This window comes from Streptomyces sp. NPDC002809, assembly GCF_040295435.1.
Lineage (GTDB): Bacteria > Actinomycetota > Actinomycetes > Streptomycetales > Streptomycetaceae > Streptomyces.
In genome coordinates this window covers 1-87767 of the sequence record NZ_JBEOVJ010000030.1, presented here as the reverse complement: position 1 = coordinate 87767, position 87767 = coordinate 1, and the positions used below count along the sequence as shown (strand labels likewise).

Here is an 87767-nt window from a genome sequence, read left to right as displayed (position 1 = left end):
CGAGCGTGTTCTTCAAGCTCGCCATCGGGGGAAGCGACCTCGGGGCCTTCCACACCTGTTCGGGGCTGGGTGCGGGACCGCCCGTTCCGGGTCGGCGGCCCGCTACTTCAGGCCGAAGGCCGCGATGATCTCCTGGTCGACGCCGAGGCCGCCCGGGGCCTCGGCGTGCGCCTTGAGCGAGACGGAACCGGAGGCGTTCTTCGGGGTCTTGAAGCGGGCGGTCCAGGAACCGGCCGCGTCCTTCTTCAGCTGCACCGCGCTCCAGGACCCGCCCTCGTCGTAACTGACCGACAGCGAGGCCTTGGACGCCTTCACGGCACCCTCCAGCCACTCCTGCGTGGTGGACGACAGACCGATCTCGGTCCACGAACCGGCCTTCACGTCACCGGCCAGGTCCGTGTCGACGTCGTAGTCCAGCTGAAGCATCGGGATGTCGGCCTGGTAGGGGCCGTTCTCGTCCATGGCACCCGAGACGAAGTCCCACTCGGTGTGCGTGCGGGTCGAGGACTTCCAGGTGGAGCCGTCACGCGTGGCGTCGAGCACGAAGCGGTACGGCAGCGGTTCGGGCGAGACGTCCCAGGCGTACCCGGCCCGGCCCGCGACCTTCTTGATCAGGGTGTCGCCCTGGTAGAAGGCCGTGCTGGTGGTGTCGTACTCGTCCTCCGGCATGGAGCCGGAGTGACCGGCGCCGGAGTCGGTCCACGCGGTGAAGTTGAACTGGATGTCGTTGTAGACGGAGCGGAACGGACCCCAGTAGCCGGTGCCCAGACGCGGGTGGCTGACCGGCGCGAACCACTCGGCGGAGTAGCTGCGGCCCGCCGCGTAGTCCAGCTCACTGCTGCGCATCTCGTGCGCGGTGCCGTGGTCGGCGTTGAGGACGGAGTGGTTCTCGTACCAGAACGAGTCGCCCGGGAGCGGGTTGACCCACTCGGTGCGGACCGTGGGGAACTGCTCGTACTCCTCGAAGCCGAGGCCGGGGCCGTAGTCGGGGATGTCGTAGCGGAAGCCGCCGCCGAGCCGGGTCCTGTCGCCGTAGAAGGTGTTCTCGACCTTCGCGAGCTGACGGGTGGACGGGGCGAAGGCGAGCGAGCGGTCCGGGATCGTGCCGTCGTGCCGGTCGACCAGGTCGTACAGGTAGCTCGCGAACTTCCGCTCGTCGACGGTCACCTTCCTGCCGCGCTGGGCGGCCTTCACGAGACCCTCGCCGGCCAGACGCTGCACGGAGGCGACCGGGATGGGGAGCGTGGTGCCGTAGGCCGCGTAGGACTCCAACAGCACGCCGTCGCCGGCGTTGACGACGAACAGCGCCTTCGCGCCCGCGGCGATCGCGGCAGCGGCCCGGTCGGCCGGAGCCACCGAGTCACTGCTGCGGATCACGACCGCCTTGCCCTTGACGTCGAGACCGGCGTAGTCGGCCGGCGCGCCGTTGCCCGCGAAGACGCTGCCGAGCTTGCGGCTGCTGTCCTCGGCGACGACCGAACCGCCCTGCACGGTGACGGGCACGTCGCGGCCGTCGGCCGTCAGGTCGATCAGCTTCTCACCCTGCCGCCAGCGCGTGAGGAACGAGAAGCTGCCCTGCGTGACCTTCTTCGTGGGGCTCGCCCACAACTGGTCGTACATCAGCGGGATCTGGAAGGCGTCGCGCTGGACGGTGCCGTCCGGAGCGGTCCGCGCCATGTCGTAGCGCAGCTGGCGCTTCTCGGTCTCCTTCGGCGTCTTCACGCTGACCTTGCGGGCCTTCGACGCGTCGAGCGACACCGTGGTCGCCTTGTCGAGGATGATCTCGGGAGCCGCGAGGAAGGCGACGGCCCTGGAGTCGGCGGTGTCGCCCTTGATGTCGGCGGCGGACCAGGCGGTGTAGTTGCCCGGGGGCAGCCGCAGTGTCAGGTCTCCCGGTACGGCGACCACTCCGAGGTTCGGGTCGCCGAGCTGGGCGATGACGACCTGGCCGTCCATCGGCTTGCCGTCACGGCCGCGGAGCTGGAGCGTCAGGTCGTAGAGCTCCTGCTCCTTGTTCAGCGCGAACCCGGTGTGGGCGACCGTGGCGCCCGAGGCGTCCTTCGCGATCACCTGCCCGGAGAACGTGGTGTCGTTCGCTACCTTCGACGGGTCCAGCGACAGCACCGCCTCGGCGGTCGAACCGGCCGGCACGGTCAGCTGCTTCACCGACAGCGTGTACGCGTCCGCGTCACTGTCCGTCGCCAGGTCCAGCGTCACGTCCCCGGTACCCGTGTTGCGGTACGTGATGGTCCGCTCGGCAACCGCGTCCGTGGGGCTGTGCGGCCAGTCGTACGAGGCGACCGCGACCGAACCCGTGGCCTCGATGGTGGTGTCGATGGCGGCCTTCACGTCCAGGCGGCCGGTCCCCTGCTCGTACGGGGTGTAGTCCGGCAGCTCCTTCGACGAGGTCATCAGCGCGTCCTTGATGCGCTGACCGGACCACTCGGGGTGACGCTCCTTCACGATGGCCGCGGCTCCGGCGACATGGGGCGTCGCCATCGAGGTGCCGTTCATCGACCGGTACATGCCGTCCACACCGGGCACGGCCTGCGAGGCGGCCGCGTTGATGCCGACGCCCGGCGCGGAGAGGTCCGGCTTGAGGCCGTACGAGCGGGTCAGCGGGCCCATGGACGAGAAGGCCGCACGCCGGTCCTGCTTGTCGACTGCGGCGACCGTGAGCGCCTTGTCCGCCGAGCCCGGCGAACCGATGGTCCCGGCGCCGTACGCGTTGCCCGCGGCGATCACGAACAGCGGACCGCCGTCGGCCGAGAGGGCGTCGACGGCCAGCGACATCGGGTCCGAGCCGTCGTCCGGGATGCTGGAGCCGAGGCTCATGGAGACGACGTCGGCGCCCTCCGCCTTCGCCCACTCCATCGCCTCGATGATGCCCGAGTCCGCGCCGGATCCCTCGTTGCTCAGCACCTTGCCGATGATCAGGTCCGCGCCGGGGGCGACGCCCTTGTTGAGGCCGTCCGATGCGGCGCCGGAGCCGGCGATCGTGGAGGCCACGTGGGTCCCGTGACCGTGCTTGTCCAGGACTTCCTCACCCGGGACGAAGCTCTTGGACTCCAGGATGCGGTCCTTGACGTCCGGGTGGGTCGGGTCGATACCGGTGTCGAGCACCGCGACCTTGGAGCCCTTCCCGTCGTAGCCCTCGGCCCAGGCCTGCGGGGCGTTGACCTGCGGGACGGAATCCTTCAGCGCGGCCTCGACACGGCCGTCGAGCCACAGCTTCGCGATGCCGTTGTCCAGCGAACGGGCCGTGGACGTCTTCGCGATGTCGTCCCAGAAGGCGCGCGCGGTGCCCTTGCCCGCCTTCAGCGCCGCACCGTGGATCGAGTCGAGGTCCCGGGTCTTCTCCGCACCGCGCGGAGCGACCGGCAGGGCGCGGCCCTTGGCGGTGGCGTACGTGGCGATCAGCGGAATGCCGCCGGTCCTCTTGTCGTCGTACCCCATCTTCGCGAGCGCGGTGACGTTGAACAGCCGGCGGTCCAGCTTGCCGGCCGCCAGCAGGGCGCTCGTCTCCTCGGGCAGGACGTAGATGTCGTCGCCGGCCTGTTGGATGTGGACCCCGCCGACCGCACCGTCGGGCCGGTCCACCGTGACGGTGTCCTGCTTGCCCACGCCGTCGGCGTAGTGGACGACGTCACCGGTGACCAGGGTGATGTCGTACTGGTGGACGGCGCCGGGGGCCTTCTCCCCGGCGCCGGTCGCGGCTTGGGCGGCTGCCGACGCGGTGCCGGCGGCGGGCAGGAGCGCGCCGCTGAACAGGGCGACCGACGTGGCGACGATCAGGGCTCTGCGTCCCGCGCGGGCGGGTCTCGCCCGGCCGGATGCGGATGAGGAGGAAAGTGTCATGCCCCTGATCTACCGGCAAAACTCTGGCTACGGGCGGGTTCATGCCTGGCGTGAAGCCGCCTTGGCGGCAAACCGCCTTGCCTGCAAGGGGTGTTGGGGAGCCGGTTTCAGGCCACGGACCCGATGCGCCCGGCCGGCGCAAGAGCGCCGCGGTGATGGATCGGGGTGTGGGTGCCGGTCAACGGGACACCGGTGCCGCCGCGCCGGTCGGCGACTATCTCGGCGGCGATCGACAGGGCCGTCTCCTCGGGCGTACGGGCTCCGAGGTCGAGCCCGATCGGCGAGTGCAGCCTGGCGAGTTCGAGTTCGGTGACGCCGGCATCGCGCAGCCGGTCGTTGCGCTCCAGATGGGTGCGCCGCGAGCCCATCGCGCCGACGTAGGCGACCGGCAGTTTCAGGGCGGCCTCCAGGAGAGGGACGTCGAACTTGGCGTCGTGCGTCAGGACGCACAGGACCGTACGGGCGTCCACCTCGGTGGTGGCCAGGTAGCGGTGCGGCCAGTCGACGACCAGCTCGTCGGCGTCGGGGAACCGCGCCTTCGTCGCGAAGACGGGCCGGGCGTCGCACACCGTGACGTGGTAGCCGAGGAACTTCCCGGCCCGCACCAGCGCGGAGGCGAAGTCGATGGCCCCGAACACGATCATCCGGGGCGGCGGGACGCTGGACTCGACGAGCAACGTGAGCGGCTGCCCGCACCGCGCCCCCTCCGCACCGATGGTGACGGTGCCGGTGCGGCCCGCGTCCAGCATCGCCCGGGCTTCGGCGGCCGCGGTGCGGTCAAGTTCGGGATGTCCGCCGAGGCCGCCCTCGTGGCTGCCGTCGGGGTGGACCAGCAGGGGCCGGCCGATCAGTTCGTGGGGCCCGTCGGTGATCCTGGCCACGGCCGCCGCCTCCCCCCGCGCGGCGGCGGCGAGCGCTGCGGCGAACACCGGCCGGGCGGGGTCGTCCGCCCTGACCGGTGTCACCAGGATGTCGATGACGCCACCGCAGGTCAGGCCGACAGCGAAGGCGTCCTCGTCGCTGTAGCCGAACCGCTCCCGCACGGTGATTCCGTCGTCGAGGGCCTGTCGGCACAGTTCGTACACCGCGCCCTCCACACATCCTCCGGAGACCGAGCCGATTGCCGTCCCGTCGCGGTCGACGGCGAGCGCCGCACCCGGCTGACGGGGCGCGCTGCCGCCGACGGCGACGACGGTGGCCACGGCGAAGTCGCGTCCCTGCCCGGCCCACCGGTCGAGCTCCTCGGCGATGTCCAGCATCTCGGTCTCCTCGGAGGGTGTGTGGGGAGCGGCCGGCGTCAGCTGACGCCGAGCCAGCTCTCGATCGGGTGCAGGGCGAAGTAGACGACGAAGATCACCGTCAGCCCCCACATGAAGGCACCGACCTCACGGGCCCGGCCCTGGGCCGCCTTGATCGCGACGTAGGAGATGACGCCCGCGGCCACACCGGTGGTGATGGTGTACGTGAACGGCATCAGGACCACGGTCAGGAAGACCGGGATGGCGACGGAGCGGTCGCTCCAGTCGACGTGCCGGGCGTTCTGCATCATCATGGCGCCGATGACGACCAGGGCGGCGGACGCCACCTCGGCCGGAACGATCGCCGTGAGCGGGGTGAAGAAGAGGCAGGCGGCGAAGAAGAGCCCGGTGACGACGGAGGCGAGCCCGGTCCGGGCCCCCTCCCCCACCCCGGTCGCCGACTCGACGAAGACCGTCTGTCCGGAGCCGCCGGCGACGCCGCCGATCGCACCGCCCGCGCCGTCGATGAACAGCGCCTTGGACAGGCCCGGCATGCGGCCCTTGTCGTCGGCCAGCCCGGCCTCCGTACCGACACCGATGATGGTGGCCATCGCGTCGAAGAAGCCGGCCAGCACCAGAGTGAAGACGATGAAGCCGACGGTCATCGCTCCGACATCACCCCAGCCGCCGAACTCCACGTCCCCGAAGAGGGAGAAGTCGGGCGCCGAGACCGCCGAGCCCCGGAGCTCGGGCGGGCCGCTGCTCCAGCTCTTCGGGTCGACGTCGGCGACCTTGTTGATCACGACGGCGACGACGGTGCCGACCACGATGCCGATGAGGATCGCACCGGGGATGTTGCGCGCCTGCAGCATGAAGATCAGCAGCAGGGTCACCGCGAAGACGAGGACGGGCCAGCCGGCGAGTTCGCCGGTCGGGCCGAGGGAGACCGGGGTGGCGGTGCCCTTCTGGACGAAGCCGGCCTTGTAGAGGCCGATGAGGGCGATGAAGAGCCCGATGCCCATGGTGATGCCGTGCTTCAGCGGGAGCGGGATCGCATTCATGATCAGCTCACGCAGCCCGGTGACCACCAGGAGGCAGATCACCAGTCCGTACATCACGCACATGCCCATGGCCTGTGGCCAGGTCATCTCCGGGGCGACCTGTGAGGACAGGACGCCGGAGACGCTGAGCCCCGCGGCGAGCGCGAGGGGGACCTTGCCGACGAATCCCATCAGCAGCGTGGTCGCCGCGGCCGCGAGCGCGGTGGCGGTGATCAGCCCGGGCTGGCTGAGGAGGTTGCCGTCGACGTCCTTGCCGCCGAGGACCAGCGGGTTGAGCAACAGGATGTACGCCATGGCCATGAAGGTCGTGACGCCGCCGCGCAGTTCGGTCGCGACGCTCGATCCACGCTCGGATATGTGGAAGTACCGGTCGAGCCACGATCTGCCGGCGGGGACGCGCGAGCCCGGGCCCGCGTCCTCCGCACCGGTCTTCGGTTCCACTGACTGCTGGGTCATGATGCCTGACTCCCAAGGTTCACAGGGGCACCCGCGATGAAGAATGGAGATGCGGGATTTGGGATGAGTACTCCGGCTGCACGACCCGGGGGACGGCCCGAGGCGAACTGTTCGTACGGGATGGGTGGAACGGGAACTGCCACTGCTGTGCCGCAGGGCATCAAGAGCCGCGAGCGGTGCGGAACTTGGGATCACCGGGCGGTGCGGGCGCAGAAAGTGTGACGTTCCCTGGGGCGCGCACCGCCCGGAGAGCTGAGGAGGAACCCGGGTCAGGTGCCGGTGAGGTGCTCGGGCCTGACCGGCGTCCTGTTGAGCTCCAGCCCCGTCGCGTTCCGGATCGCCGCGAGGACGGCCGGGGTCGACGACAGGGTGGGGGCCTCCCCGACGCCACGGAGCCCGTACGGGGCGTGGTCGTCGGCGAGTTCGAGCACGTCGACCGGGATGGTCGGGGTGTCGAGGATGGTGGGCAGCAGGTAGTCCGTGAAGGACGGGTTGCGCACCTTCGCGGTCCTCGGGTCGACGATGATCTCCTCCATGACGGCGATGCCCATGCCCTGGAGCGTGCCGCCCTGGATCTGGCCGACGACGGAGAGCGGGTTGAGCGCCTTGCCGACGTCCTGGGCGCAGGCCAGTTCGATGACCTTGACCAGGCCGAGCTCGGTGTCGACCTCGACGACCGCGCGGTGCGCGGCGAAGGAGTACTGGACATGGCCGTTGCCCTGTCCGGTGCGCAGGTCGAAGGCCTCGGTGGGGCGGTGGCGCCACTCCAGCTCGATGTCGACCGCCTCGTCCTCCAGCACGTCGGCCAGGTCGGCCAGCACCTCGCCGCCGTCGGTGACGACCTTGCGGCCCTCCAGGAGGAGTTCGGCGGTGGCCCAGGCGGGGTGGTACGTACCGAACTTGCGGCGGCCCATCTCCAGGACCTGCTCGCGCACGGCCTCGCAGGAGTTCTTCACCGCGCCGCCGGTGACGTAGGTCTGGCGGGACGCGGACGTGGAGCCGGCCGAGCCGACCCGGGTGTCGGCCGGGTGGATGGTGACCTGGGAGACGCCCAGTTCGGTACGGGCGATCTGGGCGTGCACGGTGACGCCGCCCTGTCCGACCTCCGCCATCGCGGTGTGCACGGTCGCGACGGGTTCGCCGCCGATGACCTCCATGCGCACCCGGGCGGTGGAGTAGTCGTCGAAGCCCTCGGAGAAGCCGACGTTCTTCAGACCGACCGCGTAGCCGACGCCGCGCACGACACCTTCGCCGTGCGTGGTGTTGGAGAGTCCGCCGGGCAGCGCCCGTACGTCGGCGTGCTCACCGGCGCTCTCCCACTGGCGCTCGGGCGGCAGCGGCCTGGCCTTGACCCGGCGCAGCAGTTCGGCGACCGGGGCGGGCGAGTCGACCCGCTGGCCCGTCGGCAGCAGCGTGCCCTGCTCCATGGCGTTGAGCTGCCTGAACTCGACCGGGTCCATGCCCAGTTCGGCCGCGACCTTGTCCATCTGCGCCTCGTACGCGAAGCAGGCCTGGACCGCGCCGAAGCCGCGCATCGCGCCGCACGGCGGGTTGTTGGTGTAGAGGGCGATCGCCTCGATGTCGACGTCCTCGACGACGTACGGGCCGACGGCGAGCGAGGAGGCGTTGCCGACGACGGCCGGGGAGGCGGAGGCGTAGGCGCCGCCGTCCAGCACGATGCGGCACTTCATGTGCGTCAGCTTGCCGTCACGGGTGGCGCCGTGCTCGTACCAGAGCTTGGCGGGGTGCCGGTGGACGTGCCCGAAGAAGGACTCGAAGCGGTTGTAGACCATCTTGACCGGCTTGCCGGTGCGCAGCGCCAGCAGGCAGGCGTGGATCTGCATCGAGATGTCCTCACGGCCGCCGAACGCGCCGCCGACGCCGGAGAGCGTCATGCGGACCTTGTCCTCGGGCAGGCCGAGGACGGGGGCGATCTGGCGGAGGTCGGAGTGCAGCCACTGGGTGGCGACGTACAGATCGACGCCGCCGTCCTCGGCCGGTACGGCCAGGCCGGACTCGGGGCCGAGGAAGGCCTGGTCCTGCATGCCGAAGACGTACTCGCCGCTGACCACGACGTCGGCCCGGGCCTTCGCCGCCTCCGCGTCGCCGCGGACGATGGGCTGGCGGTGGACGATGTTGGGGTGCGGTACGTGCCCGATGTGGTGGTCGTCGCGGCCCTCGTGGATGAGGGGCGCGCCGGGGGCGGTCGCGGAGGCCTCGTCGGTGACGACCGGCAGCTCGCGGTAGTCGATCCTGATCTTCGCGGCGGCACGGCGGGCCGTCTCCGGGTGGTCGGCGGCGACGAGCGCCACCGGTTCGCCGTGGTGGCGGACCCGGCCGTGGGCGAGAACGGGGGTGTCCTGGATCTCCAGGCCGTAGTTCTTCACCGCGGTCGGCAGGTCGTCGTAGGTGAGCACGGCGTAGACGCCGGAGGTGGCGAGCGCCTCGGAGGTGTCGATCGAGACGATCTCGGCGTGCGCGACGGTGGAGCGCAGGGTGTGGCCCCAGAGCATGTCCTCGTGCCACATGTCCGAGGAGTAGGCGAACTCGCCGGTGACCTTCAGGATGCCGTCGGGGCGCAGCGTGGACTCGCCGATGCCGCCCTTGGTCCGGGTGCCCTGGTTGATGTTGGTGGGGGAACCGCTGACGCCCATCGTCTAGACCGTTTCTTCCGCGCGGGCGGCCGCGAGGCGGACCGCGTCGAGGATCTTCTCGTAGCCGGTGCACCGGCAGAGGTTGCCGGAGAGCGCCTCGCGGATGTCCGCGTCGGACGGCTCCGGGGTGCGCTCCAGGAGCTCGTCGGCCGCGACGAGCAGTCCGGGGGTGCAGAAGCCGCACTGGACGGCTCCGGCGTCGATGAACGCCTGCTGGATCGGGGAGAGTTCGCCGGTGTCGCGGGTTTCCTCGGCGGACGGCTTGGCTTTCCATCGCTGCGCCGTGTCGACCGTGACGCCGCAGGCTCCTGAGGCGCAGCCGGTGCCGGGGTGGGCCTCGGAGCGGTGGGCGGCGAAGTCGGCGAGACCTTCGACGGTGACGACGTCGCGGCCCTCGACCTGGCCGGCGGCGACCAGGCAGGAGCAGACGGGCACACCGTCCAGGCGGACCGTGCAGGAGCCGCACTCGCCCTGCTCGCAGGCGTTCTTGGAACCGGGAAGGCCCATCCGCTCACGCAGGACGTACAGGAGGGACTCGCCCTCCCACACGTCGTCGGCCTCGTGCCGGCGGCCGTTGACCGTGAAGTTGACGCGCATGATCAGGCAGCTCCTTCGGTGCTGCGGCCGTTGCCGCGGTACGACTCCCAGGTCCAGCCGAGGGTCCGGCGGGCCATGATCCCGACCGCGTGCCGGCGGTAGCTCGCGGTGCCGCGCACGTCGTCGATCGGGTTGCAGGCCGCCGCGGCGAGCGTGGCGAACTGCTTGGCGATCGAGGGCGTGATGATCGTGCGGCTGTCCCAGAACCCGCCCTCCTCCAGCGCGGCGTTCAGGAAGTCCTCGGCCTCCTTCGCCCGTACGGGTGTCGGGGCGGCGGATCCGATGCCGGTGCGGACCGTGCGGGTCTCGGGGTGCAGGGCCAGGCCGAAGGCGCAGACGGCGATGACCATCGCGTTGCGGGTGCCGACCTTGGAGTACTGCTGCGGCCCGTCGGCCTTCTTGATGTGCACGGCCCGGATCAGCTCGTCCGGCTCCAGGGCGTTGCGCTTGACGCCGGTGTAGAAGTCGTCGATGGGGATCAGTCTGGTTCCGCGGACGGATTCGGCCTCCACCTCGGCACCCGCGGCGAGCAGCGCCGGGTGGGCGTCCCCGGCGGGCGACGCGGTGCCCAGGTTGCCGCCGACGCCGCCGCGGTTGCGGATCTGCGGCGATGCGACGGTGTGCGAGGCGAGCGCCAGACCCGGCAGCTCGGCCCGCAAGTGGTCCATGATCCGGCTGTACGGGACCGAGGCACCGAGCCGTACGCTCTCCCGGCCCACGTCCCACTCGGACAGCTCACCGATGCGGTTCAGGTCCAGAAGGTACTCGGGCCGACGGTGGTCGAAGTTGATCTCGACCATCACATCGGTGCCGCCCGCGATGGGCACAGCCGTCGGGTGCTCGGCCTTGGCGGCGAGCGCCTCCTCCCAGCTGGCGGGGCGAAGGAAGTCCATGGGTGGCTCTCTTCTTCTCAATCGGGTCGTTCGCCGGGAATGTCGTTCGTCGGGCTGGGGACGGCCGGCCCTCTCCTGGTCGTTCCTGTGTTGTTCACGCGGTGTGTGGCCCAGTACACAAGCCCTGCTCCACCTGGTGCAGTCACCGAAACCATGAAGGAGTTGGCTGGTCTCCACGCTCGTCTTGTAGATTCGAACGAATGGCGGGGATCGGTGACCTCACCGCAATACCCAGTTTTCACCCGCACCAACGAATGAGATCGGCGGCGACGAGATGCGGCTGCGCGCACTGCTGGAGACCGACGCGCTGGGCCTGCGGCTGCTCGGCGGCGACGAGGAGCTGGACCGGTCGGTCCGCGGCGTGATGACCACCGACCTGCGGGACCCCAGCCGCTACCTCTCGGGCGGCGAGCTGGTGCTGACCGGGCTGGCGTGGCACCGGGACGCGAAGGACTCGGAGCCGTTCGTACGGATTCTGTCGGGGGCCGGGGTCGCCGGGCTCGCGGCGGGTGAGGCGGAGCTCGGTGCCATCCCGGACGATCTGATCGAGGCGTGCCGCCACCACCGGCTGCCGCTCTTCGCCGTGAACGAGACCGTCGCGTTCGCAACGATCACCGAGCATGTGGTCCGCCAGGTGTCCGGCGAGCGGGCGGGCGACCTGGCCGCGGTGGTGGACCGGCACCGCAGGCTGATGACCTCGGGCCCGGCGGGCGGCGGCCCCGAGGTGGTCCTCGATCTGCTCGGCTCCGACCTCGACCTGCACGCCTGGGTGCTCTCGCCCACCGGCCGGCAGATCGCGGGCGCCGGTGCGCCGCTGTCCGGACCGGCCGGCGCGGAGCTGGCCGGGCTGCATCTGGCCGCGGTGCGCTCCGGCCGCCGCGCCCCGCACCGGGCCACCGTCGACGGGGTGACGTATTCACTCTTTCCCATTCGCAACCATGGCAGGGGCGCTGTGCCGGCCTCCCGCGATGTGCGGGAGTCGGTGCTCTCCGACTGGCTGCTGGCAGTCGAGGCCGACGCGGGTGACTGGTCGGCCGCCCGGCTCGACCTGCTCCAGGGCGTCACCCAGCTGATCGCGGTGGAACGGGACCGGCGCGACGCGGCCCGCACGGTGCGCCGCAGGCTCGCCCAGGAGGTCCTGGAGCTGGTCCAGGCCGGTGCACCGCCGACCGAGATCGCCGCCAGGCTCCGGGTGGCGGCCCCGGTCCTGCTGCCCGGCCTCGGAAGCGCGCCGCACTGGCAGGTGGTGGTGGCCCGGGTGGAGTGGACCGAGGCGGACGCGCCCGGCGGCACCGGCTCCGGGATCGCGGGCGGCCCGGTCGCCCAGGCGCTGCTGGAGGAGATCCTGGTCGACCCGGCCGTGACCGGGCCGGATTCCGCGGACCGGATCGCGGTCGCCCACACGGGTGACGAGGCCATCGCACTCGTACCGCTGCCCGCCCTCTCCGGCGCCCGGCCGGAAGCGGACGAGGCCGGCGAGGAGGCCCCGGCGGACGGCCCCGCGCTGCACGCCGACGCCCTGCTGGCCGCCGTGCGCGCCCCGCTCTCCGCGGGCCTCGCCGACGACGGCCGGCTGACACTGGGTGTCAGCGCCTCCGTGCATTCACCCGAGGGGCTGCGCGGCGCCCTGGAGGAGGCCCGGCACGCCCGCCGGGTGGCGGCGGCCCGTCCGGGACGGGTCTGCGCGGCCGGCCACCACGAGCTGGCCTCGCACGTGCTACTGCTGCCGTTCGTCCCCGACGATGTGCGTCGCGCGTTCACCGCACGGCTGCTCGACCCGCTTCGCGACTACGACCTGCGCCACCGCGCGGAGCTGATCCCGACCCTGGAGGCGTTCCTGGACTGCGACGGTTCATGGACCCGCTGCGCGGCCCGGCTGCACCTCCACGTCAACACGTTGCGCTACCGGATCGGGCGAATCGAGCAGTTGACGGGACGTGACCTTTCGCGGCTCGAGGACAAGCTCGACTTCTTCCTCGCCCTGCGTATGAGCTGACGCCCCGGGGTCCACGGCGGCTATCACAGGCTCCCGTTGATTGTGAAAAGTTTCACCTGACATTGCCTCGACCTCTTGGCCCGGCGTGCCTTTCCGTGCTGTGATGCGGCCAGACTCAACAGCTCGATGGCGCGCTCGGGGAGGGCAATGTGGCGCATACCGCCATGTCTGGTTCCGGAACGACAGCAGATGACGATCCGCCGCTCCAGACAGCGGTATGGCGGCTGCGGTCACGCGCCTGCTGGACGGACGCCGCGGCACTGCTCGAACACGACGCCACCACCGACCCGGCCGCGGCCCTCCAGCGCACGGCGCTGCTGACCGAGCGGTGTCTCTACACCGGGCAGGGCTGGACCGACGCGGAGGACGCGCTGCGCACCGCCGAGGCCATGGCCCACGACGACGCCGAGCGCGGGGCCGCCGCCTGCGAGCGCGGCTATCTGGCGTACGCCTCCACCCTGCTCGGCGTACGGGACCGGGCCGACGAGGCACGGGTGGCGCTGAGCCGCGCCGCGGCGCTGCTCGCCCCGGCCGCCCCGGGCCGCCCACTGCTCGACTTCCGGCGGGGACTGATCGCCCAGAACATCGCCGACTCACCGCAGGCCGCCCGCGCCGCGTACCGCAGGGCCCACGCGGGAGCCACGGCCCAGGGAGACGCGCTGCTGCTCTCCTCCACCTGGCGGCATCTGGCCCTGATCGCCCTGCGCGAGGGCGAGTTGGCGGAGGCCAGGCACGGCTTCGCCGAGTCCCTGCGGATAAGGGAGGAGCTGGGCTACCTGGTCGGGACGGCGCCGGCGCTCATCGCCATGGCGGACGCCGAACCGGAGCCCGAGGCGGCCACCCGGCTGCGTGCCGAGGCGGGCAGGCTCTTCCGGCTGCTCGGCGGCGTACCGACCTGGCTGGCGCCTCACCTCGACCCGCCGGGGCCGGAGACGGCCGGGGCGAACTGAGCGCGGCCGGTCGAGGACCGTCAGGCACGGTCCTCGGCCGGGTCGCCGGGCTTCCAGCCCGCGTCGCTCCACTCGGGGGTAGGCGTCGGACGCGGCGGAGCGGGCGGCGGGTTCGGCCCGCGGTTCGGGTTCTGCGGCACCGCGGCGGTGGGATTCCCGTCCGCCCCGCCGCCGTCGCGCCGGGGCGGCACGACCGGGGATTTCAGCGGTGCCGGCTTCCTCGTCGGGGGCGCTGAGACAGCTGCCGCAGCGGAGGCGGAGGGGGGCGCCGACGCGGACGGGGTCGCGGCAGCCGACGCGGTCGCCGGCGGCGAAGGCGTGGTGGAATCCGCAGGTGTACCCGCGGGGCTCGCGGTCGGGGAGGGCGTCGCGGGAGCCGGCGTCCCAGGAGGCCTTCCGTCGGAACCGCCCGCATCGGAACAGCCTGCCGCCGCCAGCGCCAGTCCCAGCACCACCAGCAGCACGGACGCCCCTCGCGGCCCTCGCTTCCGCATCATCCCCGCCCCCTCGAAAACGATCATGCGATGAGAAGCACAGAGTACCCACAGCGATCCGTGGCGGCGGCGGCCCTGACGGGGGAGATCAGCAGTCAGCGCCGGCTGCGGCCCGGAGGAGAAGCGCCGCTGGTCAGCACGGCCGGCGGCCCGGAGGAGAAGCACCGGCCGTGAGCGCGGGCGGCGGCCCGGACGGGAGAGATCGGCGGTCCCCGGCGGCGGCCCGGACAGGGGGAGGTGAGCAGTGAGCGCCGGCGATCCGGACAGGGGTCAGCGGTCCGCGCCGGTGAAGTGTTCGCGCACCAGTGACTGCACGACGGACAGGTCCTCGGCGATCAGCGCGTCGAGCAGCGCGGCGTGCTCCACCGCGTCGGCGAGGAGGTCGGCCCGGCGGGTGGCCGGGTTGTGCCCCAAGGGCCACTGGGATCGGCGGTGCAGCTCGTCGGCGACCATCACGAGTTGCCGGTTGCCGGAGAGCGCGAGAACCGCCCCGTGGAAGGCCCGGTCCGCCTCCGCGTAGCTCGCCCGGTCGCCGACGGCCGCAGCCGCGACCGTGGCGTCGGCCAGCGGGCGCAGGGCGCACCAGCCGGCCGGCGGGACGGTGCGGGCGAGCCGCAGCATGACGGGGACCTCGATCAGCGCCCGCACCTCGGCCAGCTCGGCCAGCTCGCCCGGCCCGCGCTGGGCGACCCGGAAGCCGCGGTTCGGCACGACCTCGACGGCCCCCTCCACGGCCAGCTGCTGCATCGCCTCGCGCACAGGAGTGGCGGAGACCCCGAAACGGGCACCGAGCGCAGGGGCGGAGTAGACCTGCCCGGGGATCAGCTCGCCGTCGACGAGGGCGGCGCGCAGGGCGTCCAGGATCTGGCCGCGCACTGAGTGCCGCTGCACCACGGCCCGGGGGGCGGGCGGCTCGCTGTGGGTGTGCTCGCCACGGGCCTGCTCGGGCACCCGGAGGGACGAGGAGGCGGTCATGGGCGCGGCGGACGCATGCGGTGTCCACGCGTCCTCACGGGCTCTGCCCTGCTCCACGGAGACCTCCTCGGCCGGTCGCGGGCGCGGCTCGCGTGCACGGCGCCTCGTGTGCACGATAGGCGGAGGAAGCTGCAGTTCAAACATCGATCGCGTCGGGTAAGGTAAGGCTAACCTGCAAACGATCGCGATTCGGTGGTCCCTGCATGACCCTGCCCACTCTGCTCCCCGGCACGACGACCTCGGCTGTCACGGACGCGTACGCGCGCCTGGCCGAGGTCTTTCCCGGGCTGCGCGCCGAGGTGCTCACGGACGGCGAGCCCGCCCCCGGCGGCACCGGCTGGGTGGGCGCCCACGAGCTCGCGGCGGGGGGCGGCGGACTCGACGCCTTCCTCGCCTGGGACGACGCGCAGGTGCTGCGGGACTACGGACAGCAGGCCCGGCCCGACGTGGTCGCCGGCTTCGGACTGCACCGCTACGCCTGGCCGGCCTGCCTGCTGGTGACGGTGCCGTGGTTCCTGCACCGGCGGGTGCCGCGGATCCCGGTCGAGAACGTCGCCTTCCAGCGGGCGCTGGGCCATCTGGCGGTACGGGTGGAGGAATTCGCCTGCCTGCCCGGCGATCCGGCGGCGGAGCTGCCGGGCGCGCGCGTGGTGGCGGACGAGGCCGCGCTGCGCGCAGAGGTGCTCGCGTCCGTGGCCGAACACCTCGGCCCCGTGCTCGACGGCTTCGGCCCGCGGATGCGGCGCGGCAAACGCGCCCTGTGGGGCATGGCGACGGACGAGGTCGTCGAGGGTCTCTGGTACGTCGCCCATCTCCTCGGCGAGGAGCGGCGTGCGATGGCCGAGCTGGAGGCGCTCCTGCCGGGCACCACGAAGCCGTACGTCGGCACGGCGGGCTTCCGGGAGCTGACCGGGCCGGACGGACAGTCGCTGCCCACCCGGGACCGGGCGAGCTGCTGCATGTTCTACACGGTGCGCCCCGAGGACACCTGTGTCACCTGCCCCCGCACCTGCGACGCGGACCGGGTCCGGAAGCTGACGCCCGCCCCCTGATCCGCACCGCCCGGAGGGGTGGCACGGATCAGAAGCCCGCGCCGCCCGCAGTGTGGCGCGATATGAAGATCCACACCGCCCGCACGAGTGACGCGAAATCGAACGCAACTCCTCTCCGACCTACGGGTATTCGACCAGATCGCGGATATCCGTCGACTCCGCCACCCCTTTGGCGTTCTCTTGCCCCGAAACCGCCTGGACCCGAGGCAATCCCCGGCACGATAGTGGCCGAAATGCCCTATCGCGATGCAAGGGATCGTGCATGAGACTGACCGACATATCGCTTGACTGGCTGCTTCCGGCCGCCGTGCTGCTGGCGGGGGTCATGGCGGCGGTTGCGGTGGTCGCGCGCGGCAAGCGCGCCTCTGACACATCCGCGGCCGACGACACCTGGGAACGCAGCGAGGACCGGCGCAGACGCAAGGAGGCGCTGTACGCGACCGCTTCGTACGTTCTGCTGTTCTGCTGCGCCGCGGTCGCGGCAGCGCTCTCCTTCCACGGGCTCGTCGGCTTCGGTACGCAGAATCTCGGCCTCTCCGGAGGCTGGGAGTATCTGGTGCCGTTCGGCCTCGACGGGGCGGCGATGTTCTGCTCCGTGCTCGCTGTCCGCGAGGCCAGCCACGGCGACGCGGCGCTCGGCTCACGGCTGCTGGTGTGGACCTTCGCCGGTGCGGCCGCCTGGTTCAACTGGGTGCACGCGCCGCGCGGCCTGAACCACGCGGGCGCTCCGCACTTCTTCGCGGGGATGTCGCTCTCGGCGGCCGTGCTCTTCGACCGGGCGCTGAAACAGACCCGGGTGGCGGCGCTGCGCGAACAGGGCCTGGTGCCCCGTCCGTTGCCGCAGATCCGGATCGTGCGGTGGCTGCGCGCACCCCGGGAGACCTTCGGCGCCTGGTCGCTGATGCTGCTCGAAGGCGTACGCACGCTGGACGAAGCGGTCGACGAGGTGCGCGAGGACCGCCGGGAGAAGGAACAGAACCGTCTCCGCCGAAGGGACCAGGAGAAGCTGGACCGGGCGCAGATCAAGGCCCTGAACCGGCAGAACCGGGCCTGGGGGCGGGTCGGCCGGGGCGGCGCCCAGGTGGACGTCCAGGCCATCGCCCCCGCGACGGGCTCCGCGCAGTCCGTCGCGGAGCCCGCCATATCCGAGCCGGGTCAGCTGCCCCTGCGACCCCGGCCATCCCTGCAAGCCGTGAACGGCCCGAACTCCGGGGGCGTCCCTGAGCTGGGTGCGACCGATCCAAGAGCGGTCGACCTCACCGCCGAGGACGACACCCAGGCACTGCCCAGGCTCGACTCGCTGGAGCAGAAGCTCAAGGCACTGGAGCAGCAGTTCGGCTGATGTACCGGCCGGCGACTTGCGGAACACGGCCCTGACGATCCGAACGGACCGTCAGGGCCGTTCGCCGTCCAGCTCGAACCAGACCACCTTGCCCAGCGCGTGCGGGCTGATTCCCCAGGAGTCCGCGAGGCTCTCCACCAGGACCAGTCCCCTGCCGTGCGTACCGTCGTCGGCGTTCGGTACGTGCGACACGGGCATGCCCGGGACGAAGTCCCTGACCTCCACGCGAAGCTTCTGCGGCGCGACACTCACGGCGACGACCGCTCCTTCGTCCGTATGGACCAGCGCGTTGGTCACGAGCTCGCTGAGCAGCAGCTCGGCCACCTGCGCAGGCTCCTCCTTCCATCGATATCGCAGTAATTCCCTTACCGCTCCCCGTACTTCCGCGACGGCCGCCAGATCGGCACGGCCGACTCTGCGATGCAGTCGGGCCAAATCCTGACGCCCCATCGTCTCCCCCGCCCACACAGTGAATCGCCCCCTGTCATCGAAGGTGCTCACGCAATGCATGCCCCGCCTACGCGCTGTCACGCTTGCGGATGCGTCACGAGGAGGGTGATTCCGGCGACTCCCCGGCGGCGGTCGTGCCGGCCTCAGGCCCGTTTGTAGTAGTAGCCGTCGGCGTGGGCGGCGCCGACGTTGTGCTGGACGCCACTGCCGTTGAGCGTGAAGTACGACGCGTCGAGCGTCGCGTAGCAGTAGCCGGGGTTGGCGCCGACGAGCTTGGCCGTGCCGACGTTGATCCGGCTGTTGCCGTTCGCCGTGGAGGTCACCTTGGCCTCGTACGGGCAGTTGTTGACCGGGAAGTCGGTCAGGCGCACCACGCCCGACCCGGAAATGGTGATGGTGCCCGGCTGACCCACGTTGTAGGCGTCGCCGTACTTCCAGGTGCCCGCGAACGAGGACGGGACCGTACTCCCGCCCCCCGATCCGCCCGTGGAGCCCGAAGTGCCGCCCGAGCCGGTCGTGGTGGACCCGGAGGTGCCGCCCGAACCGCTCGTGGCGCCCGAGGTGCTGTCCGAACCAACACCGGTCGAACTGGCGCTGTTTGAGCCTCCACTACCCGAACTCCCGCCGCCCGTGGCATCGGTGCCGCCGCCGGAGGAGCCTGCTCCGGAGCCGCCCGCGGCGGACGTACCGCCGCCGTCCGGAACTCCCGCACCGCCGACCGCGCCTCCGGCGGCCCCGCCGCCATCCCCGTCGTCGCCGTCCTTCCCGTCGCCGTCCTTCCTGCCGTCGGCCTGGGGGCTCTTGTCGCTCCGGGGAGGCGTGCTGTGCGGTGCCGACGGCGACCCCGGCACCGAAGGGGCTGTCGCACCACTGGACGGGGACGCGTGGCTGCCGGCATCACTGTCGCCGCCGAACGGCTGCAGAACCGCCAGCGTGCCGCCGCCCCCGCCCAGCACCACGACCAGGGGAACGGACACGATCCACGGGCGGCGTCGCCCGTCCCGCTTGCGCTTCGGCTCGGCCGTCCCGCCGACGGATCCGGCCGCGGAGACGTCCACCGGCGCCCGCAGGTCGACCGTCCCGCGGTCGGCGCCCTCCTGTCGCACCGGCGCCGCCTCCGCGTCCAGGAGCCGCGCGGACTGACGCGCGAGGTGGCCCACCACTCCGGCCGGCAGCCACGACGCCCCCGCGGCAGGGCCCTCACCGCCGCGCTCCGCCAACAGCGTGTCCACCGAAGGACGTTCGGCGACCGACTTGGCGAGCAGGCGGGTGATCAGGGCGCGCAGACCCTCGTCCCGGACCTGATCGATCTCGGGCTCTGCCTCGACGATGTGGTACATCACCGCGTGCTGGTTGCTCACCCCGTTGCCGAACGGAAGGGTGCCGGTCGCCGCGTACGTCAGCACACAGCCGAGGGTGAACACGTCGCTCTTCGGGCCCGCGCTCTCGCCGCGGATCTGCTCCGGAGCCATGAAGCCGGGTGATCCGATCACCATGCCCGTGCTGGTGAGGAGGGAATCGACGGACGTCTCGGCGGCGCGGGCGATGCCGAAGTCGATGACCTTGGGGCCCTCGACCGTGAGCATCACGTTCGAGGGCTTGAGGTCGCGGTGGACGATGCCGGCCGAGTGGATGTCCCTGAGTGCGCGCAGGAGTCCGTCGGCAAGGGCGAGTACGGACGCGGAGGGAAGCGCGCCATGGCCCCGGACCACCTGCTCCAGGGAGAGGCCGGGGACATAGCCCGTCGCCACCCAGGGGTACTCCGCGTCGGGAGCCGCGTCCAGAACGGGCGCGGTGTAGCGCTCGCCCACGCGCCTCGCCGCGTCGACCTCACGGCGAAAGCGGGCCCTGAACTGGGGGTCCGCGACATGCTCCGGGTGCACCACCTTGACCGCGACCGTGCGGCCGCCCTCGGAACGGGCGAGGTAGACCCGGCCCATGCCGCCGGCGCCGAGTCTGCCGAGCAGCAGGTAGGGGCCGATGCGGACCGGGTCGGTCGCGGCCAGGGGCTTGATGCCGCCGTCGAGGTTGTCCTCGGTGTCCTCGTGGTCACCGTCGTGCACGCTGGTCATGTTCGAGTACTCCCCCGTGAGTCCCGCCGCGCAGCCCCGTGGGACCGCGACCGACGCCTGAAATCTCCATGCGCAAGCGTCACTTGGCGCAAAGGTGTTCAGTCTGAGGCACAACACGCAAGGATTGGAACTGCTTCCGGAAATAGTTCTGGAACATTCTTCTACTCTGTTCTCCGCGGGCGCGTCCACGAGGAAACGCCGGATCCGGGAGCTGGGGCGGCATCGATGAGTCCGAAGCAACAACGCGGCGAGGCCACCGCAGCGCACGTACTCGACTGCGCACTGGACATCTACGCGTCGGACGGCGAAGCCGGACTCACTCTGAGCGCGATCACCTCGGCCAGCGGCGTCAGCGCTGGAAGCATCTACCACCACTTCGGCAGCCTCCAGGGCGTGGTGGTCGCTCTCGCGCAGTCCTGGCTGGGCCGCCTCCTGGGCGAACTGGGCGGGGAGCTGATGCGGGCGGAGGACGCCCGCACCGGTGTCCACGCGGTGGTACGTGCCTACCTGCGCTTCATCCAGGTCCACCCGGACGCGGCCCGGCTCATGCACTCGGTCACCGTGGACCGCGAGATCACCGCACGCGCCCGCCAGATCCGCGGCGCGCAGCAGGCCCGGCTGGCCCCTCTCGCGGCCTGGCTGCGCGCCCACCAGGAGGCGGGCCAACTCGTGGACCTCCCCCTGCCCGTGGTGGAATCGCTGATCCTTGGCCCCGTGACGGGCCTCGCGCGCCGCTGGCTCTCGGTCGGCGACATCGACATCGAGGAGGCCTCCCGGACGGTCCCGGAACGTATTTGGCGCTCCGTCAGCCCCTGACACGCGGTGCGCGCTCCGGGCGTGCGCCCACTCGTCCGGAACGCGACGTTTACCTCCCGCTCGGTTAACTTCACAAAAATTCACCCTTGTTGGCGTTGACGGGACCGTATCTACGCGCGTCATCATGGTGGCTATGCGAATCCCCCCACGGATCACCACGCTCGGCGGCATCGCCGCCCTCCTGTCCGTCCTCTTCGTCGGCGGCCCCGTCACAGCGACCGCGACAGCCGCCACCACCTCCGTCGGCAGCATCTGTTACTCCGCGCTGCCGTCCCAGGCCCACGACACCCTCGACCTCATCGACGCCGGCGGGCCCTTCCCGTACGACCAGGACGGCACCGTCTTCCAGAACCGCGAAGGCGTGCTGCCCGGGCAGGGCACCGGCTACTACCACGAGTACACCGTGATCACCCCTGGCTCCCCGACCCGCGGTGCCCGACGCATCGTCACCGGCGAGGAGGTCCAGGAGGACTACTACACCGCCGACCACTACGAGACCTTCGACCTCGTCGACCACGACTGCTGAGCCGCACCCCCGGTCCGGTCCGCGCCGTAGCCCCCCACCTGCGGCGCGGATCACCGGAGCGAGGCACTTGTACGCTTCCCCCATGACCGTGACCTATGTGATCGACGGCTCCGAGGTCACCGGCCCGGAGCGCTTCTGGGACGTGATCGGCGAGGCGGTGAACGGGCCCGGCGGCTATTTCGGCCGTAACCTCGACGCCTTCGCGGACTGCCTGAGCGGCGGGATGGGCACACCGGACGACGGTGACTTCGTCATCGAGTGGCGTGACCACGCGCTGTCGGCGCGCGCGCTGGGCCACGAGGAGACCGCACGGTATCTCCTCGCAGTCGCCGGACGGGCCCATGCGAGCAACCAGGAGCGTCTGCACGCGGAGTCGGCCCGGGCGGCCGAGGGACTCGGCCCCACTCTCTTCGACCGGCTGGTGGAGATCATCCGGGAGCGGACGGGACCGGACACCCTGCGACTGCTCTGAGACCGCTCCGGGCGCCACGGGCGCGGTGATCCGCACGCGTGACGCCCGGTCCGGAATCAGTACCGCGTGGACACGTTCACCGCGCCGAAGTCCTGCACGGCGTACAGGCTGATGTAGTGGGCGCCTTCAGCCGGGTTCTCGACGGTCAGCGTGTGGCTGTTGCCGCTGCCGGTCGCCCGGGATGTGTAAGCACCTGTCGTGGCCCAGCCGTTCGCGTTGTAGTAGAGGTCGGCGTCGCCCGTGCCACCGCTCGTGGTGATCTTCAGCTGGGCGGTGCCGGCAGGCACGTAGACGTACAGATAGGAGTAGTTGCCCCGCGTCGCCTGCTGTCCGCTCCGGGTGCAGTCCTGGCCCAGCTCGCGCACGTCGCCTGCCGTGCACTCGGCCGGCGGTTCGGTCGGCGGGTTGGTGGTGCCGCAGCTGCCGGCCGCGCACGCCGTCAGCCAGGCGTTCCAGTCGGAGTCGTAGCGGCTGCCGATGGTGGAGGTGAGCAGGGTGCGGGCACCGCTCCAGTCACCGCTGCGGTAGAGGCCCAGCAGCCGGTCCACATCCGCTCGGTGCGACTGGAGCATGTAACGGACCGCCAGATAGCCCCAGTTGTAGATGCGCGTCTGGTCGGCGTTCTCGTAGGTGGTGTCGAACAGGGAACTCAGGGGGTAGGTGTGTGAGCCGGCCTGGGTGACGGCGTCGTCGTAGACGACGTCACGGTAGGAGTAGGAGACGTACTCCGCGAAGCCCTCGACCCACCAGATGGTCGGGGTCCTCACACCCGCTTCGAAGTCTCCGGCCATGTCGAACCGGCCGTCGAGGTAGTGCGTGTACTCGTGGTTGAGGTTCCAGATCTGGAAGTCCGGGCGCACCCATTCGGCCTCGTAGGCGATGAACCGCGGCTGGTTGCCGGCCGCCGCCGGGTCACCCTCCAGGTACATGCCGCCGTTGTTGGTGTCGATGCCGTAGATGGCTCCGGCGTAGGTCCGGTAGTCGGTGCTCGAATCGAAGACGACCACCTCGATGGTGGTGTTGTTGTCACCCGCGACGGGTCCGCTGTCCCGGGCCACCTCGTGGAAGTAGGCGTCCTGGCCCCGCAGGCTGGTACAGGCTGACGCGAGGTCGGCCGAGGACATCTGCTGGGCCAGGATGCGGATGCTGTCGCTGCAGGTGTGGTCGACGGGAAGAACGGCGCTCCTGATCCGTGCCGCCAGGTCGCAGGTGCCGTACGCGGCGCAGCCTGCCCGGTCGTAGTAGTCGGTCATCTCGGCCAGTCCGACCCAGAGTGGAGCGGTGGGTCCGGTCAGCGAGCTCCGGCCGAGCAGGTCGATGACAAGCGGACGGGCCTTGGGCCGCAGCGGCTCCTCCTGGAGGAACCGCCCGAGTTCGCGTCCCGCGTTGGAGGTCAGGTACGAACGGTCCGTGCCCAGCAGGGCGAGGTGGTCGCGGGCGAAGCCTGCGAGCGAGTCGAGCAGGCTCGGGTCGGCCTGGACCGCGCTGACGAACGCGGGCAGCTGATGCCCCCGGAAGGTCACGGTGTAGACGTTGTTGACCGCGTTGAGCATGTACCAGGAGCTGTCGTACGAGGAGTTGTAGCCGGCGAGCATCCTCTTGACGATGTACAGGTAGCGGTCGTTCTGCTCGGCGCTGTCGATGAGCGTGACGGCCTCGGCCAGGGTCTCGCCGTTGGCGTCCGTGACGTCGCGCGAGTGTGCCGAGGCGAAGAAGGCGTCGAGCCCACCCTGAATGGCGGTGCGCAGTGGGGCGCCGTAGCCACCGACGGTGCCGGGGTCGTAGTACTGCACGTAGTAACCGGCCCGGAGGAAGAGCACCAGCTGCGGCATTCCGGTGCTGCTGTCACCCGGGTACGCGGCCGATCCGTCGCGCAGGGCATCGGCGACGGCGACCATCTGGGCCTCGCGGAAGGCGAGGTAGCCGTCGTTGCCCTTGACCCCGAAAAGGGTGTTGACGCAGTCGGTCGTCGACGACTTGATCTGCTGGACCAGGGCGCTGCCGGTGCGGCTCGTGAAGTCGGCGACGGAGCACGCGGTGGCCTGGGCGAGTCCGGCCGCCTTCGCGGCGGAGCGGGCCTTCGCCCGCATCGACGGGGCCGGGTGGCTCGGCGCGGCGGCGCGCGGGTCGTCGTAGTCGCGCTTCAGCGCGTCCACCGAAGCGGTCTGCGGGGCCCGGTCGTCGGGCTTCAGGGCTGCGCCGCCTATGTGGCCGGCGTCCTCGACGGGCGCGGTGAGGGCCTGCGCGGCAGGGCCGCCCGGCTCGGGCGCCTCGGGGCCAACGGCCTTGTCCGCGGCGGCCCTCACATGGGCGGCGGCCGGTGTGGAGGGCCGGGGCTCGGCGGCCCGGCTCGGTGCGGCGAGCATGCCGACGCCCAGACAGGCCGCCAGGGCCACGGTGGACAAGCCGGTGAATCTCTGTCGAACCGTTCGGTTCTTCACGTGCCGCCTCCCAGCGGTGGGGTGCCGCGCGACGTTGCGCGGTGTGGGGGATGGTGCGGTCGAGGCCTCGGGCGACCGGGCCCGGCTCATGACATGAGCACGACCTCAAGCGCGACCGTCTGTACAATGGCACATGTCACATGTTCTTCGGAAGGAGCTGTGCGCACATTCATCTGCGCGCCAACTCCCCTCCGTGGCGCCCCGCTTGCGGACAATGGCGGTTCGGCCGAGGAGTTCCGAGTCGAGGCACGAGTCGAGGTTCGAGTCGAGATCGATCGAGATACGAGTCGAGGTTCGACGCACCTTGAGGCAGTGACTGGGGGATGATCCGCTGCGTGACGAAGGATGCGGGCTCGGGTGCGGGCTCGAGTGCGGGCTCGGGCTCGGGTGCGGCTGCGGGTGCGGGTGCCGACGTGGACGAAGTCCGGGATTGGGAGGCACGGTTGGGCTGGGCTTCGAACTCGTAACCGACGATCCCGTCGAACGGTCCGCGGCACTGGTCCGGCTCGGCGATGCCCAGGACCCGGCGTGCCAAGAAGTGGGGCACGAAGCAGAGCCTCGTCCGGGACGTGGCGGCCGCCGACCACGGCCGGACGGTCAAGACGAAGCTCACCGACCTGGTCGAGACCGTCGTTCAGAGGCCTACCGCTGCAAGGACCGCGAGTACGTGCGCGTCGCTCGAGCCGTGGACAGTGAGGATCTGCGCTGCAGGCCGGAAACCGCCGCTCGGTCCGACACCCCACGGGCACGCCGGCTATGTTCTCTGGCTCCTCGACCGCCCCGAGGTGCCCAACACGATCCACGTCCGGCAGAGCTGGATCGCGGCCGGAGCGAGAGAGTGAAGCCGCTCTCCGGTGGCTCTCCGTCCGTGCGGCGCCCTCGATCGCCCCGGAGCCCTGCGCGCTGTCGTGACGGATGCCTCGGCGTCTGTGTCCGTGCCGGCCGAAGGGCTCGTCGAGGGATTCCTCGGCCTCTGGTTCGTACACGGGCTCGGCCGGTGCCGGGGAGCGGCCCGTGGCCAACTCCTGCGACACGCGGGGCCGGAGGCGTGCTGCCGGCGCCCGGGCAGGGAGTGCGCGAGCACCGGCGCCAGGGGCCGGACGGCGGCCGAGAGATTCGGCGAGGACGCGGGCGGGAGGTGGAGGTGGAATGGAGGTGGATTGGAGGTGCGGGCAGCCGCCCGAAGATCTCAGGCCTGGACGGCCGGCGCCTCTTCGTGCGCCTCGCCGGCACGCTCGGCCCCGCCCTGGCTGCCGTCGGCCCACAGGGACCGGACATGGGACATATGGGCGAGCATGCAGGCCTCGGCCCCCGGGGCGTCACCGGCGACCACCAGGTCCAGCAGCTGTACGTGTTCCTGCGCGGAGGCGATCAGCTGCCCGGACTCGGCCAGCCGGTTCAGGCCGAACAGCCTTGAGCGCTTGCGCAGTTCGCCGACCTCCTCGACCAGCCGGCGATTCCCGGCCAGTGCCAGCAGGGCGAGATGGAAGCGACGGTCCGCCTCCAGATAACCCAGGATGTCGTGCCGACGGGCCGCCTCGACGATCTCCAGCGCTACGGGCCGCAGCGCCTCCAACTCCTGGGTGAGGCCCATCCGCGCGATCCTGCCCACGGTGGGTACCTCGATCATGGCGCGGAGTTCGGTGAAGTCGTCGAGGTCCTGCTCGGTCAGTTCGGTGATCCGGAAGCCCTTGTTGCGGACGGCCTCGACCAGGCCCTCACGGGCCAGGTCGAGCATCGCCTCGCGGACGGGCGTCGCTGAAACACCGAACTCCGAGGCGAGCGCGGGCGCGGAGTACACGGTCCCGGGCTTCAGCTCGCCGGAGATGAGTGCCGCCCGCAGTGCGTGCGCCACCTGGTCACGCAGATGCTCCTGCGCCGAGATCACGTTGAGCGACGTCAGGCGGGCCATGTCTGTTCCTCCAGCACCGTGCGGAGCCCAAGAATACAATGTGACGTTGTCCGTTGCGGACTGGGCGGCTCACAACAGGAAGCCCTCGGGGAACGGGTCGGCCGGGTCGAGGAAGTACTGTGCGGTCCCCGTGATCCAGGCGCGGCCGGTGACGGTGGGGACGACTGCGGGCAGCGTTCCCACGGTGGTCTCGGCGACCAGCCTGCCCGTGAACTCCGTACCGATGAAAGACTCGTTGACGAAATCGGCGCCCAGGGCGAGCTCACCCCGCGCGTGGAGCTGGGCCATACGTGCGGAGGTGCCGGTGCCGCACGGCGAACGGTCGAACCAGCCGGGGTGGATGGCCATGGCGTGCCGGGAGCGGACGGCATCCGAGCCGGGGGCGATCAGCTGGACGTGCTTGAGCCCGTGGATGGCGGGGTCGAGCGGGTGGACCGGGCGGTCGGCGGCGTTGACCGCGTCCATCAGGGCGAGCCCGGCGGCCAGCAGCTCGTCCTTGCGGGACCGGTCGAACGGCAGGCCCAGGTCTTCCAGACGGACCATGGCGTAGAAGTTGCCGCCGTACGCGAGGTCGTAGGGCACGGTGCCGTGGCCGGGGACCTTCGCCGTGAGTCCGAGTCCGGCGCTGAAGGCGGGGACGTTGGTCAGGGTGACGGAGGTGGCGACGCCGTCCTCGACCCGGACGTCGACGCTCACCAGCCCGGCGGGAGTGTCCAGCTTCACCGTGGTGACCGGTTCGGTGACCTCCACCATGCCGGTCTCCACCAGGACGGTGGCCACCCCGATGGTGCCGTGCCCGCACATGGGCAGACAGCCGGAGACCTCCATGAACAGGACCCCGAAGTCGGCGTCGGGCCGGGTCGGTGGCTGGAGTACCGCCCCGCTCATGGCCGCGTGGCCGCGCGGCTCGTACATCAGCAGGGTCCGCACCGGGTCCCGGTGCGCCATGAAGAAGGCGCGGCGTTCCGCCATGGTGGCGCCGGGCAGCGTGCCGATGCCGCCGGTGATCACCCGGGTGGGCATGCCTTCGGTGTGCGAGTCGACGGCGTGGAAGACGTGACGCGTGCGCAAGTTTCCCCCTCGGTCGTCCGGCCGGTCCGGTAGGGCGTCCGGCCGGCGGGTCCGGTGTGTGCTGACGGGTGGGCGGGAAGTTCAGTCGAGGCCCTCGGCGAGCGCCTTCTCAGTGGCCGCGCGCACGGCGGCCAGGGCCCCGTCGCCGAGCGGCAGGCGCGGCGGCCGGGTCGGTCCCCCGTGCCGTCCGACGATGTCCATCGACGCCTTGATCGCCTGGACGAACTCCGGCTTGGAGTCCCACCGCAGCAGCGGGTGCAGCCGGCGGTAGAGCGGGAGCGCCGCCTCCAGGTCGCCGGACACGGCCGCCCGGTACAGCGCGACGCAAGCGGCGGGCAGCATGTTGGGACAGCCCGCGATCCAGCCGACGGCACCCGCCAGGGCGAGTTCCAGCAGGACGTCGTCGGCGCCGACCAGCAGGTCGAGCCCCGGGGCCTCTTCGGCGATCTCGTAGGCCCTGCGGACGTCACCGCTGAACTCCTTGACGGCGACCACGGAACCGTCGGCGTGGAGCTGGGCGAGGAGCCGCGGTGTCAGGTCGACCTTGGTGTCGAACGGGTTGTTGTACGCGACGACCGGCAGGCCCGCGGAGGCGACCTCCGCGTAATGCGCACGGACCGCCGCGTCCTCGCACGGGTATCCGTTGGGCGGCAGCAGCAGGACGGAGCCGGCACCGGCCTCGGCCGCCTGCTCCGCGCGGCGCCGTGCCTGGGTGCTGTCGTAGGCCGAGACGCCGGGCATCACCCTGGCTCCGTCCCCGGCCGCCTCGACGGCGACCCGCACGACCTGGTCGCGCTCCTGGTCCGTGAGGGTCTGGTACTCCCCCAGCGAGCCGTTCGGCACGACCCCGTCGCACCCTTCGGCGACGAGGTCGTGCACATGTGAGGCGTACGCGTCGAAGTCGATGGACCGGTCCTCGCGCAGGGTCAGGGGCGTGGCGACCATGACGCCTCGCCAGGGGCTGGTGCGTGCAGCGGTGTTCTTCGTCATGCGGGCTCCGTAAGGTGTTGTGCGGCCCGGGAGGGCCGGATGTGGCTTATGTGGGCTTGCCTTCAGTGGCTCCCAAGGAGTGGCCGTCCGGCTCTCCGGGGCGCCCTGGCTGCTGATTGAGATGTGCGCGCTGTGTGCGGTCGCTGATTACGGAGCTGACGGCGGAGTGTTCCTCGGGCCAACGGAGTTCTGTTGGAGCTGAGGAGGAGCGAGTGAGCGAGCGACGCGCCCGTGTCTGGGCCGGCATCGACGCAGGCAAGGGCCATCACTGGGGTGCGGTGGTCGACGAGACCGGTTCGACCTTGTGGTCGAAGAAGGTCGAGAACGACGAGGCCGCGATCCTTAATGCGCTTGGGGAAATCCTGGAGCTCGCCGACGAGGTGTCGTGGGCAGTGGACATCTCTGGCACGGCATCCGCCCTGCTGCCGGCCCTGCTCGCCTCGCACGGCCAGCAAGCGGTCTACGTGCCAGGCCGCACCGTGAACCGCATGTCCGGGGCATACCGCGGAGAGGCCAAGACGGATGCCCGGGACGCCTACGTCATCGCCGAAACTGCACGCCACCGAAACGACTTCGCAACCATCGCCGTGCTCGCCCAGCTGGCCGCCGACCTGGCGCTGCTGACTGCCCACCGTTCGGATCTTGTCGCCGACCGGGTGCGGATGATCAACCGGCTGCGAGACGTGCTCACCGGCGTTTTCCCCGCCCTGGAGCGAGCTTTCGACTACTCGGCCCACAAGGGCGCTCTGGTGTTGCTGACCGGCTACCAAACCCCTGCCGCGATCCGCCGACGAGGCCCGGCCAGGCTCACCGCATGGCTGGCCAACCGCAGCGTGCGATCCGCCGACGAGGTCGCGGCGGCGGCCCTGGAGGCTGCCCAGGCGCAGCAGACCGCGTTGCCCGGCGAGGACGTCGCCGCCCAGATCGTGGCCGACTTGGCGGCGGAGATCCTGGCGCTGGACGACCGGCTCAAGCGGATCGACAAGCAGATCCGCGAAACGTTCCGCCGTCACCCGCAGGCCGAGATCATCGAGTCCCTGCCAGGCATCGGTCCGATACTTGGGGCCGAGTTCGTTGTCGCGGCGGGCGACCTGACTGCCTACGCAGACGCCGGGCATCTGGCCTCTGCTGCTGGCCTCGTCCCGGTTCCACGCGACTCGGGTCGTCGCACCGGCAACATGCACCGACCGAAGCGATACAGCCGCCGCCTGCGGCGGGTGTTCTACCTGTCCGCGCAAACCAGCATGACGCGCGAAGGACCGAACCGGGACTTCTACCTGAAGAAGCGCGGCGAGGGCTGCAAGCACGTCCAAGCCGTTATCGCTCTGGCTCGCCGACGGGTCGGAGTCCTGTGGGCCCTGTTGCGTGACGACCGGGTGTTTACCTCCGCTCCGCCGGTCGCACTGGCAGCTTGATTTCAGCATTGAGACTCCTTGAAAGGTGCGGTGAAGGTGGGAGAAGGCAGGCCGCGCCGTGGGATGCACGTCCTCACGTGTCATCAGGGCGGACGACTCAAGGACACGTCCTCACGTGTCATCAGGGCGGGCAGCGCGGGCGAGTACGGACAGAGGGACCGGGCAGGCGAGCGGCCGGCGGTCGGGGCTGCCGGTCTCCCCTGCGCAGCCTGCGAGTTCCCGCACGGCGAATCCGCACGTCCGGCCCTGGCACCAGCCCATCCCGGCCCGGGTGAGGAGCTTGACCGTGCGGCTGTCCCCGGCACCGAGTTCACCGACAGCCGCGCGGATGGCGCCCGTGGTGACCTCCTCGCACCGGCAGACCTCGGTGTCCGTCGTCGTCCAGCCGGTCCAGCCCGGCCCGGGCCGGTGCACGGCACCCATCAGCCCGGCAAACGCGCGCATCCTGCGCCGGGCCCGGCGCAGGGCCGCCGTGCGTGGCGCGCCCCGGCCGCCGCGTGCGTCCACGACCACGGAGTGGGCGGCCAGTTCTCCCTCGGCCAGGGCGAGACGGACGCCGCCGATGCCACCGGTCTCGCCCGCCGCCCAGACTCCGGGCACGGTGGTGCGCAGTTCCTCGTCGAGCTCCAGCGCGGCCGAGCCGTCCGCGGCGCACCGGGTGGCACAGCCCAGCCCGACGGCGAGGTCCAGCTGGGGCACGAGGCCGTGCCCGACGGCCAGGGTGTCGCACTCGATCCGGCGCCCGGTCCCGGGCAGCGGACGCCAGTCGCGGTCCAGCCGGCTCACCGTGACGCCCTCCACCCGGTCCGTGCCGTGGACGGCGGTGACCGCCCGGTGCGTCAGCAGCCGGACCCGGTGTCGCGCCAGCGCCACACCGTGCCGGGCCCCTTCGGTGAGCCTGCCGGGGTTGGTGGCCAGCACCATCGGCGCGCGCCCGTACGCCGCATAGCCCGAGGCCTCCACCAGCGCGGGCACCCGGGCGCCCGCTCGGGCGAGGGAGACCGCGACGGCCTGCAGCAGCGGTCCGCTGCCTGCGACGACGATGCGCCGGCCCGGCAGCACCAGGCCCGACTTCAGCATGGCCTGCGCCCCGGCCGCTCCGACGACCCCTGGCAGGGTCCATCCGGGGAACGGGAGTTGGCGCTCGTAGGAGCCGGTCGCGACCAGCAGCCGGCGGGCGACCAGTGTGCCGGCCCCGTCCCGGCCGTCGGGTCCGGTGACCGCGTGCAGGGTCCAGTCCGGTCCGCACCGCTCGACGGCCCAGACGTGGTGGCCGGTGAGGTGGCGGATCCGTCCCGCCGTGCGGTGCCGGTCGAGCCGTGCGGCGAGAGCCGCGAAGTACGCCCAACGGTGGTGCAGTTGCTCGGGGCGGGTGGCACCGAGCCCCGGGGCGGGGGCGCGGTAGTACTGGCCGCCCGGCGCGTCCGCCGCGTCGAGCAGGACCACGTCGAGTCCGCCGTCGGCCGCTGTGACGGCGGCGGCCAGTCCGGCGGGACCGGCACCCACCACCGCGAGTTCGGTGCGCGCGGGCCGGGCGGCGGACGGTTCAGCGGACGGGACCGGCATGTCCGTTCCCCTCCTGCGTGGTGACGGCGTCACCGGGACCGGCGGGCAGCAGGCAGGCCCGACGGTTGGGCCGGCCGTTGACAGTGGCCAGGCAGTCGAAGCAGGATCCGATCCCGCAGAAGGCACCCCGTGGCCGTCCGCTCACCCGGGTGGTGCGCCAGGTGACGACGGAGGCGGCCCAGAGAGCGGCCGCGATGCTCTGGCCGGGCAGGGCCCGGACCGGGCGTCCGTCGAAGGTGATCTCGAAACCGGGGCCGGGATCGGCGCCGGCCAGGCCGACCGGGGTTCGTGCGGCCGTACGTTTGCGGGGACGTCTCACCAGGGCTCCTGCTCGGTCGGCGGTTGGCGGTTGGCGGTTAGCGATTGGTGGTTGGCTGTTGGCTGTTGGCTGTTGGCTGTTGGCTGTTGGCTGTTGGCGGTACAGGTGTCCGGACGCTCCCGGACGGGTCGGGGGCCTCGAAATATCGGGGTATCGAGGTATCGAGGTATCGAGGCCTGTCCGGGTGTACGGCGCCACAGTGGCGGCCACGGAGGCTGTCGGTGTGGCCCCGGGCCGGGCGGTCAGCCTCCGGAACCGGAGCGGGGGTCCGCGTCGAACCGGTCCGGGCGGAACGGCTCGGGGTCGAGGGCCGGTTGCTCCCCTCGGATCGCGGCGGTGATCAGCACGGCCGTGGCGGGCGCCAGTCCGATGCCGGCGCCCTCGTGGCCGCAGGCGTGGAAGAGGCCCGGCACCCGGCGGTCGGGCCCGATCGCCGGGAGGTGGTCGGGCAGGTAGGGACGGAAGCCGTGGTAGGCCCGCAGCACCCTGGTGTGGGCCAGTACCGGGAAGAGCGCGGCCGCCGCCGCGGCCAGCCGGCCGACCACGGGGACGGACAACGTCCGGTCGAAGCCCACCCGTTCACGGCTGGCACCGATCAGGACGGGCCCGGCCTGTGTGCCCTCCACGACGGGAGAGGTCTGCAGGGCGGCCGAAGCGCTCGACACATCGGCCACGTACTCCGCCGCGTACACCTTGTGCCTGATCAGCGGCGGCAGCGGCTCAGTCACCAGGACGAAGCCGCGCCTGGGCAGCACGGGCAGTTCGGCACCCGCCAGAGCGGCCAGCTCCCCGCCCCGTACACCCGTCGCGTTGACCACCGCAGGGGCGAACAGCTCGCCCGCACGGGTCCGTACGCCGCGTACCGCGCCCGTCGGTCCGGTCAGCACGGCCGTGACCGCCTGCCCCGGGTGGAGGATCGCTCCGGCGTCGCGGGCCGCGCGGACGAGGTGGGCCGCGGCCAGGGCCGGCTGGACCTGGGCGTCCTGCGGATAGAGGAATCCTCCGGCGAGCCCGGAGGCCAAGTGCGGTTCGAGCAGGTTCAGTTCCTCGGATGCCACCGCAGTGGCTTCGACTCCTGCCGCCCGTTGCCCTGCGGCGGTCGCGGTCAGGGTGGCCAGCGACTCGGGACCTGCCGCGACGACCAGCCCACCCTTCTGTTCGAACTCGACTGCGGAGGGCAGCAGTTCGGCAAGCTCGCGCCAGAGCGCGGCGGACAGGAGCGCGAGGTCCAGCTCCGGGCCCGGCACCTTGTCGGAGACCAGGAGGTTCCCCTCCCCCGCGCCGGTGGTGCCGCCGGCGACCGGCCCGCTGTCCACCACCGCGACCGAGAGTCCGGACCGGGCGGCGTAATACGCGCAGGCGGCGCCGACCACTCCGGCGCCGACGACGACCACGTCGAAACGCTGTCTCGTGAACACGGCAGTAATATGTCACATTGCTCTGGGGTCGCCAAGAGGGCGTCAGACACCTAGATCTGACGCCCCGTCATTCGATTCGGCAGGGCCTCCTACGGGCGGGGCATGTTACGCAGGTTGGACCGGGCCATCTGAACCATCCGGCCCACGCCACCGTCCAGCACGATCTTGCTGGCGGAGAGCGCGAAGCCCGTCACCATGTCCGCGCTGATCTTCGGCGGGATGGAGAGCGCGTTCGGGTCGGTCACGACGTCGACCAGGGCCGGCCCCTTGTGCTTGAAGGCGTCCTTGAGGGCGCTCTCCAACTGCTTGGGCTTCTCGACGCGGACGCCGTACGCCCCCGAGGCCCGTGCCACGGCCGCGAAGTCGGGGTTCTTGTTGGTCGTCCCGAACGACGGCAGTCCCGCGACCAGCATCTCCAGCTCGACCATGCCCAGCGAGGAGTTGTTGAACAGTACGACCTTCACCGGCAGGTCGTACTGGACCAGGGTCAGGAAGTCCCCCATCAGCATGGTGAATCCGCCGTCCCCGGACATCGAGACGACCTGCCGGTTCCGGTCGGTGAACTGCGCGCCGATGGCCTGTGGCAGCGCGTTGGCCATGGAGCCGTGACTGAACGAACCGATCACCCGGCGCTTGCCGTTCGGCGTCAGATAGCGGGCGGCCCAGACGTTGCACATTCCGGTGTCGACGGTGAAGACCGCGTCCTCGTCGGCGAGTTCGTCCAGGACCGAGGCCACGTACTCCGGGTGGATCGGGACGTGCTTGTCGACCTTGCGGGTGTACGCGCTGATCACGCCCTCCAGCGCGTCCGCGTGCTTCTTGAGCATGCGGTCGAGGAACTTGCGGTCGTTCTTGACCTTCACCCGCGGGGTCAGACAGCGGAGCGTCTCCCGGACATCGCCCCAGACCGCCAGGTCGAGCTTGGAGCGGCGTCCCAGGTGTTCGGGGCGCACATCGACCTGGACGATCTTCACATCGGTGGGGAGGAAGGCGTTGTACGGGAAGTCCGTGCCGAGCAGGATGAGCAGATCGCACTCGTTCGTGGCCTCGTACGCGGCGCCGTAGCCGAGCAGCCCGCTCATGCCGACGTCGTACGGGTTGTCGTACTGGATCCACTCCTTGCCGCGCAGGGCGTGGCCCACCGGGGCCTTCACCCGTTCCGCGAACTCCATCACCTCGGCGTGCGCACCCGCGGTGCCGCTGCCGCAGAACAGGGTCACCCGTTTGGCCTCGTCGACCATCCGGCAGAGCTTCTCGATCTCCGCGTCGCCGGGCCGCACGGTGGGCCGCGAAGTGACCAGGGCATGTTCGACGGACTTCTCCGGCGCGGGCTGCGAGGCCACGTCGCCGGGCATGGAGACGACGGCGACGCCGCCCCTGCCGACCGCGTGCTGGATGGCCGTCTGGAGCAGCCGTGGCATCTGCTGGGGGTTGGAGATCATCTCGTTGTAGTGGCTGCACTCCTGGAAGAGCAGCTCCGGATGGGTCTCCTGGAAGTAGCCGAGTCCGATCTCGCTCGACGGGATGTGCGAGGCGAGCGCCAGGACGGGCGCCATGGACCGATGGGCGTCGTAGAGGCCGTTGATGAGGTGCAGGTTGCCGGGGCCGCACGACCCGGCGCAGGCCGCCAGCTCGCCGGTGACCTGCGCCTCGGCGCCGGCAGCGAACGCGGCCGTCTCCTCGTGCCTGACCTGGATCCAGTCGACGTCCGGGTTGCGGCGGATCGCGTCGACGACCGGGTTGAGGCTGTCGCCGACCACCCCGTACAGGCGTTTTACGCCCGCCCGGGCGAGGATGTCGACGAACTGCTCCGACACGTTCTGCTTGGCCATGGGTGCGCACTCCCTCTGCCTGTGCTCCGTGGACGTCCGACCGTCCGACTGTCCTGGTGCCGGAGCACGAAACCCCGGCCGGACGGATTCTCCGGAGTCCATCAACCCATGGCCGGGGCGGTTACGCCTCCCAGACGCCGACCGCCGTCCTGTCGTCGGCGTACCCCGTCACCCTGAGCTGGGTGTCGGCCAGGAACGCGCCGAGGCCGGGTGCCCGGGCCGGTGTCCAGCGCTCGGCGAGTTCCTCGGCCAGCGCCGGCTCACCGCGCAACGGCTCGGCGAGACCGGGGCTGCAGAGCAGCAGGGTGTCGCCCGGCCGGGCGACCGACGCGCGGAAGCGGAACGGCTCGGCGGGCGGCGGGGCCGGGTCCTCGGTGTACGGGGGCGGGGCGGTGGTGACTCCCAGGTCCATGGTCAGCCGGTCCCCGTCGGGCCCGCTCCCGGGCGCCGCCGAACCGTAGCCGACCACGGCCTCCCCGGTCTGCGGCACCATCGGTTCGAGGTCCTGCCAGCTGCCCTCCCTCAGCCGGAAGAGCCCACCGCCCCCCACGCCGAAGAAGACCCGGGTACGGCATTCGGGGTCGGCGGACAGCAGGAGACAGCGCAGACCCGCCGTGTACTCGTGCGGTTCGCGGCCGAGTTCGGCGGCGCGGGCGCGCAGCTTGCCGTAGCTGCGGTCGGTGAGCCGGTGCAGTCCGGATCTGAGGTCGCCGCGGCGGCCCGCTCTTATGTCGTCGGAGAGGCGGGCATGGCTGCGCCCGACGGCTTCGCCGATCCACCGGCAGGCGTCCGCCGCGGCCAGATGCGCGCTCTCGCACGACCGGTCGCCACCCGCGACGGCGACGAGGACGAGCGCGCGCTCCGCGGTGCCGAACCGCGCGGTGAGCAGCGCGTCGCGCCGCAGTTCCCCCCGGAAGCGGGCGGAGTCACCCCGTACGGAGGCCGCCCGCAGGGTGTACGTGCCGTACCTGGCACCGTCGAGCACGGTGTCGGCGACGAGGCCGCCCAGCCCGCGCGGGTCGCTGGCGGGCAACCCGGTGGGCTCGGCGTCGTACGTGGGCGGCCTCGCACCCACGTGGGCGACCGGGGGATGCGGCGCCGTCGCCTCCGGGACGGGGGCCGGTCCGGTGACGGGCGCGGGCTCGTCCGGACGGGCCCCCTCGGACCGCTCGACGACGGGGCGCCTGGGCAGCGGCGGCACCGCCCCGTCCGGCACGAGGGGCGGGCGGGACACGACGGTCGGCGGCTCGGCGGGCGGCGGCTCAGGTGCCCGGAACGCCTCGGGCGTCCGGACCGCCTCGGATACCTGCCGCACGGGCGGAGGCGGAGGCGGAGGCGGCGGAGGTGGCGGAGGCGGCGGCGGCGGAGGTGGCGGAGGCGGAGGCGGAGGCGGAGGTGGCGGAGGCGGAGGTGGCGGAGGCGGAGGTGGCGGAGGCGGCGCGAAGGTGCGTGGTCGCGGTGGGCCTGCCGGTGGCTCCCACGGCGCGCGGATGGTCACCTCGGGCGGCGGGGCAGGCGAGGTCTCCGCCATTCGGGTGATGCCGGACGGCGCGGTCCTCGGTTCGGGCACCGGGGCCGCGGTCTCGTACACCCCACCGCCGTCGGGCCCCACGGCACCCGAGGCCGAGTCGAAGCGGTCGTCGAGACTGTCGGCCGCGTGGCTCGCCCCGGCGTCCGGGGCGGATTCGTCGTACAGCCTGCGCCACCAGTCGTCCTCGTGGGCGGCGGACCTCTCCCCCTGCTGACTCATGCCCTTATTGTCCACCGCGGGGCCCGCACGGAAACGGGACATCCGGAAAAAGTGGCCGAAGAGCCCCCACGGAAAAGGTCCGCCGGGCGGCCCCACCCCCCACGGGAAGGACGCCCGGCGGACCGGTTCGGGTGACGCGACGTCAGCGCACGGCGTAGGCGTCGGTCACGGTCTGGACGACGGAGTTGCCGTTGGCGTCCGTCAGTTCGGTGCGCAGCGTGACCGGCTTGCCGGCCGCGTCCGCGTGGTTCACGGTCGCGGTCCAACGGCCGCCCTGCTGTGCGGTGGTGCCCTCGGTCCAGGTCGCGCCGCCGTCGTACGAGTACGAGACCTTGGCAGCGGTCAGCTTGCCGGGCGTGTAGCCGGCGTGGCCCGTGACGCTCAGTCCGATGTGCTGACCGTCCTTCGCCGCCAGGGTCTTCATGCCGTCGGAGGGCAGGTCGTAGCCCGGGAAGAGCAGCGGGATGCCCTGCGAGTAGGCGGTCTCGTCACGGTGCGAGCGGAACTTCCAGGTGGTCTCGGTCCGGGTGGACCGCTTCCAGACCCTCGCGGGCTGACCGGACTTCATCGTCGTCATGGTGAGCTCGTACGCGGCGTCCTCGGCCGGGACGGTGAACACCCCGGACGGCCAGCCGGATGTACCGAGCACCGTGCCACCGCTGGTGAGGCGCATGCTGCCCATGTCTCCGAAGGAGCCCTGGAGACCGCCGTGTTCGCTGTCGCTCCAGAAGCCCGGGGCCACGCCGATCAGATTGTCCTGGCGTTCGGCGGCGAGCAGCTCCCCGCCCAGGTCGTCGCGGGGCGCGGACGGGACGAGGATGCCCCGGTACCAGTCGGCCGGTCGCTTCGAACCGGCCTTGTACGTACGGAACTCGTCCACCATGAACTCGCCCCACGGGAAGCTGGAGGAGAGCGCCTGCTGCCAGGTGCTGTCGCCCGCCGAGTAGTACTCGGTGCGCTTTCCGGGTGCGGGCACGCTGTCGAACGCGCCGACGCCGTACCTGGCGCCGTAGGGGAGGGCGACGAGCAGCGTATCGACGAAGTCGGTCCTGACGCCCATCGATTCATAGGTGGAGTCGACCCTGCCGAGGGCCCTGTCCTTGACCTTGTACGTGCGGTCCGAGGTGACGGTGCCCGTCTCGGGGAAGGCCAGGTTGTAGACGAACGGGCTGGCAGCGGTGGCCTTCCAGCGCAGCTCCACCGGTCCGGCGGCCAGTGCGGTGGTCAGCGCTGCCGCCTCGTCCGCCTGGATCCCGAGCGAGGGCAGGAGTGCCGCACCGTATCCGACGGACGGCTTCCACGGACCCGCGGAGGGGCGGTGGGCGATGATCGCCACGGCGCCGGCGGCTGCGGCGTCGCGTGCCTGGGTGGCCATGGCAGCGCCGTCCTGGACGAGGACCAGAGCGATCCTGCCCGACACAGCGGCGGCCTTCAGCTCATCGGGGGTACCGGTGCCGGCGTCGACGAGTGCGGCCTGCCCGGTGCCGTCGAGGTTGACGGAGCCGGACGACGCGGGGGTGGGGTGCAGGGTGGCGCCGCCGACGACCGCGAGCTTCTCGATCTGCGGGGCGTAGGCACGCCAGAAGCTGTCGAACTCGAAGTCTCCGTCACGGGCCTTGCCCTGGATGTCGACCACGTAGTCCTTGATGACGCTGCCGCCGGCGATGGATCCGGAGTGCAGCCAGACGTCGTCCCAGCTCCGGCCGAAGGCCAGGGTCGCGCTGCGGGTCTCGGTGACCCGGTCCTCGGTCTTCACCTTGATCCGGTGCGCCTTGCGGGCGTCCAGTACCAGGGTGGTGTCCTTGGTGACGTTCAGCTGCGGCCTGGCGAGGTAGCCGACCGACTTGGCGAGGGTCCCGGTGGCGTCCTCGGGGTCGGCCGAGACGATGAAACTGGACACGAAGTAGGCGCCGGGGCGCACCTCGTACACCTGGTCGGCCGAGCCGTCGTTGAAGCGGCGTTCGCCGGTGGCGGTGTCGGTGCCGATGACGTCCAGCGAGGAGGAGCCGGTGGCGGGCTTGCCGTTGCCGTCGACCAGCTTGACGCGCAAGGTGACGGTCTCGGCGCCCACGTACAGCGAGAACGGGGTGGAGACCTTGACGCCGCCGGTCGCGGTGGCCAGCACCCTGCCGGTGACATCGCCGTACTGGCTGTCCTGGAGCTTCGCGGCCGGGTCGAGCTTCAGCGGGACCTCGACGGTCGCTCCGGCGGGCACGGTGACGCTCTTCGCGCCGAGTGCGGCGACGGAGGAGCGGACGGCCGAACCGTCGTTGCCCGTGACGCCCTGGAGGTTGAGCGAGAGCTTCACCGGCTTGTCGCCCGTGTTCGTGTACGGGATCTGCACGGTGGTGCGGTCGGTCTTGTCCTGCGGCCAGTTGAAGGTGCCGCCCTGCACGGCGGGCGCGCCGGTGAGCGTGGTGTCGATGGCGGCCTTGACGTCGAGCCGGCCGCCGCCTGTCTCGCGTACGTCACCGGGGATGTCGCTCTTCGCGGACGACACGAGGGCCGCCTTGACCTGCTGGGCCGTCCAGTCGGGGTGGCGTTCCTTGACGATGGCCGCGGCGCCCGCGACGTGCGGTGTGGCCATCGACGTACCGGACATCGACCGGTAGGCGTAGATGCCGCGGCCGCCTGCCGCGGCGGCGGAGATGTTGACGCCGGGGGCGGCGATCTCGGGCTTGAGGGTGTGCGAGACGATCGCGGGTCCGCGGCTGGAGAACTGCGCGGTGGAGTCGTCGCGGTCGACCGCGCCGACCGTCAGCACGCTGGGCGCGCATCCGGGCGAGGAGACCGTGTTGAGCGTCGGCCCGGAGTTGCCGGCCGCGATGACGAACAGGGTGTCCTTGCTCTTGCCGAACTCCTCGGCGGCCAGGCTCATCGGGTCCGTGCAGTCGGTGGGCGTCTGGCTGCCCAGGCTCATGGAGACGACGTCGGCCTTCCGGTCGACGGCCCACTGCATGCCCGCGATGATCCAGGAGGAGGCGCCGGAGCCGCTGTCGTTGAGCACCTTGCCGACGAGCAGGTCGGCGCCGGGGGCGACGCCCTTCTTCTTCCCGTCACTGGCCGCGCCGCTGCCGCCCACGGTGGAGAGGGTGTGGGTGCCGTGGCCCTGGCGGTCGTCGGTGGTGTCGGAGTCGGTGAAGTTCTTCGACTCGGTGATCCGGCCCTCCAGGTCCGGGTGTTCGGCGTCGGCGCCGGTGTCCAGGACGGCGACCTTGGTGCCCTTGCCGTCGTATCCGGCGGCCCAGGCGAGGTCGGCGCCGATCTGCTTGGTGGAGCGGTCGAGGCTGGCCTCGACCTTGCGGTCCAGCCAGAGCTTCTTCAGCCCGGCGGCGGAGCGGGACCGGCCGGAGCCGGTGACGTCCGACCAGAACGCGGCCGTCCGCTCCTTGTCGGCCTTGAGCGCCACACCGTCGATGGACGGGAGTGCGAGGCCGCGCTCGGCGCCGCGCGGGGTGGCGGGCGCGCTGCGTGCGGTGTCCTTGGAGTAGGTCGCGATGAGCGGTACGGAGTCCGCGTGCGCGTCGTCGTACCCCTGGCGGATCAGTCCGGTGACGTTGAAGAGCTCCTCGTCGACGGCGCCGTCGGCGAGCGCCTTCACCGCGGAGTCCGGGTAGACGTACAGGTCTTCGCCCGAGCGGCGGGTCTGCACGAGGGGCACCGTGCCGTCCTCGCGGGGCAGCGCGGTGGCCGAGGCGTGGCCCGAACCGTCGGTGCTCACCAGCACCTTGTCGCCGGTGACCAGGGTGATGGTGACCGGCTTGTTCGCTTCGGCGGTGGCAGCCGCGCTGCCCGTCAGTGGTCTCTTCGTGGCCGCGTCGCCCTGTGGCGCTGCCACGGACGGCGCGATCACCGTGACGGCAAGGACGGCGGCGGTGGCCGCTCCCAGTGCCGTACGCGATATCGGACGCATCGCTCTCCCCAAGTGAAACCGGAACGGATGGGCGTAAAGGCCCGTATTCCGGAGGTTGTTGGTGCTGCGGTGGCGCCACATTGGCAGAGTGGCGGGCGGTACAGCGATGATGTGCCACGGCGGGTTTACGCCGTGGCCGCTTTCCGCCACGGCCGGTCGGCCGGGCAGTAGGCATCGACAGGGAAGCAATGCGGTCGGGAGGGGTCCGGGGATGCTGGGAGCCATAGGTCTCGACGAGACACAGGAGTCTGCCTATCGCGCGCTCGTGGCGGTCGGAGCTGCGGAGGTGTCCGATCTCGCGCACCGGCTCGCCATGCCCGAACGGGACACCGAGCGGGCGCTGCGGCGGCTGGAGCAGCACGGGCTGGCCGCCCAGTCGTCGGCCCGTACGGGGCGCTGGGTGGCGGCACCGCCCGGGGTCGCGCTGGGGGCTCTGCTGACCCAGCAGCGCCACGAGCTGGAGCAGGCGGAGCTGGCGGCGGTGCTGCTGGCCGAGGAGTACCGGGTGGACGCCGCCGAGCCCGCCGTGCACGATCTGGTCGAGGTGGTCACCGGGGCGAGCGCGGTGGCCCACCGTTTCCATCAGCTGCAGCTCGGGGCGACGAGTGAGGTGTGCGCCCTGGTCACGGGGAACCCGATCGCGGTCAGCGGGCTCGACAACGAGTCGGAGGAGCAGGCGGCCGACCGCGGGGTGTCGTTCCGGGTGGTGGTCGAGCGCGAGGTGCTGAGCCTGCCGTCGGGAATCCTGGAGCTGTCTGCGGCGCTGAGCCGCAACGAGCAGTGCCGCGTCGTGGACCGGGTTCCGACGAAGCTGGTCGTCGCGGACGGGGCGATGGCGATGGTGCCGCTGACCGGTCGCGGCGCGGAGCCCGCGGCGCTGGTGGTGCACGGATCGGGGCTGCTGGAGTCGCTGACGGGGCTCTTCGAGGCGGTGTGGCGCGAGGCGATGCCGCTGCGGCTCGCCGAGAGCGGCCGGGTCGACGAGGACACCGCGGGTCCCGATCCGACGGATCTGGAGATCCTGTCGCTGCTGCTGGCCGGCCTGACCGATGCCAGCGTCGCGAAACAGCTGGACCTGGGGCTGCGGACGGTGCAGCGCCGGGTCAAGGGCCTGATGGAGCTCACCGGGGTGTCGACCCGGCTCCAGCTGGGCTGGCATGCGTACGAGCGGGGCTGGGTCGCCCGCTGACCGCGCCCCTGAGCGAGCGGCTTCCCCCGCCGTTGCGCCTCTGAGCTGCACCGACGGGCCCGGGGACGGGGACCGACGACGGGCGGGACCGGCCGGATTCCGGCAGGCTGGTCAGATGAGTGTGTGGCAGCTCGTCGCCGTCGGCCTGGTCATGCTGCTCGGCCTGATCGGCGTGCTGGTGCCCGGCGTACCGGGGCAGGCGATCGTCTGGGCGGCCGTCCTGTGGTGGGCACTGACGAACATGACGCCGGCCGCCTGGGGGGTTCTGATCGGGGCCACGGCGCTGCTGCTGCTGAACCAGGCACTGAAACCGCTCCTGCCGCCGCGCCGCCCCCGCGAGTCCGGGGCGCCGCGGCGGACGCTGATGCTCGGCGGGATCGGCGCGATCACCGGATTCTTCGTGATCCCGGTGGTCGGTGCGATCGCCGGGTACGTGGGTGTGATCTACGGGGCGGAGCGGCTGCGGCTGGGCAGCCGTGCGGCGGGCTGGGCGTCGGTCCGCTCGGTGATGCGGGCGACCGGCTACTCCGTACTCGTCGAGCTGTTCGCGTGCCTGCTGGCGGTGGGAGCGTGGCTGGGCGCGGTGATCTGGGGCTGAGCCCCCCTCCGGTGGCCGTCAGCTGTGCGAAGCCTGGTCCTCGACGAGCCCGCGCCCGGCCGGACCCGCCCGTCCGAGCCGCCGCCGCGCGGACGGCCGGTCCGTGAGTTCCGCACGGCGTACGCCGTAGGAGCGCCACGGGCGCCACCGCTCCGCGCCGGGCGTGCCGTACGGGTCGACATCGGGGTCGCCCAGGCCGCGCATCCTGATCAGCGCCGCGGTGGCCGGGTCCATGCCCGGCAGCCGCAGCAGCGCCTGCTCGGCCTCGTCCCGGTCGGCGCCCGCGTCGAGCCGCACCGCACCGTCGGCGAGAGCCGCGGCTAGCGCCCGCAGTGCGGGGTCGGACACCGCACCGGCCAGGACACCCGGTTCGGGAAACACATGGGTGAGCCCACTGCAGGGCACGTCCAGGACCTTCCCGTACGTCTCGACCAGCCCCCCGGCGGCCGCCGGTCCCAGCAGCGCCCGTACGGCGAACTCCTCGGGGTCCGACGTACCGGGCGAGCGCACCCCCGGGCGGGCGGCGACCCCCGCCGCGAGCAGCGGATCGGCGCCGAGCAGGTCGTCCACGGCGTACGGATCGGCGTCCAGGTCGAAGAGGCGGCGCAGCCGCTGCACCGCGGTCGTCAGATCGCGCAGGTCCGTGAGGTGGATGCGGGCATCCAGCCAGTTGCCCGCCGACCGCTCGTCCACGGCGGCGATGCCCGTGCCGTGCGGCAGACGCAGGGTGCGGCGGTAGGTCCGGGCCCCGGTCTCCCCGCTGACCTCCTCGATCCGGGCGATCGCCTCGGCGGCCAGCAGGTCGAAGACCTCACGGGCCGCGTACGGCCCCCGGTGCGCGAGCCGGAGGGGAACGCCGGTGGTGCGCGCCTCCCGGACCGCGGCACCGAGCCCGGTGCCGGCCTCGGTGCGCAGCGCGCTCGGGGTACGGGCGTAGATCTGCCGGACCGTGTCGTTGAACTGGCGCACGCTGGCGAACCCCGCCGCGAAGGCGATCTCCGTGACAGGCAGCGCGGTGGTCTGGAGCAGGAGCCGTGCGGTGTGCGCGCGCTGGGCGCGGGCCAGGGCGACCGGCCCGGCGCCCAGCTCGGCGTTGAGCTGCCGCTGGACCTGCCGCGAGCTGTAACCGAGCCGGTGGGCGAGACCGGGGACGCCTTCCCGGTCCACCACGCCGTCGCCGATCATCCGCATGGCGCGCCCGACGACATCGGCCCGGACGTTCCAGTCCGCGGAGCCGGGGACGGCGTCCGGGCGGCAGCGTCTGCACGCCCGGAAGCCGTGGCCCTGGGCGGCGGCCGCGGTCGGGTAGAAGCGGACGTTCTTCCGCTTCGGGGTGACGGCGGGGCAGCTCGGCCGGCAGTAGATGCCGGTCGTCTCGACGGCGAAGAAGAACTCCCCGTCGAAACGCGCGTCGCGGCTGCTCACCGCCTCGTACCTGGTCTCTTCGTCCATCACACCGTCCAGTGTGCGCCTTCACGCACCTGCGGACTCGCGGTTTTCGGACGTCGACCGAGCAGCTCCGGCTACCGCACCCGGCCGCGCTTCGCCTCCATGGCGGCCCGGCCCTCGGCGCCCTTGCGCTTCCAGTCGCGCCGGATCTCCGAGCGGACCCGGGCGTCGGTCTTGGCGACGATGCGCTGGTTCTCGCGCAGCAGCTTGCGGTAGCTGTCGAAGCGTCGCTCGGGCAGCGATCCGTCCTCGATCGCCGCGAGTACCGCGCAGCCCGGTTCCGCCTCGTGCGCGCAGTCGTGGAACCGGCACTGCCCGGCCAGCTCATCGATCTCGGAGAAGACCTGGCCCACCCCGGTCTCCGCGTCCCACAGACCGACTCCGCGCAGCCCCGGAGTGTCGATGAGGACCCCGCCGGAGGGCAGCACCAGAAGATTGCGCGTCGTGGTGGTGTGCCGGCCCTTCCCGTCCATGTCACGGGTGGCCTGCACCTCCATTTCGTCGTGCCCGAGGAGGGTGTTGGCGAGGGTGGACTTGCCCGCGCCCGAGGCCCCGAGGAGCACGCTCGTTCCGCCGGAGACGATGGCGGCGAACACGTCGACGCCCTCGCCGGTGGCGGAGCTGACGGGCAGCGCCTGCACCCCGGGCGCGAGCCGTTCGATGTCCTCGACCAGGTGTGCGAGGGTGGCGGGGTCCGGCACCAGGTCGGCCTTGGTCAGGACGACGAGGGTCTCGGCGGCCCCGTGACCGTCCGCCGCCCCGTCGCGGAGCAGCGCGTCACCGCCGGTGCTGGACATGGCCAGGGCGAGGAAGCGCTCCACCCGCCCCAGGTCGAGTTCGACCGCCAGGGAGACACAGATGGCGATGTGGTCGACGTTGGTGGCGAGCACCTGTCCCTCGGAGCGCTTGGACGAGGTGGAGCGGACGAAGGCCGTGCGGCGTGGCAGCAGCGTACGGACGAACTGCGGGTCACCGTCGGGGTCGACGGCAGCCCAGTCGCCCGTGCAGACGATCCGCATCGGGTCACGGGGCACGACGAACGCGGTGTCCGCGCGGACCGTGCCGTGCGGGGTGACGATGTCGCACTGCCCGCGGTCGACCCGCACCACGCGTCCCGGCAGCAGCCCCTGTTCGGCGTGCGGCGCGAACTCGGCGGCCCAGCCGTCGTCCCAGCCGTAGGCGGCCAGGGGGTGCGAGGCCGAGGAGCCCTGAAGAGTGGAGAAAGAGGAAGAAGGAGAAGAGGAGGACGGGAAAGACAAGGGAAACCCTTCACAGGGTGGCCCCGGCAGTGCGCACTGAGGCGCAGAGGTGAGTGAGGTCGGTCAGCCGGCGGCCACGGGGGTGGGAACGATGCTCTTCGGCTTGTGGGCAGCGCCCACCGCAGCGACAGTCATCAATGTCCTCACCTCCGGTTTCACACACGGTCCGGCACCGACGGGTCTTCTCCGCCGTCCGTAACGCTGCACACGATAGCCCGCGGCGGCCCGGCGGCGTCAACCGATTAATCACGGGACTCCGTTCCGGCCGGACGGGAGGCGGTTCCGGTGCCGTGGCCGGCCGGAATATCACCTACTCTCCCTCGATCGGGTGATACGCATGGAGATCGACCGGTCCCGGACGGTTAGGGTGCCGGACATGACCTCCCCCCAGACAGCCACCACGTTCACCCAGGCCCAGTTGGGCACGCTCACCCTGATCGGCTGGAGCGGCGAGCACCCCCACGGCGGCCACGACGTCGCCTTCCTGCTCGCCTATTCGCTGGGCGACGGCTCGGAAGGGCCGGCCGTCGGCGAGGCCGCCATGCGCATCGCCCTTGATCGCTGCGGGCTCCCGGCCGGCGGCGCTCCGGTGCGCGCCGTCGAGACGCCCGGCCTCCCGGTCAAGCTCCTCGTCCAGGCGGGCCAGGCCGTGCTGACGCTGCCTCACTTCACCGCCCAGTACCCCGTACCGCCCCAGTGGCTGGCGGCCGCCGCCGAACAGGGCGAGGTGCACGCGATGTTCGCCACCCGCCCCTGGCCGCAGGGCGCCCCGGGGCTGCCGGTGGGCGAGGAGGAGCTGCGTCTCTTCGCCGGTGACCCGGAGGTCATCGCGAGCTCCGCCCACTGCGTCCTGCCGGTACGCAGCCTGGGCTGACCGCCCCCGGCACGCACGATGCCCACCGCTCCACGGGGAGCGGTGGGCATCTCTGTGCTCAGGTGTCTCGGCCACGCACCGCGGGCGGCCCGGTACCTTCCCGGCCGCCCGCGGTGTGTGCCCGGACTCAGTTGTTGCCGATGCCGTTCCCGGAGAGGACCGGAATGCCGTTCACCAGGTGCGAGAGAGCCTCGTCACCCTTGGCCTGAGTGGAGTTGTCGGTGCACTGCTGGTTCTGCGGGGAGGACAGGACGTTGACGTCCTGGACCGCCACGGGCAGGAAGTGACCCAGGAGCGAAGCGACGTTGGCCTTGACCGGCGCTCCGACGCAGAGCTTGTTCAGCGAGCCCTGGACGAGCTGGACCTGCGGGCTGCCGTCGCCCCGGGTCACGCTGTTGCCGAACGACTCCTTGGCACCGTTGCCGTTGACCGACGTGGTGCCGCCTTCGTCACCGATCGCCATGGCCGAGGGGGCTACGGCGGCCGAGAGGCCGACCAGGGACACGGCCACTGCCGCGCCGGCCATCATCTTCTTCATCACGCTTCACCTTTCGGAACGTTCCGTTCTGGAACGTACTGATCAACCTCTTACGGAGGTTTCGGTTCCGCGCTTCCACTCAAATGGGTTCGATCCGGCACAAGTTTGACCCGGCGTCAGCCGCGCGATCCCTCGCCGGACACGCGCGCCCCGGGGACGAGGCCGCCCGCGCCGGACGGTCCGGTCCCGGCACCACCCGGCGGAGCCCCGTCACCGCGTGCCGCCGCCTGCCACTCGGCGAGGAGACGGTCGTAGATCGGTGTGCTGTCCTGCGGGTACCGGTGCGGGTCCCGCCGTCGTTGACTGTCGCGCTGATCCATGAATGGCCCTTACCCCGTACGACGGGGAGCTTTCGCCGCCACTACGGCAACCGGCCCAGCGGACCCGCCCTTTCGGGGGAGCGCCCGGCCGCACCACGGCAAACGACGTGGGGCCGACACGTCCGGGCGGCGCCGGAAATCCGGCTGCCACGAGGACGGGTCGGCCCCACTCGTGATCAAGGAACTGCGGGCGCCTCAGAACATCGGGCGCTTCGGGAACCCCTAGTCGTTGGCGACGCCGTTGCCGGACAGGATCGGGATGCCGGAAAGGATGTGCGACAGAGCCTCGTCACCCTTGGCCTGGGTGGAGTTCTCGGTGCACTGCTGGTTCTGCGGGGAGGACAGGACGTTGATGTCCTGGACCGAGACCGGGATGGCACCGAGGAGCGAACCGACATTGGCCTTGGCCGGCAGGGCGATGCAGGGCTTGTTGAGCGAGCCCTGGATGAGCGCGAACTGCGGGCTCCAGTCACCGTGGGTGGCGGAGTTGCCGTACGACTGCACGGCACCGTTGCCGTTGACCGCCGTGGTGCCGCCTTCGTTGCCGATCGCCATCGCCTGCGGCGCGATCGCGGCGGAGACGCCGACGATGGAAGCGGCGACAGCCGCGGAGGCCATAATCTTCTTGATCATGAAATAGCCCTTCTGGGGTTTTCTGTTGCCCGCCTGTCCGGAGCTACCTGATCAACTCGTGGTGGCGGGAATGGTTGCGGCGCTTCACTCGAACGGTATTTCCGCATTCCGTACGGCTACGGAATGCGTGGCACCGGAGAAATGCGCGTGCCTCGGTGAGAGGCGGGAATCGCTGTCGCGGGGGCGGGTCAGCCGCCGATCGGGAGGCCGCCCATGAGCGGGGCGGCGCCCTTGGCCGCACCGGTGGCCTGGCCGGCGACCTTGGTGACGGTGCCGTCCTTCTGCAGCGCGTCCGCGGCACCGCCGACGGTGTCGACGACCGGGTCGACGGCCTGCGGGGCCGCGGCCACCACCTGGTTGACACCGCCGTCGAGGCTGAAGCTGGGGGCCGTGGCGTTGGTAACGGCGAAGGCGGGAGCAGCCGTCCCGAGAGCAACCACGGAACCGGCAACGAACGCAGCTGTCTTCGCGTACTTCACTTCGGGTTCCCTTCTGCAGCGGCATCCGTTTCGGTCGCGTTCCCGCGCCGCACCAGCCTTCTTTAGCTGTGACTTCTGCCGCTTTCTCCCCCTGGGTAACGATCCGATTGAGGCAGGGCAACTGGGCCCCTCCCCTTTTCTCGGATCCGGTTTCCCATGACTTCGGAAGATTGCATGACTAATCACTGATTCGAGTACGGTGCGGGACACCGGACATGATTCGGTGGTGCACTGTCGGTACTCCGTCCCGCGCGCCCGCCCCGGATGTCCGCCCCCAGCCGCCGGCGCTCCGCGCCCCGGGCCGGTGGAACGTCTTCGGCCGTTCCACCGCATCGAGGAGGGCTGCGAACTCCCGGGACGGAACGCAGAAAAGAGGAAAGCCCCGGATCGCATGGAATGCGATCCGGGGCAGACCGGCGCCGAACGGATCCGGCGTGCGCGAATCAGTGGTTGGCGCAGAAGTTGCCGAAGGCCGGGTTCAGCAGACCGATGACGTTCACGGTGTTGCCGCAGACGTTGACCGGAATGTGGATCGGAGCCTGGACGAGGTTGCCGGACAGCACGCCCGGGGAGTGCACGGCCGCACCCTCGGCGCCGGAGTCGGCGAAGGCCGGGGCAGCGGCACCCATTGCCATGAGGGTTCCGGCGGCGACGGCGGCAATCTTGTTGTACTTCACTTTCAACCCTTTCTTCGACGGAGTCCGGAGCGGCCACGACTTTCGTGCCGCACGAGCGCGGTCCTGATCACTCGTAACTCCGCTGCTGTAATTCGTAACGATTTAGGACGGTAAGCGAAACTCTCCACCAGGGAGATTCTTCGAAATCCGCCCGAATGACGCAGTTTTCCGGCGACTTGCCGTCACCGCGGTCATCCGGATTTCTCGGGGCGCCCCCGAGAAGGGCAGCAGCAGGCCCGGGCCGCCGGACGGGAAACGCCGACGGCCCGGGCCTGTTGACAGCTGGATCAGCTGTTGCCGGCGCCGTTGCCGGAGAGGACCGGGATGCCGGACAGGATGTGCGACAGCGGCTCGTCGCCCTTGGCCTGGGTGGAGTTCTCGGTGCACTGCTGGTTCTGCGGCGAGGACAGGACGTTGACGTCCTGGACCGCGATCGGGATGAACCCGATCAGCGAACCGACGTTGGCCTTGGCCGGCAGGCCGATGCAGGGCTTGTTCAGCGAGCCCTGGACCAGGCCGAACTGCGGGCTGCCGTCGCCGTGCGTCTCGGCGTTGCCGAACGACTGCGAGGCACCGTTGCCGTTGACGGAGGTCGTGCCGCCGGCGTCGCCGATGGCCATCGCCTGCGTCGCGCCGAGACCGAGGATGGAGGCGGCGACAGCACCCGTAGCCAGGACCTTCTTGATCACGATGAACCCTTCTCGTACTGGATGCCCCGTACCGGAGCGCACTGACCAACTGACTTCCGGGCGTTTGGTTATCGCCATTCACCCGAATGCCGGGACTGCACGGACATCCGTACGAAAGTGGCTCAACGACCTGGAACGAAAACGTCGGGCGAACGCACATACGTAATCCGTCCGGGTGGTCACAGGATTCTCACTGGTTCCACGTTTCCCCGTCACTTCACCGTCGTTATGGGTGTCGTCAAGCGCGCCCGACGGGACGTCCATCCAGCAGAACTGGCAGGCCCGACGGTTACTGCACCGCCTGATGAACGAATTGCGGGTCAATACCGCCCGCGCGAAATGTCCCAGGAAAGGGCACCCATGCGAAAAGCCTTGAGTAAAAGTGTGCTCGTCATGGCGGCGGCGTCAGGCATCCTGACCGCCTCCGGCGGCTACGCATTCGCCGACGCCTCGGCCGACGGCGCCGCACTCGGTTCGCCCGGTGTGGGTTCGGGCAACGCCGTGCAGGTTCCGGTGCACATCCCGGTCAACCTGTGCGGGAACACGGTCAACGTGATCGGTGCGCTGAACCCCGCGTTCGGCAACGAGTGCGAGAACGAGGGCGGCGACGCCGAAGCCGGCGACGCCCAGGGCGCGGACGCCCACGGTGTCGCCGCCAACTCCCCCGGCGTGCTGTCGGGCAATCTGATCCAGGCACCGGTCGACGTCCCGGTCAACGTCTGTGGCAACACGGTCAACGTGATCGGTGCGCTGAACCCCGCGTTCGGCAACGAGTGCGAGAACGAGTCGGGTGGTGGCGACACTCCGACGCACCCCAAGCCCCCGAAGCCGCACAAGCCCCCGACGCACCACCACGACCACGACTGCGCCTGCCAGCCCGGCCACCACCACAACCCGCCGAAGCCGCCGAAGCCCCCGAAGCCGCACAAGCCCCCGACGCACCACCACGACCACAACTGCCCTCCCAGCCACCACCACAACCCGCCCACCCACAACCCGCCGACGCACAACCCGCCGACGCACAACCCCCCCACGCACAACCCGCCGACCCACAACCCGCCCACGCACAACCCGCCCACCCACACGTGGCACCCGCACAACCCGCCGACCCACACCTGGCACCACACGCCGCCCAAGCACCACAAGCCGCCGCAGATGGCGCACACCGGTGCCAACGGCAACCTGGGCATCGCGGGTGGCGCCAGCGCCGCCCTCGTGCTCGGTGGTGGTCTGCTGATGCGCCGCAGCCGCGCCTCGCAGAAGTGACGTAGCCCCGCACACGAAAAGGTCCGGCCGGACAGCAAGAAGCTGTCCGGCCGGACCTTTTCACGTCCGGGCGCCGGTTCCCGCGACCGTCAGGCCAGGGAGAGTCCCGCGCGGTCGAGGCACTCGGCGATCGTCGCCGTCTCCGCGGCGTCCAGCCTGCGCATCGGCGGGCTCATCACGTTGGTGGCGATGATCCCGCGCAGCATCAGCGCGGTCTTGAAGGCGCCGAGTCCGGCCGCCGTGGCGGACGCGGTACCGGGACGGGCGGCTCGGATGATGTCGAAGAGCGCGACGAGACGGTCCTGCTCGTCCTTCGCCGCCGCCCAGTCGCCGCGGACCGCGGCGTGGTGGAGGCGTACGTACCCGTGCGGGTCGACGTTGCCCAGCCCCGGGACCGAACCGTCGGCGCCGCCGAGCATCATCGCGTCGACGACCAGCTCATGACCGGTGAGGACGGAGAAGTCCGGCAGCTCACGGGCGCCGATGACGAGCCGGCGGAACGACCCGTCGTCGCCGCTGGAGTCCTTCACCCCGGCCAGCACCCCGTCGGCCGCCAGCGGCAGCAGCAGTTCCGGGTCCAGCTTGCTGTGTACGCAGACCGGCACGTCGTACGCCAGGAGCGGCAGGTCGACGGCAGCGGCAACGTCCCTGAAGTGCCGGTCGATCTCCAGGTCGTGGGTGCGGGTGTAGAACGGCGCGGTGACGACGACCGCGTCCGCCCCGAGCTCGGCGGCGCGCTGCGCACGCTCGATCGCCCGGTTGGTCGTGGTCTCGATGGCGCCGACGAGGACCGGCACCTGGCCGGCGGCCGCCGAGGTGATGACCTCGATGACCTCGTCCTGCTGTCCGGGCGTCAGATAGGCGGTCTCGCCGGAGCTGCCGAGGGCGAAGAGCCCGCTGACACCGCCGTCGAGGAGGTGCCCCACGACCCGCTCCAAGGAGGGGCGGTCGAGCTCGCCGTCCGCGGTGAGCGGGGTGACGACGGGCGGGATCACTCCCGAATAGCGGGGGGTTCGGGCGGTCATGCGGTGCTCCTTGCGGACGGTACGGGGGTCGGGTCCCCGGAGGGGGACGCGGGGGTCTGGGGGTGGACGCAGTGCCAGCGGTGCTCGCCGGACCCGAAGGTCTCCGCCGGGAAGACGGTGGAGCACTCGTCGTCGGCCTTCCAGCAGCGGGTGCTGAACGGACAGCCGGGCGGCGGGTTGGTGGCCGAGGGCACCGGGCCGGTGAGCACGATGCGCTCGGTGGTCTCCAGCAGGCTCGGGGTCGCGGAGAGCAGTGCCTCGGTGTACGGATGCGAGGGGGCGCCCGCGACGTCCGCCGCACGCCCCTCCTCCACGATGCGGCCGAGGTAGAGGACGGCGATGCGGTCGGCGAGGTAGCGCACGGTCTGGATGTCGTGCGAGATGAACACCATGCCGAGGCCGAGGCGTTCACGCAGGTCGACGAGGAGGTTGAGGACCTGGGCGCGGACGGAGACGTCGAGCGCGGAGGTCGGTTCGTCGGCGACGATCAGCTCCGGTTCGAGGGCCAGGGCCCGCGCGATGGCGACGCGCTGGCGCTGGCCGCCGGAGAGCTGGCCGGGCAGTGCCGCCAGGGTGTGTCCGGGCAGGCCGACCAGGTCGAGGAGTTCCTCGACGCGGGCCTCGCGCTCCTCGCGGGTGCCGCGGCGGTGCACGTCGAGCGGGTCGCGCAGGATCTGGCGGACCGTGAGCCGGGGGTTGAGCGCGGTGGACGGGTCCTGGAAGACGACGCCGACGGCGGAGCCGAAGTCCTTGCGCCGCTCGGCACCCGTCATGTCCCACAGGTCGCGCCCGTGGAAGAGGACCTCGCCCTCGGTGGGCTTCTGCAGCCCGGTCAGCACCCGGGCGAGTGTCGACTTGCCGCAGCCGGACTCGCCGACCAGGCCGACGATCTCGCCGCGCTTCACCTCCAGAGTGGCGTCGGTCAGCGCGTGGACGGCGTCGCGGCTGAAGAGACCTCCGCTGCGTGCCTTGTGGCGTACGTGAACGCCGTTGAGCCTGATCACAGGGCGCTCCCTTCCAGCTTCTTCGCGGCGGCCTCGGCCGGGTGGTGGCAGGCGAAGCCGTGGTCCAACGCGCTGCCGCGCCCGGTGAGTGCGGGGGTGGTGGTGCGGCAGAGGTCGGTCGCCGCGCCGCAGCGGCCGGCGAAGCGGCATCCCGCTCCGAAGCCCTGGGGTGCGGGGACGACGCCGCGGATCTGGTGGAGCCGCTCGGCGCCGGCCTCCAGGGAGACGACGGAGCCGAGGAGACCGCGGCTGTAGTGGTGGGCGGGGTCGGTGAGGACCGACCGGGTGTCGCCGACCTCGGCGAGCCGTCCCGCGTACATCACCGCGACCCGGTGGGAGAGGTCGCCGACCAGGGCGAGGTCGTGCGAGACCAGCACCATGGCGAAGCCGAGCTCGTCGCGGAGCCGGATGAGGAGTTCGACGACCTGGGCCTGGACGGTGACGTCGAGGGCGGTGGTCGGCTCGTCCGCGATCAGGAGGCGGGGGCTGCGAGACAGGGCCATGGCGATGAGTACGCGCTGGCGCTGACCGCCGGAGAGCTCGTGCGGGTAGCTGCGCAGGGTGCGCTCGGGCGAGAGGCCGACGAGCTCCAGGAGCTCGGCGGGGGTCTTCGTACCGCCGCGCGAGGTCAGCTGCTTGAGCTGGGTGCCGACGAGCACGGAGGGGTTGAGGGAGGAGAGCGCGTCCTGGTAGACCATCGCGATCTCGGGGCCCATCAGGGCACGGCGTTCCTTGGGCGGGAGCTTCAGCAGGTCCCGGCCGCGGTAGAGGATCTCGCCGCTGACCTCGGCGTTGCGGGCGAGGAGGCCCATGACGGCGAGGCTGGTGATGGACTTGCCGCAGCCGGACTCGCCGACCAGGCCGAGGGTTTCGCCCTCGTGGACGGTGAAGTTCAGCTTGTCGACGACGGGGATCTCGCCGTAGCGGTCCGGGAAGCGGATCGCCAGGTCGCGGACGACGAGGAGTTCGTCGGCGTCCGCGCGGACCGGGGTGATGGTGGGCTCGGTGGCGTTGATGTGCTGGGCGAGCTTGCCGAGGGCCGCGTCGATGTCGACGGTGGCGGCGGCCTCGACCGGGTCCGGCGCGGTGGTCGCGGTGGGGTCGGCGGCTGCGCGGGCGCTCTTGGGCGCGGCGGAGGCGTCGGTGAGGCCTTCGGAGAGGATGTTGAGCGCGAGGACCGTGATCAGGAGGGCGAGGCCGGGGAAGAAGGTGGCCCACCAGCCGCCCGCCAGGAGGATCTGCCGGCCGTAGGCGAGCACGCTGCCCCAGCTGGGGTCGGGGTCCTGCACACCGGCGCCGATGAAGGAGAGGCTGGCCTCGAAGATGATGGCCTCGGCGACCATGACGGTCGCGAAGACCATGACCGGGGCCATGCAGTTGACGGCGACATGGCGGAACACGATGTACGCGCGCCGGGCACCGATGACCTTCTCGGCGGCGACGTAGTCCTCGCCGTACTGGGAGAGGACGTTGGCGCGGACCACCCGGGCCAACGACGGGGTGTACACGAAGGCGATCGTGAAGATGATCACCGGGATGCTGGTGCCGAACACGGCGACGAGGACGGCCGCGAGCGCGATCGGCGGGAACGACATGATGACGTCGAGGGTGCGCATGACGGACTCGTCGCCGAGCTTGCGCGAGGTGGCGGCGAGCGAGCCGAGCAGGGCGCCGGCGACCAGGGCGCAGGCGGTCGAGCCGAGGCCGATGACCAGCGAGTAGCGCGAGCCGTGCAGGACGCGGGCGAACACGTCGCGTCCCGCCCGGTCGGTGCCGAACCAGTGGTCCCCGCTCGGGGCCTGGACGGGGGTGCCCGTGGTCAGGGGGTCCTGGGTGAGCAGGGGCGCGAGTACGGCGCCGAGGATGACGACGATCAGGACGCCGAGGGCGACGCGGGAGGTTACCGGGAGGGCGCGGAAGGCGACGCCCGGTCGGGAGAGCTTTTTGGCCAGACGGCCCGTGGCGAACATGTCACACCGTCCTGATGCGCGGATTGACCAGCAGGTAGAGCAGGTCGACGATGACGTTGACCACCAGGAACGCGATGGCGATGGTCAGTACGGTGCCCTGGACCAGGGCGATGTCGCCTCCGGTGACACCTTCGAGGATGAGTTTGCCCATGCCGGGCAGGTCGAAGATCGCTTCGATGACGACGGCACCGCTGAGCAGGTAGCCGACCTTGACGCCGAGCACGGTCAGCGGAGTGACGAGGGCGTTGCGCAGCACCGAGCGGATGACGAGGAAGACCGGCAGGCCGTTGCCCTGGGCGGTACGCACGTAGTCCCGGTCCAGTTCGGTGACCATCGCGGTGCGGATGAGGCGGGCGAGGGACGCGGCGACGGGCACGGCGAGCGAGACGGCGGGCAGGATCATCGTCTGGAGCCACCCGCCGAACGAGTCGGCGATGTTGGTGTATCCGCCGGTCGGGAAGATCTGGGTGTTCAGGGCGAACTGCTGGATGAGCAGGACGCCGAGCCAGAAGGACGGAACGGCGACCCCGGCCATGGACAGGACCCGGAAGAGCTGGTCGGGCCAGCGGTCGCGGTACATCGCGCCCAGGACGCCGCCCGCGACGGCGAGGACGATGGCGATGATGAGCCCGAGAACGGTGAGCTGGAGGGTGAGCGGGAAGGCGGCGGTGATCCGGTCGATCACGGGCTGGCTCGGCGGGACGGTCGAACCGAGATCGAAGTGGATCAGTTGGCCGAGGAAGTGGAAGTAACGCACGGGCAGCGGGTCGTTGAGCCCGTTGGCCTCGGCGAAGGCCTCCCGGGCCTCGGGGCTGGCGCTCTCCCCGAGCGCGTTGTAGGCCGGGTCGACCGGCGAGAACTGCAGCACCACGAAAACGAGCAACGCGATACCGAGGATCATCACCGGCATCATCGCGACGCGGCGCAGCGCGAGCCGGAGAAAAGCAACCATCGTCGGGTTCCTTGCGATTGGGCGGTCATCCGGTCCGGGGCACCGGGGTGGTCGGTGCCCCGGACCGGGTTGTCGGGCGCGCGGCGGGCTGCGCCGGTCCGTGGTCTCCTGTCCGGTCCGGGCCTGGACCAGACAGGAGCACTGGGTGCCCGGCCGTACGGCGGTCTGTGCGGGGACTGCCGTACGGCCCGGCGGGGATCGCCGGTCAGGCGGGGCTGACGTCCAGGAAGGACAGGCCGGTGGTCGGCAGCGGCTTGAAGCCGGTCAGGCCCTTCTCGTTCCAGGCGGTGGGCAGCTTGCGGTGGAGGATCGGGTAGAGCGGCACCTCGTCGGCGACGACGTCGGTGATCTGGCCCCACAGCTGCTTGCGGGTGGCCTCGTCGCCGGCCTGGGCGGCCTTGTCGAGGAGCTGCTTGACCTTCTTGTACTCGGTGGTCTTGGACCAGCCGTAGCGGTTCTCCGGCCAGAAGCCGTAGTAGAACCAGCGCAGCAGCAGGTCCGCGTCGTTGCCGAAGACCGAGGGGTCACCGGGTGCGACGAGGACCTCGAAGTCACCGCTGTCGACCTTGGCGTACTGGGCGGCGGACTGGGCGATGCCGAGGGTGGCCTCGATGCCGGCCGCTGCCCAGCTCTCCTTGATCAGCGGGGCGATGTCCTTGACCCAGCCGGTGTCGGTGGTCAGGACGGTGAACTTGAGGTCCTTCACCCCGGCTTCGGCGAGCAGCTTCTTCGCCTTGGCCACGTCGTGCGTGTAGACGGTGGAGGCCTTGTGGTAGTCGGGGTGCGTGGTGGGGACGTATCCCGTGGCGGCCGTCGCGTTGCCGACCATGGCCGTCTTGATGATCTTCTCGGTGTCCAGCGCGTAGTGCAGGGCCTGGCGGACCCGCTTGTCGGCGAACCGCTTGTCGGCGGTGTTGAACATCAGGAAGAGCAGGCCGAAGGACTGCACGGACTCGGTCTTCGCCGAGGCGGAGAGCCCCTTCACATCGATGTACGGGACGTCCTCGATGGCCTGGACCCGGCCGGACTGCATGGCGCTGACCCGGGCCGACTGGTCCGATATCAGGCGCCAGACCATCTTCTTGGCCTTGGCGGGGTGCGTGCCGTTGTACTTCTCGTACTTCTCGAAGACGATCTTGTCCTCGCGGGTCGCCGAGACGAACTTGTACGGCCCGGAGCCGACGGGCTTGGCGTCGAATCCCTTGACGTCCGCCTCGACGATCTTCTTCGGCACGATCCGCGCCACGGCGATGCGGGACTGGAAGAGCGCGAAGGGGTACTTGAGCTTGAACTCGACCGTGGAGGCGTCGACGGCCTTGACGGTGTCGATGAAGGGCACGAACTGCGCCATCAGCGAGGCGTTCTTCGGGTCCAGGATGCGTTCGAAGCTGAACACGACGTCGTCGGCGGTGACGGCCGATCCGTCGTGGAAGGTCGCGCCCTTGCGGAGCGTGGCGCGGTACGTGGTGGCGTTGATCTTCTTCGGCATCTCGGTGGCGAGTGCGGGCCGTGCCACGAGTGTTGCCGGATCGAGATCCACCAACCCCTCGAAGATGTGCATATTGGCGGCGTACGGGGTCGCGCCCGAGGTGATCATCGGGTCGAAGCCGGTCGACAGCGGGTAGGACAGACCGGCCTCGATGAGGTCGCTGCCGCTGCCCTTGTCCGTCGAGCCGTTGGCGGTCGAGGACGGACCACCGCAGGCGGAAAGGCCCGCCGTGATGGCGGCCGCGGCACCAACGGCACTGGTGTAACGCAGGAAGGTGCGGCGCTCGACACCGGCTGATCTCAGCTCGGGCACGGGTCCTCCAGGGACTTGAGGTAGGGCGTCAGGGGCAGAAAACAGGGGTCTGGCACAGGCTCACGGGGACCGCGGCACCTGAAGCATCAGACGTCAGATGTCTGATGCCTTGATAGCGTGGGAACGTAGCTTGACAATCGAGAGGGGTCAAGAGGTGGGGAGTTCACATATGTCCGGAACGAGGCCCGGCCGGCAGCTGCTCCGGCAGGAAGTCGTCGACGGCATCAAGCGGTACATCCTCGAGGAGAGGCTTCGTCCCGGGGACCCGCTGCCCACCGAGCCCGCCCTGTGCGAGGCCCTCGGCGCCAGCCGCTCCAGCGTCCGCGAGGCCGTCAAGATCCTCAACGCACTGGACATCGTCGAGGTCCGTCACGGGCACGGCACCTACGTCGGCCGGCTGAGCCTCTCCGCGCTGGTGGAGAGCCTCACCTTCCGCGGACTGCTCTCGCCCGACGACGACTTCCAGGTGATGTCCGACCTGGTCGACGTGCGCGAGCTCTTCGAGCGCGGGCGGGCCGACCGGATCGTCTCGCTGCTCACCCCTGAGCAGCTGGACACCCTGGACGGCCTGGTGGCCACCATGCGCGCGACCGGGGCCCAGGACGGGAACGGCTTCGTCGCCGCCGACCGCGCCTTCCACGCCCTGCTCGTCGCCCCGCTCGGCAACGATCTGATCGGGCAGCTCTCGATGGCGTTCTGGGACGTGTACGCGATCGTCGCACCGCACCTGGACGGCTTCACGCACAGCGACGAGACGGAGACGATCGCCGCCCACCAGAACATCGTGGACGCCGCCAGGGCCGGCGACATCACCGGGTTCATCAAGGCGCTCGGCGAGCACTACGCCCCCGTCCGGCGCCGCATCTCCGAGGCCCGCGCCCGGCGCTGAGCCGCCCGCCTGGGCCCCCGGACCGACGGAACCGTCCCGGGGGCCCTTGACGGCCCCCGCAGCGGGTGCCTAGGGTCCGTGTGCCGACAGGACATCTGACGTCATCCGTCTGATGACCGGTGCAACACCTCGCACATGGCATTCCCCGCCGCGCCCCCAGGAGGGCACCTCCATGCCGTTCACGGACCTCTCGCTCGCGGACTGCCGCGACTACCGGCCGACGCTTCCCGTCCCTGCGGACTTCGACGCCTTCTGGTCGCGGACCCTGGACGAGGCCAGGTCCTGCGTGACGGACAAGCCGGTGTTCACGGCGGTGGAGACCGGGCTCACCCAGGTCCGTACGTACGACGTGACGGTTCCCGGCTTCGCCGGACAGCCGGTGCGCGGCTGGCTGCGGATGCCGGCCGGGGCGGACGAACCGCTCGGCTGCGTCGTGGAGTTCCTGGGGTACGGCCGCGGGCGGGGACTGGCGCACGAGAACCTGCTGTGGGCCTCGGCCGGTTACGCGCACCTGCTGATGGACACGCGCGGCCAGGGCTGGTCGGCCGCGGGCGGTGACACCGCCGATCCGGACGGCGGTGCGGCCGGAGTCGTACCCGGCTTCCTCACCCGGGGCATCGAGAGCCCCGAAACGTACTACTACCGGCGGCTGTTCACCGACGCGGTGCGCTGCGTCGACGCGGTGCGCAGCCGGCCCGAGATCGATCCGGACCGGATCGTGGTGACCGGGGTCAGCCAGGGCGGCGGAATCGCGCTGGCCGTCTCGGGGCTGATCCCGGGGCTGGCCGGGGTGATGCCGGATGTGCCGTTCCTCTGCAACTTCCGTCGTGGGGCGGAGATTGCGGGCCGCCCGCCGTTCACCGAGATCGCCGAATACCTCAAGCTCCACCGCGACCGCACGGAGTCCGTCTTCGCCACGCTGTCGTACTTCGATGCCGCACTGCTCGCCACCCGGGCCACGGCCCCCGCACTGTTCTCCATCGCGATGATGGACGACATCTGCCCGCCCTCCACCTGCTTCACCGCCTACAACGGCTACGCCGGACCCAAGGACGTACGGGTCTACGAGTTCAACGGGCACGAGGGCGGCGCGGAGTACCAGCAGCGGGAACAACTCGTCTGGGTGCGCTCCCTGTTCGCAGGCCTGCCGTCGGGGCAGGCCGGCCGCTCCTGACCGGAGGCACCTTCCGTGCGCAGACGTTCCATGCTTTTCGCCGCAGGCGCGGCAGCCCTGAGCACCCAGCTCGGCGGCCGCGCCTTCGCCGCCGCTTCGAGCAGCGGCCCGATCCTGGACCACGACACCCCCGTGGACCTGGACGGCAGCGAGTACGTCGACCTGTCGAACCAGGCCGGCGTACTCGCCCCGCTCACCGCGGGAACCATCGTCGTCACCTTCCGCACCACCAGCCACAACCAGGCGATGACGCTGATCAGCGCCTCGGACCCGACCGCCCCCTCCTCCAACATCACGCTCAATCTGAGCGGCGGCGCCCTTCAGTTCTCCGTACGCGAGAAGGGCGCGGTGCTCATTAATGTCATGACCCGGACACGTTACGACGACGGGCTGCGCCACACCGTCGCCGTCACGGTCGACGCCTCGGGCACCAAGCTGCACGCAGGCGGGCGCACGGTCTTCGAGACGTCCCAGCACGCCTTCTTCGGGAACGTCTCCAAGCCGACCGCTCTCGCGCTGGGGCGCAACACCGACAGCGACCACCCCGGGGGCGAGTGGTTCTGCACCGGCACCATCGAGCGGGCCGCCGTCTGGGACCGGGTGCTGAGCGAGACCGAACTGGTCGCGCAGAGCCCCCGCCCCGATCTCGCCGACCTGGGCCGGATCTCCACGATCCTCAACAGCAACACCCCGGCCACCTGGGTCATCACGGGTGACAGCATCACGCACGGCGCACTGCACACCAACGGCTGGCGCAGCTACCCGGAGCACTGGACGGAACGGGTCCGCTGGGAACTGGGCAAGCCGAAGAACCGCGACTTCGTGATCGATTCCGGGGTGAGCGGCGCCACCAGCGCCGAACTCGTCGCACAGTTCGGCGAGCGGGTCACCGCCTTCTCGCCGCACGTCGTCTCGGTCATGATCGGTACGAACGACATCGCGACGTCCGGCCTCGGCCTCGACACCTACCGGGCCAACCTGGTCTCGCTCGTCCGCTCCGTGCGGGCCCTGCCCGGCTCCCCCGTACCGCTGCTCCAGTCGCCCAACCCCGTCGATCCGGCGAAGTGGCCGGGCCGGGTGAACCTTTCGCAGTACGCGCAGGTCATGGGCGAGGTCGCGGCGCAGGAGAGCGCCGTCTTCGTAGACCACTACAACGACTGGCTGAGCGGCAACGGCGGCCAGGTCCCCCTGCCCCTGCTCAATGACGGGCTCCACCCCAACGAGCGGGGTCATCACCACATCGTCCTGAAGATGATCAAGGAACTGCGGATCTTCGACACGGGCAGCCGGGTCTGCACCCTGAACATCCCGTAGCCCCGGCGCACCCCCAATCTCCCACCCTTCGAGAAGCCCCACCCCTTCCGAGAAGAGAGATCGTCCATGCAGAGAACAGTCCCGTTCGCCCTGCTCGGTGCCGCCCTGCTGGTGGTCACCACGACCGGCACCGCCCAGGCCGCGGCTCCCGCGCCCGGCACGCTCACCTCCCAGGACCTGACGGTCGACGGGGTCGGCTCCCCGCACTACCGCATCCCGGCCCTGACCACCTCGGTCAAGGGCACTCTGCTGGCCGCCTACGACGCCCGTCCCACGCTGGGCGACCTGCCCTCCAACATCAGCGTCGTACTGCGGCGCAGCACCGACGGCGGCACGACCTGGCAGGCACAGCAGGTGGTCCGCGCCGACGCCGCGCCCAACGGCTACGGGGACCCGAGCCTGATCGTCGACCGCACCACGGGCCGGATCTTCCTGTTCTACGCGGCCGGAGTGAACCAGGGCTTCTTCGGCTCGGCCACCGGCAACGACGAGACCGACCCGAACGTCCTGCAGGCCGACTACAGCTACTCGGACGACGACGGCCTGACCTGGACCCACCGCCGGATCACCAAGCAGATCAAGAACCCGGCCTGGGGCGGCATGTTCGCGGCGTCCGGTGAGGGCATCCAGCTGCGCAACGGCCCGCACAAGGGCCGGCTGATCCAGCAGTACGCCATCCGCAACAACGGGGCCAACTACGCGGTCAGCGCGTACAGCGACGACCACGGCGAGACCTGGAGGACGGGCACGCCGGTCGGCCCCGGCGGCGACGAGAACAAGACCGTCGAGCTGAACGACGGCACCATCATGCTCAACAACCGCTCGGCGCCGTACCGGACGATCGCGTACTCCTCGGACGGCGGTGTCACCTACACCCCGTTCGTCCAGGACACCGAGCTCCCCGACCCGGCGAACAACGCCTCGGTCATGCGCTACGCCCCCGACGCCGCGGCCTCCGACCCGCAGTCCTCCTGGCTGTTGTTCAGCAACACCGAGGCCACGTCACGGCGCAACCTCACGGTCAAGATGTCCTGTGACAACGGGAAGACCTGGCCGATCAAGAAGGTCGTCGACTCGGGCGCCGCGGCCTACTCGACGCTGACCCGGCTGCCGGACGGCCGGCTCGGGCTCCTGTACGAGCGGGGCAACGCCGAGCACATCACGTACGACTCGTTCGACCTGAAGTGGCTCGGCGGCACCTGTGCCGACATCACGATCACTCCTCCTGCGACCCTCAAGGCGGGCACGAGCGCCCAGGTGACGGTCCGGGTCGTCAACCGGATGGACGTCACCCGCAGCGCGGGCACCATCGACCTGGCCGTGCCGAGCGGCTGGACGGCCAAGCAGACCGCGTTCCCCGCGACGAGGCCCGGTGAGGGAGCCAACGTCAAGGTCCCGGTCACCGTGCCCGCGGGCGCGTCGGGGAACGCCACGCTCACCGCCACCTACCGGGCGGACGGGAAGCAGGCGTCGGGCAGTGCGACGGTGACCGTCACGCCTTAGCCCGAACGAAGGCCCTGCGTCCAGCCGCCACGGAGCGGTTGGACGCAGGTTGCCGCCACCCCGTTCAATGGGCGCCACACGCAGGTCTCGGAGCAACCGGAGAAGGCGGTGGCGGAAGTGGCAGGAGCCCGATTACGCATCGGAGTGGTCGGCGGGAGCGTCGCAGGCTGTGCGGCTGCGATCGCGGGGGCCAGGGCAGGGGCCGAGGTCACGGTGTACGAGCGCAGCGACGGGGCGCTGGAGGACCGGGGGTTCGGCATCGTCGTCCCGCCGCCGCTCCACGCGGAACTGGTCGCGGCAGGCTATCTGGACCCCGGCATGCCGACGGCCCCGGTGCGCTCGCGGGTCTGGCTCACCCGGGAACGGGGGCGGCCCACCGCACGTGAACTGGCCAGACAGGAAGGCGCGGTGACACCCTGTCACTGGGGACTGCTCTGGCGCGCGCTGCGTGCGAACGCCGACGGCGTCACCTACCACCGGGGCCGGCCCGTCACCGAGGTGCTGCGTCATGCCTCGGGCGGCGCCGTGATCCGTACGGCGGACTCGGAGGAGTGGTACGACATCGTCGTCGGCGCGGACGGCCCGCGGTCCGTCACCCGCACGGCCGTCGCCCCGGAGGTCCAGCCGGTTCCCGCGGGATACGTGGTGTGGCGCGGCACGCTGCCGCTCGACGCGCTCGCCGGACACCCGCATCAGCTGGAACTGGTGCGAACTGCCTGGCTCATGCTGGGATTCCGTGGTGGACACGGCGTGTTCTACCTGATCCCGGGCCCTCTCGAGGGGTCCCGGCTGCTTGCCTACGCCATCTACGGTCCCCCTCCCCCGCCGTCGTGGGGCGCCGGGCGCGAGGAGTACGTGCGGCACGTGGCCGAGGAGCACTTCCCGGCGGACTGGGCCGAGATCGTCGGCCGGGGTGCGCACACCTCCCTGGCCTGCCACGACGTCGCCGACTTCCATGTGCCCCGGGTCGCGGAACCGCCGTTCCTGCTGGCGGGCGACGCGGCGAGCATCACCCGGCCGCACACCGCGAGCGGCGCGACCAAGGCGCTGCAGGACGCGCTCTGCCTGGAGCGGGTGCTGCGTGCGTCGTCGTCCGCTGCCGAGGCACTGCGCCGGTACGCGGACGAGCGGTCGGGCGAGGGGGCCCGCCTGGTCGCCCTGGGCCGCAGGCTGGGGCACGCCATGGTCGAACGGACCCCGGACTGGGCGGCGATGGGCGCTGCGGAGGTGGCGGCATGGAGCCGCGCCACGCTGAACGGCGCCGACAGCTATCTGTACAGCGACGTCCAGCGGGACTGACGTGAGGGAGCGTCTCAGCGGCCGGCCGGGGCCGCGTCGGCGGTCAGTGCGGCCATGTCCACGACCCGGTCGGCGGCCTCCGCCACGGCCGGGTCGTGTGTCGCCACGACCGTGACGCAGTTGTCCTGGTGAGCCCGTTCGGCGAGGAGCATGGCCAGGTCACCGGCCTGGGAGCGGTCGACGGCCGCCGTCGGCTCGTCGATCAGCAGCAGCTTCGGCGAGAGGAAGAGCGCACGGGCCAGGGCCACCCGCTGGCGTTCGCCGCCGGAGAGCTGTTCGGGGCGGTGGCGGAGCCGGTGGCCGAGCCCGACCCGGGTCAGGGCCTCCTCGGCGCGGGAGCGATGTGCGCGCGGGCGTTCGCCGCTGATGTACACGGCGGCGAGCAGCTGATCGGTGGCGGTGAGGCCGGAGAGCAGGTTGCCGCTCTGGAACATGTAGCCGATCCGTTCCCGGCGTGCCTTGGCGCGTCGGGCGTCGGTGAGCCCGGCGAGGTCCTCACCGTCCAGCAGGACCTGCCCGGAGGTGGGCCGCAAGAGTGCGCCCGCGACGGCGAGCAGCGTGGACTTGCCTGAGCCGGACGGGCCGACGAGAGCCGTCATCCGGCCGGGCTCGAAGGTGACGTCGAGCCCGTCGAAGACGGTGGTACGGGCGTCGGTACGGCCGAACGTGACGGTGACTCCGGTCAGTTCGAGGCTCATCGGTTGGCTCCCAGCATGGTCAGCGGGTCGGCTCGGGTGACCCGGCGCAGAGTCAGGGCGGTGCCCGCGAGGCCCACGGCCGCGACGGTGCACATGGTGGCGGTGAGGGTCGTGGCGGGCAGGCTGAACGGCACCTGTTCGCCGACCAGGAGCCCGACCGCTCCGGCGAGCGCGGCGCCCGCCGCGGTGCCCAGGACGACGACCAGGGCCGCCTGGAGGACGGTGTGGGTGAGGAGCCTTCTGCGGGAGGCGCCCATGGCGCGCAGCAGGGCGAGTTCGGGCTGCCGTTGCACGGTCCACACGGCGAAGAAGGCGCCGACCACGAGCGGGGCGATCAGGTAGAGGAAGACCTGGATCGAGTTCATGGTGACGCGCTCCCCGGTGTAGCCGGGAGCCGCCTCGTACGCCTTCTCCTTGCTGAGCGTGGTGGTGGAGTACCGCGCGTCGAGGTCGGCGGTGGAGGTCCCGTCCGGCGGGGTACGCAGGGCGAGGGCGCTGAACTGGCCGGGGATCGCGGTGGTCCGGGAGGCCGGAGCGCCCGGGGTGCTGAAGCGGATGCGCTGCCAGGTCTTCAACGGGACGTAGGCGACGGGCACATGCCCGTAACTGGAGCGCTCGGTCCGCCCGACGACGCGCAGTTCGATGCCGAGCCGGTCGATGACGAGGGTGTCGCCGACACGCACGCCCTCGTCTGCGAGCTTGGCGGACATCACCATGCTGTCCGCCGCCGCACCGGAGAGGCCGTCGCCCTCGGTGACCGGGGGTGCCAGGAAGGAGCCGGGTTCGACGCCGAAGGCGGCGAGATCGACCTCGGCGCCACGATTCGTCGTGCCGCGGGTGATGGAGACCCCCAGCGGAGTCGTCTCCGTGTCCGCGTCCGCACTCCAGGCGGCGGCGGTCTTCTCGTCGAGGAGACTACGGGCGAACTGGTCGGACCGGGCGTCCGAGGAGAAGACCAGCTGCGAGGCGGGCAGGCGGCGCAGCGCGGAGATCGTGTCGTCGCCCAGACCGGTGGTGAAGCCGGAGACGATGCCGACGAGTGCGGCGACGAGCACCACGACGGATCCCATGAGCAGGAAGCGCCCTCGGGCGGCGCGCAGCTCCAGCAGAGCGAGGAACACGGCGGTTCCCTTCGGTGGGTCGATGTTAGGGACGGTGTGTCGCCAACATAGATGATGGGGACGCCGCGTCCCCAAGTGGGGGTCGTCATGGCCGCCCGGGCTTCTAGACTGGGCCGGTGCCCAGGATCAGAGCCGCCACGGTCGCCGAGCACCACGCCCAGCAGCGACTGGCCCTGGTGCGGGCGGCACGCGAACTGCTGGAGAGCGGTGACGCCGACGCCGTGACCTTCACCGCGATCGCCAAGGCGACGGGCCTCGCCCGCAACAGCGTGTACAAGTACTTCCCCGGCAGGCCCGAGCTGCTCGCCGCGGTCGTCGAGGACGCGATGCCCCGCTGGACGGACGCCATCCGGGCCGGCATGTCGGCGGTCGGTACGCCCGAGGAGAAGATCGCGGCCTACGTGTCCTCGCAGCTGGACCTGGTGCGCGGCGGGGAACACCGGATCGCCCAGGCGCTGGCCGGGGTCCGGGACGCGGCGGTGGTGCGGGAGAGCGCGGTGCGCGCCCACCGGGAGCTGCTGACCCCGCTGATCGGCGCACTGACGGAGCTGGGCGAGGAGGATCCGCGGCGCACCGCGCTGCTTCTGCAGGGAATCGTCAACGCGGCCACGACGGCGATCGAGAACGGCGACGACCCGGTCGCGGTGACGGACCGGGCGGTACGCATGGCCGTCACCGCGATCACCGGGACGACGCCGGAGCGGTGAGAGCCCGGCCGGTGCCGGGCACGACACCGTGACTACCGGAGCGGTGAGAACACGGCCTGCACCCGGCACGACACGGTGGCTACCGGACCGGGGAGAACACGGCCGGTGCCGGGCACGACACCGTGGCCACTGGACCGGGAAGACTTCCAGCCATGTGCGGATGCCGTCGAAACGGGTGCGCATCGCCCTCACCGCGAACACCGGGACGACGCCGGAGCGGCAAGAGCCCGGCCTGCACCCGGCACGACACCGTGGCTACCGGACCGGGGAGGCCTCCAGCCGGGTGCGGATGCCGTCGAAGTGGGTGCGCATCGCCCTCACCGCGCGCAGGCCGTCGGCCGCCGCCACGGCCTTGACGATCTCGCTGTGCTGGGCGCAGGTGACCCAGGGGTCTTGGTGGCCGTCGTCGAAGTCCTCGCGCACCCGGTCCATCGCGGCCCAGAAGGCGTCGAGCACCTCGCTGAGCAGGTGGTTGTCCAGCGAGGCGTAGAGCGCGAGGTGGAACGCCCGGTCGGTGGAGCGTGCCACCCGGCCCGTGCGGGCCTCCTCCTCCATCTTCTCGACCAGGGCCCGCAGCACTTCGATGTCCTCGTCCGGGACACCGGCCGCGACGGCCCCGACAAGACCCGCCTCCAGCGCCTCCCGCACCTTCATCAGCTCGGCCAGCCCCGGCTCGCCCTGCCGGTGGCGGACGGCCGCGCGGAAGGCCAGCCCCTCGGCGAACGGCGACAGGGAGAGCGAGCCCACGAACGTGCCGTAACCCCGGCGGATCTCCACGACATTGACCGCCTGGAGCGATTTCAGCGCCTCGCGCACCGACACCCGGCCGGCCCCGAAGAGCTCCATCAACTCGGTCTCCGTGGGCAGCGCGTCACCAGGCGCGAGCCGTCGCTCCAGAATCAGTTCCTTGATCCAGCGCTCGATGTCCTGAGCCATGGTGGGCCGCGCCACAACATCCTCCTGAGGTGCCGTTGCCCCTTGACCGTTCCCAGGAGCATCTGATTAAGGTGAGCCAGACATAGGACATCTTACGTCTCATGTCTCGATCCGGGTAGCCGCTCAGGCCGCGGATCGGTGTCCCGATCAGCTGGAGTCCTCACCATGTCTCTGACCGCACCGCTGCACGGCGTCGTCCCGCCGGTCTGCACCCCGCTCGACTCCCGCGGGGAGGTCGACACCACGTCGCTCGTCCGCCTCGTCGAGCACCTCATCGGCGGGGGCGTACACGGACTCTTCGCGCTCGGCTCCACCAGCGAGGTCGCCTACCTCACCGACGAACAGCGCGCCACGGTCCTGGAGACCGTCGTCAACGCGACCGACGGCCGCGTACCGGTCCTCGCCGGGGTCATCGACACCACCACCGCGCGGGTCATCGAGCACGCCAAGTCCGCCGCCGCCCTGGGCGCCGACGCCCTGGTTGCGACCGCGCCGTTCTACACCCGTACCCACGCCAAGGAGATCGCCGGGCACTTCCGCCGGCTGCGCGCCGAGGTGGACCTGCCGCTGTTCGCGTACGACATCCCGGTCGCCGTGCACAGCAAGCTTTCCTCCGCGCTGGTCCGTGAGCTCGCCGAGGACGGCACCCTGGCCGGCCTCAAGGACAGCAGTGGCGACGAGGGCGGGCTGCGCCGGCTCGTCGTCGAGCTCGGCGGCCGCGAGGGCCGCGCCGACGGCCCGGTGCCGGACTTCAGCATCCTCACCGGCTCCGAGCTGACCGTCGACGCGGCCCTGCTCGCCGGCGCCGACGGCGTCGTCCCCGGGATCGGCAACGTGGACCCGGCGGCCTACGTACGGCTCTACGAGGCCGCACGGGCCGGTGACTGGACGCTGGCCGCCAAGGAGCAGGAGCGGCTGATCGAGCTGTTCGCCATGGTCGACGTCGGCCCCGAGGCCGACATGGGCCGCAGCTCCTCGGCGCTCGGCTCGTTCAAGTCGGCGCTCCGGCTGCTCGGCATCATCGACTGCGGCGACACCGCGTTCCCGCAGATCCAGCTGTCCGCCGAATCCGTCGCGCTCGTCTCCGGACGGCTGCGCGACGCCGGTCTGCCGCCGGTCCGATGACCACCTCGGCACAGCCGGCACCGGCCGGGGGGCCCGTCGTCGGCCTCGACCTCGGCGGCACGAAGATCGCGGCCGCGCTCTTCGGAGCGGACGGCACGGTCCTGGCCCGGCACAGCAGGCCCACTCCGGCCCAGGAGGGCGCCGCCGCGGTGCTCGACGCGCTCGCCGCGGCCGCCGACGAGGTCGACCCCGGCCGCAGCGCCACGGTGCTCGGCATCGCAGCGGCCGGGGTGATCGATCCCCGTACCGGCATGGTCACCAGCGCCACCGACTCCATCCGCGGCTGGGCGGGCACCCCGCTGGGCGTCGGGCTGGCCAACCGCACCGGTTACGCGGTGGCCTGCGACAACGACGTGCGCGCCACGGCCGGACCGGAGCTCGCCGCGCTGAACGCGGAGACCGAGGGCCACGGCTCGCTGCTCTTCGCCGCCATCGGCACCGGTGTCGGCGGCGCCATCGCCGTCGACGGGCGGATGCTGCACGGCGCATCCGGAATCGCCGGGCACATCGGCCATCTGCCCAGCCCCGAGGCGGCCGGCCTGCCCTGCACCTGCGGCGCCGCCGGCCACCTGGAGGTCATCGCCTCCGGGCCCGGAATCGCCGCCCACTACGAGCGGCTGACCGGCGCCCCCGTGGACCGGCTGGAGACCGTCGCCGCGCGCGCCGCGCAGGGCGACGCCCATGCCGTCACCGCCATCACCACCGGCGCGGCCGCCGCCGGTCACGTCCTCGGCGGGCTCGCCAACGCGTTCGGCCCCGACCGGGTCGTCGTCGGCGGCGGGGTCCCGCGGATCGGCGCGCTGTACGAGGACGCCCTGCGGTCCGCCTTCGCCGGGGAGCTCATGAGGCCCCTGCGGCGGCTCGTCCCGCAGGCTCCGCTGTTCGGCCACGACGCGGCCGTGTTCGGCGCGGCCGCCCTCACCACCACCCTTCCCCTCCACCACCCGGGAGCTCTCCGATGACCGCACAGGAACTGGCCACTTCCCTCCAGGGCAAGCTGATCGTGTCCTGCCAGGCGCCCCCCGGCGATCCGATGCGGGAGACGTCCACCCTGGTGCGGCTCGCGCTGTCGGCGGTCGCCGGTGGCGGCGCCGCGATCCGGGCCAACGATCCGGAGGTCGTCGCCGCGATCACCGCCGCCGTCGACCTGCCGGTCATCGGTCTGTGGAAGGACGGCGACGTCGGGGTGTTCATCACCCCGACCGTCCGGCACGCCCTGGCGGTGGCCGAGGCGGGCGCGGCCGTCGTCGCAGCGGACGCCACCGACCGGCCGCGCCCCGACGGCTCCACGTTCGCCGAGCTCGTGGAGGCTGTTCACGCGGCAGGCGCCCTTGTCATGGCCGATGTCTCCACCCTCGCCGAGGGCGTCACGGCGGCCGCTCTGGGGGCGGACTTCGTCTCCACGACCCTGTCCGGCTACGTGCCCGGGACGCCGAAGCAGACCGGCCCCGATCTCGATCTGGTCTCGGCGCTCTCCGCCGCGATCGACGTCCCGGTCGTCGCCGAAGGCCGTATCAACACCCCCGAGGAAGCGGCCGAGGCCTTGGCACTCGGCGCCCACAGCGTCGTCGTCGGCACCGCCATCACCGCTCCCACGGCTCTGACCGCCCGCTTCGTGGCAGGCATCACCCGGCCCTGACCTGTCCCAACACGCGGGACGGCTGTTCAAATGACCGGGCACCGTCCCGCACCCTGGAGTCACCGTGCAGACCACCACACCCCCCACGCTCCCCTGGTACCGCCAGCTGAGCCGCACCCAGTGGAAGTCGTTCTTCGCCGCCTGGATCGGCTATGTACTCGACGGCTTCGACTTCGTGCTGATCACCCTCGTGCTGACCGAGATCAGTGACGAGTTCGGCCTGAGCACGGTGCAGGCGGCCAGCCTGATCTCCGGTGCGTTCATCACCCGCTGGCTGGGCGGGGCCGTACTCGGCGCCATCGGCGACCGCTACGGCCGCAAGCTCTCCATGGTGCTCAGCATCCTGCTGTATTCGGTGGGCACCTTCGCGTGCGGGTTCGCGTGGAACTACACCAGTCTGTTCGCCGCCCGGCTGGCCATCGGCATGGGCATGGCCGGCGAGTACAGCGCCAGCTCCACGTACGTCATGGAGAGCTGGCCCGCCGCCCTGCGCAACCGGGCCAGCGGTTTCCTGATCTCCGGCTTCTCGGTCGGCTCGGTGCTCGCCGCCCAGGTCTACGACTGGGTGGTGCCCTCGCTCGGCTGGCGCTGGATGTTCTACCTGGGGCTCATCCCGATCGCCATCGCGCTGTGGATGCGGCGTGCGCTGCCCGAGGCCGAGGAGTGGACGGAGTCCGTGGCGGACAAGGGCGCCAAGCCCAACCCGTTCCGGCCGCTGTTCCTGACCCGTGCTCGGTCCACCGTCAACATGGTCCTCGTCGTGGTCGCCACGGTCTCCCTGTTCCTCGTCTTCACCCCGGGCGGGGCCGGCATGGTGCCGGTGCTCGCGGTGATCGCCGGTCTCTCGCTCGCCGCGTTCGCCGTCCAGCTGGGCGGGAAGCGCAGCTGGGTGCTGTACCTGTCGATGATCGTCACGCTGTTCTTCGCGTTCCTGTACTCGTGGCCCATCCAGGCCCTGCTGCCCACGTATCTGAAGACGGAGCTGGGCTACACCACGGACCAGGTCACCGACGTGCTGTACTTCGCGGGCTTCGGCACCATGGTGGGCTGCTGGGTCGCGGGCTTCCTCGGCGACTGGATCGGCACGAAGAAGGCGTACGCGCTGACGCTGCTGGCTTCGCTCGCCTTCGTCTATCCGGTCTTCGCGGTGCAGAACAACCTGATGCTGCTCGGCATCCTGCTCTTCCTGCTCCAGGCGACGAGCTTCGGCATCTCCGGGCTGCTCCCCCGCTACATCGGCGGACACTTCCCGACCGCGAACCGGGGTGCGGCGCTCGGCTTCACTTACAACGTGGGCGCCCTCGGCGGGGCGGTCGCCCCGGTGCTCGGGGCCCATCTCGCCTCCGGGATGGACCTGGGCCGAGCACTGGCGGTACTGACGTTCGCGGGCACGGTGATCGTGGTGCTGCTAGTCGGCTTCGACGTACCGGCGCGACTGAACCGGCTGACGGACCCGGACGCCGAGCACGACCACCTGGCGGTGGCGCCGGCGCCGAACGCCGGCGAGCGCGTCCGCGCGGACCGGTAGCGACCTCGCCCGCAAGGTCACCGGTCCCCGCGGGTGAGGCGGTGAGGCCGTGGGCCGGCTCAGGAGAACAAACCGGTCACGGGTCGGACTTCGGCCACGGACCCGGTCCTGAGCCGACGGCCTCACACATCGCCGAGGAACCCGGGATCCACAGGCCCCGCCTGCCTGGCGAAATCAGCCGCCACGCCGAGGACCTCGCGCATCGGCACCGCCAGCCGTCTCGTGGCCGCGAGATCCGCGTGGGCCTCCTTGGACCACAGGAACGGAAAGACGGTGATTCCCTGCGAGAGGGCCAGTGCCCCGGCCTCCTCCCGCCAACCGGGCCAGCGCAGCCCGTCGTAGAACGTCTCCAGGCGGTCCGAGAGCAGCCAGGAGACCCACACGGAATGGCCCATCTCCAGCGTCTCCCACGCGAGGGTGTCGGGAGCGAAGTAGGTCATCTGGCCCGGGCCCCGGGGCGGCCGGAACCCTCAGGATCATGGCCGTTCAGCGCGAAGACCCCGCCCACGGCGTCGTGGCCCACGACAAGACCGGCCGCGGGGTGCCACGTGGGGTCGAAGGCCGCGGGAAACCCGTTGACCTGGCCCAGGCTCGGCAGACCGCCGTCGGCGGCCGAACCTCCGCCGAACACTCGCACCCAGCCGTCGTCCAGGAGCAGCCCGCCGGTGTTCAGCACGAGAGCACCGAGCATCGACCGGGCGGTGACCTGCATCTGCAAGAGGCTCCGACGCCCCTCGTCGAAGTCGGCGGGAAGCACCTGCACGGGAACGGAACACGCGGCGACGATCTCCTGAAGCCCGGGCCAGGCCGGATCGTCCGCGTCGGCCAACTCGTCGATCTCTCGCATCCGAAGATGATCGCACCGGCCCGCCCGGCCCCGACAACGGGGCCGGGGCCGCGCCCGAGAGCCTCGACGCGGCTTCACGGAGGATTTCGAGCGGGCACCCGGTCAACCGCAGTGCCGTCAGGCCTCAGACCGCGATGCGCTCGAAGACCGCGGCGAGTCCCTGACCGCCGCCGATGCACATGGTCTCCAGGCCGAAGCGGGCCTCACGGCGGTGCATTTCCCTGGTGAGGGTGGCGAGGATGCGGGCGCCGGTGGCGCCGACGGGGTGGCCGAGCGAGACGCCCGAGCCGTTCACGTTGATCCGTTCCTCGTGGTCCTTCTCGCCGAGGCCCAGTTCGCGGGTGCAGGCCAGCACCTGGGCGGCGAAGGCCTCGTTGAGCTCGATCAGGTCGAGGTCGGCGAGGGTGAGCCCGGCGCGGGCGAGCGCGGTCCGGGTCGCGGGGACGGGGCCGATGCCCATGGTGGCTGCGGGCACACCGGCGCGGGCGAAGGAGACCAGGCGCACCAGCGGGGTGAGGCCCAGGCGTTCGGCGGTGGCGGCGCTGGTCACCAGGCAGGCGGCCGCCGCGTCGTTCTGGCCGCTGGCGTTGCCCGCCGTGACCGTGGCGTCCGGATCGGACTTGCCCAGGATCGGGCGGAGCGCGGCAAGCTGTTCGGCGGTGGTGTCCGGGCGGGGGTGCTCGTCGGCGGTGACCACCGTCTCGCCCTTGCGCGTGCGCACCGTCACCGGGACGGTCTCCGCCTCGTACCGCCCCTCGGCCATGGCGCGGCCGGCGCGCTGCTGCGAGCGCAGGGCGAGGGCGTCCTGGTCGGCGCGGCTGATGCCGTACTCGCGGCGGAGGTTCTCGGCGGTCTCGATCATGCCGCCGGGCACCGGGTGGTTGACGCCGCCGGCGGTGACCCGGCCGCGGGCCAGCGAGTCGTGGAGCTGGAGGCCTGGCCCCTTGATACCCCAGCGGCCTTCGTGCGTGTAGTAGGGGGCGGCGCTCATCACGTCGACGCCGCCGGCGATCACCACGTCGCTGAAACCGGCCCTGATCTGCATCGCCGCGTCAAGGACGGCCTGGAGCCCGGAGCCGCAGCGGCGGTCGGTCTGAAGGCCGGTGACGGACTGCGGGAGCCCGGCGTCCAGGGCGGCGACCCGGCCGATGGCGGGGGCGTCGGAGGTCGGATAGGCGTGCCCGAGGATCACCTCGTCGACCCGGTCCGGATCGATCCCCGTGCGGGCGACGACCTCGGCGATGACACGTGCGGCGAGGGCGGCCGGCGTCTCCCCGGCGAACGCTCCGCCGAAGCGGCCGATGGGGGTGCGCAGCGGTTCGCAGATCACGACATCGTTCTGGTCGGGCACAGCGGGGCCTTTCAGGGAAGGGACAGAAGGGGACAAGGGTGTGTCACGACCCTCGCACCCGACGACTGAGTCGGTCCAATATCCAGTTCCCTCTGATTCAAGACGCAGCGCGTCTCAATGGGGCGGACGGCTCGGCGGGCGGGCGTCGGCAGCACGTCCCGGTGGGGCGGACGGCTCGGCGGGCGGGCGTCGGCAGCACGTCCCGGTGAGGCGGACGGCTCGGTGGGCTGGCGTCGGCAGCGCGTCCCGGTGAGGCGGACGGCTCAGTGGGCGGGCGTCGACAGCGCAGCCCCGGGAGCGGGCGTCGGCAGCGCGTCCTCAGCGACAGCGAGGACCGCGCGCAGGGCGGCCGAGGGATTGTCGTCCCGCCAGGCCAGGGCGGCCTGGCGCCTGATGGGCGGCCCGGCGAGCGGCCGGTAGACGAGGCCGCTCTGCTGGATGTGCTGGACGGAGGTCACCGTCAGGGTCACCCCGACGCCGGCGGCGACCAGCGCCAGGATCGTGTAGGAGTCGGGGGCCTCCTGCACCACCCTCGGGTTGAATCCGGCGGCCTCGCAGGCCCCGACCATCGCGTCCCGCACGGTGGAGCCGGTGTTCGCGGGGAACGAGACGAACGGCTCCCCGGCCAGTACCTCGATCGGAACGCTGTCCCGGGCGGCGAGCGGATGGTCGGAGGGCAGCGCGCACACCAGCTCCTCCTCGTCGATGACCCGGTAGGTCACGCCCGGCTGCGTCACAGGCAGTCGCACGAAGCCCAGGTCGAGCGAGCCGTCCGCGACCCGGGCCAGCGCGACGTTGGCGTAGGTCTGGCCGGTCATGACGAGTTCGATCCCGGGGTGGGCGGCGCGCACCGCCCTGGTCAGCCGGGGCAGCGTCTCGTGGCTGGAGGCACCCGCGAAGCCGATGCTGACCCGCCCGTACTCGCCGCGGCCGGCCGCCTTCGCGGCCCGTACGGCCGTGTCCAGGTCGTCGAGCACGGTCCGCACCGGCTGGAGGAACGAATCCCCCGCACTGGTGAGCCGCACCGAGCGGGTGTTGCGCTCGAAGAGCTGGACCCCCAGCTCCTTCTCCAGCTGACGGATCTGCTGGCTCAGCGGCGGCTGAGCCATCTGCAGCCGCCTGGCGGCCCGGCCGAAGTGCAGCTCCTCGGCCACGGCCAGGAACGCGGACAGATGGCGCAGCTCCATGCCCGCCCCTTCCTCAGCACTCATTGATTAACCAGACGTCCTGATCCGAGCTTAATTCGGTATTGGACAGCGAACAATGGACGCTGGCACCGTGGGTCGACACGCGCGCCCGCACAGGCAGAGGAGCACCGTGGCCACGACCCACCGGAAAGACAAGACGATGTCGATGAAGGCGGCGGTCGCCGCCTTCGTCCACGACGGCGCCACTGTCTGCCTCGAAGGCTTCACCCATCTCATCCCGACTGCCGCGGGTCACGAGATCATCCGACAGGGCCGCCGCGATCTCACGGTCGTACGGATGACCGCGGACATCGTCGTGGACCAGATGATCGCCGCGGGCTGTGTGACGCGGCTGGTCTCCTCCTTCGTGGGCAACTCGTCGGCCGGTTCGCTCGGTGAGCTCCGCCGCCGGGTGGAGAGCGCGGACCCGGCGCCCCTCGCCTTCGAGGAGTACAGCCACTACGGAATGATCTGCCGCTATCTCGCCGGTTCGCAGCGGCTGCCGTTCTACCCGTTGCGCTCCTACGGCGGCAGCGACCTTCCGTCCGTCAACAGCGATCTGCGCAAGGTGACTTCGCCGTATCCCGGTCCGGACGGCGAACCCGAGCAGATCTACGTCGTGCCGCCCGTCAACCCTGACGTGACGATCATCCACGCCCAGCGCGCCGACCGTGGCGGCAACACCCAGATGTGGGGGCTGACCGGCGTCCAGGCCGAGGCGGTGTACGCGGCGGACAAGGCGGTCGTCGTCGTGGAGGAGATCGTCGACGACGAGGTGATCCGCTCCGACCCCAACCGCACGCTCGTCCCCGCGCACGCGGTCGACGCCGTGGTCTGCTGCCCGCGCGGGGCGCATCCCTCGTTCGCCCAGGGGTACTACGACCGGGACAACGCCTTCTACCGGGCCTGGTCGCACATCAGCAAGGATCCGCAGCGCCTCCAGGACTGGCTGGACGAGTGGGTGCGTGGGACGGCGGACCACGCGGAGTACGTCGACAGGCTGGGCGAGGAGTTCTGGGCGGGGCTCGCGGTCGGCGAGGCGTTCAGCGAACCGGTGAACTACGGGCGACGACTGTGAGCACGTCCGGGGGAACCACGGCCACGGACCACGAAAGGGACGGCTCATGACCGCCACCACACCGGACTCCCTCACCTCGTCCGAACTGCTCTCCGTCGTCGCCTCCCGCGAACTGGCCGCGCGCCGTACCGTGTTCGCCGGGATCGGTCTGCCGACCCTCGCCACCGAGCTGGCCCATCTGACGGTCGCCCCGGACATCGAGGTGGTGTACGAGTCCGGGGTCTGCGGCGCCCACCCCTCGCAGCTGCCGGAGACCATCGCCGACGCGGTGCTGATCACGGGGGCGGAGGCGGTGATCCCGATGCCCATGCTCTTCGGCTGTGTGCTCCAGGGCGGCCATATCGACGTGGGCTTCCTGGGCGCCGCGCAGATCGACCGGTGGGGCAACCTCAACACCTCGGTGATCGGCGACTGGGACAGCCCGTCGGTCCGGCTGCCCGGTTCGGGCGGCGGCGTCGAGGTGATGGCCAACTCCCACGAGGTCTTCGTGGTGATGCGCCGTCACCACCCCCGCTCCTTCCCGGCGGAGCTCGACTTCTGCACCACCCCGGGCCCGGACCGCGCGCTCGCCGAGGGCATCCGGCCGCTGGGCGCCGGTGTCACCCGGGTCGTCACGGAACTGGGCATCCTGGCCCGCGAGGGCGTGGGCGAGGAGCTGCGGCTGGTCGCCGTCCAGCCCGGCGTCACCGTGGCGCAGGTGCGGGCCGCGACCGGCTGGGACCTCCGGGTCTCCGACACGGTCGACGAGGTGCCGCCCCCGACCGGGGACGAACTGCGGCTGCTGCGCGAGGATGTCGACCCGGCCCGCGTGTACCTGCGCTGATCCGCACCCACCTGTCCGGCACTCACCTGTCCGACACCCACCCGCCCCATCGAGAGGACCAGGACCACCATGCGTATCAGGATCGTCGGCGCCGGAGCCATGGGCCGCGGCATCGCCCAGTGGGCCGCCGTCGGCGGACACACCGTCGAGCTGTCCGACGTGCGGACGGAGGCGGTGACGGAGGCGGCCGCCTTCGTACGGTCCATGCTCGAAAGGGCCGTGCAGAAGGGCCGGATGTCCGCCGAGGACGCGGCCGGCGCCGTGGACCGGGTGCTTCCGCTGGACGACCCGTGGGCCGAGGGACCGGACGTCGAGCTGGCCATCGAGGCCGTACGGGAGGACCTGGCCACGAAGACGGAGGTCTTCGGCAGGCTGGAGCAGGCGCTGCCCGCATCCGCCGTCCTCGCCACGAACACCTCCTCGCTGTCCGTGACCCGGATCGCCGCCGGTCTCAAGGACCCGACGCGCCTGGCCGGGCTGCACTTCTTCAACCCCGTCCCGCTGATGCGGATCGTCGAGGTCGTACCCGGCGCCGCCACGCGCCCGGAGATCCCGCCGCTGCTCACCGCGCTCGTGGAGAGCTGCGGACACCGTGCGGTGACGGTCGCCGACACCCCGGGATTCCTCGTGAACCACGCCGGGCGCGGACTGGCGACCGAAGCACTCGCGCTGCTGGAGGAGACGGTCACCGACCCGGCGGGCATCGACCGCATCGCGCGGGACGTACTGGGCCTGCGGATGGGCCCGTTCGAGCTGATGGACCTCACCGGACTCGATGTGACCGCCGCGGTCATCGACTCGATCTGGGAGGGCTTCCGCCACGAGGACCGGCTCCGTCCCTCGTACCTGACCCCGAACCGGGTGACGGCCGGGCTGCACGGGCGCAAGACGGGACGCGGCTGGTTCCCGTACGGCCCCGAGGCAGCCGCGCCCGCGCCGGAGGCGCCGCTCACCGGCGACCCGGACCGGCCGGTGCACGTCGTCGCCGCCTCCCCGGCCGGCGAACGCGACGCCACAGCGCTGCGGGAGGCTCTGACCGCGGCGGGGGCCACGGTCGAGACCGGCGCGGAGCCGTCCGCCGGGGCGCTGGTACTGGTCCCGGTCTGGGGCACCACGGTGGCCTCCGCGGTGGCCGCGCACGGGCTGCCCGCGGGGCGCACCTTCGGGGTGGACCCGTTGGCGACGGCCGGGCGCCGCCGGGTTCTGGCCGTGACTCCGGCCGCGGAGCCGGCGGCGGCGCGGGACGCCCGCGCGGTACTGGCGCGGGCCACGGCCGGAGGCGAGCCGTTCGCGGTGTCGGTGGTGCGGGACACGGCGGGCTCGGTCGCACAGCGGCTGCTCGCGTCGATCGTGTCGGTCTCGGCATCGATCGCGGAGCGCGCGCTGGCGGCCCCCGCCGACATCGATCTGGCGGTGACGACCGGTCTCGGCTACCCGGTGGGCCCGCTGGCCTGGGGCGACCGGATCGGCGCGGTCCGAATGCTGGAGCTGCACGGGGCGCTGTACGCCACGACCGGTGACCCGCGCCACCGCCCGACCCGCTGGGTCACCGAACGTGCGGCAGTGGGCCTGGCCCTGACGGACCCGGGCACCTCGCCGGCGGACTGCCTGGACGGCGAGGAGGCAGGCGGAACCGTGTGAGCGGCGCGGCGCGGCCCTGCCGGCTCTCGGTTCAGCCCACGAGCCGGACCGCAGCCGGCAGGCCCGCCGCCGTCACCGCGCCAGAAGCCGAGGACGCGCAGAGCGGGACGGGACGGGGCGGGACGGGGCGGGACGGGGCGGGACGGGGCGGGACGGCGCCGGTCGCGCGGCGCGGACGGCATGGACGGTGCGCGCCATGAACGGCGCGGACGGCGCGACGGCTCGACGGCTCGACGGCTCGACGGCTCGACGGCATGAACGGCGCGGGCAGCGCGGACGGCATGAACGGCATGAAGGGTGCGGGCAGCGCCGGCGGTGCGGGATAGGAAACGACCGATTCGTTCAAGACCGCGGGCCGGTATCCGGCCTACCGTCGGGTCATGACTCCACGACTCGACGCAATCTCCCTCACCACCGCGGATCTGGCCGCGTCGCTCGCCTTCTACCGCCGGCTCGGCCTCGACATCCCCGCCGACGCGGAATCCTCACCCCATGTCGAAGTGACGCTCCCGGGCGGGCAGCGCCTGCTGTGGGACACCGAGGCCGTCGTCCGCTCCTTCGACCCCGAGTGGGCCGCGGCGAACGGCGGTGAGCGGCTCGGGCTCGCCTTCCTCTGCGACAGCCCGGCGGAGGTCGACGCCGTCCACGACGAGCTGACCGGCGCCGGATACCGGAGCCATCTGAAACCGTGGGACGCGGTGTGGGGGCAGCGCTATGCGGTGGTCCTCGACCCGGACGGCTGTGCGGTGTCGCTGTTCGCGCCGGCAGCCTCCTGAGCCGGTCACCCGGACCACGCACGGCCTGGGCCGATCACCTGGACCACGCACGGCCTGAGCCGATCGCCCGGGCACGCACGGCCGGCGCAGATCACCGCGCCGGCCGCCCCGGAGGCAGTGGCCGGAGCGTACGAGCACGCTACGTCGGCGGGTCCGCTCCCCGTGCGGCCAGGTACCCGGAAAGGGTGGTGCCGGCCAGTTCGCGCACCTCCCGCGCGAGGTGGGCCTGATCGGCGCAGCCCGCGATCAGTGCGGCGTCGGCGTATGGCGTCCCTGCCCTTACGAGCGCCAGCGCCCGTTGCAGCCGCAGCACCCGGGCGAGCGTCTTGGGGCCGTATCCGAAGGCGGCCAGGGAGCGGCGGTGCAGCTGACGGGCGCCGAGGCCCGCCGCCTCGGCCGTCTGCGCGACGGTACGGCCGCTGTCCAGCCGCGCGGCGACGAACCGCATCACCGGGTCCGGCGGCGCGGTGTCCGCCGACCGGAGCACCGCGATGTCCTCCAGCGCGGCAGCCGGGTCGGCGGCCCCGGCGACCCGCTCGGTGAGTTCACGGACCGACGCCGCCGGCCACAGGTCGGCCAGCGCGACGCGGCGGTCACGCAGTTCGTGCGCCGGTACGCCCAGCAGGGCGGGCGCCGTCCCGGGGGCGAAGCGGATGCCCGCGTAACTGCCGCCGCCCGAGCCGGACGGCGGTTCCGCACGGGTGTCCGGGCCTGCGACGAGCAGTCGGCCGTCAATCCACAGCAGGTCCATGCAGCCGTCGGGCAGCACCGCGTGGCCCGGTCCCTGCGGCACGGTCAGGGTCCATACCTTCGCACCGTCGATTCGCGACGCGCGCTCTTCGTACCTGTCGCCCATGGCACTAGTCTCGTCGACTGACGGAGAACGGGCGGAACCGCGGCACCCCGGGGGCGGCCATGGCGGCACTGATGGAGTTCACCACCGACAGCGGCGAGACGGTGACGGTCGAGGTCGACCGGCACGCCCCGGGTGCGCAGCTGGTCGCGCGCGACGGCCATGCGCTGGCCCGGGCGGAGCGCACCTTCGACGAGGCGCTCCAGGGCATCCGGTCGGCGGCCGAGTCGGCACTGGCGGTGTTCCGGGACGGCACGCTGAAGCCGGACGGGGTGGAGCTCGAATTCGGTGTGAAGATCACGGCCGAGGCCGGGGCTGTGATCGCCAAGAGCGCGCTGGAGGGCCATCTGACGGTCAAACTGTCGTGGTCGCCGGGCTCGTCCACCGGGACCCTTGCGACGGCTCCGCCCACGTCGCCCGCCCCGCCCGCCGACTGAGGCTGACGGCCGGCCCGCTCACTCGCCGTGCGGCTGCGGTTTGTCCGGCTCCTTCTCACGGCTCGGCTGCAGGCGGGACTTCACGTCGTCCGGCGGCAGGAACCGTGACCACCGTTCCGGGAACTCGGACGGCATGTACGGGCTGTCGCCGTCGTCCCCGTCGTCGTCCGGGCCGCCGTCCCAGCTCTCCGCCTGGGTGCGGGCCACGAACTCGGCCGCCTGGGCCGCGCGCACCCGGTCGTTGGCGGCACGGGCCGCCGCCGTCGCCACCGAGGGCCACACCCGGTCGATGGCCGCGTTGACCGCGGCGCCCACCAGCACCGCGAACGCGGAGATGCCGATCCACAGCAGTACCGCGATCGGGGCGGCCAGCGACCCGTAGATCGTGGGCCCCTCGACCGTACTGGTGAGGTAGATCCGCAGCAGGAAACTGCCGAGCACCCACATCGCCAGGGCCATCAGGGCACCCGGCATGTCCTCGATCCACGGCGAGCGGACGGGGACGGACACGTGGTAGAGCGTCGTCAGGAAGGCGATGGACAGCAGTATCACCAGCGGCCAGTACAGGACGCTTATGACCTCGGTGCCCCAGGGGATGAACTCCACGACCCGGTCGGGGCCGACCACCAGGAGCGGCAGCACGACCGCGCCCAGCAGCAGCGCCACCACGTACAGCAGGAAGGCGAGCATCCGGGTCTTGACGAGGCCGCGCTGGCCGTCGAGCCCGTACATGACGGTGATGGTGTCGATGAAGACGTTGACCGCGCGTGAACCGGACCAGAGCGCGATCGCGAAGCCGATCGAGATGACGTCGGGCCGGGCCCCGGTGGTGACGTCAGCCAGGAGCGGTTTGGCGAAGTCGTTGACGCCGCGCTCGGAGAGCACCGTGTGGGCGGCGCTGAGGATGTTGCGCTCGATGGAGGCGACCGTGGTGGTGCTGGTCCACTCGTCGACGTAGCCGAGCAGGCCGATCAGTCCGAGGAGCAGCGGAGGCAGGGACAGCAGGGTGAAGAACGCCGCCTCGGCGGCGAGTCCCAGAATGCGGTACTCCATGCACGAATTGACGGTGTCCTTCAGCAACTGCCAGGCCAGTTGCCGCTTGGACACGTTGCGATAGAGCACTCTGGCCCGGTGGAGCCGGCCCGGTGGCCGCTCGGGTGTTTCATTTGCTGCCTGCACGTCCATACCGTAGCGGCATGGCAGCCACCACCCACACAGTGTCCAACCAGGCCCCTCCTCTCCTCGGCTACGACGTCTTCGGCGCGGACCGGGTGCTCACCGAAGCCGTGGATCGCCACCTCCCGGCCGAGCTGCTCGACGATGCGCGGGACGGGCTCGCCGAGCTCGGCCGGTCCGCCGGGTCCGCCCAGGCCGCGGAGTGGGGAGCGCAGGCCAACGACAATCCGCCGCGGCTGCGGACCCATGACCGCTACGGGCACCGCATCGACGACGTGGAGTTCCACCCGGCCTGGCACCGGCTGCTGGGCCATGCCGTCACCGCCGGCCTGACGGATGCGTGGGACCGGCCGGGCGGGCATGTGCGCCGGGCCGCCGGTTTCCTGGTGTGGACGCAGGCCGAGGCGGGCCACGGCTGCCCGCTCTCGATGACGCACGCGGCGGTACCCGCGCTGCGGACCGATCCGGCGGTGGCGGCGGAGTGGGAACCGCTGCTGACCTCGCACGTGTACGAGGAGGAGCTGCGGCCGGCCGGGCAGAAGACCGGGGCGCTCCTCGGGATGGGCATGACGGAGAAGCAGGGCGGCACGGACGTGCGGTCCAACACGACGCGTGCGGAGCCGCTGGCGGCCGAGGGGGAGTATCTGCTCACCGGGCACAAGTGGTTCTGCTCGGCGCCGATGTCCGACGGGTTCCTGGTGCTGGCGCAGGCCCCGGACGGGCTGACGTGTTTCCTGCTCCCCCGGGTGCTGCCGGACGGCACGCGCAACGTGTTCGCGATCCAGCGGCTCAAGGACAAGCTGGGCAACCGGTCCAACGCATCGGCCGAGGTCGAGTTCGACGGGACGTGGGTGCGCAGGATCGGTGAGGAGGGGCGCGGGGTCCGCACCATCATCGACATGGTGGCGGCGACCCGGCTGGACTGTGTGACGGGCTCGGCGGCGCTGATGCGGCAGGCGGTGGCGCAGGCGGTCCACCACGCCACGTACCGCAGCGCGTTCGGCGGGGTGCTGGTCGACAAGCCGCTGATGCGCAATGTGCTGGCCGATCTGGCGCTGGAGTCGGAGGCCGCGACGGTGCTGGCGATGCGGCTCGCGGCCGCGTACGACGCGGGGACCGAGGGCGAGTCGGCGTTCCTGCGGATCGCGGTGCCCACGGCGAAGTACTGGGTGACGAAGCGGTGCACCCCGCTGGTGGCCGAGGCCCTCGAATGCCTGGGCGGCAACGGCTATGTGGAGGAGTCGGGGATGCCGCGGCTGCTGCGCGAGGCGCCGCTCAACTCGATCTGGGAGGGCTCGGGGAATGTCCAGGCGCTGGATGTCCTGCGGGCGCTGCAGCGTGAGCCGCTGGCACTGAACGCGTTCCTCACGGAGGTCGGACGGGCGCGGGGGGCCGACCACCGGCTCGACCGGGCGATCAAGGACCTGCTGACGGAGCTCGCCGACCTGGAGGGCATCGAGGCACGGGCCCGCCGGCTCGTGGAGCGGATGGCGCTGGTGCTGCAGGGTTCGCTGCTGGTGCGCTGGGCTCCGCCGGAGGTGGCCGATGCGTTCTGTGCGTCACGCCTGGGCGGGGATCGCGGTTCGGCCTTCGGGACGCTGCCGCACACACTCGATCTGGCATCGGTCGTGGAACGGGCCCGGCCCGTGGAGCGGTGACGGGGACGGCGTCCGCGCAGCAACAGGGGGTGGTGCTGCGCCGACACGGCACCACCCCCCATGCTGTACACACCGGACTTCGGGGCCGAAACCCTGCCGTTCGGTGTTCCGTCACTCTTGTACGGTCGCGCGGCCGTCGCCAGAGTTGCAGAGGGTTGCAACCATTGTGTGGAGTTGCGGTGCCGGAGCTCCCGCAGCGGCAGGATGGGTCCCATGGCTCCTTGACCAGGTCCAGCACAGTCATGAGGGGGAATTCCGGCATGGAGACGAGTCCGGTCGACGTGATGCGGCTCGCTGCCCAGGAATCCGGCCGGGCCAACCGCCTGGTCCACCGGGCCCGCGAGGCGCGGATGGCGGGCGACCGCATGCCCACGGCACCGCGGGCGGAGATCGGGGCCTCGTGGGACCGGGTGCTGCGCAGCGGGATCGATCCGGAACAGACCACCCACAGCATTCTGCTGGAGCTGGACGAGGTCGAGCACCGGCGCCGGAGTTCCGCGCTGGGCGAGGTGATGCCGCTGCTCAGCGACGGCCTGGCGGGCATCGCGGACGCCTCGCAGCAGATCATGGTGGTCACCGATGTGGAGGGCCGGGTGCTGTGGCGCCAGGGCAACACTGGGGTGCTGCGCCTGGCGGACACCATCTGCCTGGCCGAGGGCGCCGCCTGGTCCGAGGCGATCACGGGCACCAACGCCATCGGCACCGCGCTCGCCTCGCGCGCCGCTGTGCAGGTCCACTCCGCGGAGCACTTCGTCCGCAGTCTGCACGGCTGGACGTGCGCGGCGGCCCCGGTGCGCGATCCGCGGGACGGCCGGCTGATGGGGATCGTCGACATCAGCGGTCCGGCGAGCACCTTCCATCCGACGACGCTCGCCCTGGTCGGTTCGGTGGCCCGGCTGGCCGAGAGCGAGATCAGGACCCAGCACCTGCAGGCGATCGACCGGCTGCGCTCGGTGGCCGCGCCGATGCTCTGCCGGCTGGGGGGCCGGGCTCTGGCAGTGGACGGCCACGGCTGGCTGGCCGCGGTCACCGGGATGCCTCCGGTGGACCGGCTGCCCCTGCCGAAGTCACTGCAGCCGGGCCGGGTGTGGCTGCCCTCGCTCGGGATGTGCCGGGTGGAGCCGCTGCCGGGCGGCTGGCTGGTGCAGGTGGCGGACGGTGCGATGGACAGCCCGCCACGCCGGGTCGTGCTGGATCTGAGCCTGCCGCGCAGCCTCGCGGTGAATGTGGTGAGCCCGGTGGGCACGTGGACGCAGCGGCTCTCCCCGCGCCACGCCGAGCTGCTGTACGCGCTGGCCCTGCACCCCGAGGGGCGTACGGCGTCCGAACTGGCGGAGGACCTCTTCGGCGATCCGACCAGGACGGTGACGGTCCGGGCCGAGATCTCGCGGCTGCGGCGCCATCTCGCGGAGGTGCTGGCGCACCGCCCGTACCGCTTCGGCGAAGGGGTCGAGGTGGAGGTGATCCGTCCGGAGCACCCGGGCGATCTGCTGCCGCGGTCGAAGGCGCCGGTGGTGGTGGCGGCGCGCAGCGCCTCCTGAACGCCGTTCCCGCAGGTCCGGAGCGCCTGCTCCCGGGTACCGGCTTGGGCCGGGGCGGCGGGGCATGGTTTTCTGGCAGTCATGAGCAACCCCGCGCGTCCATCCGACCCCGCCCTCGCCGAGGTGACCGTCTGGTCCCTGGAGCAGACCTCCCCCGACGACCTGCGGCCCTCGGCCGTGCCGGAGGCGGACGTACGGATCGTCCGTTCCGAGGTGCCGCTGCCCGAGTTCAGCCGCTTCCTCTATACGGCGGTCGGCGGCGACATCCAGTGGACTGACCGGCTGACGATGACGTACGCGCAGTGGCAGGAAGTGCTGGACCGGCCGGGCGCGGAGACGTGGGTGGCGTACGCGAACGGGACACCGGCCGGATACGTGGAGCTGGACCCGCAGGACGACGGCGTGGTCGAGATCATGTACTTCGGCCTCCTCCCGGCTTTCCGGGGACGCCGGATCGGCGGGCATCTGCTCTCGTACGGGGTCGCGCGCGCGTGGGACCTGGCGGAGCGGTGGCCGGAGCGGCCCGCGACGAAGCGGGTGTGGGTGCACACCTGCTCCAAGGACGGGCCGCACGCCATGGGGAACTACCAGCGCCGCGGCTTCCGGCTGTTCGACACCAGGACGGAGCTGGAGCCCGAGGTCGCCACCCCGGGTCCGTGGCCGGAATCCGGCCGGCCGCCGCTTCCGTAGGCACCGGCGGAAATCCCTCGTAAGAAATGCACACGGTTGTCCGGTTTTCCGGCCACCTGGCGCCCGTCATCAAGGTGACGGGCGCCACATCGTCTCGTCTGTCGGGACAGTCTCGTCCACATCATGGATAGTGGTGGACTGCTCCGAGACCCGCGTGACACGCTTCCGTCATGCCTGGAACTGGAATTGCCTTGGTGAGTCGACGCCACGTCGACCTCGGCCGCATGTCCAGCGCCATCTGTCCGGCGAGCTGAGAGTCCCAGCACCGCCGCGATCAACCTTTCTCTGCACATCCTGCGCACCGCCGCGCCTCCATGCGAGTGTGCAGTTCAGAGCCGCCCTCCTGCAGTCCCGAAGGACGTACTGTCATGGCCGCTACCCCGGAACAGCCCGCGCCCGCCACGCCCCGCCGCAAGGCTGGACGCCACCGTGGCGAAGGCCAGTGGGCACTGGGGCACTACACCCCGCTCAACGGCAATGAGCAGTTCAAGAAGGACGACGACAGTCTCAACGTGCGGACGCGCATTGAGACGATCTACTCCAAGCGCGGGTTCGACTCGATCGACCCCAACGACCTTCGTGGACGCATGCGTTGGTGGGGTCTGTACACCCAGCGACGGGCCGGTATCGACGGCGGCAAGACCGCGGTCCTCGAGCCCGAGGAGCTCGAGGACAAGTACTTCATGATGCGGGTCCGCATCGACGGCGGAAGGCTGACCACCACTCAGCTGCGCGTCATCGGCGAGATCTCCGAGGAGTACGCCCGCGGCAGCGCGGACATCACCGACCGTCAGAACGTCCAGATGCACTGGATCCGCATCGAGGACGTCCCGGCGATCTGGGAGAAGCTGGAGGCCGTCGGCCTCTCCACCACCGAGGCGTGCGGCGACTGCCCCCGCACGATGATCGGTTCCCCGGTGGCGGGCATCGCCGCCGACGAGATCATCGACGGCACCTCGGCGCTGGACGAGATCCACGAGCGCTACATCGGCAACCCGGAGTTCTCCAACCTGCCGCGCAAGTTCAAGACCGCCATCTCCGGCTCCCCGGTGCAGGACGTGGTGCACGAGATCAACGACATCGCGTTCGTCGGCGTCGAGCACCCCGAGCACGGCCCCGGCTTCGACCTCTGGGTCGGCGGCGGCCTCTCCACCAACCCGCGACTGGCCGAACGCCTGGGCGCCTGGGTTCCGTTGGACGAGGTCGCGGACGTGTGGGCCGGCGTCGTGGGAATCTTCCGCGACTACGGCTACCGCCGGCTCCGCAACCGCGCCCGCCTGAAGTTCCTGGTGGCCGACTGGGGCGTCGCGAAGTTCCGCCAGGTACTGGAGGACGAGTACCTCAAGCGCCCGCTGCTGGACGGTCCCGCCCCCGCGGAGCCCAGCAGCCGCTGGCGCGACCACATCGGTGTCCACCCGCAGCAGGACGGCCGTTTCTACGTCGGTTTCGCGCCTCGCGTCGGCCGGGTCGACGGTTCCACCCTGGCCAAGATCGCCGAACTCGCCGAGGCGAACGGCTCCGGCCGGGTGCGCACCACCGTCGAGCAGAAGATGATCATTCTCGATGTGGAGCAGGACCGGGTCGAGTCCCTGTCCGCCGGCCTGGAGGCGCTCGGCTTCCAGGTGAAGCCGTCCTCGTTCCGCCGCGGCACGATGGCCTGCACAGGCATCGAGTACTGCAAGCTGGCGATCGTCGAGACCAAGGCGCGCGGCGCCGCACTCATCGACGAACTGGAGCGCCGCCTCCCGGAGTTCGACGAGCCGCTGACCATCAACATCAACGGCTGCCCCAACGCCTGCGCCCGCATCCAGACCGCGGACATCGGCCTCAAGGGCCAGCTCATGCTGGACGACGAGGGCAACCAGGTGGAGGGCTACCAGGTACACCTCGGCGGCGCACTCGGCCTGGAGGCCGGATTCGGCCGCAAGGTCCGCGGCCTGAAGGTCACTTCGGCCGAGCTGCCCGACTACGTCGAGCGGGTCCTGGAGAAGTTCCAGGCAGAGCGCGAGGACGACGAACGCTTCGCCACCTGGGCCGCCAGGGCCAGTGCGGAGTCGCTGTCATGAGCGAGCGCGCCGCGCCGTTTCACTGCCCCTACTGCGGCGACGAGGACCTGCGCCCGCACGAGGCAGGCCACGGGGCCTGGGAATGCGTCTCCTGCAACCGGGCGTTCCAGCTGAAGTTCCTGGGTCTGCTGACCCGGGGACTGCAGCGCAACGACGGTGAAGGGGACGGGACATGACGGACACTCTGCAGACTGGGCAGCTCTCCGCGACTGAACTCAGGGACCTGGCCGAGCGTGCGGGCCGGGAGCTGGAGGACGCCTCCGCACTGGAGATCCTCCAGTGGGCCACCCGGACCTTCGGCCCGCAGTTCTGCGTGACGTCGTCGATGGAGGACGCGGTCGTCGCCCATCTCGCCTCCCGGGCCCTGCCCGGGGTGGACGTGGTCTTCCTCGACACGGGCTACCACTTCCCCGAGACGATCGGCACGCGTGACGCGGTGGAGGCGGTGATGGACGTCC

Annotated in this window: 78 protein-coding genes and 2 pseudogenes; 38 read left to right on the top strand and 42 right to left on the bottom strand. The window is 71.3% G+C overall.

Features of this window, described 5'->3' with window-relative positions:
* Positions 1–74 (top strand): annotated as a pseudogene (locus ABT025_RS19800) (phage tail protein); the annotation flags it as partial.
* Between the two features lie 28 nt (positions 75–102).
* On the opposite strand, the gene ABT025_RS19795 reads toward ABT025_RS19800, so the two are convergent.
* From ABT025_RS19795 to ABT025_RS19770, 6 genes are all read right to left on the bottom strand, one after another.
* Positions 103–3858, bottom strand: a complete 3756-nt coding sequence (locus tag ABT025_RS19795; protein ID WP_350995760.1) for a S8 family peptidase — start codon at positions 3856–3858, stop codon at positions 103–105.
* Positions 3859–3965: 107 nt separating this feature from the next.
* The gene (locus ABT025_RS19790) at positions 3966–5117 is read right to left on the bottom strand and encodes an XdhC family protein (protein WP_350995757.1); all 1152 of its coding nucleotides are present in this window, start codon (positions 5115–5117) and stop codon (positions 3966–3968) included.
* A gap of 38 nt (positions 5118–5155) precedes the next feature.
* Complete coding sequence (locus ABT025_RS19785) at positions 5156–6613, bottom strand: NCS2 family permease (RefSeq protein ID WP_350995754.1); 1458 nt, start codon at positions 6611–6613, stop codon at positions 5156–5158.
* A gap of 269 nt (positions 6614–6882) precedes the next feature.
* Positions 6883–9267, bottom strand: coding sequence for a xanthine dehydrogenase family protein molybdopterin-binding subunit (locus ABT025_RS19780; protein WP_350995751.1), 2385 nt, complete (start codon positions 9265–9267; stop codon positions 6883–6885).
* 3 nt (positions 9268–9270) lie between these two features.
* Positions 9271–9864 carry a (2Fe-2S)-binding protein gene (locus ABT025_RS19775; protein ID WP_350995748.1) on the bottom strand — a complete coding sequence of 198 codons (594 nt, stop codon included), beginning with the start codon at positions 9862–9864 and terminating at the stop codon, positions 9271–9273.
* A 2-nt stretch (positions 9865–9866) separates the two neighbouring features.
* Positions 9867–10757 carry an FAD binding domain-containing protein gene (locus tag ABT025_RS19770; RefSeq protein WP_350995745.1) on the bottom strand — a complete coding sequence of 297 codons (891 nt, stop codon included), beginning with the start codon at positions 10755–10757 and terminating at the stop codon, positions 9867–9869.
* Between the two features lie 274 nt (positions 10758–11031).
* Between ABT025_RS19770 and ABT025_RS19765 the strand changes: the two genes are divergently transcribed.
* From ABT025_RS19765 to ABT025_RS19755, 3 genes are all read left to right on the top strand, one after another.
* Complete coding sequence (locus tag ABT025_RS19765) at positions 11032–12753, top strand: PucR family transcriptional regulator (RefSeq protein WP_350995742.1); 1722 nt, start codon at positions 11032–11034, stop codon at positions 12751–12753.
* A 164-nt stretch (positions 12754–12917) separates the two neighbouring features.
* Positions 12918–13703: a hypothetical protein gene (locus ABT025_RS19760; protein WP_350995739.1), complete on the top strand. Its 786-nt coding sequence runs from the start codon at positions 12918–12920 to the stop codon at positions 13701–13703.
* A gap of 524 nt (positions 13704–14227) precedes the next feature.
* Positions 14228–14371 carry a hypothetical protein gene (locus tag ABT025_RS19755; protein WP_350995736.1) on the top strand — a complete coding sequence of 48 codons (144 nt, stop codon included), beginning with the start codon at positions 14228–14230 and terminating at the stop codon, positions 14369–14371.
* 96 nt (positions 14372–14467) lie between these two features.
* Here ABT025_RS19755 and ABT025_RS19750 read toward each other — a convergent pair whose 3' ends face one another.
* A complete protein-coding gene (locus ABT025_RS19750) occupies positions 14468–15229 on the bottom strand; it encodes a GntR family transcriptional regulator (protein ID WP_350995734.1) in 762 nt (253 codons plus the stop codon).
* Between the two features lie 146 nt (positions 15230–15375).
* Here ABT025_RS19750 and ABT025_RS19745 point away from each other — a divergent pair, with 146 nt between their 5' ends.
* Complete coding sequence (locus tag ABT025_RS19745) at positions 15376–16224, top strand: (2Fe-2S)-binding protein (protein ID WP_350995731.1); 849 nt, start codon at positions 15376–15378, stop codon at positions 16222–16224.
* A gap of 262 nt (positions 16225–16486) precedes the next feature.
* Complete coding sequence (locus tag ABT025_RS19740; protein ID WP_350995728.1) at positions 16487–17566, top strand: DUF2637 domain-containing protein; 1080 nt, start codon at positions 16487–16489, stop codon at positions 17564–17566.
* Between the two features lie 51 nt (positions 17567–17617).
* On the opposite strand, the gene ABT025_RS19735 is transcribed toward ABT025_RS19740, so the two are convergent.
* Together ABT025_RS19735 and ABT025_RS19730 are read right to left on the bottom strand one after the other, a co-directional pair.
* Positions 17618–18016 carry an ATP-binding protein gene (locus ABT025_RS19735; RefSeq protein WP_350995725.1) on the bottom strand — a complete coding sequence of 133 codons (399 nt, stop codon included), beginning with the start codon at positions 18014–18016 and terminating at the stop codon, positions 17618–17620.
* Positions 18017–18159: 143 nt separating this feature from the next.
* Positions 18160–20088 (bottom strand): serine/threonine-protein kinase, encoded by a 1929-nt coding sequence (locus tag ABT025_RS19730; protein ID WP_350995722.1) that lies wholly within the window; start codon positions 20086–20088, stop codon positions 18160–18162.
* Positions 20089–20313: 225 nt separating this feature from the next.
* Between ABT025_RS19730 and ABT025_RS19725 the strand changes: the two genes are divergently transcribed.
* The 3 genes from ABT025_RS19725 to ABT025_RS19715 all read left to right on the top strand — a co-directional run bounded on the left by ABT025_RS19725 (position 20314) and on the right by ABT025_RS19715 (position 21902).
* Positions 20314–20904 carry a TetR/AcrR family transcriptional regulator gene (locus tag ABT025_RS19725; protein WP_350995719.1) on the top strand — a complete coding sequence of 197 codons (591 nt, stop codon included), beginning with the start codon at positions 20314–20316 and terminating at the stop codon, positions 20902–20904.
* Between the two features lie 133 nt (positions 20905–21037).
* Complete coding sequence (locus ABT025_RS19720) at positions 21038–21430, top strand: guanyl-specific ribonuclease (RefSeq protein WP_350995716.1); 393 nt, start codon at positions 21038–21040, stop codon at positions 21428–21430.
* 82 nt (positions 21431–21512) lie between these two features.
* Entirely contained in the window at positions 21513–21902 is a 390-nt protein-coding gene (locus tag ABT025_RS19715; protein ID WP_350995713.1) for a barstar family protein, read from the top strand.
* A gap of 56 nt (positions 21903–21958) precedes the next feature.
* On the opposite strand, the gene ABT025_RS19710 is transcribed toward ABT025_RS19715, so the two are convergent.
* Positions 21959–24343 carry a M9 family metallopeptidase gene (locus ABT025_RS19710; protein ID WP_350995710.1) on the bottom strand — a complete coding sequence of 795 codons (2385 nt, stop codon included), beginning with the start codon at positions 24341–24343 and terminating at the stop codon, positions 21959–21961.
* A gap of 512 nt (positions 24344–24855) precedes the next feature.
* Here ABT025_RS19710 and ABT025_RS19705 point away from each other — a divergent pair.
* On the top strand, positions 24856–25185 hold the full coding sequence (locus ABT025_RS19705; RefSeq protein ID WP_350995707.1) for a hypothetical protein: 330 nt from the start codon (positions 24856–24858) through the stop codon (positions 25183–25185).
* Positions 25186–25532: 347 nt separating this feature from the next.
* Here ABT025_RS19705 and ABT025_RS19700 read toward each other — a convergent pair whose 3' ends face one another.
* The 3 genes from ABT025_RS19700 to ABT025_RS19690 form a co-directional block, all read right to left on the bottom strand.
* Positions 25533–26255 (bottom strand): GntR family transcriptional regulator, encoded by a 723-nt coding sequence (locus tag ABT025_RS19700; protein WP_350995704.1) that lies wholly within the window; start codon positions 26253–26255, stop codon positions 25533–25535.
* Positions 26256–26324: 69 nt separating this feature from the next.
* On the bottom strand, positions 26325–27326 hold the full coding sequence (locus ABT025_RS19695; protein ID WP_350995702.1) for a proline racemase family protein: 1002 nt from the start codon (positions 27324–27326) through the stop codon (positions 26325–26327).
* Positions 27327–27407: 81 nt separating this feature from the next.
* Positions 27408–28316 carry a dihydrodipicolinate synthase family protein gene (locus ABT025_RS19690; RefSeq protein WP_350995699.1) on the bottom strand — a complete coding sequence of 303 codons (909 nt, stop codon included), beginning with the start codon at positions 28314–28316 and terminating at the stop codon, positions 27408–27410.
* A gap of 212 nt (positions 28317–28528) precedes the next feature.
* On the opposite strand from ABT025_RS19690, the gene ABT025_RS19685 reads away from it, so the two are divergent.
* Positions 28529–29731, top strand: a complete 1203-nt coding sequence (locus tag ABT025_RS19685; protein ID WP_350995692.1) for an IS110 family RNA-guided transposase — start codon at positions 28529–28531, stop codon at positions 29729–29731.
* Positions 29732–29842: 111 nt separating this feature from the next.
* Here the strand turns inward: ABT025_RS19685 and ABT025_RS19680 are convergent, their stop codons facing one another.
* The 6 genes from ABT025_RS19680 to ABT025_RS39540 form a co-directional block, all read right to left on the bottom strand.
* Entirely contained in the window at positions 29843–31297 is a 1455-nt protein-coding gene (locus ABT025_RS19680) for an FAD/NAD(P)-dependent oxidoreductase (protein WP_350995689.1), read from the bottom strand.
* Complete coding sequence (locus tag ABT025_RS19675; protein WP_350995686.1) at positions 31278–31616, bottom strand: (2Fe-2S)-binding protein; 339 nt, start codon at positions 31614–31616, stop codon at positions 31278–31280. The genes ABT025_RS19680 and ABT025_RS19675 overlap by 20 nt, the downstream gene beginning before the upstream one ends.
* A gap of 242 nt (positions 31617–31858) precedes the next feature.
* The gene (locus tag ABT025_RS19670) at positions 31859–33034 is read right to left on the bottom strand and encodes an NAD(P)/FAD-dependent oxidoreductase (RefSeq protein WP_350995683.1); all 1176 of its coding nucleotides are present in this window, start codon (positions 33032–33034) and stop codon (positions 31859–31861) included.
* Positions 33035–33123: 89 nt separating this feature from the next.
* The gene (locus tag ABT025_RS19665) at positions 33124–34866 is read right to left on the bottom strand and encodes a pyruvate dehydrogenase (protein ID WP_350995680.1); all 1743 of its coding nucleotides are present in this window, start codon (positions 34864–34866) and stop codon (positions 33124–33126) included.
* A 121-nt stretch (positions 34867–34987) separates the two neighbouring features.
* Positions 34988–36181, bottom strand: coding sequence for a protein phosphatase 2C domain-containing protein (locus ABT025_RS19660; RefSeq protein WP_502971986.1), 1194 nt, complete (start codon positions 36179–36181; stop codon positions 34988–34990).
* Complete coding sequence (locus ABT025_RS39540; protein WP_502971987.1) at positions 36129–36347, bottom strand: hypothetical protein; 219 nt, start codon at positions 36345–36347, stop codon at positions 36129–36131. The genes ABT025_RS19660 and ABT025_RS39540 overlap by 53 nt, the downstream gene beginning before the upstream one ends.
* Before the next feature lie 9 nt (positions 36348–36356).
* Between ABT025_RS39540 and ABT025_RS19655 the strand changes: the two genes are divergently transcribed.
* Positions 36357–36611, top strand: coding sequence for a hypothetical protein (locus tag ABT025_RS19655; RefSeq protein ID WP_350995674.1), 255 nt, complete (start codon positions 36357–36359; stop codon positions 36609–36611).
* Between the two features lie 147 nt (positions 36612–36758).
* Here ABT025_RS19655 and ABT025_RS19650 read toward each other — a convergent pair whose 3' ends face one another.
* On the bottom strand, positions 36759–40529 hold the full coding sequence (locus tag ABT025_RS19650; protein WP_350995671.1) for a S8 family peptidase: 3771 nt from the start codon (positions 40527–40529) through the stop codon (positions 36759–36761).
* Between the two features lie 211 nt (positions 40530–40740).
* Here ABT025_RS19650 and ABT025_RS19645 point away from each other — a divergent pair, with 211 nt between their 5' ends.
* Positions 40741–41718, top strand: coding sequence for a helix-turn-helix domain-containing protein (locus ABT025_RS19645; protein WP_350995668.1), 978 nt, complete (start codon positions 40741–40743; stop codon positions 41716–41718).
* 115 nt (positions 41719–41833) lie between these two features.
* Positions 41834–42316, top strand: coding sequence for a DUF456 domain-containing protein (locus ABT025_RS19640; protein ID WP_350995666.1), 483 nt, complete (start codon positions 41834–41836; stop codon positions 42314–42316).
* Here ABT025_RS19640 and ABT025_RS19635 read toward each other — a convergent pair.
* A pseudogene (locus tag ABT025_RS19635) lies at positions 42241–43768 on the bottom strand (DNA-3-methyladenine glycosylase 2 family protein). The gene ABT025_RS19640 and the pseudogene ABT025_RS19635 overlap by 76 nt on opposite strands.
* A 71-nt stretch (positions 43769–43839) precedes the next feature.
* Positions 43840–45024: a ribosome small subunit-dependent GTPase A gene (gene rsgA, locus ABT025_RS19630; protein ID WP_350995663.1), complete on the bottom strand. Its 1185-nt coding sequence runs from the start codon at positions 45022–45024 to the stop codon at positions 43840–43842.
* 376 nt (positions 45025–45400) lie between these two features.
* On the opposite strand from rsgA, the gene ABT025_RS19625 reads away from it, so the two are divergent.
* The gene (locus ABT025_RS19625) at positions 45401–45898 is read left to right on the top strand and encodes a DUF5949 family protein (protein WP_350995660.1); all 498 of its coding nucleotides are present in this window, start codon (positions 45401–45403) and stop codon (positions 45896–45898) included.
* Positions 45899–46025: 127 nt separating this feature from the next.
* Here the strand turns inward: ABT025_RS19625 and ABT025_RS19620 are convergent, their stop codons facing one another.
* From ABT025_RS19620 to ABT025_RS19595, 6 genes are all read right to left on the bottom strand, one after another.
* Entirely contained in the window at positions 46026–46436 is a 411-nt protein-coding gene (locus ABT025_RS19620) for a rodlin (RefSeq protein ID WP_350995658.1), read from the bottom strand.
* A gap of 116 nt (positions 46437–46552) precedes the next feature.
* Positions 46553–46756 (bottom strand): hypothetical protein, encoded by a 204-nt coding sequence (locus ABT025_RS19615; RefSeq protein ID WP_350995655.1) that lies wholly within the window; start codon positions 46754–46756, stop codon positions 46553–46555.
* 222 nt (positions 46757–46978) lie between these two features.
* Complete coding sequence (locus ABT025_RS19610) at positions 46979–47389, bottom strand: rodlin (protein ID WP_350995652.1); 411 nt, start codon at positions 47387–47389, stop codon at positions 46979–46981.
* 188 nt (positions 47390–47577) lie between these two features.
* Positions 47578–47868: a hypothetical protein gene (locus ABT025_RS19605; RefSeq protein WP_350995649.1), complete on the bottom strand. Its 291-nt coding sequence runs from the start codon at positions 47866–47868 to the stop codon at positions 47578–47580.
* A 443-nt stretch (positions 47869–48311) separates the two neighbouring features.
* Positions 48312–48545 (bottom strand): chaplin, encoded by a 234-nt coding sequence (locus ABT025_RS19600; protein WP_350995647.1) that lies wholly within the window; start codon positions 48543–48545, stop codon positions 48312–48314.
* 287 nt (positions 48546–48832) lie between these two features.
* A complete protein-coding gene (locus tag ABT025_RS19595) occupies positions 48833–49234 on the bottom strand; it encodes a rodlin (RefSeq protein ID WP_350995644.1) in 402 nt (133 codons plus the stop codon).
* Between the two features lie 384 nt (positions 49235–49618).
* On the opposite strand from ABT025_RS19595, the gene ABT025_RS19590 reads away from it, so the two are divergent.
* Positions 49619–50500 carry a chaplin gene (locus tag ABT025_RS19590; protein ID WP_350995772.1) on the top strand — a complete coding sequence of 294 codons (882 nt, stop codon included), beginning with the start codon at positions 49619–49621 and terminating at the stop codon, positions 50498–50500.
* An 89-nt stretch (positions 50501–50589) separates the two neighbouring features.
* Here ABT025_RS19590 and ABT025_RS19585 read toward each other — a convergent pair whose 3' ends face one another.
* The 5 genes from ABT025_RS19585 to ABT025_RS19565 all read right to left on the bottom strand — a co-directional run bounded on the left by ABT025_RS19585 (position 50590) and on the right by ABT025_RS19565 (position 57252).
* The gene (locus ABT025_RS19585; RefSeq protein ID WP_350995641.1) at positions 50590–51525 is read right to left on the bottom strand and encodes a dihydrodipicolinate synthase family protein; all 936 of its coding nucleotides are present in this window, start codon (positions 51523–51525) and stop codon (positions 50590–50592) included.
* Positions 51522–52529: an oligopeptide/dipeptide ABC transporter ATP-binding protein gene (locus ABT025_RS19580; protein WP_350995638.1), complete on the bottom strand. Its 1008-nt coding sequence runs from the start codon at positions 52527–52529 to the stop codon at positions 51522–51524. Before ABT025_RS19580 ends, ABT025_RS19585 begins: the two co-directional genes overlap by 4 nt.
* On the bottom strand, positions 52526–54499 hold the full coding sequence (locus tag ABT025_RS19575) for a dipeptide/oligopeptide/nickel ABC transporter permease/ATP-binding protein (protein WP_350995635.1): 1974 nt from the start codon (positions 54497–54499) through the stop codon (positions 52526–52528). Before ABT025_RS19575 ends, ABT025_RS19580 begins: the two co-directional genes overlap by 4 nt.
* A 1-nt stretch (position 54500) precedes the next feature.
* Positions 54501–55451, bottom strand: coding sequence for an ABC transporter permease (locus ABT025_RS19570; RefSeq protein ID WP_350995632.1), 951 nt, complete (start codon positions 55449–55451; stop codon positions 54501–54503).
* Between the two features lie 205 nt (positions 55452–55656).
* Entirely contained in the window at positions 55657–57252 is a 1596-nt protein-coding gene (locus tag ABT025_RS19565) for an ABC transporter substrate-binding protein (RefSeq protein WP_350995629.1), read from the bottom strand.
* A gap of 169 nt (positions 57253–57421) precedes the next feature.
* Between ABT025_RS19565 and ABT025_RS19560 the strand changes: the two genes are divergently transcribed.
* From ABT025_RS19560 to ABT025_RS19540, 5 genes are all read left to right on the top strand, one after another.
* On the top strand, positions 57422–58141 hold the full coding sequence (locus ABT025_RS19560) for a FadR/GntR family transcriptional regulator (RefSeq protein ID WP_327708209.1): 720 nt from the start codon (positions 57422–57424) through the stop codon (positions 58139–58141).
* A gap of 172 nt (positions 58142–58313) precedes the next feature.
* On the top strand, positions 58314–59315 hold the full coding sequence (locus ABT025_RS19555) for an acetylxylan esterase (RefSeq protein ID WP_350995621.1): 1002 nt from the start codon (positions 58314–58316) through the stop codon (positions 59313–59315).
* Positions 59316–59345: 30 nt separating this feature from the next.
* Complete coding sequence (locus ABT025_RS19550) at positions 59346–60629, top strand: GDSL-type esterase/lipase family protein (protein ID WP_350995619.1); 1284 nt, start codon at positions 59346–59348, stop codon at positions 60627–60629.
* A gap of 66 nt (positions 60630–60695) precedes the next feature.
* Positions 60696–62132, top strand: coding sequence for an exo-alpha-sialidase (locus tag ABT025_RS19545; RefSeq protein WP_350995617.1), 1437 nt, complete (start codon positions 60696–60698; stop codon positions 62130–62132).
* A gap of 108 nt (positions 62133–62240) precedes the next feature.
* A complete protein-coding gene (locus ABT025_RS19540) occupies positions 62241–63431 on the top strand; it encodes an FAD-dependent monooxygenase (protein WP_350995615.1) in 1191 nt (396 codons plus the stop codon).
* A gap of 14 nt (positions 63432–63445) precedes the next feature.
* On the opposite strand, the gene ABT025_RS19535 is transcribed toward ABT025_RS19540, so the two are convergent.
* The gene (locus tag ABT025_RS19535; RefSeq protein ID WP_350995613.1) at positions 63446–64129 is read right to left on the bottom strand and encodes an ABC transporter ATP-binding protein; all 684 of its coding nucleotides are present in this window, start codon (positions 64127–64129) and stop codon (positions 63446–63448) included.
* Positions 64126–65250 carry an ABC transporter permease gene (locus ABT025_RS19530; RefSeq protein ID WP_350995611.1) on the bottom strand — a complete coding sequence of 375 codons (1125 nt, stop codon included), beginning with the start codon at positions 65248–65250 and terminating at the stop codon, positions 64126–64128. Before ABT025_RS19530 ends, ABT025_RS19535 begins: the two co-directional genes overlap by 4 nt.
* 116 nt (positions 65251–65366) lie before the next feature.
* On the opposite strand from ABT025_RS19530, the gene ABT025_RS19525 reads away from it, so the two are divergent.
* A complete protein-coding gene (locus ABT025_RS19525) occupies positions 65367–65957 on the top strand; it encodes a TetR/AcrR family transcriptional regulator (protein ID WP_350995609.1) in 591 nt (196 codons plus the stop codon).
* Positions 65958–66212: 255 nt separating this feature from the next.
* Here the strand turns inward: ABT025_RS19525 and ABT025_RS19520 are convergent, their stop codons facing one another.
* Positions 66213–66908 carry a FadR/GntR family transcriptional regulator gene (locus ABT025_RS19520; protein ID WP_350995607.1) on the bottom strand — a complete coding sequence of 232 codons (696 nt, stop codon included), beginning with the start codon at positions 66906–66908 and terminating at the stop codon, positions 66213–66215.
* 150 nt (positions 66909–67058) lie between these two features.
* On the opposite strand from ABT025_RS19520, the gene ABT025_RS19515 reads away from it, so the two are divergent.
* The 4 genes from ABT025_RS19515 to ABT025_RS19500 all read left to right on the top strand — a co-directional run bounded on the left by ABT025_RS19515 (position 67059) and on the right by ABT025_RS19500 (position 71185).
* Positions 67059–68018, top strand: a complete 960-nt coding sequence (locus tag ABT025_RS19515) for a dihydrodipicolinate synthase family protein (protein WP_350995605.1) — start codon at positions 67059–67061, stop codon at positions 68016–68018.
* On the top strand, positions 68015–68980 hold the full coding sequence (locus ABT025_RS19510; protein ID WP_350995603.1) for an ROK family protein: 966 nt from the start codon (positions 68015–68017) through the stop codon (positions 68978–68980). Before ABT025_RS19515 ends, ABT025_RS19510 begins: the two co-directional genes overlap by 4 nt.
* On the top strand, positions 68977–69657 hold the full coding sequence (locus ABT025_RS19505) for an N-acetylmannosamine-6-phosphate 2-epimerase (protein WP_350995601.1): 681 nt from the start codon (positions 68977–68979) through the stop codon (positions 69655–69657). Before ABT025_RS19510 ends, ABT025_RS19505 begins: the two co-directional genes overlap by 4 nt.
* A 64-nt stretch (positions 69658–69721) precedes the next feature.
* Positions 69722–71185, top strand: coding sequence for a sialate:H+ symport family MFS transporter (locus tag ABT025_RS19500; protein ID WP_350995599.1), 1464 nt, complete (start codon positions 69722–69724; stop codon positions 71183–71185).
* Between the two features lie 122 nt (positions 71186–71307).
* On the opposite strand, the gene ABT025_RS19495 is transcribed toward ABT025_RS19500, so the two are convergent.
* The 4 genes from ABT025_RS19495 to ABT025_RS19480 form a co-directional block, all read right to left on the bottom strand.
* Positions 71308–71625, bottom strand: a complete 318-nt coding sequence (locus ABT025_RS19495) for a DUF2625 family protein (RefSeq protein WP_350995597.1) — start codon at positions 71623–71625, stop codon at positions 71308–71310.
* The gene (locus tag ABT025_RS19490) at positions 71622–72032 is read right to left on the bottom strand and encodes a DUF2625 family protein (RefSeq protein WP_350995595.1); all 411 of its coding nucleotides are present in this window, start codon (positions 72030–72032) and stop codon (positions 71622–71624) included. Before ABT025_RS19490 ends, ABT025_RS19495 begins: the two co-directional genes overlap by 4 nt.
* 124 nt (positions 72033–72156) lie before the next feature.
* Positions 72157–73383: an acetyl-CoA C-acetyltransferase gene (locus ABT025_RS19485; protein WP_350995593.1), complete on the bottom strand. Its 1227-nt coding sequence runs from the start codon at positions 73381–73383 to the stop codon at positions 72157–72159.
* Between the two features lie 263 nt (positions 73384–73646).
* Positions 73647–74570 (bottom strand): LysR substrate-binding domain-containing protein, encoded by a 924-nt coding sequence (locus tag ABT025_RS19480; protein WP_350995769.1) that lies wholly within the window; start codon positions 74568–74570, stop codon positions 73647–73649.
* A gap of 160 nt (positions 74571–74730) precedes the next feature.
* Between ABT025_RS19480 and ABT025_RS19475 the strand changes: the two genes are divergently transcribed.
* The 4 genes from ABT025_RS19475 (at position 74731) to ABT025_RS19460 (ending at position 78888) form a co-directional block, all read left to right on the top strand.
* A complete protein-coding gene (locus ABT025_RS19475; RefSeq protein WP_350995766.1) occupies positions 74731–75648 on the top strand; it encodes a CoA transferase subunit A in 918 nt (305 codons plus the stop codon).
* A gap of 46 nt (positions 75649–75694) precedes the next feature.
* Positions 75695–76471 (top strand): CoA-transferase subunit beta, encoded by a 777-nt coding sequence (locus tag ABT025_RS19470; protein ID WP_350995591.1) that lies wholly within the window; start codon positions 75695–75697, stop codon positions 76469–76471.
* Positions 76472–76540: 69 nt separating this feature from the next.
* Positions 76541–78112 (top strand): 3-hydroxyacyl-CoA dehydrogenase, encoded by a 1572-nt coding sequence (locus ABT025_RS19465; RefSeq protein ID WP_350995589.1) that lies wholly within the window; start codon positions 76541–76543, stop codon positions 78110–78112.
* Positions 78113–78492: 380 nt separating this feature from the next.
* Positions 78493–78888, top strand: coding sequence for a VOC family protein (locus ABT025_RS19460; protein ID WP_350995587.1), 396 nt, complete (start codon positions 78493–78495; stop codon positions 78886–78888).
* Between the two features lie 139 nt (positions 78889–79027).
* Here the strand turns inward: ABT025_RS19460 and ABT025_RS19455 are convergent, their stop codons facing one another.
* Positions 79028–79744: a DUF6597 domain-containing transcriptional factor gene (locus ABT025_RS19455; protein WP_350995585.1), complete on the bottom strand. Its 717-nt coding sequence runs from the start codon at positions 79742–79744 to the stop codon at positions 79028–79030.
* A 59-nt stretch (positions 79745–79803) separates the two neighbouring features.
* Here ABT025_RS19455 and ABT025_RS19450 point away from each other — a divergent pair, with 59 nt between their 5' ends.
* A complete protein-coding gene (locus ABT025_RS19450; RefSeq protein ID WP_350995583.1) occupies positions 79804–80178 on the top strand; it encodes a CU044_2847 family protein in 375 nt (124 codons plus the stop codon).
* 18 nt (positions 80179–80196) lie between these two features.
* On the opposite strand, the gene ABT025_RS19445 is transcribed toward ABT025_RS19450, so the two are convergent.
* The gene (locus ABT025_RS19445; RefSeq protein ID WP_350995763.1) at positions 80197–81300 is read right to left on the bottom strand and encodes a YihY/virulence factor BrkB family protein; all 1104 of its coding nucleotides are present in this window, start codon (positions 81298–81300) and stop codon (positions 80197–80199) included.
* A gap of 74 nt (positions 81301–81374) precedes the next feature.
* On the opposite strand from ABT025_RS19445, the gene ABT025_RS19440 reads away from it, so the two are divergent.
* From ABT025_RS19440 to ABT025_RS19410, 7 genes are all read left to right on the top strand, one after another.
* Entirely contained in the window at positions 81375–83012 is a 1638-nt protein-coding gene (locus tag ABT025_RS19440) for an acyl-CoA dehydrogenase family protein (protein WP_350995581.1), read from the top strand.
* Between the two features lie 260 nt (positions 83013–83272).
* On the top strand, positions 83273–84553 hold the full coding sequence (locus ABT025_RS19435; RefSeq protein ID WP_350995579.1) for a helix-turn-helix domain-containing protein: 1281 nt from the start codon (positions 83273–83275) through the stop codon (positions 84551–84553).
* An 81-nt stretch (positions 84554–84634) separates the two neighbouring features.
* Positions 84635–85243: a GNAT family N-acetyltransferase gene (locus ABT025_RS19430; protein ID WP_350995577.1), complete on the top strand. Its 609-nt coding sequence runs from the start codon at positions 84635–84637 to the stop codon at positions 85241–85243.
* 170 nt (positions 85244–85413) lie between these two features.
* Positions 85414–85497 carry a putative leader peptide gene (locus ABT025_RS19425; RefSeq protein ID WP_310739661.1) on the top strand — a complete coding sequence of 28 codons (84 nt, stop codon included), beginning with the start codon at positions 85414–85416 and terminating at the stop codon, positions 85495–85497.
* 114 nt (positions 85498–85611) lie between these two features.
* On the top strand, positions 85612–87309 hold the full coding sequence (locus ABT025_RS19420) for a nitrite/sulfite reductase (RefSeq protein ID WP_350995575.1): 1698 nt from the start codon (positions 85612–85614) through the stop codon (positions 87307–87309).
* Positions 87306–87485, top strand: coding sequence for a hypothetical protein (locus ABT025_RS19415; protein ID WP_350995573.1), 180 nt, complete (start codon positions 87306–87308; stop codon positions 87483–87485). The genes ABT025_RS19420 and ABT025_RS19415 overlap by 4 nt, the downstream gene beginning before the upstream one ends.
* A partial coding sequence (locus tag ABT025_RS19410) for a phosphoadenosine phosphosulfate reductase domain-containing protein (protein ID WP_350995571.1) occupies positions 87482–87767 on the top strand: 286 nt, incomplete at its 3' end. The genes ABT025_RS19415 and ABT025_RS19410, both read left to right, overlap by 4 nt.

What these genes read in the sequence shown, in the direction of transcription:
- ABT025_RS19795 (WP_350995760.1), bottom strand. Translation starts at nt 3,858, where the DNA reads ATGACACTTTCCTCCTCATCCGCATCCGGCCGGGCGAGACCCGCCCGC.
- ABT025_RS19790 (WP_350995757.1), bottom strand. Translation starts at nt 5,117, where the DNA reads ATGCTGGACATCGCCGAGGAGCTCGACCGGTGGGCCGGGCAGGGACGC.
- ABT025_RS19785 (WP_350995754.1), bottom strand. Translation starts at nt 6,613, where the DNA reads ATGACCCAGCAGTCAGTGGAACCGAAGACCGGTGCGGAGGACGCGGGC.
- ABT025_RS19780 (WP_350995751.1), bottom strand. Translation starts at nt 9,267, where the DNA reads ATGGGCGTCAGCGGTTCCCCCACCAACATCAACCAGGGCACCCGGACC.
- ABT025_RS19775 (WP_350995748.1), bottom strand. Translation starts at nt 9,864, where the DNA reads ATGCGCGTCAACTTCACGGTCAACGGCCGCCGGCACGAGGCCGACGAC.
- ABT025_RS19770 (WP_350995745.1), bottom strand. Translation starts at nt 10,757, where the DNA reads ATGGACTTCCTTCGCCCCGCCAGCTGGGAGGAGGCGCTCGCCGCCAAG.
- ABT025_RS19765 (WP_350995742.1), top strand. Translation starts at nt 11,032, where the DNA reads ATGCGGCTGCGCGCACTGCTGGAGACCGACGCGCTGGGCCTGCGGCTG.
- ABT025_RS19760 (WP_350995739.1), top strand. Translation starts at nt 12,918, where the DNA reads ATGTCTGGTTCCGGAACGACAGCAGATGACGATCCGCCGCTCCAGACA.
- ABT025_RS19755 (WP_350995736.1), top strand. Translation starts at nt 14,228, where the DNA reads ATGAGAAGCACAGAGTACCCACAGCGATCCGTGGCGGCGGCGGCCCTG.
- ABT025_RS19745 (WP_350995731.1), top strand. Translation starts at nt 15,376, where the DNA reads ATGACCCTGCCCACTCTGCTCCCCGGCACGACGACCTCGGCTGTCACG.
- ABT025_RS19740 (WP_350995728.1), top strand. Translation starts at nt 16,487, where the DNA reads ATGAGACTGACCGACATATCGCTTGACTGGCTGCTTCCGGCCGCCGTG.
- ABT025_RS19735 (WP_350995725.1), bottom strand. Translation starts at nt 18,016, where the DNA reads ATGGGGCGTCAGGATTTGGCCCGACTGCATCGCAGAGTCGGCCGTGCC.
- ABT025_RS19730 (WP_350995722.1), bottom strand. Translation starts at nt 20,088, where the DNA reads ATGACCAGCGTGCACGACGGTGACCACGAGGACACCGAGGACAACCTC.
- ABT025_RS19725 (WP_350995719.1), top strand. Translation starts at nt 20,314, where the DNA reads ATGAGTCCGAAGCAACAACGCGGCGAGGCCACCGCAGCGCACGTACTC.
- ABT025_RS19720 (WP_350995716.1), top strand. Translation starts at nt 21,038, where the DNA reads ATGCGAATCCCCCCACGGATCACCACGCTCGGCGGCATCGCCGCCCTC.
- ABT025_RS19715 (WP_350995713.1), top strand. Translation starts at nt 21,513, where the DNA reads ATGACCGTGACCTATGTGATCGACGGCTCCGAGGTCACCGGCCCGGAG.
- ABT025_RS19705 (WP_350995707.1), top strand. Translation starts at nt 24,856, where the DNA reads ATGCCCAGGACCCGGCGTGCCAAGAAGTGGGGCACGAAGCAGAGCCTC.
- ABT025_RS19700 (WP_350995704.1), bottom strand. Translation starts at nt 26,255, where the DNA reads ATGGCCCGCCTGACGTCGCTCAACGTGATCTCGGCGCAGGAGCATCTG.
- ABT025_RS19690 (WP_350995699.1), bottom strand. Translation starts at nt 28,316, where the DNA reads ATGACGAAGAACACCGCTGCACGCACCAGCCCCTGGCGAGGCGTCATG.
- ABT025_RS19680 (WP_350995689.1), bottom strand. Translation starts at nt 31,297, where the DNA reads ATGCCGGTCCCGTCCGCTGAACCGTCCGCCGCCCGGCCCGCGCGCACC.
- ABT025_RS19665 (WP_350995680.1), bottom strand. Translation starts at nt 34,866, where the DNA reads ATGGCCAAGCAGAACGTGTCGGAGCAGTTCGTCGACATCCTCGCCCGG.
- ABT025_RS19655 (WP_350995674.1), top strand. Translation starts at nt 36,357, where the DNA reads ATGGTCACCTCGGGCGGCGGGGCAGGCGAGGTCTCCGCCATTCGGGTG.
- ABT025_RS19650 (WP_350995671.1), bottom strand. Translation starts at nt 40,529, where the DNA reads ATGCGTCCGATATCGCGTACGGCACTGGGAGCGGCCACCGCCGCCGTC.
- ABT025_RS19645 (WP_350995668.1), top strand. Translation starts at nt 40,741, where the DNA reads ATGCTGGGAGCCATAGGTCTCGACGAGACACAGGAGTCTGCCTATCGC.
- ABT025_RS19640 (WP_350995666.1), top strand. Translation starts at nt 41,834, where the DNA reads ATGAGTGTGTGGCAGCTCGTCGCCGTCGGCCTGGTCATGCTGCTCGGC.
- ABT025_RS19625 (WP_350995660.1), top strand. Translation starts at nt 45,401, where the DNA reads ATGACCTCCCCCCAGACAGCCACCACGTTCACCCAGGCCCAGTTGGGC.
- ABT025_RS19620 (WP_350995658.1), bottom strand. Translation starts at nt 46,436, where the DNA reads ATGAAGAAGATGATGGCCGGCGCGGCAGTGGCCGTGTCCCTGGTCGGC.
- ABT025_RS19615 (WP_350995655.1), bottom strand. Translation starts at nt 46,756, where the DNA reads ATGGATCAGCGCGACAGTCAACGACGGCGGGACCCGCACCGGTACCCG.
- ABT025_RS19610 (WP_350995652.1), bottom strand. Translation starts at nt 47,389, where the DNA reads ATGATCAAGAAGATTATGGCCTCCGCGGCTGTCGCCGCTTCCATCGTC.
- ABT025_RS19585 (WP_350995641.1), bottom strand. Translation starts at nt 51,525, where the DNA reads ATGACCGCCCGAACCCCCCGCTATTCGGGAGTGATCCCGCCCGTCGTC.
- ABT025_RS19575 (WP_350995635.1), bottom strand. Translation starts at nt 54,499, where the DNA reads ATGTTCGCCACGGGCCGTCTGGCCAAAAAGCTCTCCCGACCGGGCGTC.
- ABT025_RS19570 (WP_350995632.1), bottom strand. Translation starts at nt 55,451, where the DNA reads ATGGTTGCTTTTCTCCGGCTCGCGCTGCGCCGCGTCGCGATGATGCCG.
- ABT025_RS19560 (WP_327708209.1), top strand. Translation starts at nt 57,422, where the DNA reads ATGTCCGGAACGAGGCCCGGCCGGCAGCTGCTCCGGCAGGAAGTCGTC.
- ABT025_RS19555 (WP_350995621.1), top strand. Translation starts at nt 58,314, where the DNA reads ATGCCGTTCACGGACCTCTCGCTCGCGGACTGCCGCGACTACCGGCCG.
- ABT025_RS19550 (WP_350995619.1), top strand. Translation starts at nt 59,346, where the DNA reads ATGCTTTTCGCCGCAGGCGCGGCAGCCCTGAGCACCCAGCTCGGCGGC.
- ABT025_RS19545 (WP_350995617.1), top strand. Translation starts at nt 60,696, where the DNA reads ATGCAGAGAACAGTCCCGTTCGCCCTGCTCGGTGCCGCCCTGCTGGTG.
- ABT025_RS19535 (WP_350995613.1), bottom strand. Translation starts at nt 64,129, where the DNA reads ATGAGCCTCGAACTGACCGGAGTCACCGTCACGTTCGGCCGTACCGAC.
- ABT025_RS19515 (WP_350995605.1), top strand. Translation starts at nt 67,059, where the DNA reads ATGTCTCTGACCGCACCGCTGCACGGCGTCGTCCCGCCGGTCTGCACC.
- ABT025_RS19510 (WP_350995603.1), top strand. Translation starts at nt 68,015, where the DNA reads ATGACCACCTCGGCACAGCCGGCACCGGCCGGGGGGCCCGTCGTCGGC.
- ABT025_RS19505 (WP_350995601.1), top strand. Translation starts at nt 68,977, where the DNA reads ATGACCGCACAGGAACTGGCCACTTCCCTCCAGGGCAAGCTGATCGTG.
- ABT025_RS19495 (WP_350995597.1), bottom strand. Translation starts at nt 71,625, where the DNA reads ATGACCTACTTCGCTCCCGACACCCTCGCGTGGGAGACGCTGGAGATG.
- ABT025_RS19490 (WP_350995595.1), bottom strand. Translation starts at nt 72,032, where the DNA reads ATGCGAGAGATCGACGAGTTGGCCGACGCGGACGATCCGGCCTGGCCC.
- ABT025_RS19480 (WP_350995769.1), bottom strand. Translation starts at nt 74,570, where the DNA reads ATGGAGCTGCGCCATCTGTCCGCGTTCCTGGCCGTGGCCGAGGAGCTG.
- ABT025_RS19475 (WP_350995766.1), top strand. Translation starts at nt 74,731, where the DNA reads ATGTCGATGAAGGCGGCGGTCGCCGCCTTCGTCCACGACGGCGCCACT.
- ABT025_RS19470 (WP_350995591.1), top strand. Translation starts at nt 75,695, where the DNA reads ATGACCGCCACCACACCGGACTCCCTCACCTCGTCCGAACTGCTCTCC.
- ABT025_RS19465 (WP_350995589.1), top strand. Translation starts at nt 76,541, where the DNA reads ATGCGTATCAGGATCGTCGGCGCCGGAGCCATGGGCCGCGGCATCGCC.
- ABT025_RS19460 (WP_350995587.1), top strand. Translation starts at nt 78,493, where the DNA reads ATGACTCCACGACTCGACGCAATCTCCCTCACCACCGCGGATCTGGCC.
- ABT025_RS19455 (WP_350995585.1), bottom strand. Translation starts at nt 79,744, where the DNA reads ATGGGCGACAGGTACGAAGAGCGCGCGTCGCGAATCGACGGTGCGAAG.
- ABT025_RS19450 (WP_350995583.1), top strand. Translation starts at nt 79,804, where the DNA reads ATGGCGGCACTGATGGAGTTCACCACCGACAGCGGCGAGACGGTGACG.
- ABT025_RS19440 (WP_350995581.1), top strand. Translation starts at nt 81,375, where the DNA reads ATGGCAGCCACCACCCACACAGTGTCCAACCAGGCCCCTCCTCTCCTC.
- ABT025_RS19435 (WP_350995579.1), top strand. Translation starts at nt 83,273, where the DNA reads ATGGAGACGAGTCCGGTCGACGTGATGCGGCTCGCTGCCCAGGAATCC.
- ABT025_RS19430 (WP_350995577.1), top strand. Translation starts at nt 84,635, where the DNA reads ATGAGCAACCCCGCGCGTCCATCCGACCCCGCCCTCGCCGAGGTGACC.
- ABT025_RS19425 (WP_310739661.1), top strand. Translation starts at nt 85,414, where the DNA reads ATGCCTGGAACTGGAATTGCCTTGGTGAGTCGACGCCACGTCGACCTC.
- ABT025_RS19420 (WP_350995575.1), top strand. Translation starts at nt 85,612, where the DNA reads ATGGCCGCTACCCCGGAACAGCCCGCGCCCGCCACGCCCCGCCGCAAG.
- ABT025_RS19415 (WP_350995573.1), top strand. Translation starts at nt 87,306, where the DNA reads ATGAGCGAGCGCGCCGCGCCGTTTCACTGCCCCTACTGCGGCGACGAG.